The sequence below is a fragment of the Hyphomonas sp. KY3 genome, assembly GCF_017309975.1.
Taxonomy (GTDB): domain Bacteria; phylum Pseudomonadota; class Alphaproteobacteria; order Caulobacterales; family Hyphomonadaceae; genus Hyphomonas.
This window is the reverse complement of the sequence record NZ_CP022271.1, coordinates 2,786,694-2,899,844: the sequence shown is the minus strand read 5'-3', so window position 1 is coordinate 2,899,844 and position 113,151 is coordinate 2,786,694. Positions and strand designations below refer to the sequence as shown.

The window sequence follows — 113,151 nt, the reverse complement described above, 5'->3', positions numbered from 1 at the left end:
ACAGTTCGACCAGTCGCCCGTTCTCGAGATACGGCGCGACATAAAAAAGTGGTAGCTGTCCGATTCCTTTGCCTGCGAGCAATCCGTCCAGAACGGATGCGCCGGAATTTGAGCGCCAATTGCCCCGTGGGCGGAGGGTTTCGTGCTGGCCGCCCTGCCGAAAGCGCCATGTGCTGGAGGAGCCTGTCAGGCAATTGTGGGTTTTCAGGTCGTCAAGCCGTTCGGGCGTGCCGTGGGCGTCCAGATAGGCAGGGGATGCGCAAACCAGAAATTGCCGGCTTGCCACCCGCGAACTGATCAGGCGGGAATCTTCCAGCATGCCGGTGCGGATTGCTAGATCGATGCCCTCGGCGATCAGGTCGACCAGCCGGTTGGAGAGGTCGAGCGTGATCTCTACTTTGGGATAATCCTGGCTGAACTCGCGCACGATGGGCGAGATGTAGCGTTCGCCCAGAGATGTGGGGCAGGTGATCTTGATCTCTCCCTGCGGTTCATTGGTGCCGCCCACCACGGCATACAGCTCGTCCCGCGACTCGATGAGTTGCTGGCAATGGCTGAGCACGGTGCGGCCCGTATCGGTGAGAGAGACTTTGCGGGTGGTGCGATAGAATAGCGGCGCGCCGATGGCGTTTTCCAGTCTGGTAACGGCGCGGCTCACATGCGAGGTTGAGACGTTCAACATTTCCGCCGCGGGCTTGAAGCCCATGCACGTCGCCACAGCCACGAATTCCTCAATACCATCCCAATCCGTTTGCATTATCCCAGTCCTGCAACAATGAATTGCGAATTACGTACTTTATCGCGCAGAGCGCAAGAGTAGTATGGCACCCAAACATTATGGAGCTCCCTCATGAAAACGCGCGCCGCTGTCGCCTTTGAAGCCAAGAAACCGCTGGAAATCGTCGAACTGGATCTGGAAGGCCCGAAGGCCGGGGAAGTCCTGGTCGAGATCATGGCGACCGGCATCTGCCATACCGATGCCTACACGCTGGACGGGCTGGACAGTGAGGGCATCTTCCCGAGCGTGCTGGGCCATGAGGGCGCAGGCATTGTGCGTGAAGTGGGCGCGGGCGTGACGAGTGTGCAGCCGGGCGATCATGTGATCCCGCTCTACACGCCGGAATGCCGCCAGTGCAAAAGCTGTCTTTCCGGCAAGACCAATCTCTGTACCGCGATCCGCGCGACGCAGGGCAAGGGCCTGATGCCGGATGGCACGAGCCGGTTTAGCTACAAGGGCAAAACGATCTATCATTATATGGGCTGCTCGACCTTTTCGAACTTCACCGTCCTGCCGGAAATCGCGGTTGCGAAAATCCGCACCGACGCGCCCTTCGACAAGGCCTGCTATGTTGGTTGCGGTGTGACGACGGGCGTGGGCGCGGTGACCAATACGGCCAAGGTTCAGGTCGGTGACAATGTCGTCGTGTTCGGCCTGGGCGGCATCGGCCTCAACGTGCTGCAGGGCGCGAAGATGGCGGGCGCCGACAAGATCATCGGTGTCGACATCAACAATTCCAAGAAGGAATGGGGCGAGAAATTCGGGATGACGCATTTCGTCAATCCGAAGGAGACCGCTGATGTGGTCGCCCATCTCGTCGAACTGACCGATGGCGGCGCGGACTATTCCTTCGATTGTACCGGCAATACGGATGTGATGCGTCAGGCGCTGGAATGCTGTCATCGCGGCTGGGGCACCTCGATCATTATCGGCGTGGCCGAGGCCGGCAAGGAAATCAGTACACGGCCCTTCCAGCTGGTCACCGGGCGCAACTGGCGCGGCACGGCCTTCGGTGGCGCGAAAGGGCGCACCGACGTGCCCAAGATCGTCGACTGGTACATGAACGGCAAGATCCAGATCGACCCGATGATCACCCACGTCATGAAGCTGGACAAGATCAATGACGCGTTCGACCTGATGCATGCTGGCGAGAGCATTCGGAGCGTGGTGGTGTATTAGTGTCGCGCCGGCCCGCACAGATTCTTTGCGCAAGCGTGGCCTTGGCGGGCGCTTCGATCGTTTCCGGTTGCATGAGCACCGGCCCGACGATGGATCAGAAATTCTGCAGTGATCTTCAGACGTGGGTCGATTCAGGGCCGCGAACGGGTTCCTCCGCCCGATATATGCGTCTTGCGGCGTTTCGCGGATCTGAAGACGAAATCATCATGTGGGGCATAGCGACCGATGCGGGATGTGAAGAAGATACCGACTGCCGCGACGAAGCAGACAAACAATTTGTCGGTGAAGTCGCCCCGATGACCCATTATTGGTGGATCAATCAGTTCGCCGAGGCGGCATCTGTTTGCCTGCGCGGAAATCCGAGGATCGGCAAGATTGATCTCCTCGACGATGAGGCCGGACTGCGAGAGTCCATCGCGAGCAGGAATGGAGCCCGCATTGTCATTTCCTGGGATCGCACGGATTGCGATTTCGAAGGCTGCACCACATTTGAATTGGATTACCGCTGAGTCGCGCTAGAGGGAAAAGCAAATGACCATCGTAAAACGCAATCTCGACATCTACCGCACGCGCCTGATCACGCTGCAGAATATTCTTGGCCGGGCCGAGGCGGAGCTGTTTCCGGACGACGCGGCGAAGACAGCCCTGCTGACGGCGCGGCTGGCCGAGGACATGCTGCCTCTGCCGAACCAGATATGGTTCACGTGCCGTCAGGCAGAATTACTTCTGGGCAAGCTAAACGACACGCCTGTGAAAGAGTTCGAGGTTGATACGGCGAGCTTCGCGGACCTGAAAGCCCTTGTGGCCGAGACGATTTCCCGGATCGAGGCGCAGACCGACACGAAGGAAAGCTTCGCCGAGGCGAAGACCTCTCTCGAACTGCCAGGCATGCCGACGCTTTCCATGACCGGCCAAGACTATATCGACGAATGGCTGACGCCGAACTTCTATTTCCATCTCGTCACCGCCTACGACATCCTGCGGGCCGAAGGGCTGGCCATCGGCAAAGCAGACTATTTGAGCCATCTGCGTCCGCTGCTGGCGGCGGCTATGGCAAGCTGACGCGGGGGGAGGCCGAAATCCCTCTGGCGCTGTTTCGGCGGCTGAGGCACAAATTCCCCATCCACAAGGAGGAAACACATGTTCAGTCACGTCATGGTCGGCACGAACGATCTGGAAAAATCAAAGAAATTCTACGACGCGCTTTTCAAGTCGCTGGGCGGGCGCGAGGCGATTGTCGATCCGAAGGGGCGACTGATCTATCTCCACAATGGCGGAACATTCCTTGTCACGCCGCCGATTGATGGCGAGCCAGCCTGTCATGCCAATGGCGGCACGATCGGTTTTGCGGTCGACAGCACCGAACAGGCCGATGCCTGGCACAAGGCCGGGATCGAGGCAGGCGGCAAGGCCATCGAAGACCCACCGGGCTGGCGAGAAGGCGGCGGCATGAAGCTCTATCTCGCCTATCTGCGCGATCCGGACGGCAACAAGATCTGCACCATGTTGCGCGGCTAGCGTGGGACGCACGTCAACTTTGGAGGGCGGCGCTGTATGCGTCGCCCTTTTTTGTGCGCGCCAGCCCCCGGAAATTGGCCCCACGGGCTCGACCTTGGCTGCAAAGCGGGTAATGATTTCTCCATGACGGAGTTTACTCACTATACGCTGATTGCGGACGGGCAGGTGTTCGAGCCGAACGCCGATTACGAGACCGAGATCGGTCCGTGCATCATGGGCATGAAGGTCTGGGCGGCCGACCCGGAACAGGCCGCGGACATGATTTCTGTCATCGGCAAGCGGCTTGGCTTCAAGATGGACGGCGAGTTGCAGGTCTATGTGACCGAGCCGGACGTGCCAGCGGAAGACCAGCCCTTCGGATACGATGTTCAGTTCACGACCTATTCAGACCTTGACGATGACGAGGAGGATGGGATCGAGGGCGAAGAGCCAAAATGGATTCACTGAGGGGAAGGCGGACATGATGAGAATTTTGGGGGTGAGCGCGGCGGCCATGCTGTTGAGTGGCTGCGTCGCTATGGATGTTCAGGACATTCAGGTGAACACCTCACCCGAAGTTTCCCATTTTCCCGGCGTCACCAAAGCGGGAACGGATCTGCCCTTTTCCAAGGCCGTGCGCGTGGGCGACGTAATCTATCTTTCCGGCGAACTGGGCATTGATCCGGCAACGAATGAACTCGCGTCCGGAGGCGTAGGCCCTGAAACCAGCATGATCTTTGCGAATATCGAACGGACCCTTGCTGAGTTCGATGCCGACCTTTCTGATGTGGTAAAATGTTCAGTTTTCTTGGGCGACATGGCGGCTTATGGCGCAATGAACGCGGCTTATGACGCAGCGCTGCCGGACCCCAAACCGGCGCGGTCGACCTTTGGTGTCAATGGTCTGGCTCTTGGGGCAGAGGTCGAGATCGAGTGTCTCGCCGTCACGCCCTGACCCAATCAGGCGAGTGCGAGGCGATAGTCTGCGCGCGCAAGCTGGGCCGGCAGGCTGAACTCTTTTAGCGCGCTGCCGCGAACACGTTCCAGCAGATCATCGGCGCGGGCGAGGGCGTCGCCGTCAAGCGCCGAATAGGCGTCGAGCGCTGCCTGCAAACGCCACAGCGGGAAGGTGCGCGCAGCGGCTGGACCTTGCGTATCCTCAATGTCGATCTCGATCTGGCCGACCGCGCGCGGCACATGTGTGCCGGGGGAAGCGGTCTCGGCCCAGTTGGCGAAGAGTTGCGCGGTCTGGTGCAGGGCCGGGAATTGCTCGCGCATCTGGCGGGCGAGGATGGGCACCAGCGTGACGGGGATTTCGTCATTGGCGGGCAGGTCGCCCTGAGGCGGGGAGCCTGCCTTCACGCGCTCGACCCAGTCGGCGACCTTGGGCGCATAGCGCCTCATCAGATCACCCGAAGCCGGGTCCCGATAGAGATGCGCATAGAGCGGGCCGTACAGGGCGAAATCGGCCAGCGTGGCGCGGCCGCCCAGCGCATAGGGATGCACTTCCAGATGCGCGGAGAATTCGCGGAGGAAAGCCTCATAGCTCTGCTCGATCGCCGGTGCAGTGGTCGGCGAGACACCCAGCGGGGGCAGGGCGCCCTTGAAACGTTCGCCATTGCGCTTGCCGATCTCGTATTGCTCCGGCGCCGGGCGGTCCGGGGCCGAGATTGCCCCGAATTCCTGATAGGCCCAGTCTTCATTATAGTTCCAGCGATAGTGCATGGCGGGAATGACCAGCCACTCATCGGCATAGAGTTGCAGCAGCTGGGCGATAAAGGCCTGCACCGGGCCGTCCGGGATCGCAGGCGGGGAGAGGCCTTCGGCGGCTTCGATGTGTTCGATGATGTCGGTCGTGTCCTGGACAATCTCGCCGTCCGGCGTCTTCATCACCGGGATCACGGGCCAGCCGACCGAGGCCAGGATGATGTCGCGATAAACCTGTTGGGTTGCCAGCTCCTCGACATAGTCCACGCCGCGCCAGTCGAGATAGGCGCGCACCTTGCCCGTGTAATAGCTGACGTCGGCGCCGTACAATGTATAGCCGGGCATAGATCCTCCGAAGGCTTTGGTGGGCTGGGCCCTGTTTTGGGCTAGCGGGGCGAGGCTGGCAAGGCTGACCTCGGGCGACCATGTGCGCGGCGGGGCCTTGTCCTGCAGGCTCAACCGGGCCACATCAGTGAGGTTACTTTCACTCGAATGGACAGGACCTCAGCACATGACCCTCACCCAGGTATCCGCATGGCAATCCTTTGGCGGCACGTTGTCCGTGCATGATCATGAGAGCGCGTTGCAGAACTGTACGATGCGGTTTGCGGTCTATACGCCGTCGCAGGCCGATCCGGAGAAAGTGCCGGTGCTGTGGTATCTCTCCGGCCTGACCTGCAGCTGGGCGAATGTGATGGAGAAATCCGGACTGCAGCGGGCAGCCTCCCGGCACGGAATCATGATTATTGCGCCGGATACGAGCCCGCGTGGCGAGGATGTGCCGGATGATGAGGCTTATGATCTGGGTCAGGGCGCGGGCTTCTATCTGACGGCCACGCAAGAGCCGTGGGCGAAGCACTACAAGATGGATCAGTACATCACGGATGAGCTGACCAAGGTGATCGCAGAACACTTTCCTTATGCCGACATGGACCGGCAGGGCATCTTCGGTCATTCCATGGGCGGTCATGGCGCGATCACGCTGCACCTGAAGCATCCGAAAATATACAAATCCTGTTCGGCGTTCAGCCCGATCACAAGCCCGGCGCAGGTTCCGTGGGGCCAGAAGGCCTTCACCGCCTATCTCGGCGAACCTTCCGTGGCATGGGAGCAGTATGATGCGACCGAACTCGTCAAGGAGCGCCAGACCAAGGCAACGATCCTCGTGGATACCGGCACGGCCGACACATTTCTGGAGCGCGAACTGAAGCCGGAAGTCTTCACCGACGCCTGCGCAAAGCATGGCCAGCGGCTGGATTACAATATGCGCGATGGCTACGGCCACGATTACTATTTCATCGCGACCTATATGGACGAGCATATTGCCCATCATGCGCGAGCGCTGGGGGCTTAGGCGCTGCAGAGCGTCTCTGGCTAAACCTGTTCAGCTTCCAGAAAAGTGATCAGGTCATCCAGATCTTCCCGAACCAGGAGGCTGGATATTTCGCTGTCGCCACCAAACTCCAGCCACGTGCCAGCTTCGTCATGGGGCCGCAGCATGCGTACATGCTCGATATTCACGACGCGCACCTTGTTATTGTTTTTCTGATGCAGGACCAGGAATTCAGCCATGGGATTTCACGCTCCGGATTGTAGAGCCTGCGTGTAACACCAGATCGAGTATCTGCAAGGGATGCCGCGTGCCCAGACGCGATGGACTAGACTGCCTTGGCATGGCGCCGCGGCGCGGGCTTGTAGCGACCATCAAGACACTGGGCGACCGTGCGCAGGAAAAGGCGTGCGTCTGGTGGTACTTGGATAGTGCTGCCGGCGATCCGGCACAGGCCTGCGGACTGGAGAAAGCGGGCGGTTTCAAGCGCGTCGGCGAGGCTGTCGGGGGCAGCGCCCATTTCGCGGCAGAGCCCGTCCACGTCCACTTCCATCTGGCACATCAGCGTCTCGATGGCGCGGGCGCGCAGGCGGTCATCCTCAGTCAGCGCGACACCACGCTCGACCGGTAGGCGACCCGCTTCAATCGCTGCGCGCCATGCTGTCCGCTCCTTGAAGTTCTGGATGTAACCGCCCGAAAACTGGGAGATTGCCGTGCTGCCTATGCCGACCAGCGTATCGCATGGATCGTCCGTATAACCCTGGAAATTGCGGTGAAGCGCGCCCGTGCGGGCGGCTTGAGTGAGCGAGTCGTCGGCGCGAGCGAAATGATCAAGGCCAATGGCCTGGTAGCCTGCCAGTTCCAGCGTGCGTGCGCCTGCCTCGGCCTGTTCAAAGCGCGCTTCAAGGCCGGGAAGGGCATCTTCATCAATTGCGGCCTGGTGTTTGGCGAACCATGGCACATGCGCGTAGCCGAACAGCGAGATGCGGGCGGCGCCCATCTCAGTGGCGAAATGCGCGGCTTCCTCGACATCCGTGACCGTTTGGTGGGGCAAGCCATACATGAGGTCCATATTGATCGCACCGATCCCTGCTTCATGCAGTCGGGCGATGCCCTCGCTGAGGAGGACTTTCGGCTGAATGCGGCCCACGGCTTGCTGCACGGTGGCGGAGAGCGTCTGGACGCCGAAGCTGACGCGATTGACGCCGGAGGCCGCCATGGCATGGATGAAATCCGGGGTCAGGCCACGCGGGTCTATCTCGACCGCGATCTCGGCGCCGGGACGCAGGCCAAAGGCGCGGCTTGCATGCGCGACAAGGTCCTTGAAGTCTTCGGCTGAAAGCGCATTGGGAGAGCCGCCCCCAAAATGCAGGTGCGCCATCCCGTCATGGGCCCCCAGCGCCCTGGCCCAGAGGTCGATTTCGCGATGCAATGTCTCCAGATAGGCAGCAATGCGCATGTAACCATTCGGCACGCTGGTCGCGCATCCGCAATAGAAGCAAAGCTTCTCGCAGAACGGCACGTGGATATAGACTGAGATCGGTTTGTCCGGCGCAGTCTGGCTGGCCCAGATCCCGGCCTCTGTTTCCGCTACCTGCGGCGTGAAATCCGCCGCCGTGGGATAGCTTGTATAGCGCGGGACGGGGCGCGACGCGAAAGGAATCCATGCCTGTTTCATGGCGATGGTCCTAGCAATGGTGGGCGGCCCGGTGACTACGCAAAAGCCCTTATATCAAATGCGGCTCGACGTCGCTGGCGCCACCGCCTAGGGTCAGGGGCACTCAGAGGAGATGTCCATGATACGATCAATCCTTTCCGCTACCGCGGCTTTGCTGCTGGTTGCGCCTGCGCTGGCGGGTCCTGATGATTTCAAACCCGGTATGGCGATCCCTGCTTTCGGGAAAGTGGCGAGTGTGCCGGATGCCGAGCGGCTGTCCAAGGACGCCGTCTTCAAGATCGCATTCGACACGGCGGCGCCTGCTGAGCCGGGCAAGGTGAACCGGACATTGGAAAGCGCAGCGCGTTTCCTGAACATGCACGAGGCGGTCGGTATCCCTGCTGCCAACATCAAGCTGGCGGTGGTTGTGCATGGCGGAGCCTCGGCGGACCTTGTGGCAGGAGCAGGTAACGCGAATGCGCCCTTGGTGGCCGCGCTCGCAAAGCACCGTGTCCGTATTATTCTGTGTGGCCAGACTGCAGCCTATCGCGACATCGAGAAATCAGATTTGCTGCCGGGTGTCGAAATCGCACTTTCGGCAATGACCGCGCACGCGAAATTGCAACAGGATGGCTATACGCTGAACCCGTTCTGACGGCTCAGTCCATCGCCTCGGCTTTCAGCCAGATGCCTTCGCGTTCGCCCACGCGCCGCTCGACCAGCAGGCGGGCGACCTGATGGTCATCCTCGAAGACGTTCCCTGTCAGACTGTCGAGCAGGGCCTTGGCGAGATTGTCGAGGTCCATCCAGGGCGCATCGCCTGTGTATTCCATCATGATGTGAACGGAGTAATCCCCATAGCCGGGCCGCAGGGGCGGGAACTCCTTGCGAAAGAATTCCTTGAGCAGGGTCTTGTAATATTTCGCCTGCGTCGTCAGGCCGTGACAGCGCACTTCGAGCGCGCCTTCATCGGTGATGCGCGCGCGCACCTTTCCGGCGGAAACCCATTCGGCAAGGCTCATCCCCGCATCCGATGACGTGACTGCATGCGCGCCTCGACCGCTTCCTTCGAGGCCTTCAGGCCGAGACCCGTTTGTTCGCGCAGCAGTTTGATGGCAAGGATTTTCTTGCGGTCGTCGGTTGCCCGGTCGATCTCGGCCCACTTGGCCTTGGTGACCTTCGACAGGGCTTCTTCGATCTGGGCCTCGGTCATGAGGGGTGGCGAGAAGGAATTAAGTCCGATCCCGCGCACGAGAAAACCGAGCGCGAAGGCCAGCGCGGCGACAAGCAGCGTCGCCGGTTGTGACAGTGCCTGGGCGAGAGCGTTCATGGGCAGTCCTGGCGTCTTCCGGAAATGTATCTCGGTCCGGCCCCGTTGGGCCCCGCGAACCCGCAATCTAGGCGAGGCCGTCAGGACCGCGCAAGACACGAATGGGGGAGAAGGTGGCGCCTGTTGAAGGTCGCCGGGTTCAAAGCTCGGATGCGACCACGCCGCCGGCGATGCCAAGTCCGAACAGTCCGAACAGTGCCATGGACGCTGTAACCACCCAATTGTGGGTGCGATACAGCACAGCCTCTTCGGGGCTGGTGGGGTTCACCCATGCATATATCTGGCGCTGCTCTGCCTGCAATTGGTCGAACCGCCGTTTCAGCTTGCGATGTGCCTTGGCGTCCGAGGAGCGCCGTGACCCGAGATCGACCCGATGGCCGGTATAGGCCTTGCCGTCATACTCGTAGCGGTAGGTCACCTGCGTTTCGTACAATGTCAGCGCGCGTCGCACCTTTGCGCGGATTCCGGACCGGGCCACGCCATCCCGTCCCGTACGAATTTCACTGCTTTCGATCAGGGCTGGTGCCCTTTCCCAGTTGCTGGAGCCGAGATAGCGATGGGTGTTCAGACCGGCCTTTCCGATGAAGAGAAGACCGACGCCGAGCATGACCAGGCTAAAACCGAGAGCTGCAATCGTTTTCATGGCGGCTGACTAGACCACAGGCCTTAATTCCACGTTGCCATGGCCAGATAGGCCGAATGTCGCCTTGCAGCGGCGCATGGCCGTGCTACACCGCGCCGGTTCTCAGGTTGTCTACAGGGCCATCCGGCGCCAAGGGTGTCCTGTCCAACTTATTCTCGAAGGAGCTTGCACTCATGACGACGCGCACCGAAACCGACACGATGGGCCCCATCGAGGTCTCCGATGACGCCTATTGGGGCGCGCAGGCTCAGCGCAGCCTCGGAAACTTCAAGATTGGCTGGGAAAAACAGCCAGAGCCGATCATCCGTGCCCTTGGCATCGTCAAGAAGGCCGCCGCTGAAGCCAATATGGACCTCGGCAAGATGGATCCCGAACTGGGCAAAGTGATCGTGCAGGCCGCCGAAGAAGTCATTGAAGGCAAGCTGAACGATCATTTCCCCCTCGTCGTCTGGCAGACCGGGTCGGGCACGCAGTCCAACATGAATTCGAACGAAGTGATCTCGAACCGCTCCATCGAGATTCTGGGGGGCGAAAAGGGCTCAAAGAAGCCGGTTCACCCGAACGACCATGTGAACATGTCCCAGTCGTCGAACGACACGTTCCCGACGGCGATGCACATCGCGTGCGTTGAGGAAGTCGTTCATCGCCTGGTGCCGGCGCTTCAGGTTCTGCACAATGCGCTCGATTCCAAAGCCAAGGAATGGGCCGACATTATCAAGATCGGCCGCACGCACACGCAAGACGCAACGCCCGTCACGCTCGGCCAGGAATTTTCCGGTTACGCGCAGCAGCTGGCCAATGGCATCGAGCGCATCGAACTGACGCTGCCAAAGCTGATGGAACTCGCGCAAGGCGGCACGGCCGTCGGCACGGGCCTCGCCTCGCCGGTCGGATTTGCAGAAAAGGTCGCCGAGAAGATCGCTGGCATTACCGGCCTGAAATTCACGACCGCACCGAACAAGTTCGAAGCGCTGGCCGCGCATGACGCGATGGTGTTCACGCATGGGGCGATCACCACCGTGGCCATGTCCTGCTTCAAGATTGCCAATGATATCCGTTTCCTTGGGTCCGGCCCGCGTTCCGGCCTTGGCGAACTGGCCTTGCCGGAAAACGAGCCGGGCAGCTCGATCATGCCGGGCAAGGTCAACCCGACCCAGTGCGAAGCGCTGACCCAGGTGTGCGCGCACATTCATGGCAACAATGCCGCCATCGGCTTTGCCGACAGCCAAGGCCATTTCGAGCTGAACGTGTTCAACCCGATGATGGCCTACAACTTCCTCCAGTCGGTGCGCCTGCTTGCCGATGCGGCGGTGAGCTTCACGGAGAATTGCGTTGTCGGAATCGAGCCGCGGCTCGAGAATATTCAGCGCGGCCTCGAGAATTCCCTCATGCTGGTGACGCCGCTGAAAGAGAAATATGGCTACGACCGCGCGGCCAAGATCGCCAAGACGGCCCATAAAAACGGGACGACGCTTCGCGAGGAAGCGATCAAGGACGGCATCCCGGGCGAGGATTTCGACAACATCGTCGATCCGTCGAAGATGATCTCGCCGGGCTAACTTTCGGTTGCGCTCATGAGGGTGTTTCTGTAATGTTCTCCCATCAAAGGGAGAGTGCGATTGAGCTGGCTGAAAGAATTGCTGACGGACATTCCTCTCTCAGAGGTGCTGAAGGAGCGAATTGCGCTTGCGGACGACAAAGTCCGCAAAGCCGAGTTAGAACGGCATGAATTGGCAACCGAGTTAGATGCCGCCCAAAAGAAAATCGAACAGCTCGAACGGGAGCTTTCAGAGCTAAAGAAGCAATCAATTGAAGATAAGGTTGGAAACAAGCTCGACGGGGATGCTTCGAGGGTATTGGGTTATCTCTTCAATGCGAAAGGCGAAGAACGAGATACAAGATATATTAGTCGAAGGCTGGACCTCCAAGAGGGTATGCTCGACTACCATTTGGACACTTTGGAAAGTATCAATTTCGCTGTGTGCTCGGGTGGGAACTATGTTTCGGGTGCAGTCTACTGGGATATAACACCCGCGGGTCGAAAGTTTGCGGTCGAGCATATACTCGGCAAATAGATGCTGGAGTTCGATCCCGACACTTTTGGCACGCTGAATGCCGATGAGTACGACGCGCTGCATGATCCTGGCACGACGGAGGAGTCCGTCGCCCTGATTGCGGAGCTTGCGGGCGATGGCGCGCGTTTGCTGGAGCTGGCCATAGGTACGGGCCGCATTGCATTGCCGCTGAAGGCGCTTGGATTCGAGATTTCCGGCATCGAAGGCTCCGCCGCCATGGTGGAGAAGCTGCGCGAGAAACCGGGCGGGGAGGACATTCCGGTCGTCATCGGCGACATGGCGGATTGCGCGATAACCGGCGACTTCGACTTTGCTTTCCTGGTTTTCAACACGCTGTTTAACCTGACCAGCCAGGCTGAACAGGTGCGCTGTTTCCGCAATGTTGCGGACAGGCTGGCACCGGGTGGGGCGTTTCTGGTCGAAACCTTCGTGCCGGATTTCTCAGCCTATCATGACAATCAGAGTCTTCGCACCACGAAGATCGGGTTCAAGTCTCTTTGGTTCGAAGCGAAGGTGCATGATCCGACACGGCAGGTGATCGAGTATCAGCGTGTGCGGATTACGGAAAAAGGCACGCGGATGGTGCCCCTTGTGATGCGCTATGCCTGGCCGCAAGAAATAGACCTGATGGCTGAACTCGCCGGTCTGACGCTGGAGCATCGCTGGGGCGGGTGGAAACGGGAGCCTTTCACGCCTGAAAGCAAGATGCATGTTTCCCTGTACAGGAAACCGGCAAACTGAAATCTCGCCACCAGTTTCTTCATGCCTGTGGTTGCACCCTGGGGGGAAGATCGCCATACGGCGGCAAACATCTTCCTGCCCTCAGATCGAAGAGTGTCATCCCGTGGTAAAATCGACTTTTGCTGCCTTTGCAGATCGCCTTGGCGCGCAGGGCCTGTCACAGGCCAGTTACACCCAGTTCACGCCGAACCGGATCAAGATCGAATTATTGTCCGGCCTGACGGTCGCGCTGGCGCTCGTGCCAGAGGCCGTGGCCTTTGCCTTCGTGGCAGGTGTGCATCCGCTGGTCGGGCTCTATGCAGCCTTTATCGTGGGTCTCGTGACGGCGCTGATCGGCGGCCGTCCGGGCATGATCTCCGGTGCCACCGGCGCGCTCGCCGTGGTCATGGTGTCGCTGGTGGCGCAGCATGGCGTTGAATACCTGTTCGCCACGGTTGTGCTGATGGGTATCCTCCAGCTGGCGGCGGGTATTTTCAGGTTCGGGAAGTTCATCCGTCTCGTGCCGCATCCGGTGATGCTGGGCTTCGTCAACGGCCTCGCCATCGTGATCTTCATGGCGCAGCTGACCCAGTTCCAGGTGCCGGGCACGGCTGAAGTGTCGGCGCACGGCATGTCGGGCGGGGAATGGATGAGCGGCTGGCCGCTCGCGGTCATGCTGGCGCTGGTTGGCCTGACCATGGCGATCATCTGGCTGTTGCCGAAATTCACCAAAATCATTCCTGCGCCACTGGCCGGGATCGGCATTGTCGCTGCCGTGGTGATCGGGTTCGGCCTGGACGTGCCGCGCGTGGGCGATCTCGCCTCCATTCAGGGCGGCCTGCCGAGTTTCCATATGCCGAGCGTGCCGCTGACATTTGAGACGTTCAAGATCATCCTGCCCTACGCGGTCATTCTCGCAGCTATCGGCCTCATCGAGAGCCTGCTGACGCTCAATCTTGTCGGGGAGATCACCGGCAAGCGAGGCGGAGCGAGCCAGGAGTGCGTGGCGCAGGGCACCGCAAACCTGATCACAGGCTTCTTTGGCGGCATGGGCGGCTGCGCCATGATCGGCCAGTCGATGATCAATGTGAAATCCGGCGGACGTACGCGCCTCGCAGGCATCGCCGCCGCACTGTTCCTGCTGGCCTTCATTCTCGTTGGTTCTGGCCTCATCGAACAGATCCCGTTGGCCGCGCTGGTCGGCGTCATGTTCATGGTCGTGATCGGCACATTCGCATGGAACAGCCTGCGCATCATGACGCGGATCCCGCTGCTGGACGCCGCCGTGATCATACTGGTGACCATCGTCACCGTCTTCTATGACCTGGCGACGGCTGTGGTCGTTGGAGTGATCGTCTCGGCGCTCGCCTATGCGTGGAACAATGCCCGCCGCATCCACGTCATCGAGCGTGACAGCGTGCGCACACCGGGCGCGCATGTCTACGAGATCGAAGGCCCGCTTTTCTTCGGATCGACCGATGGTTTTGCCGAACTGTTCCATCCCGAAACCGACCCAGATGTGGTGATCGTGGATTTCATGCGCTCGCGTGTTGTGGACCAGTCCGCATTGCAAGCGATCGAAGACCTTGCGCGTCGTTATGAGGCCCTCGGAAAGACCCTGCAGCTGCGCCATCTTTCGCGTGATTGCCACAAGTTGCTCAGCAAGGCCGGGCAACTAATGGTCGATTCCGATGATGATCCCGAATACGCGATTGCGGTGGATTATTCGGTCAAGACAGGTGCCTTCAGCGGAGCGCACTGACGCGCGCCTGCGACGTAATCTCCTTGCCTCGGATCGGCAGTTCCGCCACTAGGAACGCCAATCAGAAACTTGGAGGAACAGGCGCATGGATATGGATTTCAGCAATTTGTTTTCGGTGGCCGGCAAGACCGTCGTGATTACGGGCGGCTCGCGCGGCATTGGCGAAATGATCGCGGCAGGCTTTCTGGCCAATGGCGCGAAGGTGATCATTTCCTCGCGCAAGGCGGATGCCTGTGAGGAAACGGTCGAGCGTCTGAAAGCAAAATATGGTGGCGAAATCTATGCCATTCCGTCCGATGTGGGCCAGATGGTCGGCATCGAACACCTCGCCAACACGCTCGCCGAGCGGGAAGAAAAGGTCGACGTTCTGGTCAACAATGCCGGTGTGGCATGGGGCGCCAAGCTGGAAGATTTCCCGGAGCATGGCTGGGACAAGGTGATGGACGTCAATGTGAAGGGGCTCTTCTTCCTGACCCAGAAGCTGATGCCGCTGCTGCGCAAGGCGGCGAGCGCGGACTCTCCGGCCCGCGTGATCAACATCGCCTCCATCGACGGCATGCACACCTCACCGATGAGCGGCTTTGCCTATGGCACGTCCAAAGCGGCCGTCATCCATCTGACGCGCTTCATGGGCGCGCATCTGGCCGGTGAGCATATTCTCTGCAACGGCATCGCGCCGGGCCCATTCCCGACCTATATGCTATCCACCGGCGTCGGCTTCAAAGGCGAAACCGAAGGCGTCGACTGGCAGAAGATTGGCGACCAGAATCCGTCTGGCCGGGTGGGCCAGCCCTCCGACATTGCCGGCCTCGCCATGTTCCTGTCATCCAAGGCCTCCAATTATATCACCGGGCACACCGTCCCGTGCGATGGCGGCATTGTCTCGTCCAGCTAGAGCTGCGGGAACCAGAGAAACGTCGACGCTCCGAAAATGCCGATCGCGGTGAAGACGGTGGCCGCTGCGACAAGCAGACTGGCTGCCGCCTTTGCGGCGGCGGAGCGACTCCGGCGGGCGGCACAATAGAGTTCAAGCGCGGCCAGCGGAATCAGGTAGCTGCCATAGGTGATGATGATGTCGGCAGGTCCGCTCATCGTGCTGTTCATCCAGCGAGGGGACTGGTTGATCATTATCCAGCCCATCAGGCCGACCCGAACGAACCAGACGCCATTGGCAACCATGAACAGGCGCATGGCCCAGCGTTGATGGTCGGCGAGTCGGCGCGCCAACGCAAAGCGGATTGTGTAAACGGCGCAAACCAGGATCAGCACGGCGTTCAGTGACACGCTGGCAGCTCCCACCAGAGACAGGTATGTGTCGCGCCCCCACGTCAGCCAGAGCCCACCCAGTGCAAGGGTGCAAGCCAGCACCAAAAAGATGCGGCCAGACCATCTGTGCAGGGTTGGGAACCGCCGCCGCAGAGCCGGAATGAGCTGTATGAGGCCCGTCAGCGTCATTGCGGCCGCCAGCAAGACGTGACTTGCAAACATCAGATTGCCCGCATCGTCTCCCGGAACATGGCCTTTGATGAGTTGCTTGTCGTTCCACCCTGCGAAATTTCCCGTGGCTGTGCGGGTGCCATAATGAGCAATGATAAAGGCGATGAAGGCCAGTTGGCCGACCGCAGCAATGCAAAACCACGCTATGCCTGTGCGGCTCAGGAGCTTGTTCCATTTTCCAAGATTTTGTGAAGTGGGTGCCACGCGCAATCCTTCCATGTTTCAAACAGGGAAGGTGTGGTCAGGATCGCCGACATCGTCTTGCCGATTTGGAAATCGGCGAGGATTTCCGCAGAAAACCGTCGATATTGCTCCGGTAAGCTTCTAAGCTTGTCCCCGTTGCTGGCCAACTGGAAGAGATGCTTATGAAGATCGCCCAAATACGCATTGAGAACGATGGCATGTTCAGGCACGGCCTGCCATTTGGTCCAGTTGCTCCGCTTACACTGTATTGGGCGGCGTTTGCGCTTTCGGTATGTGCTTTCATTGCCGAGTATTTCGTCGGCGGCATTGTCCCCCAGCTCGGTGTTGTGCTGGTGCTCATCGGTTTCGTGCCTTGCGGTATGGCCTGGCTTTTGTCGCGCGAATTGTTCCGGCAGGAAACCGAGCGAAAAGCCTGGCCGCTCGTCGTGGTCGTGACGCTCTATTTGACCTGCCTGATCAGTTATGTGGTCCCGGAAGGGCATGCGGGCAGACTGGTCGGAATGGTGGCCAGCATGAAGGGGCTGATTGGGTCAGCCATGCTGCTCATGACTTTCGTGGAGGCCATTGATGGCTTGAAGGACTCATCTGCGGAGCGACGGTTCCGCTTATGCTTTGCGGGTGGCTATGCCGCGATCGTCTTTGTTTCCCTCATGAACGACCAGCGCGGACTCGATGTTTGGCAGGAAGAGTTCAGGATTGTCGCCGCCACGCTCGCATTGGTCGGTGCAAGCGCGGCAGTGCTCTATCGAAGGCAAAATCCTCTTGCGCAGACCAAGCGGCCAAAGTCAGCGGCAGGACATCCGGCGCTTGCCTTGCGACTAGAGCGTCTGATCGAGACTGATCACGTGTTTCTGGAACCCCAGATAAAAGTCGCCGATGTAGCCGAACGTTTGCGCGAACCGGAATACAAGATCAGCCAATGCATCGTATCCGACCTTGGCTTCGCCAATTTCAACCAGATGATCAATTCCTACCGTATAGCCGAGGCGAAGCGCAGGCTTGCCCGTCCTGATCTTGAGGGTCAGCCTATCCTGTCCATCGCGATGGATTGCGGATTTGGCTCGCTCGGCCCATTCAACAGGTCATTCAAGGCGATGACGGGTCTGACGCCGAGCGCGTATCGCCGGCAGGCGGCGATGCAGTGAGGGCTGGCGATTGGCGCGGTGAAGACTAGACTGCGCGACACAGAATCACTTCCCGCCAAGAAAGGCCGTCTCCATGGCAAACGCTCCCGTCGGATCCAAATCCAACCCGTCCCAGTTCGATATCCTGGACAAGCTGGCCGAGGACGAGCCGTACTTCGTGATCCGAGCGCATGATCCGCTATCTTCGGCGCTGGTCGAGCTGCACGCCTATATCGGCGCAGGCCAGTCCGGCGCGGCCCACAACAAGCTGGCCGAGATCATGGCGATGACGGCCGCCAAAGCCCCGCGCCCGGCCTCCAGCCCGAAATATCGCGAAACCTTCGCCATCTCGCTGGCCATGGAACAGTGGCGCGAGACGCATTCCGGCGATTAAGGGATTTGCCGGTTTGCAGATTGCGCCCGTCACGCTGGAGAACCGTTTCGTACGGCTCGTGCCGTTTGACATTGACGCGCATGCCGAAGCGTTACGGGACATGGCTGAGCGGTCCGGCCAGCGGCTGGCGACGTGGCCGTATTTCAATCCGCCGGGTGACTGGATTTCGGTTTGGGTAAAAGCGATCCGGAAACGCGCAGAGGCTGGCACACTGGTGCCATTTGCCGTCCTGACGCCGGAGGGTCGCTTCGCTGGGATGAGCGCCTATCTCAACCCGGATGCAGTGTCGAAGAATGTCGAGATCGGCATGACGATTTATGCGCCTGAATTTCAGGGTGGCGCGACAAATCCCGCTTGCAAGCATTTGCTGCTCGGCCATGCCTTTGGTCAGGGAGCAATCCGCGTCTGTTTCAATGTGGATGAACGCAATGCCCGGTCTCGTGCAGCAGTGACCAAGCTGGGCGGCGTGCAGGAAGGCGTCCTGCGCGATAATCGCGTCCTGCCGGATGGTTTTGTCCGCACCACTGTGGTGTTCTCGATCCTCGCCCGCGAATGGCCCGGCGTGAAAGAGGGCCTGGAGGCGCGGCTGGCGCGTTTCGAGAGGAAGGACTGATGGCGGAACCGATCAATCTCAACAAGTTTCGAAAAGCGAAAGCCAAGGCCGAGAAAGACAAGTTGGCCAAGGAAAACCGCGCGAAATTCGGACGCACCAAGTCCGATCGATCCCTGGAGCAAGCGCGCGCGGACAAAGCGCGCCGGGAGACCGAAGCCCATCGCCGGGACGATGATCCCGAAGACCATGGTTAATCAGGTCTTACCAACCGGCCTCTGACTTGCAGTGTCCCTTCTGACTTTGTTTCAAAGCGGGAGGACACGCCAATGGGTCGCATTCTGGGAAAATTCGTGGTGGCCGGTATCGCATTTGCGGCCGGGATCACTTGGGGCATCGTGGCTGACGCGGCTGAAGCCGGTATTCCGATCCGCACGCTGCTTGGTTTTTAGTCTTCCGTTCAGCTAGCCGGTTCTTCCGGATACAGGATCGAATTGATCAGGGCGTCATCCATGCGGCGGCCTGAAACGCGCTCCAGTGCGCTGAAGATCGGCTTGGCCTGTTTGTCTTCGAGCAGGGGGATTGACTGGGCCAATTCGGCGGCGCGGGCATAACGCAACTGGGCTGTGGCCATATCGCCGCGCGCCTCCGCACATGCACCCAGATTATGAAGAATGGCAGGGGCGTGGGTCCATTCGCGTCCCAATTCGTCCCACTGTGCGCAGGCCCCCATGAAATTGCCATTCTTGGTGGCCTTCACGGCAGCGGCGAAGCGAGGGTCGTTCTGGGCTTCTGGGGTCAGGCCGTCCGTCATGATTTCGGCGCGCATGGTCTGGTAGTAAGGCGCGATATCATTGCGGAACCGGCGAACGGCTTCCACGGTCGCATCCCGCACCATGCCAATCGGGGCATTGTAGGGATCGTAGCTGGACTGGTGAGGATCGCGCCAAACGCCGAGGTCATGGCCGCGATCTTCATATTCGGCCACGTCGACGCATGTTTCCCGATTTGCCCCGCCCAGCTGTTGCTGGCTGAAGACCAGCCGGTTGGTGCGATAGTCCACCAGATTGGCGGTGACAACGACTTCGACGGTTTCTTCGCGACATTCCGTTTCAACGATGGCGCGGTGTTCGCAATCGAACAGGCCGTCATATTCAACGCATCGCTTTTCGCGTTCAAAGCGCGTTTCGGCATCCCAGGACTCTATGTCGACCCGGCCCTCATAAATTCCGGCCGGATCGCCGGACGGCAAGGTGAACCAGTAGGATCCATCCAGCGTGACCTGTTCGATCATGTCGGCGAACTCGGCTTCGGCGACATTCCCGGCTGGCCCGCGGAACTGGCCCACGGCGACATCGCGATATTCTGCGGCCTGAGGAAAGCCAGGCGCCATGCGCGCCTCATAGTCATATCCGGGCGTGGCACAGGCAGCGGCCAAAGCGGGCAGGAAGAATAACAGGGCGTGTCTCATGTGGAGAGCCTTCAACAGTTTCAAGTCAGTAGCGTTGAGAGATACTGAACAGACACTGAACCATGCAATGGCTGTCTTTGCGTAGGGGAAAATCTTGACCTTGGGGGAGGGTGCCGCCACCTGTCTCGCAACATTGATGGAGCCCTAAATGACAAGTTCACTGTTCACCCCCTTCAAGATGAAATCCCTCGACTTGCCTAACCGCATCGTGATGGCCCCGATGACGCGGTCGAAGTCGCCGAACGGCGTGCCGGGCAATGATGTTGCAGACTATTATGCGCGTCGCGCCGAAAACGAGGTTGGCCTGATCCTGACCGAAGGCACCACAATCCGCCGTGGTGGGGCATCGAACGACCCGAACGTTCCGAACTTCCATGAGCCGGACTCCCTGGCTGGTTGGAAAAATGTGGTTGAGAAGGTCCACGCCAAGGGTGGCAAGATCGCGCCCCAGATCTGGCATATGGGCATGGTGCGCAAGGAAGGCAGTGGTCCGAATCCGGACGCGCCGACCGACAGCCCTTCGGGCATGACGCATACCGGTAAAGCTGTGATTGAGGCACCGACATCAGCTGAAGTCGACGACATGGTGCTCGCATATGCTGACGCCGCCGCTGAAGCGGAAAAGCTCGGTTTTGACTGTGTCGAAGTGCATGGCGCGCATGGCTACCTGATCGACCAGTTCTTCTGGGATGTCATGAACAAGCGCGATGACAAGTTCGGCGGCACATCGCTGGTCGACCGCGCCAGCTTTGCCTCTGATATCCTGAAGGAAATTCGCAAGCGTGTCTCTCCGGATTTCCCGATCATCCTGCGCTACTCGCAGTGGAAACAACAGCAATATGATGCGCGCCTGGCTACGACGCCGGACGACCTCGAAGCTTTCCTGAAAGTGTTCGTCGATGGCGGCGTGGACGTATTGCACGCGTCCCAGCGCCGCTACTGGGAACCCGAATTCCCTGAGGTCGATGGCGAAAACGGTCTGAACGGTGCAGGTTGGGCCAAGAAGCTGACTGGCCTGCCCACCATTACCGTCGGGTCGGTTGGCCTGTCAGGCGATTTCATCAAGGCTTTCCAGGGTGAGGGTTCGGGGACACGGTCGCTCGATGACCTCGAAGAGCGCTTGTCGCGCGGTGAGTTTGACCTTGTTGCGGTTGGGCGCGCGCTGCTTCAGGATCCGGCATGGGCCCGCAAGGTGCATGAAGGTCGCCTTGATGAGTTGAACGATTATGATGCAGCGAGTTTGGCAACGCTATCTTAGGTCGATTTAGACTTGCATCCGATCGTCAGGAATGGTTTTGGTTAATTCAGCTGGGCCGAAGGTGGCTATTCCGCCAAGGTCCAGTTGGATGGTGGGGACAGTTTAGGCCATCCCGATACAATTTGACGATGAAGGCGTGTGGGGGACCCGTACATCACACGCACTTTGTCCGCGCTTCGACGCCACCTGCGCGATAGCCGTCTTGTTCGGATGATCTATTCCCCCTTCTGACGCGGGCCAAGCCCGTACCAAAGTGAGATGCCTTCACACCAGCATCTCGCTCGACCCTGCAAGGCCGCGTCCCGCACACCTGACGCGTCCCTGCAGGGTTTTTTGTGGTCAGTTCGGGTCAGGCGGTGCTGTAGGACTCGGCCAGCCATGCCCTGACTTCAGAGTCGACATCTTCGGCAGATACGAGCCGAACCTTGTGCGTGCACATACTGCCCGGCTTTTCTGCCGCTAAACGATCAGATCAACTGGTCTTGTCGCTATTGTCGAAGGATTTGGCAGGCGTGCATCGGGCCTCGTCATTGTCTTGCCCGGACATCTGCCTGTCCTTTATGCCGAGCAAGCTGGCCTGGAACTCCTTCAACAGGTCCGCATCCTGTTCAGTAGGATTCTCCAGTTCCTGCAGTGCAGCCACGCGTTCTTCGAGCCACATGGTTGCTTTGGCAGTTCCATCACCGACCACGGGGTTCCATGCAGTAGGATCGGACGGCGCATCTGCCTGTGCGGGCAATAGAGAAGACACGATGGCAGCGGCTATCAGAAAGACGGGCTTCTTCATCCTCAAGGGTTCCAAATTCAATTTTTGGGAGCATGACATGGCACTGGCATATTCACAATATTCGTGTGTGCCGCAAACCCTGCCCAACGGGGCATTCGGTGCTATATGTTCGCTATGAGTTCTAATCCGAATCGCCTGTCCATTTCCCAAATGGCCGCCGCCAAACCGCCCGCTGCCAAGAGCGAGGCGGAGTATCTGGACGGCCTGAACCCGGAGCAGCGCGAGGCCGTGCTGACGACCGAAGGCCCTCTGCTGGTGCTTGCCGGTGCCGGCACGGGCAAAACGCGCGTGCTGACCACGCGTCTCGCACACATCATCGGCACGCGGCTGGCCTGGCCGTCGCAGACGCTGACCGTGACCTTCACCAACAAGGCCGCCCGGGAAATGCGCGAGCGGGCGCTGAACATGCTGGGCGAGGCGGGCGAGGGCCTGCGCTGGCTTGGCACGTTCCACTCGATCAGCGCGCAGATTCTGCGCAAACATGCCGAACTGGCAGGGCTTAAATCGACTTTCACCATCATCGACACCGATGATCAGGTGCGCCTGTGCAAACAGATCATTCAGGTCGAGAACATTGATCCGAAACGCTGGACGCCGCGCTATCTCGCCAGCCTGATTGATGGCTGGAAGAACCGGGCGCTGACGCCGGACAAGGTGCCGCCGGAAGAGGCTCACCAGTTCGCTGACGGCAAGGGCATCACCTGTTACCAGATTTATCAGGCGCGGCTGAAAGTGCTGAATGCGTGCGACTTCGGCGATTTGCTGATCCACAACATCACGATCTTCCAGAAAAACCCTGATTTGTTGAAGGAATATCACGACAAGTTCCGTTATGTTCTGGTCGACGAATATCAGGATACGAACGTTGCGCAGTATCTCTGGCTGCGCCTTCTGGCACAGGGCTCGCAGAATATATGCTGTGTCGGTGATGATGATCAGTCAATCTATGGCTGGCGCGGGGCGGAAGTCGACAACATCCTCCGCTTCGAGAAGGATTTCCCCGGCGCGCATGTGATCCGGCTGGAAAAGAACTACCGCTCGACCAAGCATATCCTTGCCGCTGCTTCCTCGGTGATCAGTCACAACAAGAGCCGTCTCGGCAAAACGCTCTATGTCGGCGACGACAATGCAATTGATGATATTGACGCCTCCAAGGTGAAGGTGCGCGGCCTGTGGGATGGCGAGGCCGAGAGCCGCCTGATTGCGGACGATATCGAGAGCTGGGTGTCGAAGGGTGGCAGCCATGAGGATTGCGCCGTTCTGGTGCGCGCCTCGTGGCAGATGCGGGCCTTCGAGGAACGCTTCATCATGCTGGGCATACCGTACCGCGTGATCGGGGGCCCGCGCTTCTTCGAGCGCGCCGAGATACGCGATGCGCTGGCCTATTTGCGGCTTGTACGGTCGCCGGATGATGATCTTGCGTTCGAACGGGTCGTGAACCAGCCGAAGCGCGGCGTGGGAAATACATCGCTCGCCAAGCTGCAATCCTATGCGCGCGAGGATGGCCGCAGCCTGTTCGTGCTGACGCCAATGGTGCTGCAGACTGACGAGATCAAGGGCGGCGCGAAGCGCGGGCTGAACCAGTTCATCGACCAGATCAATCTCTGGCGAGACAAATTGGCCAATGGCATGCCGCATACGGAACTTGCCGAAACTATTCTCGAAGAGTCCGGCTATACCGACATGCTTCAGAAGGATCGCAGCCCGCAGGCGCAGACACGGCTCGACAACCTGAAGGAACTGGTCCGGGCGATGAGCGAGTTCGACTCACTGGCCGGCTTCCTGGAACATATCGAACTGGTCATGGACGCTTCGACCGGCGGGGCCGGGGAAGACCAGGTGCAGATCCTGACCCTGCACGGCGCCAAAGGGCTGGAATGGCCCGTCGTCTTCTTGCCCGGATGGGAAGAGGAAGTCTTCCCATCCCGCCGCAGCCTCGATGAAAGCGGCATGAAGGGGCTCGAGGAAGAGCGTCGGCTGGCCTATGTCGGCATCACGCGCGCGCGTCAGCACGCCTATATTTCCTTTGTGGCGAACCGCCAGATCTATGGCCGCTGGCAGAGCGTACTGCCGAGCCGCTTTGTTGATGAGTTGCCGCATGATCATGTCGAGGCGATTTCAGAGACGGGCTTTTCCGGCATGCCCGGTGGCGAGAGTGGATTCAGCGGATCGGTCGAAGACCTTGGCGAACGTTCGAATTACAAGAGTCCGGGCTGGCAGCGCCTGAAGGAAAATGCGGGCCGGTTCGACACGCGTCCGCCGCGAGACAATACGACCCTGTCGGCCACTTCAGGCGGACCGGCAACTTTCAAGGTCGGCACACGTATCTTCCATGACAAGTTCGGCTATGGCCGGGTGGCTCATACGGAAGGCAACAAGCTGACCGTGGATTTCGAAAAGTCCGGACGGAAGAAAGTGATCGCCACATTCGTGCAACCCGTTTGATGGTTGACCGCGCGTTCCATTCCGAATTGGATGGGTAAGGCAAAGCGGTGAGGCGATCATGGCCGGTTATCTTGAGAAGCGGCTCTATGAGGGCGAGGTCCTGCGCTATCGCGGCCAGTTCCATTGGCTCGAATATGCCAAGGCATGGGCGATGCTGATTGTCTTTGGCATCATCATCTTCGGGATTTTCTATTTTATCGCCCAGATGATCCGGTTGAACACGACCGAATTTGTGGTGACAGATCGCCGGGTTGTGAAGAAAACCGGGCTCTGGTCAGCCAATGTCGAGGAGATCACGCTCGATTCCATAGAAGGCAGTTCCCTCAACCAAGGCATCTTGGGGCGGATATTCGGCTTCGGAAAACTGTCGGTTCATGGGCGTGGTGAAACCCACATCAACTTCCCCAACATGGCTCATCCCCAGAGGTTTCGGGCTGAAGCGGAAAAATCCAAGCAGACAGCGCTTGCGCCGGGCGGGCCTCTGGTCGGCTGACCTGTTTCGCGAGAAAGGATATGCAGCACCGGGGGCCTGGTCAGGGGGGAGGGAGTCCGGCCGGCCTCATGAAGCGCGATGGGTGGAGGCGCTTGCCCGAAAGGGCGAAGACTGACCCGGTGCTGCAGGACCTGTTCTCGCATGAACCATGCGAACGCAAACCGAATGGCGCGTTCATCTGAGGCTCATCTGGATTCCTATTCAGCGGCGGGCAGGGACCGGTCAGACGGTTCGTTCTCGTTGGCCGTGGTCTGTTCAGATATACTGTGGGCGGCTGCCTGTTCGCCCCGGACCCGATCCTTCAGGCGACCCGCCCAACGGCGAATACGGTGTGGTGCAAGCAGCCAGACAGGCGTCACCAGCAAGATCATGATTGTAGAAAAGCCAAGGCCAAATACCACGGCAGTCGCCAGTTGGACCCACCATTCGGAGCTGGCACCCCCGAAATTGATCGAGCCTTCGAAGAAGTTCACATTCATCTGAATGATCATCGGCAACAGGCCACAGATCGTCGTGCCGGTCGTCAGCAGGATTGGACGAATACGCTGGGCGGCTGTCGCGACGGCGGCTTCTTCCGGCGTGCGGCCATCGCTGAGCAGACGGTTATACGTGTCGATGAGGACGATATTGTTGTTCACCACGATCCCGGCGAGCGCGACAATGCCCGTACCGATCATCAACTGGGAAACGTAAGGCAGGACAAGCTGGATACCAACGAGCACACCGGCAGTGGATATGATTACGGCCGTCAGGGTCAGGAAGACCTGCCAGAAATTGTTGAACTCCCACAGCAGGATGATGGCCATCATGAACAGCATGGCGAGCAGGGCCCCCTGGAAGAAGGCTGCCGCATCGGCGCTATCTTCATCCGCGCCTTCAAAGCGTACCTCCACCGTGCCGGGAATATCCTGTTCGGCAACCCAGGCCTTGACCTCTTCGACGATCGCAGCGCCTGCACCCTGTTCCACGGCATTGGCGCGGACATCCACGACCCGGGCTCCATCACGGCGCGTAATCTGGCTGACCCGCGGGGCGGGCACGCGCTCGACAAACAATGAGAGCGGAACATTGCCGCGCGGCGTGGCGATACGAAGATCGTCAATTGCGCTGGCGCTGCGGTCTGCCTGTGGGAAGCGGACGCGGATGTCGACTTCGTCATTGGCATCGTCCGGCCGATAGCGACCGACGAGCACGCCATTTGTAATCAGTTGCACGGCTGCGCCGACCTGGCTGATATCGAGTCCATACTTGCCAGCTTCGGCACGGTCGACTTCGAGTTGGTATTCGATACCGGGCAGAGGGCGCGTGTCTTCAACTTCGCGCAGGTCAGGTCGGGAATCGAGGTAGTCGCGGATCATGCGCGCAGTGGAATTGAGGGAGGCGGCATCCTCGGAGAGTAGAGCGATCTGAATGTCCTTACCCGAGGGTGGGCCTTGTTCGCGGGCGGCGATTTCGAAGCGAAGGCCAGGAATTTCAGCCAGCCGGGTGCGGATGTTCGCGAGTGTGCGGCGGCCATTGTGCACGCCATCTGCCGTGGCCAAGTCGACCAGTAGCTGCCCAACCGTGTCGGTCGGCTTGCTGGACGATCCGTCAGGCGAAAAGATCGCGCCACCGGAGGCGCCGGCTTCGGTCGAGATGTCTTCAACGCCGTCCATGCCGGTAATTGCCACTTCGGCCCGTTTGACAAGAGAAAGCTGTTCTGCGGTGGAGAGGCTGCCCTGAGCCTGAACGAACACGAAGGCTTGTTCAGGTTCGACATCCAGAAAGAGTTCGGTCTTGTGCGGTGTCGAGCCAAACCAGACAAAGATCATCATGACCCCGGCAATGGCGACGCCCGTCACAGCCAAAGGATGCGCCAGCAGCACTTTCAGCAGGCGAACATATCCGCCAAGCCAGCCGCTAGCCTCCGACGGATCGGCGTCTGCCGCCAATGCCGCCAGACTCTCATCGGTACCATCAGGCCGTGCGCCGATCACCGAACCGAGCACCGGCAGGAAGATCAGCGCCATGACCAGCGACGCCGACAAAACGAAAATCAGCGTAATCGGCAGATAGGCCATGAACTTGCCAGGCATCGAGTTCCAGAACAGGAATGGGATGAAAGCCGCAAGGGTTGTCGCGGTCGATGCAACCACTGGCCAGAACATCCGCTTGCCGGCCATGCCGTAAGCCTCTTTCCGGTTGAGGCCCTCGGCCATTTTTCGGTCGGCATATTCGGTTACGACAATGGCGCCATCGACCAGAATACCCACCGCGATGACCATGCCGAACATGACCATCATGTTGATCGTGTAACCAAATGCCCCAAGAAGCAGGAACGCCATCACGAAGGAGGCGGGGATGGAGATACCCACCAGCAGCGCGGAGCGCCAACCAAGTGCGGCCACACAGATTATCATCACCAGCATGACAGCGGTGATGATCGAGTTCTGGAGTTGTCCCAGCTGATCCCCAATCAGTTCCGAGGCGTCTGATGTGATGCGGACATCGACCGTGTTGGGCCAGCTTTCCTGCTGGGCCGCGACGGTGTCGCGCACGAAATTCGCCGTGTCGAGAATGTTGGCACCAGAGCGTTTGACGATCTGCAATTGCAGGGAAGGTTGGCCATTGAACGTTGCGTAGCCGGTTGCATCCTTGTAGGTGCGGCGGATTTCGGCCACGTCCGACAGGGTCACCGTGGCATTGTCAGAGCGTTTGACCGGCAGGTTGAGCGCATCCTGGGCGGATCGGATCAGGCCGGGCACCTTGACGGCAAAGCTGCCTTCGCCGGTGTCGATCTGGCCAGCCGGGACGAGCTGGTTGTTCGCGGTCACGACGGCGTAGATGTCCTGATAGGACAGATTGTAAGTTTCAAGTTTGACGGGATCGACCACAATTTCGAGCACGTCTTCGCGCTGGCCAATAATGTTGGCTTCCAGCACGCCCGGATTGCGCTCCAGCATGTCCTGCAGGGTCTCGGCAATCTGGTTCAGTCCGCGCTCAGGCGCCTGGCCGAACAGGTTCACGACCATGATCGGGAATTGTGAAGCATTCACTTCGGTGATGATGGGCTCGCGGGCATCAGCCGGGAAGAACCGTTTGGCCAGATCGACCTTGTCCTTCACGTCCAACACTGCCTGATCGACATCGGTTTCGATTTCGAATTCCAGAACCAGTTGTCCAGCGCCCTCTGCGCCGATGCCGATAAAGGTTTTCAGGCCCTCAAGAGACTGGATTTCCTGTTCGATAGGTTTGACCAGAAGGCGCTCGGCATCTTCTGGAGTCACGCCAGCCAGCGGCACCGTGATGCCAACAAAAGGAATTGGAATGTCCGGATCCGCTTCCTTGGGCAATCCGATATACGTCGCCGTACCGGCAATGATGGCGCAGATCAGGATGGACAACACCATCCGCGCGCGGCCGATGGCACCCTCGACGATCTGGGTCATGGCTGGGCACCGCCTTGGGGAACAGGTTTCACTTCGACCCCTTCAGCCAGGTAGTCCTGGCCAATAGAGATCAGTCTGACCGTAGCGGGCAGGCCTGTGACCCACGCGCCCTCAGGCGTCTCATCAATCACTTTGATGGGCGCGAACTGTACCGTGTTCTGGTCGTCGACGTAGCGTACGCCGAGTTCGCCAGCGTCCGACAATGTCAGAAGGCCGGGAGAGATCAGCGTCGCTGGCACCTCGCCCATTGGAATAAAGAGTTCTGCCGTGACACCCGCGGCGACCGGATCGTCGCCTGTGTCGAGTTCACCCTCGATCAGGAAGGTGCGCGTGCCCGCGTCGGCCGTGCGTGAGACATAACGCAGCGTGGCCGGATAGGTCGTGCCGCTGGGCAGGCGGGCGGTGCCGGTCATGCCGGTCGTCAGTTGGCCGGCATTGGCCTCGGCCACTTCGACCGCGACAATAACCGGGTCCATGTCGACCATGGTGCCGCAAGGCTGACCGGGCGAAAGATAATCACCAGCTTCGGCCAAGCGGTTTTCAAAGATTCCGTCGAACGGGGCCCGAATCTGTGTCTTGGAAAGTTCCACCCGCGCGGCGTTCACCGAGGCTTCTGCAGCGTCGAGAGCTGCCTTCGCGGAGGCTTCATTATTGGCGGGGGCCAGGCCTTTTTCGGCCAATGTTCTTGCCGCCTCGAAATCGATCCGTGCAGCGTCGCGGCGAGCTTCAGCCTCTTCCAGACGGGCGGCGCGGGCTTCAACATCCAGCCCGCAGAGCAGCGTGCCCCGTGAGACGCGCGTACCTTCGCGCACGGGCGTCGAGGTTACGTTGCCCGCGGTTCCAGCTTTTACCGTCACCGATTTATCGGGGGCCGTCAGGCCCTTGGCCTTGAGGCGGATGCCGTGAGTTTGTGCCGAAACCGTGAAAGTGACCGCTTCGGGCGCGACCTCGCTGGCTTCCAGCCGGACATCTTCATGCTGCGTGCTGATGTCGCCCCGAATGACACTCCGGATCACGAACCAGGCCAGTAGGCCGACAAAGATAGCAATGGCAATTTTTAAGGATCGGTTCACGGTTCAGTCTTTCGCACGGCTGGCGCTGTATCAGATATAGGGCGCGGCGTCGCCTGAATAAGGTCGCCGCTCGATCATAGTTAACAGCCGATTGTTGCAATCCGGCAAAGCTGGCGCGCAGATTTCAGGTTTCAGTGCAAGGTGTGATTAATAAATGCCCCGATCAGCGAGGGCAGAGTCAGATCCAGCGTCGCCAGCGGAAGATGGCCAGCATCAGGATGGTCGCCACCGCGAGCGCCCCGACCAGGATGGCAAATGCGCCGGCGCTTTGAACCCCCGGCATGCCGCCCACATTAACGCCGAAAAGGCCCGTCACGAAGCTGATCGGCAGGAAGACCGCTGACAGGATCGAGAGCACGAACAAGCGCTGGTTCATCACTTCCGCGCGTTCCTCTATCACCTGTTCCTGCAACACGGTGCAGCGGTCCCGGATCGTGTCGAGTTCTTCCGCCAGACGCGTGACCCGATCAGCGGACTCGCGGAGGAACAGCAGATCATGATCGGAGAACAAGCCGGACTGGGTGCCTTCGCGGACAAGCTGGGAAAGCGCCTCGCGTTGGGGCAAAATATAGCGACGTACCTGCAATACGCGGCGGCGCAACTCCGACAGTTTGTAGCGCGGGAGACGCGTACCAGGATCAAGCAGATCATCCTCGAACTGGTCCGCCTGTTCATCGAAACGCGACACTTCCGGTTCCATCCGGTCGGTCAACGCATCGGCAAGGGCGGCAACAAGGCCGCCCGTTGAATTGGGCGCATTGCCCTCTTTGACCTTCAGTTCGACATCGCGCGTCGCCTGGATGGGCTTGGCGCGCAACGTGATCAGAGAGCCTTCGCTGGCCCACATGCGCAAGGCCAGCATGTCTTCCAGTGCTTCGCCTTCGTTCAGGTTCATACCGCGCAAATTGATCAGGAAACCAGCACCATGCCGGGTCGAGCGCGGGCGAGTGTCTTCCTGAAGCAGCGCCTCGGTGGCGATACGGTCCAGCCCGCTCTGGCGAGCGAGCCAGGTTCTCACCTCCGGCGACAAACGGTTGAGGTGCAACCAGTGGCGACTGAACTCATTCAATCGGCCGGAGGTCACATCCTCCCAGTTCAGCGATGCGATGGTGCCGTCAGCCGCCATTCCGTAGCCGAAGACCAGCGGCGCCGTCATTGCGTCAGTTGAGGAAACAGCGGGCGACACCATGCAGGATCAGAGCGCCGAGACTGGCGGCGTGCGCGCAATCCAGGGGCGTGTCATTTCGAGCTGCATGGCCAGTTCAAACAGCAGGCCATCCTCGCCCCGTTTGGCAGAGAACATGGAGCCGATCGGCAGGCCGCCCGACGACCATGACAAGGGCACGCTCATCGAGGCTGCGCCTGCAACGTTCATCGGCGCAGTGAAAGCGGCAAAGTTCAGAACACTCTCCATGACCGCGTCGAAATCTCCATCCGGGGCCTGTTCGCCAATCGGTACGGCGGGGCTGCCTGTTACGGGTGTGAGTAGCACATCCATGTCGCTGAACCAGTCGTCATAGACGGCTTCGAATGCCTTGAGATACGCGATCGTGTCTTCCATTTCCGACTGCCGCGCCTGGAACATGGCGGCCAGGCCGAGCGTCCATGGCTCGACGATGTCGGGCCCGATAGGCTTGCCGGAATAGGCGCTGGCCTGTTGGGCAAACTCGGCGGCGCCAGCCGCCCAGTAGAGCAGGAACTTGTCGGTGAACTCCTTGCCGTCGAGCGGAACTTTGAAGTCGATCACCTCATGGCCCAGATCCCGGCAGAGCTGCGCGACGTCCTCAAGCGCTGCGGTGGTTTCAGGGGACACGCGTGTCCCGCTGATCGAGTCCGGTGCGAAGCCAATCCGTAGCGGACGGTTCAGGGTCGATATGTCTCCGAGGGGTGCATAGGTCCCGTCATTGGTCTCCGCCACACGAAACAGCTCAATGGAATCCTGCACCGTGATGGTCACGGCATGGTTGACCGAGATATCGACAGGCGGAGCGTTGGCCGCGTCCCGCTTGTCCAGTCGGGCACGTGATGGCTTCAGCCCAAAAACACCACACGTAGAAGCGGGAATGCGGATGGATCCGCCGCCATCGCTGGCATGCGCGAACGGGACGACACGTGCGGCCACGAGGGCGGCTGCGCCGCCGGACGATCCGCCCGGAATTCGGGATAGGTCCCAAGGATTGCGGGTCGGGCCTGTTACGAGCGGCTCGGTTGATGAAATGAGCCCCATTTCGGGTGTCGTGGATTTACCGAGAGAAACGACGCCTGCCTTTCTCCACGCTGCGGCAAAGGGGGAATCCTCCTGGGAAATATTGCCCACGAAAGCGCGGCTACCCCACATGGATTGCGTGCCCTTCCACCCGACAAGGTCTTTCATGAATGTGGGCACGCCACTGAACGTTCCCGGCGCGGGGACGGCTGCGTCGCGCAAGGCCTGGTCAAAGCTGTCGGTGGCGATCGCATTGAGATCGCCATTCACGGCCTTGGCGCGAGCGATGGCTTTTTCCGTTTCTACGAGCGAAGTGGTTTCGCCGGAGGCAATTCGGGCGGCGATGGTGAGACCGCTTTCCCAACCGGCTGGTGGGACAGCTTTTGCTGCCACGGGACCTATCGGCACGGTGGCTGCGGCGTCGCTCGGCGTTTGTCCGCATGCCGCAAGTGTCGCGATGGCTGCCCCGCCCAGCAGAGCTTCCCGCCGTGAAAATCCAGTCATTCTATTCCTCCCAATTCCCATTTTTAGCGAAGCCTGTAACGGGAATTGGAATTTCGCAACCACCAAATCGTGGAAAAGCCGCGCGAAATTGCGCGGCTTTTCAATATTTCTGATCTGGTGGTGCCTATTGAATAACGCCGCACGCCACTCGCGCACCGGCGCCGCCAATAGGCTGGGTCATGTGGTCGTCTTCGGCCTCATGGATGATGAGCGCCGAGCCGTCTTCATCCAACAGGGAGTCGAGTGCGGTCAGGCGTGTGAACGCCTCATATCCGGCCGAACCATCTTCCGCGACCCAGATATTTGGCAGGTCGCCGGCTTCCGGTCCCTTCGGATTGAGCAGGCCATGCGCTCCTTCGCTCTTTCCATGATGACCGCCGGATGCCTTGAACACGCCAACATCTTCGCACGTGCCGGTGCCGTGTAAATGGATGCCGTGCCAGCCGGGCGTCAAGCTGCCGGAATTGAGTTCAACACGAATCATTTCGCCATTCGGACCATCGAGAAAATTCGCGGTGCCGATCTCCGTGCCTTCCGCGCCAATGATGGAAGCCGTCGCGGTCATCATGGACGGGAACACGCCCTCATCCGGCCCGGGCATTTCGTCTGTCGTTGGCAAGCCATTGTCGCTGTCGGGCATCTCCTGCGGGGTCGCGCCTTGCTGTCCGCAAGCGGCAAGGGCGATGGCGAGTGAGGCGATTGCAGTTCGAGTGATCATGGGGGTCTCCTGTCAGCGGGGTTCTGATATAGGCGTAACGTCTATTTGGCAGGAAGGCTCCATATCGTGAAGGACCGCGCGGATAAATTGCTCGTTAGTCTGGGGTTGTTCGACAGCCGAGCCTCTGCGCGCGCCGCGATTGAGGCAGGCAATGTGACGGCTGGCGGCGTCGTGGTAACCAAACCATCGCAAATGCTGTCACGCGACGACCGCATCGAGGCACAACCGGCGCACCCTTACGTATCGCGAGGGGGATTGAAACTGGCGCACGGCCTGAGCGCTTTTGGCGTTGATCCGGCTGGGCGCGTTTGCCTTGACATCGGGGCGTCCACAGGTGGTTTCACAGACGTGCTGTTGCGGGCCGGTGCGACGCATGTCGTCGCGGTCGATGTCGGGCGAGGCCAGCTTCACTCCTCTCTTTCCGATGAGGACGGCGTCACGAGCCTGGAAGCTCAAGACGCCCGGACCCTGACCGGAGAGATGCTGGGCGACACGCCTTCCTTGCTCGTATGCGATGCGAGCTTCATTGCGCTCGAAAAGCTGCTGGCCGTTCCTCTGTCGCTCGCGGCTGAGCGGGCGGAAATTGTCGGCCTGTTCAAGCCGCAATTCCAGGTTGGTCGGGAAAACATCGGCAAGGGCGGACTGGTCACAGATTCCGAAAAGGCAGACTTGGCGGCGGACGTTTTTGCGGAATGGATGGCGGGGCAGGGGTGGCCAATCCAGTCATGGACACAAAGCCCTATCACCGGGGGCGACGGCAATGCAGAACGCCTGTTTTATGCGGTGCGAACCTAGTTCCGGCGCCTAGTAGTTCTCGTCCCCGAAACCGTCATTGATCTCCCATGTGCCATCATAGGGATCGCGGCATGCGGTGATCGGGTCGCGGATGACCTGACCATCGGGCAGCCGCGTTTCGCGCTCAATCGTGCGGCACTCGATATCGGTGCCCGGTTGGGGCGGCAGGGTCGGTCCCGCAGTCGTTGACGCCGGATATGTGCGGCTTGGCGGCGGCGTGTTGGGATAGTTCATGATCTCCGGTCCGCCATACAGGCCGTCGGTCGTGCGCGGAATGCCGCCGGCTGGATAGGTACCGCTCGTGGCCGCTCCATAAGGTGTTGCAACCTGACAGGGTCGGCTTGTGTCTTCTGCAATGGCTCCGCCAGCAAGACCGCCCACAATCGCGCCGAGAATGGCGCCCGCAGCGACCTCATCAGAGTTTCCGTTACCATGATGGTATCCGCCGTGACGCCGATGACCGCGATAGCCTCTATGGCCGCGATACCCTCTGTGACCCCGGTAGTGGTACGCATCGCCATCATCCACATTATTGCCGATTGCACCGCCGATCAGGCCGCCCGCAATCGCGCCGACGAGCACGCCTGCAAACTGGTCATCCTTGCGCTGGCGCTCACATTGGACGTTCTGGACAGGGGGATTGTAGGTGTAGCCATATCCGCTTTGGGCCGAGGCCGTAGCCGGTATGGCAAGACTGGCCATGGCCAGCGCTCCAATGAACAGCGAGTGGGATTTCATCGCAATACTCCTTGTCGCGGATACACGCCCGCCAGTGTCAGACTAGCATACTGCGGGGCTGAACCTGAACAGTAGGTGAAAACTGGACGCCGGGTACACCTGGCCACATATTGACTGCATGGGAGTGTTCGACATCGCCACCCGCACCGCTGGCCGGGCGCGTTACGCTGCTGCACAAGGGCTGCGGTCGGCTTGGTATGGCGCGCAGATGAGCGCGGCGCGTCGGCGTGCCAGCGGCTTTGATCGCCCGGGCGAACCAGCGTTCCAGCCCACCCGAGGCCAGCCCGACCTTGCTGTCCTGCGCCGAGCCTATTTCGAACTGTTCATCAAGGACCGCCTGAATGTTGAGGCAGGGCTGTATCCAGCGCCATCGGATGTGCGCCTGAAGGATTTGCCGAAAGCGTTGAGATCGGCGCGGGCTTTCCGGGAAGATGTCGAGGACGTTGATCGGCGCAGATTGGAACGCAATGGAACGGAAGTACGGCAACAGGTGACCGACGGGCATAACCGGTATCCCGCCTACTATCTCCAGAATTTCCACTATCAGTCCGGCGGCTGGTTTACCGAGGACAGCGCCGATATCTATGACACTCAGGTCGAAGCATTGTTTACTGGCACAGCAGATGCGATGCGCCGCGCCGTTCTGGCCGAGATTTCACGGGAACTCAGGGGACGCGACCAACGCGGTGTCAGCCTGTTGGATGTGGCGTGCGGCAATGGCCGCTTCCTGTCGCAAGTGATGCAGGTATATCCAAGGTTAATGGCGAGCGGGCTGGACCTGTCACCGACCTATACCGACGCCGCCCGCACACGTCTGAAACCGTGGAAACAGGTAGAGATCCTGCACGAGGCGGCCGAGGCGATGCCCGTAGAGGACAATAGCCTCGATATGGTGGTCTCCATTTTCCTGTTCCACGAATTGCCGCCCCGCGTGAGGGAGAAGGTGCTGGCGGAAATTCGACGAGTCCTGAAGCCGGGCGGTCTGTTTATTCTGGCAGATAGCGCGCAATTTGGAGACTATTCGGACCTTGATGGACTGTTGGAATATTTTCCCCACGGTTTCCACGAGCCATACTACAAAAGCTATCTGTCCTGGGACGCCGTACAAGCATGCGATTTGGCAGGATTGGTGCCTGAAACGCAGTCACTGGCATTTCTTACAAAAATCAGCACCTTCCGGCGATCATCATAACGCCTTGAAATGAAACTTTTTTCCAGAGCTACGGGCGCTGCTTAATCCTGGATGAAAAAATATTGATTTGCGCGAATGGAACATGACAGTAATATGACAGTTACGTTACGGTCATGTGACACGAACTATATACCAGGAATGAAAGGAGCCACCTATGGCAGTCCTAGATCATAATGATAATCACGTTTCCTGGCTGGCGCACAGGGACCTGACCTTCAATGAGTCGAGCCTGCGCGTCCTGCGGGGAGCCATGCTGGCACTGGCAGGCGTCGTCGGGGTAAGTCTCGCGATCGCGCTCGATCCGATCTTTAACCTGTTCGCCTAAACGCCAACGGGGCTAGAAGCTCGGAAGTTTACCTGTCCCCATGAGGGGCATGGCAAAAGCCAGAATGATCGAAATGATGAGGCCGAGGAAGGCACGTCCGGCATCGCCGAGAACGTCTTTCACGGCCTCATTCTTTTCGCGCAGATGCGCGACGTAGGAGATCGCGAGTTCGCGACCGGCCAACAGGCCAAGGAATACCCAAGTCGTGCTCATCGGCACATTGCTGACCTCTTTGAACAGGAACAAGATGATTCCGTAGATCAGGTCGACGATTGTCGCGGCGCGGACATCCACCGTGTTGATCTTGCGTTCCACAATCTTCTGAATCTGGCCGCCGCGCGTGGCGAAGATGTAGCCTTGGATGGCCACAAGCAGGATTGCGCCGAAAATGACGTAGCCGAGCGAAAAGGCCACATGCGTTTCGTCCCCAGTGACTGTGACCGTTCGCGGCAGGTAAACGAAGATATTCGCCAGATCCTGCATCAGCCATTGTGACCAGAGGAAGGTCGTCGTCAGCCACTGGAATGTGATCCAGTAGGGCCAAGGCAATTCGTCTTTCGTATGAAAGACCCAACGCTCGAACGTGCGGGAAATTATTATCCAGATCACAGCGCCGCACGCGAACGCCACGACATAGCCCATTGCCGACTTGATGATCATTTTCTCAAGGATGCCATCGCTGGCAGACCCGCCCGACAAGGCAAACAGGGTCAGCACCAGGAAGGTCGTCGACACAGGGATGCCAAATCGAGTCAGGAATAGCAGGACCAGTGGAGGCAGGGCGTGCCACCATTGAATGCCGGGCATCAGCACCGCGGTGCGATCCCCTTCACCTGGCAGCACAGACAATTTGTCGAGACGTTCGTAGGCAACGTCTCCCTGGCCATTGAAATACCCGTAGAAGAGCACGGCCAACAAAATTGCGCTGGCAAAAATCCACAGGACCCACCAGGGACGCTTTGCATTCGAGGACAGGAATGTCCCCAGTGTCTGGATCGAATCATTCGCGACGACGGCGTAGCACGCCAGCATAAATCCAATGATGCCGAAAATTTCTACGCCACCCATTACGCCAACCCATCGCTATTTGAATACTGAACGCGAGGTAGCAGGTTCAATGTGCAATGCCGATAGCAGGTATGTGAACTTACTGTGACATGCGCATTTGCGGTCATTTTCCCGTCTGCCCTCTATGTCGCAACTTCGCGTCGGCCAGCACACAGGCGAGCATCGCCTCCGCCACCGGCACCGCACGAATGCCAACACAGGGATCATGCCGTCCGATGGTGCGTACGTCCACCTCCTGACCGTCACGCGTGACAGTCTGGACGGGGGTAAGGATGGAAGAGGTTGGTTTGATTGCGATTCGCACGACGACCGGCTGACCGGTTGAAATGCCGCCCGCAATGCCGCCATTATGGTTGGACAGGAAACGGGCGCCGTCATTGCCAGTGCGCATCTGGTCGGCGTTTTCCTCACCGGACAAAGCCGCGGCGGCAAAGCCTTCGCCGATTTCCACGCCCTTGGCCGCATTGATGCTCATCATGGCACCCGCGAGTTCGCTATCCAGTTTTCCGTATATGGGAGCGCCCCAACCCGCAGGAATCCCCGTCGCTTCGACCTCTACAATTGCGCCAGCAGAGCTTCCAGCCTTGCGAGTTTCGTCCAGAAAGGTCTCCCAGACGGGCACCATTTCGGCGTCAGGACACCAGAATGGGTTCGATTGCGTTTCATCCCAGTTCCAGCGCGAGCGGTCGATGGCATGGGGGCCGATCTGGACGACAGCGCCGCGCAAGAAGATTCCGTCGCCAAGAACGCGGCGCGCCACCGCGCCTGCAGCTACCCGCGCAGCAGTCTCGCGCGCACTGGAGCGGCCACCGCCGCGATAGTCTCGGACGCCATATTTCTGATCGTAGGAATAGTCGGCATGACCGGGGCGGTACCGATCGCGGATCTCACCATAATCTTTCGACCGTTGATCTGTATTTTCGATCATCAGCGAGATCGGTGTGCCTGTGGTGACAGGGCCGCCGGTCCGGTCATCCTCAAAGACGCCGGACAGGATTTTCACCTGATCGGGTTCCCGACGCTGGGTTACGAATCGCGAGGTGCCGGGGCGGCGCTGGTCGAGGAATTGCTGAATGAAGGCCTCATCCAGCGGAAGATTAGGCGGGCAGCCATCGACCACGCATCCGAGTGCGGGCCCGTGGCTTTCGCCCCAGGTGGTCACGCGGAAGAGGTGGCCGAACGTGTTGTGAGACATGGCTGCCCGTTTCAGTATTGAGTCAGGGCCTAGCCGAGCAGGTCCTGAACAGCTTCGCGCTCTTCGCGCAGTTCTTTCTCGGTCGCATCCATGCGGGCGCGCGAGAATTCACCGATTTCGAGACCCTGGACGATCTCGTACTTGCCGTCCTTGCAGGTGCACGGGTAGCCGTAGATGACGCCCGGCTCAATGCCGTAGGAGCCATCGGACGGGATGCCCATGGACACCCAGTCACCAGCTTCGGTGCCGAGGGCCCAGCTGCGCATATGATCGATGGCGGCTGACGCAGCCGAAGCGGCCGAAGAGGCACCACGGGCCTTAATGATGGCGGCGCCGCGCTGCTGCACGTCCGGTATGAAGGTGTTTTCGTACCAGTCCTGATCGACCTTGGAGAGGGCAGCTTCGCCTTTGACGGTGGCGTGATGCAGGTCTGGGTACTGAGTTGAGGAATGGTTGCCCCAGATTGTCATCTTCTTGATGTCGGTATTGTGGGCGCCCGTCTTCTCAGCCAGTTGGCTCATCGCGCGGTTGTGGTCGAGACGGACCATGGCGGTGAAGCATTTCGGATCCAGATCAGGCGCATTCTGTTGTGCGATCAGGGCATTGGTGTTGGCCGGGTTGCCGACGACAAGCACTTTCACGTCTCGGCTGGCATGATCATTGATCGCCTTACCCTGTGGGCCGAAGATACCGCCATTTGCAGACAGCAGGTCCTTGCGTTCCATGCCCTGTTTGCGTGGCATCGCGCCGACGAGCAGGGCAAAGTCGCAATCCTTGAACGCAACATTCGGGTCGTCAGTGGCGACGATATTGTTCAGGAGCGGGAAGGCGCAATCGTTCAATTCCATGACCACGCCCTCGAGCGCGCCGAGCGCAGGCGTGATTTCCAGCAGGTGAAGGTCGACCGGCTGGTCAGGTCCAAGCATGTTTCCAGCGGCAATGCGGAACAGGAGCGCATAACCGATCTGGCCTGCAGCGCCAGTTACAGCGACTTTCACGGGCTTTTTCATGGGAGAGTCCTTCTTGCATAGGGTGATTTCGCGGCATCAATGACGAATTTGTCAGAGAAGGGCAAGCGGCCATGCGCCTATGCCGCAGGATGTCGCCGCCGTAGCGGTATGACTCCGCGCCCGATTGGCCTATATGACGGCCAGCCCCCACAGCCTGACGAGCGGACAGATCGATGAGCCAGAGCGACCAACCCGACATCATTCCCCCTTCACCCAGCGCGACGGATTATCTGACCGACCCGTCGGGAAAACCCCTGATTCCAGACGTGGCTGACCCGATAGCCCTGTTCAAAGAGTGGATGGCGGCGGCGCGCGAAGCCGAACCGAATGATTCCAACGCAATGTCTCTGGCGACCGTGGACGCTGACGGCATGCCGGATGTCCGTATTGTATTGTTGAAAGAGGTGACTGAGGCGGGGTTTGTTTTCTTCACCAACCTCGAAAGTGCCAAAGGCCAGCAACTGACCGAGACCCCCAAAGCAGCGCTTGGCTTTCATTGGAAGAGCCAGCGCCGGCAGGTGCGGGTGCGCGGGACGGTTATGCCAGTCTCCGAAGAGGCCGCCGATGAGTATTTTGCCACCCGTGCCGCCCAGAGCCGTATCAGCGCCATCGCGTCTGACCAGTCGCGTCCACTGGCCGATCGGGCCGAGTTCGAACAGCGCGTGGCTGAACTATCGGAAATCTTCGGCGACGGACCAGACATTCCCCGCCCCGAATTCTGGGGCGGGTTCCGTGTCGTGCCGGTCGAGATCGAGTTCTGGCAGGACCAGGCTTTCCGGATGCACGACCGGCTGAAGTTTGTCCGCTCAAACGAGGGTTGGACCACCGGTCGACTCTATCCGTAGCGTTCCGCTGCCAGATCAAACGATTCCGTTCGAGACGGCTTCGATGACAAGGTGCGGGACGCCATCACTGGTCTTTGCCCATGACACGCCATCACCACTCACCATGGCGGTCACGCGCTGGCGAAATCCCGAGAAGCTCTCGAACTCAACCACATCTACCGGCGTGTCGAAGTGCAGGGTCACTTCGTACCCCATGCCACCCGCCAGTTCGCGGATTGCATGCACGCGCCCCTCAAAGGATTGTTTGAGGTAGCGGCCCGAGATGCGGTCACCCAGCTGGCAGGGTGCCTCGGGTTTGTTCGACAGGCACGCCGATGCGGTATTCCAGTCGCGGTAGCCGAGTTCAGTCGCGACGAGTTCAAGTGCTCTCGCATGTGAGATGGACGTACCGGCATTTGCCTGTTCTGTCCGAATGTCGCGGGCACGGGCCTTGGCCTGTTCGCGCGTTGTTATAGAAATAGACATTGGAAACATCCTTGTCCGGGCAGTCACTTCTCAGCGGGGGCTCGCCTTGCCGCGGGACTGCCGGATGGACCGGTGTTCCGTGATCAAAAGTCGCGGCGCGGAGTGCGCCGGGAGATCTTCACCGAAAGACCAAAGGCCTTGCGAGCGGCGGGCGTCCCAGAGCCCGCGCGCCTCATACGCCTGGGAAGACGTTGCGTCAATCATTGTCACCAGACATTTGCCGTGAGTAAGTGACGGCAGGGCGTACGGAAACGATGCGCCGTTAGGGGAGGTACACCACATAATGAAACGCGGACTTCAGATTGCCCTTGGCATTTTCTCACTCATTCCCGCTATTTTTGCCCTGATGGGCTTTCTGCACGGGGCGGAACGATTGTCCCCGGCAGGCGTCACGACAGAACTGGACAATCAGTATCGGTACTTCTCCGGTATGTATCTTGTGGTGAGCTTCCTGATCTGGTCGATTATTCCATCCATCGAAAAACAAGGGCGGCTTCTTCTGGTGGTTAGCGCAGCCATCTTTATCGGAGGGCTCGGTCGTCTTGTCTCAGTGATGACCGTCGGTCAGCCCGCGCAGGACCAGATGGTCGCGCTGGGTATCGAGTTGGTTGTGCCTGTGATCTTTGTGCTCTGGCAACGGATGGTTTCTGCCCGAGCCTAGCCACCACACGCGGCGATGGCGGTGTCATCTGCGGTCATTGCCGCGGCCGCTTCGAGCGGCCGGTCAGTGGCCAGCATGACGAGGCCGTCATCGGCAAGATCCTGAAACTCCGATCCGTTGCCGTCGGCCAGATAGATATCGTCCAATCGCTCGCCGGAACGACCCAGCGTGCCGAAAGCGGATTCGACATCATTGCGGGCATTGCGATCCCAGGCTGCGGCATCGGGGCGGCCAGTGCCGGTCCAGGCGATCAGTCGACGGGAGTCCACACCGCGTGCCTCAAGCGCCGCAATGTCACGGCCGCCGCGTGCCGAGGCGGTCATCATGAATTGAGGGTCAATGGCCGCGATTTCGGCGGCTTCGTCATCATTGTAGGAAATCATGATGACGTTCTCTTCCGCGCCAGCCGCATAGACGGCCTTCGCCATATTGGCGAAGCTTGTGGTCTTCTTGCGGTCGAGTTCCAGAATGGCGCCGCTGTTTCGGGCCCAGATCAGGGCGTCGGTCAGCTTGGGCGGGCTAAAGCGCGTGTGACCATCATCATTGTCGACCAGGGTCAGGCCCGACAGTTCTTCCCAGCTGATATCGGAGACATAGCCCCGGCCGGTCGTCGTTCGGTTCAGCCGGTCATCATGCATCAGGGTCAACACGCCGTCTCGGGTTTCGGCGACATCAATCTCGAAGACCCGGACTCCCTTGTCGAAATTGAACTGCATCGTCTCAATGGCATTCTCAGGATAGCCCGGCGCAGGGCCCCCGCGATGCGCAGCGATCACCACGCCTCCGTTTTCACGCAGGCAGTCGAAATAGTCGGGCAGGGGCATGCGCGCAGAAGCTTCGGTGATAGCGGGCTCCACAGCCCCTGACTGTGGGGTATCGCTTGACGGGGCGCAGCCAGACAGCAGGATGAGAGCGATAACAAGCAGTGCGGAGTGGTTCATTCGGGTGGTCCTCTTCTTGCGCTGCAGCAATCGCACGCATAAACCGGTTCTAAATCAGGCAATTATTGCCGAAGACAAAAACATTACAGGGAGACTTACCATGCTGGGTATCATGCAGGACTGGCCGCTGACGGTTAACAAAATCCTCGAACACGCCAAGCGCATCAATCCTACACGAGAAATCATCACTCGGCGCGTGGAAGGCCATATTGTCCGCACGACCTATGCCAATCTCTTTGATCAGTCCAAGCAGGTCTCGAATGCGCTTATCGATAGCGGCATTCAGTTGGGCGACCGCGTGGCGACGCTGGGCTGGAACTCTGAACGGCATATGGCCTCCTGGTATGGCGCCATGGGCATTGGCGCGGTGCTCCACACGATCAATCCACGCCTGCACCCTGAACAGGTCGCCTGGATCGCAAATCACGCCGAAGACAAGGTGCTCATCTTCGACAAGACCTTCCTGCCTATCGTGGAGGCCATCAAGGACCATCTGCAGACGGTGAAGACTTTCGTCATATACGCTGATGCTGACACGATGCCGGAAAACTCTCTCGGTGCAATCCCGTTTGATATCTGGATTGATGGTCGCTCGACCGAGGTCCGCTGGGGCGACTTTCCGGAAGATACCGCATGTGGCCTTTGTTATACGTCGGGCACTACAGGCGATCCGAAAGGGGTGCTCTACTCCCACCGCTCGAACGTGTTGCACACGCTGATCACGATGGGCAAGGATGTGATGGGCATGGGCGCTGACGATGTGGTGCTGCCGGTTGTGCCGATGTTCCACGCCAATGCGTGGGGCCTTGCACTGTCCTGTCCTGCTGTCGGCTCGAACATGGTAATGCCGGGGGCACAGATGGATGGCGCATCCATCTATGAATTGCTGGATACGGAAAAGGTGACGATCACCGCCGCGGTTCCAACCGTCTGGCTGATGCTGCTGACACATTTGCAGGAAAACAATCTCAAGCTGCCGCACTTGAAGAAGGTTCTGATCGGGGGCTCAGCCATTCCGGAGAAGATTCTTCGTGCCTTCGAGCAGGATTATGAAGTGGATGTTGTCCACGCCTGGGGCATGACCGAAACCTCGCCGCTGGGAACGCTGGGCGCCTTGCCGCCCCATCTCGTGAATGCCGACATCGACACGCGTATGGAGCAGAAGCTCAAGCAAGGGCGCCCGCCATTCGGCGTGGAGCTCAAGATCGTCGATGACGAAGGCAAGGTGCTGCCGAATGATGGCGAGACGTCTGGCCGGTTGATGGTGAGCGGCGCTGCGATTGCAGCTGGATACTTCAAGGGCGTCGGCGGCGACGTGCTGGACGAGGACGGCTATTTTGATACGGGCGATGTCGCCAATATCGACGAGTATGGCACGATGACCATCACCGACCGCGCGAAGGATGTGATCAAATCAGGCGGCGAGTGGATTTCCTCCATCGACATCGAGAACATCGCAGTCGGCCACCCGAAAGTGGCCAATGCGGCGGCTATCGGCATCTATCACCCGAAATGGGATGAGCGCCCACTCCTGGTGGTACAAGCCGCGCCGGGGGAAACGCCGAGCAAGGAAGACGTGCTGGCCCAACTGGAAGGCAAGATTGCCAAATGGTGGACACCGGACGATGTCGTCTTTGTCGATGAAATTCCGCTTGGTGCCACGGGCAAGATCAACAAGCTGGCCCTGCGCAACCAGTTCAAGGACTACAAGCTGCCGACGGCCTAGTTCGGGCTGAACTCGGGAACTGGACGGGCGGCTGCTTCTTCGGGAGTGGCCGCTTTTCCATTTTTGGAGATGTCATCGATCAGCCATTCCATTTCAGCTATTTCCACCTTCTGAGCTTTGATGATTTCATCGGCTAATTGCTGAACGCGTACGTCTTCTATGCCCGCCCTTTCGCTGGTCATGATGGCGATGGAATGATGCGGGATCATGGCGCGCATATATGATTGGTCGCTTACCGTTGCTTGCGAGCGCACCAGAAGCAGGGCGGTAACAAAGAGCAGTCCACTGCCGACGAATATTGCGAGGTTCTTGCGGCTATCCTGATACATATTGAGCATGAAGGCCAACATTACGATCGCCATCGACGCGGCCATGATGAGGGTCATGTAGAAGCGGGTTTCACTCCAATGCACATGGGGCAGGGCATAGGTGTTTAGATACATAAGTCCGAACATGACGATGGCGGAGGTCGTGATCATCAGGCCGAAGCGGAGATAGCTGCCGGAATGGTCCATGGTCTTTCCTTTCGAATTGACGTTGAAGAGGTTCAGTTTGAACGTGCAGGAGCGGACGCTGTTCCGCACGAATCTGTTCCACGAGACTGGTTGAGAGGGGCAGTGTGATCTATGTCAGGTGACAGGGATCATCCGGAGAGGGCTGGAAACACAATGGATACGATAGAACAGACACAGGATGCCGGATGGCGCGGCACGGTTGCCAAGGCGTCGCTTGCCTTGTCGATCTTTACGGTCTTCTGGTTCATCATCGCAGCGCTTGGCACCAAGCTGGGCCTGTGGAACTGGCAGGTTGGGCTTGGTCTGATGACGATCAATTGGGGACTCAAGCTGATCTTCGTGGCGCTCGGTGTCTCAGTGATCGCTGTGATCCTCTCATTGATCAAAGCACCCCGGAAACGCGCTTTCATTCTGGCGTTTGCCTCGCTCTTGATTGCCGGGCTCAGCTTTGGGCGCGTCGCGGCGTTTGGCGGGGAAGCGTCCCGCTTGCCGCCGATCCACGACGTTCAGACCGACTGGTCCAACCCGATCATGCCGAGCGATGCCCTGCTCGCCGTCCGGGCCGAGACCGAGGCCATGAACCCGGTCGAAGCTGCACCAATCGTTCCGGAATATGCCGAAGACCGTTGGCCGGGCACTCCGGGGCGCCTCGTGTCCGAATTGCAGGAAGAGGCCGAATTCGATCCGACCCAACAGGATGACCGTGCGGACGCCCCTTATCCGAAACTTGATTCCTATATCACTCAAGCTCCGTCGGAAGCGGCATTCGAGGCCATCCTCACGCTTGTGAAGGAGCGCGGTTGGGTGATCGTTGCCAGTGACGAGACGGCCGGTCGCATCGAGGCAACCGAAACGAGCTTCTGGTTTGATTTCAAGGATGACATCATGATCCGTATCCAGCCGACAGAAGAGGGCGGGTCCCGCATTGATGTGCGCTCAACCAGTCGGGTCGGCCTGTCTGATCTTGGTGCGAATGCCAAACGGGTCCGCAATCTGCTCGATGATATCGAGATCGCGCTGCGCTAGGTATCAGTTGTTTCCTTTGTCTGGGCTTCCGGGCCCAGACGAAGGAGCCGTGCTGTCGGCGCAATCGTCCAGCCCTGAATGGTCAGCGAGATTGTCACGATCACGAACACGACATTGAAGAAGCCAACTGAAATCGGTCCTGGTGCGATGACGGGATAGATCGCGAGAAGGATCGGTACCGCGCCGCGCAGGCCCACCCAGCTCAGGAAGACATTCTCACGGAAGGAAAAGCCCATCCATCCCACGCTGGCAAATACGGCGAGCGGTCGAGCGATCAGCATCAATACTGCGGCGCATCCGATGGCAGGCCAGATGTCGTTTAATAGCGCACTCGGCGTAACGAGCAGACCGAGGGTCAGGAATAACACCATCTGGCAGAGCCACTGGAAGGCTTCATTGAAGTCGACAATGCGATCGATTGGTCGCTTCAGTTTGGCCTTGAAACTGACGCCGGCAAGATATGCCGCGAGGAAGCCGCTGCCCCCAACCAGCGACACGCCGGTAAAGATGACGAGGGCGCCTGCAAGGGTCATGATGGGATACGTGCCCATTGGCAGGAAAAGGCGATCAAGAATGCGGGCCAGAAGCCTGCCGCCAAGGACGCCGCCCAAAATGCCGATACCGGCTTGCATGAGCAGAAACAGAGCCATGCCGGGGAGGTCCGCCGGCGCATTGGTCTGTATAGAGGCGACCAGCGTGGTAAGCGACACTGTCAGGAAAATGGCCATCGGGTCGTTCAGGCCGGATTCCAACAGCAGCGTATCCTTCAGGCGTTGTCTCAGGGCTATGCCGCTTTGCTGAACGAGAAGGAAGGTCGCGGCCGCGTCGGTAGAGGCGACCGCTGCGCCAAGCAATAGACCAACTTGCCAGGGCAGGCCCATGAATAGACAGGCCGCAACACCCGTGATGCCTGCTGTAATCAGCACACCGATGGTTGCGAGTAGGGATGCCGGCGCACCAGCGGAACGGAAGACGCTGCGTCCAGTTTCCAATCCGCCAGCAAACAGGATGACGGCCAGGGCCACGCTGCCAAGGTCAAACGCAAAGTTGAAATTACTGAATTGAATACGGCCTGGACCATCTTCTCCCAGCAGCATGCCGATGAGAAGTGCGATCAAGAGAAATGGAGCTCCTGCTCGCCTTGCCAGCGGCATCAGCGCAAAGCTGACAAATATGATGAGGCTGCAAAGGAAGACAAAGAGTTCCAACGGGCATCCTCGGGTCTGAAATGGGGGAACTTTTTAGATAAGAGTGCCGCACCTCGTGCCGCAAGGTGCAGATTCATTCGAATTCAAATAAGTTCGACTCCGCAGACTCTAATCACGCGCGTATTTATCTTCGTATCGTATGATGTCATCCTCACCGAGATAGCTGCCAGTTTGAACTTCGATGAGGACGACGGGCAGTTTCCCCGGATTTTCCAGCCGGTGAACGGATCCTACAGGGATGTATACGGACTGGTTCTCGGTGACGAGCTTGACGTCCTCATTGATCGTGACCTTGGCTGTTCCGGATACGACAATCCAGTGCTCGGCGCGATGATGGTGCGATTGAAGGGACAGCGACTGGCCCGGCTTTACCTGGATGCGCTTGACCTGAAAACGTTCGCCCATCGCAATGGACTCAAACCAGCCCCAGGGGCGATAGTCCCGCGGAAATTGCTCGGCCTGGCGTGCCTGTTTGGCCTTGAGCTCGGTAACGGCCAGTTTCACGTCCTGTGCGCGGGACGCATCTGCGATCAGCACCGCATCCGGCATGGCAACGGCTATGATGTTCTTCAGACCGATACCGACGACTTCCAGTCCATTATCTTCGGACCTGATCAGGGAGTCTTGGCAATCCATGACCGTGACATGTCCGCTGGTCGAAACCCCATGCTTGTCCGGCCCGGTTTCGCGCAATACGGCGTCCCAGCCGCCAAGGTCTGACCATCCGCCCGAAAATGGCACGACGCTGAGATTTTCGGTGCGTTCCATGACGGCATAGTCGATCGAGATCGACTGGGCCCGGTTCCAGCTCTCCGGATCGAGCCTCATAAAGCCGAGATCCATCTGCAGGTCATCGACAGACTTGCTCACGCATTCAACCATGCCCGGTTCATGTTTCTGGAAAGCTTCGACAATGCTTTTGACGCTGAACAGGAAGATCCCTGCGTTCCAGAGGTAGTCACCACTATTCACCATTTTATGGGCATTGGTCGCAGAGGGCTTCTCCACGAAACGCTTCAACTTGATGGGGGACAGACTGTAGTCTTCCACCGGCTTGCTGAGCTCCAGATATCCGTATCCGGTTTCGGGATGTGTGGGCTGGATTCCGAACGTGACGAGCTGGCCTTTTTGGGCCGCATCGACGGCCGCATTGATTGACTCCAGAAATGCATCACTGTCCGGGATGACATGGTCGGATGGTGCGATCAGCATCAGGGCATCTGGTCGGGTCTTTTGCAGATGCAGTGCTGCCGCCAGGATTGCGGGGGCCGTGTTGCGCGCGTCTGGCTCGATCATGATGGAAGCGTCATCGATTTCGATGTCGGTGAGCTGTTCTTGCACGATGAACCGGAAATCCGCATTGGTGAGGACAAGCGGCGGCGTGAAGGCGCCTCCGGTCAATCTCAGCGCGGATGCCTGGAACAGGGATGTATCGCCGATCAGGGGAACAAATTGCTTGGGATAGCTCTTTCGCGACAGCGGCCAGAGCCGCGTGCCTGCTCCACCGCACATCAGTACCGGAACGATGCTGGTCATCGATTTTGCCATCGTTTGCTCTTTCAAATTACCCGCGAATCTCTTGCCTCAGCGCACCAGCAAAGGCCACCCTGAACACCAAGATTTTCCCTGTGTGGCGGGCATTTGGTCCAGTCTGTCCAGGTGCCAGGTGAAAACTGTCTAGCGGTCTTTCGGATCCAGCGCATCGCGCAGGCCGTCACCGATAAAGTTGAGGCACAACAAGGTGACTGCCATCGTGACGGCGGGTGCCAGCAGCATCCAGGGCTTTTCTTCCATCCGGTGTGCGCCATCCGAAATCAGCACGCCAAGTGAGGTAAGGGGCTCGTTCACACCGAGGCCGAGGAAGGACAGGAAGCTTTCGGCGAGGATCACCACCGGGATGGTCAGCGTGACATAGACGGCGACCGGGCCGATCACGTTCGGCAGGATGTGGCGCACAATGATGTCTTTGCGGCTGACCCCAGACGCGCGCGCCGCTTCGATGAACTCCTTGCCCTTGATGGCCAGTGTCTGGCCGCGTACGATCCGCGCCATTGTCAGCCACTCGATCGCGCCGATGGCTGCAAAGATCAGCACAATGTTGCGCTCAAACACCGTCAGCAACAGGATCACGAAGAAGATGAAGGGCAGAGCGTAGAGTACGTCGACAATGCGCATCATGAAATTGTCGACGCGACCACCGAGATAACCTGCCGTCGCACCCCAACTGACGCCGATCACGAGGCTGACAGCCGTGGCGACAATGCCGACCATGAGCGAGATACGCAGGCCGATCATCAGGCGTGCAAGCAGGTCTCGTCCCTGCAGGTCGGTTCCGAGCGGATGCAGGCCGTCCAGCGTCGGCGCAATGGTGCGCAGGTCAGAAATGGTGCTGTATTTGTGGACCCAGACAAATGGCCCGACGACTGCAAACAGAATGAGGAAGCCGAGAATCCACATGGAGACGACGGCGGCGCGGTTGCGGAACAGGCGCGCCCGGGCATCTTCCCAGAGCGAGCGTCCCCCAATAATGGCATTCTGAACCGGTTCGATGCGACCAGTCGGGTCGAGGAGAGGATCAAGATCCGTCATCAATCGTACTTCACTTTCGGATCAAGCAGGGCGTAGAGAATGTCTGCTACAAGATTGAGCAGTACGATCAGGCCCGCATAGACAATGATTGCGCCCATCACGAGCGTGTAGTCACGGTTCAGGGCACCATCGACAAAATATGAGCCGAGGCCGGGCAGGCCGAAAATCTTTTCGATCACCACTGACCCGGTCATGACGCGTGCCATTGCGGGGCCGGCATACGAGATCAGTGGCAGCAAGGCTGATGGCAGGGCGTGACGCGCAATCACCTGGCGTTCGGTCAGGCCTTTGGAACGCGCCGTGCGGATATGGTTGGAACGCATTGTCTCGATGATCGAGGCGCGCATGAGGCGGGAGATGATCGCAATCTGTGGCAGGGCCAGCGTGATTACGGGCAAGGTCATATTGTGCCAGTTCATCCCGATATTCGGATAGGTTCCGAGACCGCCAACCGCGAAGATGCCGGCACCAAGGGCAAAGATCAGGATCAGGATCGGGCCGGTAACAAAAGTGGGGATCGAAATGCCTGCCATGGCGATCCCCATGACGCTGTAATCCGCCGCCGAATTTTGTCTGAGTCCCGCAAAAACACCCAGCAATGTGCCCACCGCTATGCCCAGACCCATGGAGAGAAACCCGATGGTGAGGGAGATGGGCAGGCCGTCTGCAATCAAGTCGTTCACGCTCTTGCCAAGCGTTTTGTAGGACGGTCCGAAATCGCCGGTGACAACGCCGCCAACATAGCTCAGATATTGTTCGTGAAGCGGTTTGTCGAAACCGAACTTGGCTGCAATGGCAGCTTCGGTCGCAGGCGGCAGTTTCCGCTCACCATCGAACGGACCACCCGGAGCGGCGCGCATCATCAGGAAAGCCATCGTTATGATGGCAAGCATTGTGGGGATTGCAATTAGCAGACGCCTGAACGTATAGGCCCACGGAATTCGGCTGATGACACGTTGAAATGAGGACACGTACTTAAGTTATTCCGCTGCTGGTAATAGGAATTTGATCATGCCGCCGTCACCGACGCTTGGCATAACGATCCGCAATCCTTAGCTTGTAGCGACAGCCGATCAAGACCGCAGACTCAGGCAGGGACACTAAAATATGGCCGATATTCGCCGCGTTACGGAAGCTTTTGCTGTCGCCCCCCAGATTAACGAGGAGGATGTTGCCCAAATTCAGGCTGCAGGCTTCAAAACCATTGTTGCGAACCGCCCAGATGGTGAAGGCGGCGTGGACCAGCCCCGTATGGGCGCGATTCGTGCCAAAGCCGAATCCCTGGGTTTGGCCTTTGTGGCGCTTCCTTTCTCAGGCGCCCCCACCCCAGAAGTCGTCGAGCGGATGAGCAATATCCTGAACGAAGCGCCTCAACCGGTGTTGGCGTATTGCCGCACCGGGACACGATGCATTACGGCATGGGCCCTGACTCATGCCGGGCAGGGTACAGGTCAGGAAATCGTCGATGCTGCCGCAGATGCGGGCTATGATCTGTCGAGTCTGCAATCGCTGCTGTGACCATCCTGCTCACAGATGTTGTGAGCAAGTGGTCACACTTGCGCCGCATTATGTGTGTTGTCAGTGATGACCGGTCATGCGAAGGCCAAGACAGGGAGGCGCTGGCCATGAGGCTGTATGCGCAAGAGGAGTGGAATGGATGAGCGATCGTCTGTGGATCACCGATTTCAAATACGATGACGGCGCCATGCTGGTGAAGAAGACTGGGCACCGCGTTCCGCTCACATTTTCGCTGGCGCACGACATCTTCACCTGGTTCTGCTTCTATTTCTTTGCGCAGACATGGCGCACCTGGCGCCGGGTCACCGGACACAAGCGCCCCACGATTGCATTCTATCCTGACAAGCCACGCCCATGGTATTTCATCTGGCCCGTGACACATGTGTCAGGTGCCAAATTGATTGATGACGTCGCGACCGCTGACATTGTCATGCAGTTTGATGACTCCACCGAAACCGACAATACGGTCCCGATGGTTCGTGATGGGGCGAAACTGGTCAATTTCACTTGTGATGATATTTCAAAATCGACCGTCGCAGCCGCTTTCGGAGAGGCTGCGGGATATTCTCTCGCGGTTGACCCTACGACCCATCAGGGCCGCATGGTCGAGAAGTCTGAATTGAATGCCGCGCATGATGGCCGGATTCTGGAAGGTCCGCTGGATACGCCCCTGCCGGGCAAGACCTATCAGCGCCTCGTCGACAATGAAATCGAAGGCGGTCTGGTCGAGGATCTGCGCTGTTGCATCGTGGCCGGCTCACCCGTCATCGTGTTCCGCAAGCGTCGGCCCTTGGAGCGCCGTTTCCTGAACGAGAATGTTCAGGTTTTGCTCGACGAGCCTCGCAATTGCTACACGAGCGATGAAATTGCCGTGATTGAGCGGTTTGCTGCATCGATCGGACTGGACTGGGGCGGCGTTGACGTCCTACGTGACCGTTCATCCGGACGAATCTACATCGTCGATGCAAACAAGACGGATATGGGCCCGCCCGTGGCGCTGAAGCTTGGCGCCAAGCTGAGGGCCACACGTCGCATGGCGCAGGCCTTTGCCGTCGCCTTTGCTTCGAAGAAGCGCTGATCGCTCCGGCAAGCCAGGATCGCTGCAAGAGACTAGAATAATATGGCTATTCCCTACGTTCGCGAAATCGAGTTTGAATACGGCATCGTAGAGCAGGTTTCCCCGCTCATTCGCCGCGTAATCGCGAACAATCCCGGGCCGTTCACCTATGTTGGCACCGGCGTCTACATCATCGGTCATGGCGAAGTGGCTGTCATTGATCCCGGCCCGGAAGATGCTGAGCATTTCGAAGCCTTGAAGCGGGCGCTGGAGGGGGAGACGGTCACCCACGTTCTGGTCACTCATGGCCATTCCGACCATTCCCCGCTGGCGACGCCTTTGGCGCAGTGGGCGGGTTGCAAGACTTACGCGAAAAATTGCGGCGTGCCGACCGCCAAGGGCGAGCTTGGCAGTGCAGACGACCTTGGCTTCATGCCGGATGTCAAAGTTGGCGATGGCGACGTGATTTCGGGCCCCGGCTGGACACTCGATGTGATTGAGACGCCGGGTCACACTTGCAACCATCTCTGCTTCGGCTTGCGCGAAGAGAATGCGTGTCTGTCGGGTGATCACATCATGGGCTGGTCGACGACTGTTGTCGCGCCGCCGGATGGGGACATGGGCGATTACATGCGCAGCCTCGACAAGATTCAATCCAGGAAATTCGACACGCTTTGGCCGACCCATGGCGATCCGGTGCGTGGCCGCGAATTCGTCGACCATTTCATCACGGAATACGCCAACCACCGCCGGGCTCGCGAAGCTGCCATTCTTGACCAGCTTCGGGCGGGTCAGTCCTCGATCCCTGAAATGGTCAAGGTGATGTACGCCGAAGTCGACAAGCGCTTGCATCCAGCCGCGGCCATGTCTGTGCTTGGTCATATGATCGAGCTGATCAAGACCGGTGTCGCGGTTTCTCCGGATGACAAACCCACCGTCCGGTCTCATTTCGAACTGGTGAAAACCCCGGTGTGACGGGCTTGATGTCGGTAAATCCGTCCTAGACTGTTTCAACCTTGTTCGGACGCATCAGCAGGCGTTGGATCGCGTCATCGACACTGATTGCGCCTTCAATCACATCCGCAACTGCATCACAGATCGGCATGTCGACGCCGCGATCGGCAGCAATCCGTTTCAGAACCGGCGCGGTTGCGACGCCTTCGGTTACGGCGTTTCGCGCGCCCATGATGTCTTCAAGGGGCTCACCTTTGCCCAACGCCAGTCCGCAGCTCATGTTGCGGCTCGTCTCGGAAGAGCAGGTCAGGACGAGGTCGCCCAGCCCTGACAGGCCGGAAAGGGTTTCGCGCTCGGCGCCCAGGGCAAGAGCGAGCCGGGTCATTTCCGCGCTGCCGCGGGCAATGAGCGCTGCATGGGCAGAGCGGCCCAGGCCCTTGCCGAGTGCGATACCACACGCAATGGCGAGCACATTCTTCACCGCGCCGCCGATCTCTGCGCCTAACAGGTCATGCGCGAGGTAAGGGCGGAAATTCGGGGTCGCAACAGCGGCGATCAGTTCGGCGCCAAGGGTTTCATTTTTGATGGCAAAGGTCACAGCCGTCGGCAGGCCCTTGGCCACATCGATGGCGAAGCTCGGGCCGGACATGACAGCCGGAACCGCTTCGGGCAGCTCGTCGGCCAGCACCTGCGTCATGAATTCGCCTGTCTTCAGTTCGATGCCTTTGGAGCAGAGGACAACTGGTGTGCCGGGGCGGATATGCTCTTTCAGTGCCTGCAAGGTTGCCCGTGTGTGCTGGGCAGGGGCGACAGAAAAGAGCGCGTCCATCAGGTGCAGGTCTGCGAGGTCCGATGTCGCCTTGAGCGCGGGGTTCAAAGGTACGCCCGGCAGGAAGACCGTATTCTCATGGCGCGTATTGATGGCTTCGGCCACCTCTGCTTCGCGGCACCAGATCAGCACGTCCTGGGCCTCACGGGTCAGCATCTGGGCAATCGCTGTGCCCCATGCGCCGCCGCCAATGACGCCGAATGTCTTGAAATGTTTCGTCATGCGCCGGAGATTGGTCGAAACCGGGGGGCGGGGCAAGCGGCTCGGTCAGATGAAACTGAACGTGCCACGCTCCTTTTCAGTATCCACGCTGACGGCAACCTTGCGGCCGACGGGCGAGGCATCTTCACGTAACGTCGCGAGCGCGGCGGGGGATGCGACGGCAAGTGCCCGGCGCCCATCCTCGAGGCGTACGAACGCGATGCCTTTGTTCGGTCCTTCCTTGCCATGCGTGACCGTGAAGGTTTCCAGCGTGCCCTCGCAATCCTCGCCACAAAGTGTGACTTGTTCGGTTGGTGTTGCATAGGATTCTGCGGGTGCGAAACGGGTCGGCTTCTGTGTCGAGTAGATCCCAACCGCTTCCTTTGTCATCCAGCCACCATTGGCGAGCACAAGGCCATAGCTGCCGGGATCTGCGCGAAGGGTCGACACCATTTCCGCGATACCGTGCAGGGAATAATTGTTTCCCGGTCCGCCAAAAAAGGGCAGGCCACCCGTCAGGGTGAGTGGGCGCGGATCATTCTTCCAGTCGATGCCCAGCGCGGCAGTTGAAGAGAACACGGCGCATGGAAAGCAGGAATAGAGATCCAGATGCTTGATATCGCCTGTTGCTTTCGCGGCCTGATCCAATGCGCGATCTATGGCGGTCTGCATTGCCCATGAGCCGTCGAGTCTCGGGCGCAGCGATATCAGATCGTCGGCCGCTTCGCCTGCACCGTGAAGATAGACACGCTTGTCTTCCGGAACACCCAATGCGTCGGCTTTGGAACTGCTCATCAGGATCGCAGCAGCGCCCTGGTTCACAGCGTCCTGGGCGATGAACCATTTCAGGAACGGATCAGCATATTCGTAGTTCGCTTTGGACGGTGTCGAAAGAAACTCAACCGAGCGTTCCTCCGGGAATTGAGAATACGGGTTCTTTGCAGCAACAACAGAGAAGGGCTGGAAGAGTTCGGCCATGGCCTTGCGGTGCTGGCTGCGTGAATGGCCTTCGCGGGCGGCGATGGCGTTTTCGAACAGGCCATAGAAATAAGCTGGCGCGACGATGCCATGCTTGATTTCTTCGCGCGACAGCATCATCGGACCCATGCCGCGATCTTCGTAATCCGCATCAGCGCCGTCGGCCCAGTTAATTTCCACATTGTTCCGGCGCGCGCCCTTCGAAGCCCGATTGGCCTCGGAACCGGAGATCAGCACGCAGTCAGCATCGCCCGCATGGATGCGCGCGGCCATCTCATTGACAAGGGCCTGTGGGCTCTGACCGCCAACGGTTTCATAGATCAGCGTATCGGGTGCAGCGCCAATATCGCGCGCCAGCGTGCCGGGAAGGTTGGTGTTATGGCCGTGCGGGTGCGGTGCGCCACCGACTGAATCTTCAAAGATGCGAACAACCGCAATCGTGTCGATGGCCTTGGAGAGGTCTGCACCACTGTCAGAGAGGGCTGCCCTGGACGCGTCGACCATGAGCGACAGGGGCGACGGCGCACCGTCTGCTCCGCTTGTTCCATCCCACTGGCTGAGGCTTTGACCCACGCCAACCAGAACCGGCAGATCGCCTTTTGCCATGACACGCTCCCTTATCGTTGTGTGAAACGACACCTAGCGTGCGAAATTCGGCAAGGCGAGCCGGTACGTTGGGGAAGGAGGCGATGATCGGCGCCGTGCCCGGTCAGGTGGGCACGGCGCCTTCAATGCTGGGTCACTCGCCGTTCAGCAGGCCCTTTTCACGCATGAAGCCAAGAATGACTTCGGCGGCTTCTTCCGGAGAATTGTTCACTGTGTCGATGCGCAGTTCGGGCGCCTGAGGTGGCTCGTACGGGCTATCGATGCCGGTGAAGTTCTTGATCTCTCCAGCGCGGGCTTTCTTGTAGAGGCCCTTCACATCCCGGTCCTCCGCGACGCTGAGTGGCGTGTCGACATAGACTTCAATAAATTCGCCATCAGCCATCAGATTGCGCGCCATTTGTCGCTCTGACCGAAACGGCGAGATGAACGAGACCAGCGTGATCAATCCGGCGTCGGACATCAGGCGGGCGACATTGGCGACGCGGCGAATATTCTCGACGCGGTCCGCATCGGTAAAACCGAGATCGCGGTTCAGGCCGTGACGGACATTGTCCCCGTCCAGCGTGAAAGTGTGCTTGCCTTGGGCAAACAACAGTTTCTGCAGGGCGTTGGCGATGGTCGACTTGCCGGATCCTGACAGGCCGGTAAACCAAAGCACGGCTGGCTTCTGGCCTTTCTGTTCCGCAAGCGCAGACCGATCAACATCCATGGCTTGCCAGTGGATGTTTGATGCGCGGCGGAGTGCGAAGTCGACAAGGCCGAGACCAACCGTGTCATTCGTCATCCGGTCGATCAGAATGAAGCCGCCCATCTCTCGATTGACATCATACGGATCATACGGAATGGCTTGGTCTAGAGATAGGGTTGTAACGCCAATCTGGTTAAGCTCCAGCGTCTTCGCGGGAACATCGTTCAGTGTATTGACATCAATGCCATACTTCGGCGCGTTGACCGTGGCCGTGACAGTCTTCGCTCCCATCTTCAGCAGGTAGCGGCGACCGGGCAGGAGTGGCGTTTCGCTCATCCAAAGCAGGCGAGCCTGAAATTGGTCAGACACTTCGGAAGGGTCTTCGGCTGAAACGAGAACGTCGCCGCGCGAACAGTCGATTTCATCGTCCAGCGTGATTGTAACGGATTGTCCGGCGATTGCCTGCTCAAGGTCACCCGTCGCCGTGACAATTCTCTGGACGGTGGACTGCTTCCCGGACGGCATGGATTTGACGCGGTCACCAGGTTGGATCGAGCCCGCAGCAATCTGTCCGGAGAAACCTCGGAAGTCGAGGTTGGGTCGATTGACCCATTGGACAGGCATACGGAAAGGCGTGTTCAGGCGGCGATCACCAACCGGCACGGTCTCCAGATAATCCATCAGGCTGGGGCCATCATACCAGTCTGTTTCATTCGATTTGCTTGTAATATTCACGCCCTCGAGGGCAGACATCGGGATTGGCTGGATTTCCAAATCCGTCGCCAACTCGTCTGCGAAGGCGTAGAAATCGTCTACGATGTCGTCATAGGCCTGTTGGCTGTAATTGATCAGGTCCATCTTGTTGATGGCCAGCACGACTTTGCGAATGCCCAGCAGGGATGTGATGAAGCTGTGGCGCCGTGTTTGCGTCAAGATGCCCTTGCGCGCATCCACCATCAGGATGGCGACATCTGCGGTGGATGCGCCGGTCGCCATATTGCGCGTATACTGCTCATGTCCTGGCGTATCGGCGACGATGAACTTGCGCTTGTCGGTGGCGAAAAAGCGATAGGCCACGTCGATCGTGATGCCTTGCTCCCGTTCAGCGGTCAGTCCGTCAACGAGCAGGGCAAAGTCGATATTCTCACCCTGAGTTCCCACTTTCTTGGAGTCGCTTTCGAGAGAGGCCAACTGGTCCTCGAAGATCATCTTTGCGTCATAGAGCAGGCGACCGATCAGGGTCGACTTTCCGTCGTCCACGGATCCACAGGTGATGAAGCGAAGCAGGGATTTATGCTCATGCTTCTCCAGATAGGCGGCGATATCTGATTCAATCAGGTCGTCATTGAGGCGCATCAGAAATAGCCTTCCTGTTTTTTCTTTTCCATGGATCCGGACTGGTCGGCGTCAATGACGCGGCCCTGGCGTTCGGATGTGGTGGTCAGGAGCATTTCCTGGATGATGTCTTCGAGCGTGGCGGCTGTGCTTTCGACCGCGCCGGTCAGCGGGTAGCAGCCAAGTGTACGGAAGCGGACGGACTTGGTGACCGCCGTGCTGCGCAATTCTTCCGGCATTCGGTCATCATCAACCATGATGTCCACACCATTCCAGTTCACGACGGGGCGCGGGGCAGCAAAGTAGAGCGGGACAATCTCGATGTTTTCGCGGCGGATATACTGCCAGATGTCCAGTTCGGTCCAGTTGGACAGCGGGAAGACTCGAACGCTTTCGCCCTGATTGATACGTGTATTGTAAACGTTCCACGGCTCTGGCCGCTGGCGCTTCGGGTCCCACCGGTGCTCGGCTGAGCGGAAGGAGAAAATGCGTTCCTTGGCGCGGGATTTTTCTTCGTCGCGTCGGGCGCCGCCAAAGGCTGCATCGAACTTGTACTTGTCGAGCGCCTGCTTGAGGGCGAGCGTTTTCATCACATCTGTGTGCACGGCTGATCCGTGACTGAACGGCCCGACGCCGTCGCGGACGCCATCTTCGTTCACATGCACCAGAAGATCGAAGCCCAGCTCCTTGGCTTTCCGGTCGCGAAACTCGATCATTTCCCGGAATTTCCAGGTTGTATCGACGTGCATCAATGGGAAGGGAGGGCGCGATGGATAGAACGCCTTCATCGCAAGGTGAAGCATCACCGCCGAATCCTTGCCAACGGAATAGAGCATGACCGGATTTTCGCACTCGGCGGCCACTTCGCGGATGATGTGCAGGCTTTCAGCCTCCAGCCTGTCGAGGTGGGTGAGGTTTTTCAAAACGCGTACAGTCCTTCAAGCATCATCAGTATATGTAAGTTCTTGATATCCCAGATATAGCGGGCTTGCTTGGGCGATAGACCCGAATGTGTGTGACATCCATAATTTGATCGTTCAGCAGAGCTAAAGCATGCAATATGCCCACCATGAGACGGTTTTGCCTGTCTGTTGTCGCATTCCTACACAAAGTGTCATTATCCTGGCGGATTCAGGCGGTCTAAATACGCTTTACCCGAATGGAGGTAGAGTATGTGCGGAATTGTTGCGATCACAGGTACGGAAACCGTTGCCGGGCGTCTCGTCGACGGCCTGAAGCGTTTGGAGTATCGTGGCTATGACAGCGCCGGCATAGCTGTGCTGGCGGGAGATGCAATTGAGCGCCGCCGCGCCAGGGGCAAGATCGTCAATCTGGAAGCCCTCATGGCCGACGCGCCGGTTGATGGCCCGACTGGCATCGCCCATACGCGCTGGGCCACGCATGGCAAGCCGAACGAGACCAATGCTCATCCCCATGTGTCAGGCAAGGTCGCGATTGTGCACAATGGCATCATCGAGAATTTCCGCGAGTTGCGTAAAGACTTGCAGGCGCGGGGCCGAACATTCGAGTCTGAGACAGACAGCGAAGTCATCGCACAGCTGATCGACCAGAACATGGCCGAAGGCATGGACGCGGTTGATGCATTCGAAGCCGCGCTGAAAAACCTGTCGGGCGCTTTCGCCATCGCTGCCATCTTTTCCGGCAAGACGGACTTGCTGATGGGCGCGCGCAAGGGCAGCCCGCTGGTCCTCGGATACGGGCAAGGCGAAATGTTTCTTGGCTCAGACGCTATCGCGCTGGCTCCCCTCACGCGCGATGTCACTTATCTGGAAGAGGGCGATTGGGTCGTACTGACGCCCACCAGCCATGATGTGCGCAATGCAAATGGTGACCGCGTAAACCGTCCCCGCGTGAAATCCGCTGTGAACGAAGGCCTGATTGAGCGCGGCGAGTATGATCATTTCATGCTGAAGGAAATTCACGAACAACCGGAATCTCTCGCGCGCTCGATCCTGCCCTATATCGACCAGGCAACGCAGACGCTCAATCTGGGCGACGTGGCCGATACGATGTTCGCCAAGGCTGATCGGGCTGTGGCGATTGCCTGTGGCACAGCGTATTATGCCGCCCACACAGCGAAATACTGGTTTGAACAGAAAGCCAAACTGGCGTTCGAGACCGATATCGCATCTGAATTCCGCTATCGTGAACCTGTGCTGCCTCAGACCGGTCCAGCAATGTTTGTCAGCCAATCCGGAGAGACAGCCGACACGCTGGCAGCCCTGCGCTATTGCCGTCAAAATGGCACCCCGGCCGTGGCTGTGGTCAACGTACCCGAAAGCTCGATCGCCCGAGAGGCGGCGGCGATCGTGCCGACCTATGCCGGGCCAGAGATTGGCGTAGCCTCCACGAAGGCTTTCACCGCGCAATTGTCTGTTCTGGCTGTGCTCGCCCTTAATGCAGCCAAGGCTCGGGGGCATCTTTTGCCTGGTGATGAGGTAATGGCGGTCAAAAGTCTGATGGCGTTGCCACGCAAGGTGACCGAGGCACTTGAGGCACAAGATGATATCCGCGAGATCGCAAAGACGTTGGCCCCTTGCCAGGATGTCTTGTTTCTTGGGCGGGGGCGGTACTTTCCACTGGCGTTGGAAGGCGCACTCAAGCTGAAGGAAGTGTCCTATATTCACGCCGAAGGCTATGCCGCCGGCGAGTTGAAGCATGGCCCCATCGCGCTGATCGAAAAAGATCTTCCGGTCGTTGTGATCGCGCCAAAAGACGAGCTGTTCGAGAAGACCATTTCAAATGTCGAGGAAATCCGCGCACGTGGCGCGCGTGTCATCCTCACTTCGGATGCAGCCGGCATCAAAGCTGCCGGTAACCGGGCTGACCATGTGATTTGCTTGCCGGATGGTGATGATATCAGCCTGCCAGTGCTGGCCGCAGTGCCGTTGCAATTGCTGGCCTATCATGTGGCTGTTGCCAAAGGGACTGATGTCGACCAGCCGCGCAACCTCGCCAAGTCAGTCACCGTTGAGTGATGAGACGCGCCTGATCGTATCAAATGCGGATCGTGACCACCTGACCTTGCTGGACAGCGTCTTCCTGGCCTGCCTTACTCATGCAGAATGTGGGAGATTCGTGCGTGCCGACCTATGATTTGGAAGAAATTGAAGCCCGGATCGAGACGGTCCTGGCGGAGAAGGGACCCCGGCTCGGCAAGGAGCTGGCTGACGATCTTTATGGCGTTCCACATCTGGCCTTGTGGCAAGCCTGCTATCAGAGCCGCAAGCTGCACGTGTCCCATTTCGCCAGCTACTATTTGCGATTTGATATCACGCGCGACGATCAGGTGCGGCTGAGCCCTTCGATCCTGCGAGATTTCCTGTCCTTCACCTTGTTCGGCTTGCCGGGCCAACGCGACAAGATGATCGAGCGGCAGGGCATCCTGTCGAACATGCATCGGGAGATCAGCCGCGAAAAGCTGTCGGTGGCCCAAGCCGTGATGAAGCAGGTATTCGTCACTCTGGGACGCGACATTCGCAGCCAACTCTGCGCATTTATCGCGGGCGATCTCGCCTACTATCTCGCGCACAATGAGCCACGGGAACACGTCGCGAGCGGGGAGATGGTGAAGGGCTCGGATATCGATATCATCATCATTCTCAGTGAATCCCTGCCGGAAGATGTGCAGGCCCGGATCGACACGGAGATGACCGCGCTGAAGAATTTCTACTTGCGTCATCCAGAGCACCGGCACGAGATTGATTTCATCTGCAAGCGCAAATCGGTGATGGAGCGGCAATTCCAGTATTCTGACATCCATGACAAAATCGCCAGCAAGATTGCCTATGAGTCCATGTTTCTCGGCGGATCTCTGACGCTGTATATGGAAGTGCGCGATGCGATGGTTCGGACCGGTGTTGACCGCATGATTGAGGGCGATTTCGATCACGCGCTCAAGGATCGCAAAAACGCCATGCACAAATTGCTGGAAGCGCACAATGACACAATTGATGAGGAGACGCGCTCGCTGTTCTACTTCTCGCAAGAACGTGTCGAATTTTCCTGACAAGCTGAGTGAAGTGTTTGCCCCTTGGTTATCTTTGGGGTGGAATATTGCTTGGAAGGCACCGGCCGCAGGACGAGTTGGATGCCGCTATGGGAGGAATCTTCATGATCCGGTATCGCAACATAAAATCGGTGAAGCCCATTCCGCGGTCCATGCTGGCGGCTGCCATGCTGGGTGCGTCGGCCATTGTGCTGGGGGCCTGCGCAGGCGGCGGAGGAGGCGGCGGCAGTTCCGCTGTCACGCCGATGCCCCCTCCGCCGCCGCCTCCACCGCCGCCGCCCTCGAATCCGTTTCCTGACACAATCGCAGAGCGGGAACAGTTCGAAACGCGCGAGTACAATGCCACAGTAGGCCTGCCCATTATCGGTGCGTCAGCAGCCTATGCACTTGGAGCGACAGGCCAGGGTCAGACTGTGGCGGTCATCGATACGGGGACTGATTCTGATCATCCCGATCTCCAAGGGGCTGTTGTGCAGATGTTCGATGTCTGTGCGGACACTGCCTGTGCTGGCTTCAACGCTGCTGGAGACCGGGTCACCATCACTCGTCAGGATGGCGATACCGACACCGAAGGCCACGGCACACTGGTTACGGGCGTCATCGCTGCGCGTCGGCAGGACGATTTCAGCAGCGTGTTGGACGATAACACGCCGAACGGCATTCAAGGCGCCGCGTATGAGGCTTCCATAATCGATATCCGGGCTGACTCGCCCGGCAGCTGTGCGCGCACCGGGGAAGATGAAGGTTGCGTCTACAACGACGATACGCTGGTCCGTGCGATTGAATACGCCGTGGCTCAGGGGGCTTCGATCATCAACATGTCTCTCGGTGGCGAGATCGACAATGATCCGCGACTGGAGAACGCCGTCCGCGCTGCGGCCGCGGCGGGTGTGCTGGTCGTCATCTCGGCCGGCAATGAAGCTGAACCGGCAGGGACAGATGAAGATGGCAATGACACCGAGGCGGTCGGGGAACGCCCAACCGAGCCTGCCTATATCGCAGGCGAAACATCTTCACTCGGGCGGGTTGTCGCCGTGGGCGCGGTCGACCCGAATGGCATTCTGTCGGACTTCTCGAACAGGGCAGGCAGTGCGGCGCAGAACTTCTACCTGCTCGCACCCGGTGAGGACGTAATCTCGACTGGCCCGGACGATGATGTCGCATTCCCCGGCGACCCGACGAATGATGCCGACAGTGATGGAGACTATTATCGCATTTCGGGGACATCATTTGCAGCACCTTATGTTGCGGGCGCATTGGCGCTCTTGCTGGACGCGTTCCCGAACTTGCAGTCCCAACCTGAAGTCGCTCTCCAGATCCTGCTGGATACCGCGACAGACTATGTAGACACATCGCCCGACCTGATCACGGGCGAGGTCGCGGGTGCTGGTACTGACAGCGTTTCCGGTGTGGGCCTCCTGAACCTCGAAGAAGCATTCCGACCACAAGGCCAGCAAAATCTGGACTTCGGTATCGAGAAAGTCAGCTTTACCGACGCGCTTGCGCCCAGCGGTGGCGCGTTTGGGGATTGGGCCACCAATTCCGGCGCGTTCAACAGCCTCGTCTTTCAGGACCAGTACCAACGCGGTTTCCGCCTGAATGCCGATGCCATTGCTGCGACCCTGCCGTCAGATGCGCTCGGCTCACGCCTGGTGAATTTTGAAACCCGCGCTGATTGGGCGGCGGGCGAATCCTATGCCGTTAATGCTGGAAACATGTCGTTCAGCTGGTCCCAGGCGCGGTTGCAGGATGATCCGACCGCCCCTTATCAGGAAGACCCGCAATCAACATTCCAGATGCGCTACAGTTTCGGCGAGAGCCAGGTGGAATTGGGACGAGGTGGATCATTGACGCATCTGGCGCCAGATATTTCCCTGCTCAACGAACCCGGTGTCGGGAACGCTTTTTCGACCGGCGGCGCATGGGCGAAATTCAGTCATGCCGTGACGGATGACCTGGTCATGGACATATTCTCTGCCGAGCAGGGCGGTCGCAGTCAGTCCGGCTTCATGTTCGGCCGCGATGCCCAGGATTGGTCAGTTCGTGCGGGCGCATCCTTCATTTCGGATGAAGATACGGCGCTGGGTGGAACACTGCAGGAGCGCTTCGGCGCGCAAGACCAGACCGAGATGACGGCATATTCGCTGGAGGGAGCATGGTTCGCCGGTTCCGACTGGGTCCTGTCTTCAGGAATGGAAATGGCGAGCGTCGACCTGCCAGGTGTTGATGTGGAAGGCATCTGGACGAGCCGCTGGTCGGTGGGCGCAGACCGATCACTGGGTGAGGGGCGGTTGCACTTCATCATGGCGCAGCCGCGGCGAGCCGAGACAGGTTTCTTGAACCTCGATGCGCCGATTGGTGTGGATATGAACAGTCAATTGATCCGGGATCTGGTGCAGGCTGAATTGACCCCCAGCGGTCGGCAAATCGATTTTGAAACGCGCTACACATTCGGACTGACCGACACATGGTCTGGCGAGGCCGCAGCTGTGGTCTCCACGTCGCCCAACCATATCAGCGGTGCCGAAGACCAGGAGGCGCTGTGGATGCGGCTGTCGACCCCATGGTAGGCCGCAGGTCATTGCTGGCAGTCGCGAGTGGGTTCATCCTGACCGGATGCGCCTGGTTGCCGTTTGGCGAAACCGCGTGCCCGGAAATCACGGACACGTCGGCATGGATCAATCGCATGCCGGGCCCGGGTCAGTCCGGGGGCAAATTGCACGTTGTTGTCCGTGTTGCGGATGAGCAGTCCTGGCGGCTTGGCTCTGTTCCGACTGAGGGTGAGGGCTTGCTGATCCTCAACCTCACGGAAGGTGGGCCGTCCGTTCCCGGAACGGCAGCTTACCAGCAGTCGCGGAAGCCATTGCCCCAGCGAGTCAAAATAGAATGCCACGGCAAGACCGTGGCATTCATTGACAAAATCACTGTCGCGTATTGAGGCGGCGCTAGTTCGCGAGGCGCTTCAATTCATCTACAAGGTCTGTCTTTTCCCAGCTGAACCCACCATTCTCGGTCGGGGTCCGGCCGAAATGCCCGTAGGCTGCGGACGGGCCGTAGATCGCCTGATTCAGCTTGAGGTGCGTGCGAATGCCTTTGGGCGACAGGTCGAACAATTCGCGCAGCGCCGCGGCGATACGGTCCTCGTCTGCATTGCCCGTATCATGCGTGTCCACATAGATTGAGAGCGGCTGCGCCACACCGATCGCATAGCTGACCTGAATGGTGCAGCGATCAGCGAGGCCAGCGGCCACAATGTTCTTGGCAAGGTAGCGCGTGGCGTACGCGGCCGACCGGTCCACTTTGGACGGGTCCTTGCCGGAGAATGCACCGCCGCCATGGGGCGCAGCGCCACCATACGTGTCAACAATGATTTTGCGGCCGGTCAGGCCGGCGTCGCCATCAGGTCCGCCAATGACAAAGCGTCCGGTGGGGTTCACGAAAAACTTGTCTTCGTCCGGAAACCAACCATCGGGAAGGATGTCTTTGATCACAGGGCGGACGATTTCACGCAATTGTTCCAGCGTGGCGCTATCCTTGTGTTGATGGGATACGACAAGCGCGTTTACACCGACAGGCTTTGACCCTTCATACTGCAGTGTAACCTGGCTTTTTGCATCAGGCTCGAGCTCGGGGTGTGTGCCATCATGGCGAAGTTGGGCGAGGCGCTGAAGGATCTGGTGCGAATAGACCAGTGTGGCTGGCATCAGTTCCGGGGTCTCGTTCGTGGCATAGCCAAACATGATGCCCTGGTCGCCTGCACCTTCCTCAGCGTAGAGGCCTTGTCCAGCTTCGACACCTTGCGCGATCTCAACCGACTGGCCGTGGACGTGATTGGCGATTTCCATGTTTTCCCAATGGAAGCCGTCCTGCTCATAGCCGATCCGTTTGACCACATCGCGGGCCGCATGGTTCATTTCGTCGTGCGTGATGACGGCGCCATTATTGGTGCGCACTTCACCGGCAAGGACAACACGATTGGTGGTCGTAAGGGTCTCGACGGCGACTTTCGCTGTTGGATCGCGCGACAGGAACAGGTCGACAATTGCGTCTGAAATCTGGTCAGCCACCTTGTCCGGATGGCCTTCGGAAACGCTCTCACTGGTAAATTCGTGGCTGGCAAGTTTCATGTCTGGCTCTCTATCAGTGTTCTTTTACCGGGCAAAAACGACCGTCTTTCCGGAATTTATGAAGATGCGGTGCTCTGCATGAGCCTTGACCGCGCGAAGCAGGGCGTTGCCCTCCAGATGCCGTCCGCTCTCGATCATGTCAGCCGGGCTGAACGTATGGTCGATGGCTTCGGTGAGCTGGGTAATGATTGGCCCTTCATCCAGATCGGCCGTCACATAGTGCGCCGTCGCGCCGATCATTTTCACGCCGCGGGCATGGGCCTGATGATAGGGGCGTGCGCCCTTGAATCCCGGCAGGAAGGAGTGATGGATATTGATGCACCGCTTTTCGAGACGACGGCAGGCTTCATCACTCAGTACCTGCATATACCTGGCGAGTACGACGAGATCAGCTTGCGTGTCTTCAACGATGCTGAACAGTCGAGCCTCAGCGTCCGGTTTTGTTTCCTTTGTCACCGGAATATGGAACCAGGGTAAGCCCCAATGGGAAAAATCATCCTTGAGCGTCTCATTATTGGAGACGATGCCGACGACATCAATTGGCAACTCACCCCGCCGCGCCGCGTAGAGGAGCGTGTTTGCGCAATGCTCTGATTTCGACACCATCAACAGTGTCCGCACGGCCTCACCTTCGGGATGGACTGACCAGTCCGCACCCAACTCGTGAGCCATTTCCGCCAAATCATCTTCAAGTCCAGCCGGCAGGGCGTCGGTCGTCCCGTGGAAGACCAGTCGTGCAAAGAAGCGGCTGGTTTCCGTATCCCCAAATGTACGCGACGCGGCGATGAAGCAATCATGACGCTCCATCAGTTTTGCCAGCCCTGCGACCAGTCCAACGCGGTCGGGGCAGGCAAATTTGAGGATATAGGGACGTGCCACGGAAGAAGGTTTCCCCTAGTAGCGGTAGTGTTCAGGCTTGAACGGACCGGTCGTCTGAACGCCAATATAGTCAGCCTGTTCGCCGGAAAGCTCTGTCAGCTGAACGCCAAGCTTTTCGAGATGAAGCAGGGCGACTTTCTCGTCGAGGTGCTTGGGCAGCGTGTAGACCTTGTTCTCATACTGCTCGCCGCGCACATGCAGTTCGATCTGCGCCAGCGTCTGGTTGGTGAAGGATGCCGACATCACGAAGGAAGGGTGACCCGTGGCATTGCCGAGGTTCACGAGGCGGCCTTCAGACAGCAGGATGATCCGCTTGCCATCCGGGAAGGTGATCATGTCGACTTGCGGCTTGATGTTCGTCCATTCGAAATTGCGCAGGCCTTCGACCTGAATTTCATTGTCGAAGTGACCAATGTTGCAGACGATGGCCATGTCTTTCATCGCACGCATATGGTCGACGGTCAGGATATCCTTGTTGCCAGTCGCGGTGACAAAGATGTCGAATTTCGGTGCGGCTTCATCGACCGTCAGGACTTCATAGCCGTCCATCGCGGCCTGAAGGGCGCAGATCGGGTCAACTTCGGAAACGGCAACGCGCGCGCCGGAACCGGACAGTGACGCAGCCGAGCCTTTGCCAACATCGCCATAACCGGCGACGAAGGCTTTCTTGCCAGCCATCATCACATCCGTGCCGCGACGGATCGCGTCGACCAGAGATTCCTTACAGCCATACTTGTTGTCGAACTTCGACTTGGTGACGGAGTCGTTCACATTGATGGCGGGGAAGGGCAGCTCACCCTTCTTCTCAAGCTGGTAGAGACGGTTCACGCCGGTCGTCGTTTCTTCCGACACGCCGCGGATCGCTGCCTTGGTCTTGGCAAACCAGCCAGGGGACGCAGCAAGGCGCTTCTTGATCTGTGCGAAGAGGAACTTTTCCTCCTCCGATCCTGGCTTTTCGAGGAAGGCCGGATCGGATTCGGCGCGCTCACCGAGGATCAGGTACATGGTGGCATCGCCACCATCATCGAGGATCAGGTTCGCCCCGGTGCCGTCATGCCAGTGGAACATGCGGTCAGTGAATTCCCAGTACTCTTCCAGCGTTTCACCCTTATAGGCGAAGACCGGTGTGCCATTGGCTGCGATGGCGGCGGCGGCATGATCCTGCGTTGAGTAGATGTTGCAGGAAACCCACTGAACGTCGGCGCCGAGGGCTTCGAGCGTCTGGATCAGCACAGCCGTCTGGATCGTCATGTGCAGGGAGCCAGCGATCTTCGCGCCCTTGAGCGGCTGCGACGGGCCGAACTCTTCGCGCGCGGCCATCAGACCCGGCATTTCTGTCTCGGCGATGGCAATTTCCTTGCGACCATACTCGGCGAGGGAAATATCGGCGACGCGGTAGTTTTCAGCCATATCAATGATCCTTTATATGTTTGTATCGCGGCTAACATGGCGCACATCAAAAGGCAACGCGCGAAGTGCGCGTTACCCGTACTGAGTTCTGATTTCGCGGACGGCTTATTCGTTGAAAGCCCTGATCGCGTCGACGATGCGTGTCTGGTCCGCCTCTTCCAGATAGGGGTGCATCGGCAGCGCAATCACGTGTTTGCTCGCTGCTTCCGTGACGGGCAGCGTGCCGTCCGCGGGTTTGAAGCGGGCGCAGAAATCCTGCTCGTGGATCGGCACCGGATAGTAGACGGCGGTGGGGATCCCCTGCGCCGAGAGATGCGCCTGAAGGCCGTCGCGGTTTTCATGCTCTATGACGTATTGCGCCCAGACACTCTTGCCGCCCTCAATGACGCTCGGCACGCGTCTGACATGGCCGGTCAGGCCCGCGGCATAGCGATCCGCCACAATCTGGCGTTTCTCGATCTCCTCAGCGAAGATTTTCAGTTTCTCCAGCAGGACTGCGGCCTGGATCGTGTCGAGGCGGGAGTTCATGCCGACGCGCAGGGAGAGGTATTTCGGGTCATGATGGAAATTGCGCTCGGCCGCATCGGTCGGGGTGACCTTGCCATAGACGCGCAGGGATTCGATCCGCTCGGCGAGTTTGGCGTCATTCGTGATGATCGCGCCGCCATCGCCGTAACAGCCCAGCGGCTTGGCAGGGAAGAAGCTGGTCGTGGCAATATCGGCCCAGTCGGACGGGTGCTTGCCGTTCAGCGTACAGCCATAGCCCTGCGCCGTGTCAGCGATCAGATTCAGGCCGAACTCGTCGCAGATTGCCTTGATTTCGGGGTAGTTGGCGGGCTGTCCGAACAGGTCGACGGCGATCACGACTTTCGGCGTCAGCTTGCCCTCGGCTTTCACGGCCTCAATCTGCTTGCGCAGATGTGCCGGGTCCATGTTGTAGGTCTCTGGCAGAATGTCGACGAAGACCGGCGCAGCACCAAGCCAAGGCACGACTTGAGCAGTCGCGACGAAGGTGAAGGATGGGCAGAAAACGGCGTCGCCGGGCTTCAGTTCCCACGCCATCAGCGCGAGCGCGAGGGCGTCTGTGCCATTGGCGCAGCTGACGGATTGCGCAGCGCCACACCAGGCCGCAAGCTGGTTTTCCAACTCGGAGACTTCGGGGCCAAGGACGTATCGCCCGCTTTCCACCACGCCCTGAATGGCCGTATTGATTTCGGCTTCGATGCGCTTGCGCTGTGCTTGAAGGTCAATGAAGGGGATGGACACGAGGAACCTGCCTGTTCTGCGATCTGATGCTGGCCGAATACGATCAACCCATAATGGGTGCAAGTCACGAGCGGTTACAGACTAATTCTGCGAATGTTTTCACACTCATGCCTGCGGGGAGTCGCAGCATGAGGGATTGTGAACGAATGCGACTGAATAATGTGCCGATTGGTTGCTGTGACAGCGGACTTGGTGTAGCCCGGAAGGCGGGCCGGGGCGACCATGACAGGGGCGTAATGTCTGGAATTGAACGACTGGCAAAAGCCGACAGGGCGCCGCTTTTTTATCTCGATTGCGGGCATGTCGGGAAGTTTGCTCTGATACGGAGTCGCAACCCAATCCCTTTTTGCGAAATTACAGGATTTGCTAAATGAAACGATATGTCGTGACGGGTGGCGCCGGATTCATCGGATCTGCGCTTTGCCACCTGCTATTGTCGGAAAGCGACGCCGAAGTCGTGGCTGTGGACCGCATGACTTATGCGGCTAATCAGGTCACGCTTGACGAATTGAGCTCTCAGGCCGGTTTCCGTCACATAGACGCTGATGTTCGAGATGTTGCGCGCATGACGGAGATCGTTCAGTCGGTCAAACCAGACGTCGTTTTTCATCTGGCCGCTGAGACGCATGTTGATCGTTCGATTGATGGGCCTGCGGAATTCGTCACGACCAATGTTGTGGGCACATATGCGATGCTCGAAGCGGCTCGGACATATTGGTCTGACCTACCTGACGAGGCAAAGCAACACTTTCGCTTCGTACATATTTCGACTGACGAGGTATTCGGCTCTCTGGGCGCGGAAGGCCATTTCAGCGAGACGACGCCATATGATCCGTCATCGCCTTATTCTGCCAGCAAGGCCGGGTCGGACCATCTGGCAAGGGCGTGGCAGCGCACTTATGGGCTGCCGGTTGTGGTCTCCAATTGTTCAAACAATTACGGACCGCGCCAGTTCCCCGAGAAACTCATACCCTTGATGGTTCTGAACGCTCTGGAAGGCAAAGCCCTTCCGGTGTACGGCACGGGAACCAATGTGCGCGACTGGCTGCATGTTGAAGATCACGCCCGCGCCCTTAAGATGATGGCTGAACATGGCGTGCCTGGTGAGGTCTACTGTGTTGGCGGCGGTAGCGAGCGGACAAATCTGCAGATCGTGCACGAGGTCTGCCGAATCCTGGACGCCCGGCGTCCGGAAAATGCTCCTCATGCAGATCTGATCGAGTTTGTAACCGATCGTCCGGGGCATGATTTCCGGTATGCGATTGATGCGTCCAAGATCGATACGAAATTGGGCTGGACCCCAAGGCAGGATTTCGAAGCTGGTCTTGAAGAGACAATTGACTGGTATTTGACGCATGAGGCCTGGTGGCGGCCCCTGCGAGACAAGCACTATAGTGGCGAGAGGCTGGGTGTTAAGGCATGACACGCATCCTTGTCGTTGGAAAGTCGGGGCAAGTCGCGCAAGCGCTGGTCTCGGTAGGGGGTGATCGGATCATTTGTCCGGGGCGGCCGATCGTGGATTTGCTGGACGCAGACTCGCAGCTCAGCGCGCTCGACCGTTATGAGCCCATGGCGGTGATCAATACGGGAGCATTTACAGCAGTCGATGGCGCCGAGGCAGATGCTGACGGCGCCTATGCTCTGAATGCTGAAGGGCCGGGCTATTTGGCGGTTGCGTGCGCTCGGCGTGGCGTGCCGCTCATCCACATGTCGACAGACTGCGTGTTTGATGGCGCGAAGGATAGTCCTTACACGCCAAATGACACACCGAATCCGTTGGGCGTGTATGGCAAGACCAAGCTTCAGGGGGAGGTGGCTGTTCGCGAAGGGACTGAACGATCCCTGGTTGTGCGGGTGTCGTGGATATTTTCGCGATTTGGTGGAAATTTCGTGCGGACCATGTTGAGGGTGGCGCAGACCCGCGACGCAGTGAGTGTTGTGAGTGATCAAGTTGGTTGTCCAACGCATGCGCCCGATCTCGCACGGGCTCTGATCACAATCGCTGAACACGCGGCCAAGCCTGGCTTTGATAGCTGGGGTGTTTACCACGTTGCAGGGGCGGGAGAGACCGATCGCGCATCCATGACGCGGCGGATCTACGAGGTCAGCAAGGAGCTGGGCGGTCCGGTCGCCGATGTGAACGGTATTTTGACGGCGGACTATCCCACGCCGGCGCAAAGGCCCCTGAATGCGCGGCTTGATATGGCCGAGACCCGCCGTGTTTTCGGAATTGAAATGCCAGACTGGAATATTGGCCTTTCCGAGACGGTTTCCGCGATTATTGCCGAACCTGCACAATAAGGCTTTCGACCCGTGCGAAGACACTTTTCAGCTGCACATTCGGCTTCGAATTTTTATCTTCTTCGCCCAGTCCCGATGAAAATCGGCATGTCTATACGCAAGACGCGCGTCCGGGCGATGGCAGTGCAGCTTAAATTCAGTTAGCGGTTGACCAGCCTCGCCGAGATGGTCCAAACCAAGCGGACAATTGCTATGTGGAGTGTTGGCGGATGAAGGGCATCGTTCTGGCAGGCGGGACGGGGTCTCGATTGTTCCCGTTGACGAAGGCTGTCTCAAAACAACTGATGCCGGTTTACGACAAGCCGATGATCTACTACCCGCTGAGCGTACTCATGCTTGCCGGTATTCGAGACGTTCTCATCATCACGACGCCCGAGGATCAGTCCCAGTTCAAGCGACTGCTGGGAGATGGGTCGATGTTCGGAATCAACATCGAGTTTGCCGTCCAGGAGCAACCAAACGGTCTGGCCGAAGCGTTTATTATCGGCGAGGACTTTGTGAAGGGCGGCCCGTCAGCCCTGGTCCTTGGGGACAACATATTCTACGGCGCCAATCTCGGCTTGATGTGTGCGCAGGCGGCTGCACAGGCCGACGGAGCGACAATCTTTGCCTACAAGGTTGCGGACCCGCAGCGCTATGGTGTTGTTTCCTTTGATAAAGACTTCAAGGCGTTGACGCTGGAAGAAAAGCCGAGCGCGCCCAAGTCGAACTGGGCGATTACCGGCCTCTATTTCTATGACGAACAGGTCGTCGATATCGCACGCGATTTGAAACCGTCCGAACGAGGTGAACTCGAAATCACCGACGTCAACCGCGCCTATTTGGAAATGGACAAGCTGAAAGTGAAACAGCTGGGCAGGGGATATGCCTGGTTGGACACTGGGACACATGACAGTCTGCATGAAGCATCCAGCTTTGTGCGTACGATCGAGCACCGGCAGGGCGTCAAGATCGCCTGTCCGGAGGAGATTGCTTTCGAAAAGGGCTATCTCGGGCGCGAAGAATTGCTTCATGCCGCAGACCAGCTCGGCAAGACAGAATACGCCGTTTACCTGCGTACACTTGCAAACCAGAATTGAGGACAGTGATTGATGAATGTGCGTGACCTTGGCCTTGATGGCGTCAAGGAAATCGTCCCGGCGCGTTATGGCGATGCCCGTGGCTATTTCAGCGAGACCTACAATCACAAGCGTTTTGTTGACGCTGGAATTGAATTGGATTGGATTCAGGACAATCACTCCTTCTCTGCAGAGAAGCACGTGTTGCGAGGCCTCCACTTCCAGACCCCTCCCTTTGCCCAAGACAAGCTTGTGCGCGTCGTTACCGGTGCGGTATTCGATGTGGCCGTGGATATCCGCAAGGGATCACCGAACTTTGGCCGGTGGACGGGGGTCACATTGACCGCGGAAGCGGGAAATCAAATCCTGGTACCGAAAGGCTTCGCGCACGGCTTCTTGACGCTGACGCCAGATGTACATGTCATCTACAAGGTCACGGCGCCCTATGCCCCGGACAATGATCGCTCTATTCGGTATGATGATGCGGAAATTGGAATTGAATGGCCTCTGGACGGCGCCGTGCCGCAACTCTCCCAGAAAGATGAACAGGCCGGCAGTCTGCAGGACACTGATACGGGATTTGTGTATCAGGGCTGATCAATCGATACCGTGATACTCCTTGTACCACGCGACAAATCTTTCGACGCCATCCTTGACGGATGTTGAGGGCCGGTACCCGACGGCTTCCGTCAGCTTGGTCACATCGGCATAGGTGTTTTTCACATCACCCGGCTGCATCGGCATCAAGTTGCGTGTGGCCTTGCGCCCCAGGGAATTTTCCAGAGCCTCCACATAATCGAGCAGTTTTACGGGCTGGTTGTTGCCGATATTGTAAATCCGGTACGGAGCATTTGACGTTGCCGGGTCGGGCGCGCTCGCGTCCCAGTCCGGATCAGGCTCCGCGACCTTTTCTGCAATTCGAAGGACGCCCTCAACGATGTCATCGACATAGGTGAAATCGCGAGACATCTCTCCATTGTTGAAGATGTTGATTGGCTCACCGCGGACGATCGCGTCCGTAAACAGGTACAGCGCCATATCGGGCCGCCCCCATGGTCCGTAGACGGTAAAAAATCGTAATCCTGTGGTGGGTAGGCGATACAGGTGGCTGTAGGCATGTGCCATCAACTCATTTGCCTTCTTGGTGGCGGAATAGAGTTGTAGCGGATGGTTCGCCCCGTGAGATTCACTGTAGGGAGATGTCGTATTCGCGCCATAGGCGCTTGATGTCGATGCATAGACCAGATGGGGCGTTTTGGCTGTTCGGCAAGCTTCCAGCATGTTGGCAAAGCCGACCAGATTTGACGATACGTATTCTTCAGGATGGGTGATCGAATGGCGCACCCCAGCCTGAGCGGCCAGATGAATCACGCGATGAAAGTCATGTGACTCAAAGCAGGCGTTCAGCTCTGCTGCGTTCTCGAGATTTCCCTCGACAAAGTTGAACGAAACGCCTTCTTTTGCCGATGTGTTTTCCAGCTGTTTCAGACGCGCCCGTTTCAAGGCGGGATCGTAGTACGCATTCAGATTGTCGAACCCAACGACTGGCACGCCCCGTTTGAGAAGCGTGTTTGCCACATGAAATCCGATAAACCCTGCGCTCCCGGTGACCAGGTAGGTTTTGCTATCTGTGGCTGAGGGCATGTAATCGAATTCCGTGATGGTTCAGGTGAGGGCAGGGACCAATCCAGTTGGTCGTTGCGATACAGAGCGGGCAATCTTGTTGATACTGCGTCGCGGGCGGGCAGGCTAGGTGTCGCGTTTTGCCCAGAAGTTCAAAGTTCCCAACTCTCCCAAGTGCGACATGGGTTTGCTGCGGCTGCGCTTGGCATAGTTTCCAGACTTTCCGATCTGATAACGGAAGCCGAGGCGCGTGAGGATCGAAAGAACATCGTCCAGGGCGATATCAGACGGGTTTGCGCCCAGATGCCATTCCACGCACATTTGTCTGACATTGGCGAGGGCATCCCCAGCGGCCATTAGGACTTCCCCTTCAGCGCCTTCAATATCCAGTTTCAGGAAGTCCACTTCGCGATCAAGATAATCAGCCAGAGGCACTGTTTCGATTGTCAGCTCCTCAATTTCATCGCCAAATGTCCTGCGCCGCTCGGTGAGGGATCCTGCCATACTGTAGTCTCCGGACATGAAGAATGTGGCGGTGCCCGGTTTCGCGGCCAAGCCTTTTTTCAACACTGTTACGTCACTCAACTTGTTGCGGGCGACATTTTTCGACGCCAGATCGTGAAGGAAGGGAACAGGCTCGAATGCCAGAACCTCTGCATTCGGATAAAGTTCCTTGAAGTAGGCGCTCGACATCCCGAAATTGGCGCCAGCGTCGATAATGTAGGGCTTCTTCTGATCGGTATCGAAATAGTATTCCTGATCCATGAGGATTTCATGGATCAACGTCCAGATCGCATGCTTGTCAACATAGGTCAGCGTTGAATCGCGCATCAGGAATTCCTGCCCGCGGCACAAATGTTCGGTGAAGAAATCTCGCAGTACGATATCGTTTGGAAAGCCACCATCGGGAATGGGAGCTGTCTCCAAATCTTTCAGGACCGGGCTGTCGCCGTAATACACTTTCAGTCTGGAAATCATGTCCAGGTACTTCGAAAATCCGTCCAATTGGCGCTGCTTCATGGGCCAGGTGCCGGACAGGACGCCCACTGCTTCTCTTTCATTGAGTTGAGAGGTCAGGATGGAATTCCGGACGGAGGAAAGTTCACCAATCGCGGCCTGCACTTCCCCATTTCCGAAGAAGGTCTTCCGGTTCGTCTCACTCAAAGTGTACTCGATAAGGAAGCGGAGATCGTTTCCGAGCGCGTTCCGGATTGACGTGGTCGCAATAGCTGCGGCCTGGACTTCTTCCTTTCCGAAGAAGGTTTTTCGGTTCTCTTCGCTCAAGGCAAATTCGGTGAGGAATCGAACGTCATTTCCAAGCGTGCGACGGATGGATGTGGTCGCAATAGCTGCGGCCTGGACTTCTCCGTTTCCAAAGAAAGCTTTTTGGTTGTCGTTGCTCAGCGCATACTCGGTGAGGAAGCGGAGATCGTTTCCGAGCGCGTTTCGGATTGACGTGGTCGCAATAGCTGCGGCCTGGACTTCTCCGTTTCCAAAGAAGGCTTTTTGGTTGTCATTGCTCAGAGCATGCTCGGTGAGGAAGCGGAGATCGTTTCCGAGCGCGTTTCGGATTGACGTGGTCGCAATAGCTGCGGCCTGGACTTCTCCGTTTCCAAAGAAGGCTTTTTGGTTGTCCTTGCTCAGCGCATACTCGGTGAGGAAGCGGAGATCGTTTCCGAGCGCGCTTCGGATTGACGTGGTCGCAGTAGCTGCGGCTTGGACTTCTTCCTTGCCGAAGAAGGTTTTTTGGTTCTCTTCGCTCAAGGCAAATTCGGTGAGGAATCGAACGTCATTTCCAAGCGTGCGACGGATGGATGTGGTCGCGGTTGCGGCGGCCTGAATTTCCCCATTTCCGAAGAAGGCTTTTCGATTTTCTGCGGATAAAGCCGATTGCACAAGAAAACGGACATCCTTGCCAAACTTGTCGCGGATGCCACTCTGCTTTGATGCAATGGTCCGGATACGGCCATCCGCGAAGAACGCATTGCGATTCTTGTCGGCCAAGACTGAATTGATCAGGAACTCGACATCTCTGCCAAGCCTTTCCCGTATCCAGGGCAGGGCAAGAAATCGATCGCGCATACTGGGTCGGCTGGCCACGCCATCGAGGAGCTCCGGCGAATCATCGACGAACGCGCTCAAAAGATCAGATTTTTCCTCAGCAGATGTCGTGCGTTTGACTTCAGCCAGGAGGAGTTGCCTGAACCTGCTGCTTTTCAACAGCAGTCGGCAGAGTGTGGAAATCAGTCTCTTCATAATCGGGCGCTTTGGCTATTTGCGATGAGGAATGGCGGCAGTGTATCTGACCCGTCCGTACAATTTGGGGCGTTAATTCGACACTTTGAAGATATTGTATTGATACTGCATGCTGATCGGGTTCCACACCATAAAGCGATTGGGTGATACTTTGAGTTCAAGGATCGCGTCGCGCCACAGATATGCATTGCCTTCGTGGATGGATATCGTGACAACATAATACCCGGCGGCAAATGGAATGTCGGCAATATTCACACGACACAGGACCCTGCTGTCGCCATTCTGCTTCAACAGATCACCGTTCAAGGTGGAGATGGTTGAAAGGCGTTTGCCGTCCTTTGTGTGGAAGACGAGAGAGACGTTCAAGTCGTTGATTGGTCGTTGTGGCGTGAAGCCGAATTCAATGGCGAATGGCTTGTTTACCTGAAGCGCATTGGTCGGCTGTCCCTCCGAAAGCACGACAGCGCGGAAATCCTGAAAGCCGGTAGGTTCTATGTGCCCACCATAAAGCTCTTCGACCTGATTTTCGGAAATGGTTGGTCGTTTCCACTGAAGCTGTGGGTTCTGGGCCAGGAAGCTCTTGTCGGGATCGTCGATGACCTTGTTGTCCTTCGGCGTCAGATTGCTCCAACGCTGCGCGACTTTTGCCGAAAGGGGCCGGGCAGGCTGTGTAGGAGCGTGCTGCATCGGGGGGCTGGCCTCGGTCAGGGCCGCTGCTGGCTCTTCATTGCGCGACATCTCCTGATCAATGAATTCGAGATATTGCGCCGTCACCTGGTCAACCGGACCATCAGCCTGCAGTTCGCCCGCATGAATCCAGAGTGCACGGTCGCAGAACTGCCGGATGCTGGTCATCGAGTGTGACACCAGCAGCATGGCAACTCCCTGCTGTTTCATGGCCTGCAAGTGCAGCTTGCATTTGTTCTGGAAGGCCAGGTCTCCCACGGACAAGGCTTCATCGATCACAATGAGATCGGGTCGCAGAAATATGCAGAGTGCGAAACCAAGCCGCGATTTCATGCCGGAGCTATAGGTTTCCACTGGTCCATCAATAAAGGCGCCGACCTCGGCAAAGTCTATGATCTGTTCCACAAGCTCTGGACTGCGCTTTGGACTGATTCCGCGCATGCGCATGCCGTTGAGAATGTTTTCACGACCACTTAGCCGTTGATTGAATCCCGCCCCCAGATTGATCAGCGCCTGGATCTCGCCATTGATTGAGACGTGACCCTTTGTCGGCGCAAGAAGACCGGACAGCAGCTTCATGAGCGTTGTCTTCCCGCTGCCGTTTCGGCCGATCACGCCCACGGCATCTCCGGGACGAATATCCAGGCTCACATCACGCAGGGCCCAGAATTCTTCTTCATCGCGGTCATGCTTTGGAGGGAGGCAGAAGATGTTGCCCAATATGTCGTTGAAATTGCGCGAGACATTGTTCTGCCGTCGTCTGGGAAAACTACGGCCGATCTGCGAGGCGGAGATGATGGGGCGTTGCGTACTCACGTCAGACATAAGCTCTCATGGTACGATGATAAGCGAACCAGCTAACGCAGAAGAGCGCCATGATGCCGAGGGCAACATAAAAAAGCGGCAGGATGTGGGACAGGCTGGGCGAGAGCAGGCAAAAGCGCAACTCCTCAATTGTCAGAGCAACAGGATTGCCATGCTTGAAAATGGCGAGCCCTCCGGTGAGCGGGAAGACCGCGCCCGAGAGGTACAGCATCGGCCGGGCAATTACGCCAACGGCCAGCTTCAAGTCGCCGGAAACGAGCGTAAATGGCGCAAAAAACAGACCTACCGCGACTCCGCCGAGGGCGCAGATTGGCGACATGGCAATAAACAGCAACGCATTCTGCCATTCCAGCAATCCCTGAGCGGCCGCGAGGCCGAGCACGATTGGGACACGCATGCAGAGCAGGAACAGGGATCTGAACACCATGGCCATCATCAGGCTTTCAGGCGGCATGGCATAATTGCCGATAAGTCCACTCGCGCGCTGAAGCGATGTCAGGGACATCATCATGCCGTCGAAGAATGTTTGCCAGATTAGGATGCCACTGACAGCAAAGAGGGAAAACGGCATGTTGAGCCCGCTGACTTCCAGCGACCCACTGCTGCGCAGGGCGATGAAAACGCCAGCGATTGCGAGGGGCTCGATAAAAGCCCAGAACAGGCCCATCTTCGTGTGAACATACTCGATGCGAATATCTCGGGCGGCAAGGTTCCAACCCTGTCGTGGTGCGCTGGAGACTCCGCCGAACATGTCGGCGAGGGTCTGCTTTGCCTTGCTGAAAGCCGCTGAACTCAACTGCACTACTCCTTCGTCTCCATTATCGTCATTGACGCAATGGGCCGATGTATTTTTACGGCTCGAAATGCGGACACCGGACTTTGGTCCGGTTTCGGGTATTTTTCGCTGGTTTGGAGTCGCAGGCAAGGCGGTCAAACATGAAAAATAAAATAGAATTCAAGGTTTTGTGGCCTTTTTGTGTGGTTCCGTCTGATGGGCTGTGCCCGCCACAGATTCAAACAGCGCCACGATCCGTGACGCACTTGCTGACGGGTTATGCCCCCGCGATACGCGCTTTGACAAGTTCTCATCAACGGTCCTGCTGGCCGTCACCAGGGCGCTGACGTCGCGGCCCATTGCCTTTGCGTCGAAGTCGGCAATGAGATGTCCGGCTTCATAATTCCGCACAAGGTCAGCAGCGCCGCCCCCATCCGCAAAGGCCAGCACAGGCACCCCAAGCATGCCGGCCTCAATGGCGACGCGCGGATAGGGGTCTTCGCGCGAAGTTATCAGCACGGCGGACGCTCTGCGAAAGTAAGCATAGGGGCGAGCTTTGACGCCTGGGAACAGCACATCTGATTCAATGCCAGCCTCATGGACGGTGTGCTTGAGGTTTTGCATCATCTCGCCATCGCCGAGCCATGCAAAGACCAGCCGGCCAGCGCCGTCATGCCTGTCGAGGGCTGTTTTGGCAGCCTCAACGAACAGGTCGGGTCCCTTGCGAGGGATCAGGCTTCCGGCGCCAATAATGAGAGTGTCCGGCTCGCCCAGTTTCAGGTCGTCATTCACGTCGCCCCGCGCTGCATCAGCGACGGCCATTTGCTCCGGGGTTATTTTAACGGCCGGAGGTTCGACCCGCAGTTTTGCGTCCGGCACGGAGAAGTCCTGCGACAGGTCCCTCATGACGCTGCGGGACGCGCACAGAAACATGTCCGTCTTGTTCATCGTGCTCTTGAGACGCCGCGCATCAAGCGCGCGGATTGTCGGCCCCATTTCACGCACGTGCGTGACGATTGAGGTGTCGAGGTCAAGCTCGTCAACGACATCGCCGCAATGCGTTGTATTTGCGTAGATGATGTCGGGCTTCCAGTTCCGGATCTCCTGTCGGAGTCTTGCGGTGCGCTGCCGATCTTGCCGTCCGAGACAATAGGGTCTGTCCGGCGAGCGCACGCATTTTATTGCCATAAGTGGGCCGAATCGCAGGGCTGTGCTCAATCCGTCGGACAGGTCGAATTGCGGTGAATCGCGCCAGATATGGGTTGGGGCCGTTTCGCGATAGGCCTCGCCCAACTCGCCATCGCGCCGAAGGATGATCGTCAACTCATGGCCCAGCGATATCATCTCCCGTGCCAATTGCAGCGCACTGATCGGGGCGCCGGTACGATCGGCAGCATGGGAAATCATGAGAATGCGCATGGCTATGACTTGTCAGGGAACAGTGAGTGAAAGTCGACTCTGTCGAACACGTCCAGCTTTCCCTCGATACCCGCATTGTATATGCGGCGCCCTGCGTCTTCAAATGCCGTGCGGGCAACGCCAAAGGCCTGATTTTGCAGGTCGAAATTTGGTATGCCGATGACATCCCCGACCTGGTAGTAGTCTTTCGTGAAATGCGCCTGATTCACCAGATCGATATTCTCTTCCGACACGTGGATCTTACCCGGCGGGAATTGTTCAGCCAGCGGTCCATAGTCCATGTCTACGCCGATCAGATAAACCGGATCGCAGCCAAGATGGTAGGCGAGTTGGAGCGCGATGTAACTGATTGTGGATCCAAGGTAGACCGAATGAGAAAAGTCACGCGAAAACTGAATGCCGGGATCCGTCCAATAGGCTTCGTCGGCAAGCCGCGCATTCATGAACAGGAGGTCGTTCCAGGGGCGTGCGATCCCATGCGCATTGTAGATGGCGGCAATCTTCAGCGGACCATATATGTTTCGAATATCCTGACCACGAATTTCGGTTTGCTCAATGTCCTCGAATAACAGGTAGTCCGGGGTAAAGCCCCATTCCTGAAACGCCTTGTAGGCACCGTTTGAGGCGATCGTGATTTCGTTCTTCAGCGCGGAAAGGTCCATATTGCGAAGGCTGGGGCCATTGCCCAGCACGAAGGCGCGGCGGCCCTTGCCCGAATTCTTCAGTGCCGCCAGCTTGCGCTCGTCACCCGGCACGATGCCAATGCGAAGACCGCGTGCATCCCGTTTCAGGCCGATACGGTCAAAATAACGCTGGCGGGCATCGCGCAGGCGCAGATACCCCAGTGGGTACTTCCATTTGGGAAAGTGGCGGGACCAGCTGATCATTGGGCGACCACTTTGGTACTGAGAAGAACAGGTTGGCTTGTGAGATCGGCGAGATAGCGGCGCATGATCATGGATAAGGGCTGTTCATGATCAGGAATAATACACATGAACTCAAAGCGATCTTTTGGCGAATCGGTCAGGGCGAAAGCACCTGCACGCTAGACGCCTCCGATCCCCGTTTCAATCTGCTAGCAGGTCAGGCGGCTGCGTGTGTTCAGGCGCCGCTGGTGGTTGAAGTGTTCAAGCGCTGTGGCAGTCGGCCATCATACTTGATAATTTGAGGGACACGGCCTATCGCTGGCCCGGACGAGCCCTGACCTCTTCTGGGGGCGCAACTTACAGATTGAAAGTGAGACTATCGTGGCTGCAGATACCCAGTTCCTGAACGACTATTTCGGCAGATTGGAAACCTTCGCGCGCCCCAATGACGCGGTATTCGAGCAATTGGGGCAGGTGCGAGACCTGTGGGTCCGGTCGAAAAATGCAGGTGGCAAGGTGATCTTCATCGGCAATGGCGGGTCTGCGGGAATTGCATCGCATCTCGCGATTGATCTTGGCAAGAACGGCCACATTCCGGCGGCATGTTTCAATGATGGTGCCCAAATCACCTGTCTCTCCAATGATTACGGATTTGAGAACTGGATTGCCCACGCTTTGCGCATTCAGGGCAAACCAGAAGATACGCTGGTTGCGATCAGTTCGTCCGGTGGCTCAAAGAACATTCTCAATGCTGTCGAGCAGGCTCGCAAAATGGGGATTTCCGTTACGACGTGTTCCGCAATGAGCCCGGAAAACCCGCTTCGCAAACTCGGAGATGTAAACCTCTGGGCCGACAGTCACGCCTACAATATCGTCGAGACGGTTCACCAGTTCTGGATGATGGCCGTTATCGACATGATCATCGGCAAGGCCGAGTATCCGCCGAATTGATCGGCAAAAATTTCAGATACCAGAGCTATTGTTCTGGTGTCTGGCCTAGGGCGGACTCGGCAAGTGCCGGTGAAGAATCCAGCGCAAAAAGTGTTTTGAATACCGTATCGCCAATCAGCTTGTTTCCCTGATGGTTGGGGTGGCGGGGATCGTGGTAGAGTCCTGTTTTTCCCGCAAATACGTCGCTGATGTCCGTGCAGTACATAAGTTCTTCGCAATGGCGACGTGCTGCTGTGTAAAAAGCTGCCGCTTTTTCAGCGTAGTCAGGTTTTGAGCTGAGCATTGCGGCGTAAAGCTCAGCTTCCGAATCGGTCGGCATGTAACCTGGTTCGATTCCCATGGCTGGCTGCAGGAATACATGGAAGCGTGCGCCCATTTGCGCGCTGGCCGCATTCATAAGCTCAACGTTGCGGCGCCACATCTCTGCATCTGTCATTTCGTAGCTAGAACCTGCTGTCACTGTGAGCTGAGTGTCTTTCTCGCCGCCTGATCTCATGGCGGCCAATAGGTTCGGCATGAAACGTGGCGGTTGGTGTCCTTTGCCGGCGAGTGTTCTGAGCATCACGAGCTGATAGGGGCTGACCATGGGGTGCTCGCGCAGGCTGTGTGAGAAGTTCAGATCATTGACGCCGCTGAGTGAGACCACAACATCTGGCGCAAGCGCCGGGACATCGCGAATAAGCTTTAGCAGTTCCTGATTGGTCGAGTATCCGGATACCGCGCCATTGTAGACGACCGCAGGTCCTGTCGGGCCTTCATTGAGGCGCGTGAAAAGGGTTTCGCTCCAGGCCCCCCAATCGCTCTCATAGTAGGGATCGCTCGTACTGCCACCGAGCACAACCAAGCGCAGCGCAGCGCCACTCGTCTCGTCGCCTGACGTCCGGAAACCGGGCCGGCGCCAAGCGGGCTCAGACGTAGGGCCGCCTGCCGGTCGCGCATATCCAAGTTGCGGGTCGAGTACGTTCAGTCCTTGCGACAACCGACGGTCTACGACGGTTTCCTTTTTGCCCTGCTTGTCGGAAGACTGCCAGACCAGTGAGTATTGAGGTGCACCCTTTGCGCCCAGATACGCTCTCGCCATCAGGTCGGTAGCCAACAACAGAATCAGCGTTGCCAAGATTGTGAGGATACCGAGCACGATCTTTGCCTGACGGCTCAAGACAACGCTATGCGGTGTTTCCGAAAGTGGTTGTTCGTTCATGTCTCAGGCACCGCTCGGTGTTGTCTTTGGTGATCGTGTCAATCGAGATCGAAAGCGTTCTTGTAGTCAAGCACGAGGGCAGGATCCTGATCCGACTTGCGCAGTATGGCGCGGCCGCAGACCAGTAGATCCATCTCCGTTCCCATCAGGCAGCGGAATGCGTCGCCAGGAGATTCCACAATGGGCTCCCCGCGAACATTGAAACTGGTGTTCACAACAACTGCGCAGCCGGTCCTCTGCTTAAACGCGCTGAGCAGCTTGTGGTAGAGCGGGTTCGTCTCGGCATGCACCGTTTGCACGCGCGCGGAATAATCAAGATGGGTTATTGCCGGGAGCGTCGAGCGGATGTCGTTCACGCGATCGATGCCCTGTTTGAAGGAGCTGTCTGATTCAGGCTGTACGCGCAGTCGACCGACAACATCCGCGACGAGCAGCATGTATGAACTGTCGCTGTTCAGGTCGAAATAGTCTGCTGCATCTTCGGCCAGTACGGACGGGGCAAAGGGGCGGAAACTTTCGCGAAACTTGATCTTCAGGTTCAGGTTGCGCTGGGTTTCGGGATTTCGTGGGTCGGCAATGATCGACCGGCCGCCCAATGCGCGAGGGCCAAATTCCATACGCCCCTGAAACCAGCCAATTGCCATACCGCTATCCAGCGCTTTGGCGGTGGTTTGGATCATCGTGTCCTCGTCCACGACCTCGAATACAGCGCCGGCTGAGGTCAAGGCTGCGTTGATATCTTCCTGCGAATAGTCCGGGCCGAGATAGGCGCCGCTCATGGCATCGCCGTCACCCGTCAGGAGGCGATCGGTGTCCAGATAACGATGGTGGGCCAGCAAGGCCGCGCCGAGCGCGCCGCCGGCATCACCTGCTGCGGGCTGGACCCAGATATTCTTGAAGTGGCCGTCCCGCAGGATTTTGCCATTGGCAACACAATTGAGGGCGACGCCGCCGGCCATGCAGAGATTGTCGATGGCGAACTCAGCGTGTAGCGCGCGGGTCATGCGCAGCATCACATTCTCTGTCACTTTCTGGATCGATGCAGCCATGTCGAAGTGGAACTGCGTCAGCTGGCTCTCAGATGTGCGCGCAGGCTCACCAAACAGGTCATGGAAAGCCTTGTTGGTCATTCGCAGGCCGGTGACATAGTCGAAATAGCGCATGTCCAGCCAGAAGCTGCCATCATCGGCGATAGAGATCAGCTTCTCTTCCATGAGGTCTGCAAATCGCGGCTCGCCATATGGTGCGAGCCCCATAACCTTGTATTCGCCGGAATTGACCTTGAAACCGAGATACCCCGTGATCGCGGAATAGAGCAGGCCCAATGAGTGTGGGAAGCGGATCTCCCGAATGCGCTGTAATTCCTTGCCTCTGCCGACAGAGACCGACGTGGTGGCCCATTCGCCGACCCCGTCCATTGTCAGGACAATCGCTTCGTCGAAAGGCGAGGGATAAAATGCCGATGCCGCGTGACTGTCATGATGCTGGGCAAACACCATGCGGTTGCCCGCTTCAGGATCGTTGAAATCATCCCGGAATATCTTTGCCATGTTCGACTTCTGGAAGAGCTTTCCCTTGATCCAGCTCGGCATGGCGATCGCAAATGTCTTGCGACCGCGCGGCGCGCTGGTCAGGTAGGTCTCGATCAGGCGTTCAAACTTGAGCAGCGGTTTCTCGAAATAGGCGATGTGTTGCACGTCGCTGAGTTCGATGCCCGCTTCGTCGAGACAATAGCGCGTCGCATTTGACGGAAAGCCGGCATCATGTTTGACCCGGGTGAAACGTTCTTCCTGGGCGGCTGCGACGATCTTGCCGTCACACAGCAGAACGGCCGCGCTGTCATGGAAGTAGGCTGAAATGCCCAGGATACAAGTCGGCATCACTTAGAACAGGGAGTAGATGAACGGGGCTAATGGTGAGCCTTGTGCAAACACCAGCGCCCCGCCAATCAGCAAAACGAACAGGAATACAGGCAACAACCAGAATTTCCTGCGTTGCGAAAAGTACAACGCCAGCTCTTTCAGAATCTCTTTCATCTCAGAACTGTCTCTCCATTGCGGCCCGGTCCTGAGGATCCGTCGATTCGCGCCAGTATGAGCCGGTTTGGGGCCTCTTGTGAATGCGCAATGGATCGCGCCCCATACGCAAGAGCAGGCCGTAGGGCGTAATGAAGCCGTAGTACATGATGCCCATCACAAGCGGGTTGACGATCTTGGCCAGACCCAGTGCAAGCAAGCCCCATAAATATGCGAGTCCCTTCAGCCAACGCGGCGCGACGAAGGCGACGAGCGCAAACAACAGGGCTGCGCCCGCGAGGGCCAATGATAGCTGAACATGGTTGCGCAGCAGGACGGCCGCGATCGCGGAAACGGCTGCGAATGTGTATCCGACACTACGGGGGGAGGCCGGTGGCGGCGCAGTGTGTTCGACCTTTTCGAAGGCACTCATCCTGTCGTCCCGCTTCTCACTTCGGCTTCGCGCTCGTCTACCCCGATTGGTTCCTGGCGGCAATGCAGGGACGGTTCAGGCTCGCCTGCATGTGAACTGGAATTGCCGTTGCGGGTACCTTTGGCTCCCAAGTATCTGGTCAAAAATTGTCACCTTTGAGCGAATTTCTGGGCTGCTGGGAGGCGTACTTGATTAACTCAGTGACACGCCTTAACGCTGGCCGGAATGGGCCCTGACCTCAGACAGGTTTGGGGGCGTTGATCCAAGGTAGAGGTGGCCACAGTTGCGTATATCGGGTTTCGCAAAACTGGTTCGCAAGTCGGAGCAGGCGCCACTGACGTGCCCGACGCAGGGTGAGATACTCGGTGCCGTGTGCTGTGAATCGTATGATCGTCGCTTGCAGAGCTCTCAAAAACCATCCGGAAGTATTAGGTGTAAATGGGGGGCGGGACTGAATCCGCATTTCAAAGATCGATTCATGTACGCAAGTGAAGGTTCCCTGTTGCAGGGAACATAGTAGAAGTTAGGGACGCCCTAGATGATTGTTTGGACCAACAGGTTTCCTGAAAAGGAAAAGGCCGCCGGCTATTTGCGTCTCGTGCGGGCGCGCATGAATTTCTTTGACCAGATCAAGCCGGGCCGTAACGGCGCTGGCAAGTTCGGGTTTTATCGCCGGCCGGGATTCCAGACCACGCTGCGCCACATGCGCAACAAGCACCAGGGCAAGCCGGGATTCATTATCGGGAATGGTCCGAGCCTGAAGGAAATGGACCTGACGCCGCTGCGAGACCAGATCACGTTCGGGGCCAATGGCATCTACCAGATGTTCGACGAGTGGGGCTTCCACACCAAATATCTCCTGTTCGAAGATACAGAGCAGACCGAGTTGCGCCGCAAGGAAATCCACAATGTTGTGGGGCCGACCAAAATGGCGGCGATTTACAACGCGTACTGTTTCAAGAATTTCGACGACACGCTGTTTTTCAACGCGCGCCGGGGCGACCCGTACTATTTCGACGAAATGGGAATCCAGTTCTCCCGTGACTTTTCCAACATCGTGTATCTGGGCTCGACCATCACTTACATCGCGTTGCAGCTGGCCTACTATCTGGGCTGCAATCCGGTCTACCTGATTGGCGTCGATCACAGTTATGGTGCGCTGGCCAAGAATTTTCCACCCGGCAAGATCGAGGTGACCAAGGAGAACTACGAGCTCGTTCGGCAGTGCCACATGAACCCCGATTATTACCAGATCGGAGACGTGATCGGCGTGCCAAACACCTCACTTCAGGACAAGGCTTATGAAGTGGCCGCCGACGCCTACAAGCAGGCTGGCCGCGAAATCTACAATGCCGGCGTCAACAGCTTCCTTGATGCATTTCCCCGAACCGATTTTGACAGCATTTTCAAAAAGTAGACATGACCGAAAAGAAACGCATCCTGTTCATATCGCATCACGGCACGATGAGTGGCGCGCCCATAAGCCTGCTTACGCTGATGAAGCATTTTGCCGCCAATCGGGACTGGGAATTCCAGGTTCTGATGCGCAAGGAAGGTCCGCTGCGCAGTGAGTTTGAAAAACTCGCGCCAACTCATGTCTACTACCAGCATTTTCTGGATCCGGCCGATATGCGCCCGGAAGGGGCGAAACGACCGCCTCTGCCAGAAGACGTTCGGCGGCGAAAATTCCGCCAGTGGCGACATGAACAGCGCCTGCGGCTGAAACTGCGTCAATTCAAGCCTGATCTTGTGTATTCCAACACGACTGTGAACGGGGACTTGCTGGCCAAGCTAGGCATCAAGGCACCGACGCTCATCCATGTGCGGGAATTATGGACGACGATCGCGCTGTACAATCAGGTGCAATTGAATGCGTTCAAGCAGCCGGATTACAAATATTTCGCCGTTTCCGAATTTGTTCGGAATTATCTGAAAGATACATTCTCCATCGCACATGAGCGCATCGGGATCGTGCCCGGCTCCATGGAGCCGGAAGTTTTCGACAAGAAGGCTGAAGATCTGACCGTCGGCGAGATGCGCAAGGAACTCGCGCTGCCTGAAGATGCTGTGATCATTGGCGGTCTGGGGTCAGTCGATAGCCGGAAGGGGGTCGATTACTTCGTCGATACCGCCCTGGATGTCCTGCGTTCCGAACCGAAGGGACGGCCCGTCTACTTCGTCTGGATCGGTGATGGCGGTATGCGGCAGGATATGTTGAAGAAAGTGGAAGATGCGGGATTTTCCGGTCGGGTCGTCTTCCCGGGCGCGCGCAAGAACCCCTATCCATATTTGAAACTGTTTGAAATTGGATTGATGACATCGCGCGATGACCCCTTTCCACGCTCGGTCATGGAAATGGCTGCGTTTGGCGCGCCGATTATCTGTTTCAAGGGTTCAGGCGGCGCGGCAGAATTCGTGCTGGATGATGCCGGGATTGTGCTGGATGATTTCAGCGCAGCTGACATGGCCGACGCCGTTCGAAGCATACTGGCGAATGACGCGGCAAAAGCAGCTTTTGCAATTGCTGCTCGCCGCAAAGCGCGCGAAGACTATGAGACGACACGTATAGGAGAAAGTGCTGCCATCCTGCTCGACGAGATGATGGCAAGCGCACGTTCCTGAGGCTTGAACCAAGTGGGGTAATCCAGTGACGGATGTACAAGACAACAAGGATGAACTTGAAGTGCTGCAGAAGGAAAATGCTGCATTGAAAAAGATAGTCCGCTCGTTGAAAGACAAGATCAACAAGGTCGGCGCCGATGACGAGAAGAGCCCGCTATGGCGCGCACTTGGGCATTTCTATTCTCCGGTCGCCAACATTGAAGACATCAAGGCCGACGAAGAGCGAATCTTCAATCGTGATCGGCGTACCCTGCCGGGAATCGGTCTGAACGAAGACAAGCAATTGGCCGTGCTTGAAGAGTTTGCGTCCTTCTATGACGATATTCCATTTGGCGACGAGCCTTCTGACAAGATGCGCTACGGCTTCCTGAATGGGGGCTACTCCTACTCCGATGCCATCTCGCTTTACAGCATGATGCGTCGCGTCAAACCCAAGCGCATCGTTGAGGTCGGGTCCGGGTATTCCTCGTGCTGTATGCTCGATACCAATGACGCGTTCTTCAATGGTGATATCGATATCCGTTTCGTTGAACCGTATCCGCAATTGTTGAAGTCGCTGGTGCGTCCGTCCGATCTTGAGACCCGTGAAATCATCGAAAAGCGGGTTCAGGATGTCGATATCGAAGTCTTCACCTCGCTGCAGGAAAACGACATTCTGTTTGTCGATTCGACGCACGTCTCTCGCGTGGGCAGCGATGTGAACCACATGTTCTTCGAGATACTTCCGCACATCAATGAGGGGGTGTACGTCCATTTCCACGACATCCACTATCCGTTCGAATATCCCGAGCATTGGGTGTATCAGGGCCGCTGGTGGACGGAGACCTATCTCCTTCGGGCGTTTCTCGAATTCAACAGCGACTTCGAAATCGTCTACACGAATACATTCATGCAGAGGTTCCACCGCGAGTTCTTCGAGGAGCGCATGCCATTGTGCCTGAAGAACCAGGGGGCCAGTATCTGGCTTCGGCGCAAGAAAAAGTCGACTGAAGAGTAGGCTTGTCCGCACGTGCTTGTTCAGGGGCTGGCATGAAAATCCTTATTTGCAGCATCATGCCTCAAGGCGCCTATTCAGGTGGGCGCTACCATGCATGGATGATGGCACAGGCGTTTGCGGCGCTTGGTCATCAGGTCACGTTTTGGACGAACAATACGCCGATCTTCATTGACGACTTCGAAGATTTCGACTTCGGAGATCGGTTTGTGTTGCGACTGACGCGGGATTTTTCAGACACGCCCGATGGGCCATGGGATTTTGTCTGGATTATTCCGCACAAGCATCCGCCAGTGAAAGTGTTCCGGCGGGCGCTGGACATTTCCGTTGCAAACAAGGCGAAGCTCGGAATGCTGAGTTTCGAGACCCCGAACTGGATTGCGAAGACGGCAGAGCACGGCACAAACCAGAAGCCGTGGGACGCATGGAAGGCTATTGGGCCGCATTTGGATGTGGTTCTCGCGTCGACACTGGAAGGTGAGACGCATGCGGAAGAGTATTTTGCAGGTACAGGCGCCCGCTTTCACCACATCAACCCACCCATCAATGACCTGGCCGCTGCAGAAGCCAAATCCCTTGCGGTAAAGTCCGACGATCGCCGATCTGTCATCTGTATCACGCGTTTTGGCGGCGCTTTCGGATACAAGGGTGGCATGGAATTGCTCGATCATGCCGGACCCGCCCTGTCGGGATGTCGGCTGACATTTATTGTCGGCACAGCGACGATGGATGAATCCGTTGCTTCTGCTTACCATGCATGGGGCGAAGAGCACGATGTGGAGGTCCGCTTCCAGCATCGTGTGACTGATGTCGAGAAGTTCAAACTGCTATACGAAGCAGATTTGATGCTCTTTCTGTCGAGGTTCGAGGGGTTCGGGTATCCACCGGTCGAGGCGCTCTATTGTGGCGTGCCGTGTGTCGTGTACGATCTTCCTGTGTTGAGAGAGGTCAGCGGGGACAAGCTGATTTATGCGTCAATGGACGAGCCAGAAGAACTTGCGCCCATTATCTCCGATGTGCTCGACAATCTGCCTGCGCGTCAGTCCGAAATCCGGCAGCATGATTATTCCAGCTTGGGCTTTGATGCTTATGTCCGCCTGATCGACGATCTACTCGGACGCGAGGCCGAGTATGCACCCAAGGCGAACGTGACCTCCGAAGACGAGTTGCAGGCAACACGCAAAACGCTCGTCGCTATCGACCAAGCGACCAGGAAACCAGTCGCGCGCCGCGGTACGCCGTCGCTGAAGCACAGGGTCAAGCAGAACTTCGTCCGCTTGCTTGCTGGAACATTTCGCCGTGTGCCTGTCCTGAGGAAACTGTTCGGTCAGGCAATTTTGTCTCATCACAATCTTTCTCTTCTTCTGGAAGACCGGGCGATGGCGAAGCTGATGTTCGAGAACAGGAAAGCGCTTACGCTGGCCATTCGGCGTAACCCAGGATTCCTCAAGCATCTCATGCTCTCACCGCAAGCGCAGGAACTGCTACCGGAAGTGTTGGCCCGCCTTCGGGAGAAAGAGGCAATTTCCGTCTCTCAGATTGCTGCGGTAGTTCAAGAGACGAAGAATAGTTGAGTATGTTCACGGTATTGTTCAATGAGCGCTGATGGTGTGCCCAGCCACGACGACCGTCTGCAGGGTGCAGGGGATCGTGCCTTCAGGGTACTTGTCCTGTTCTTGACATTCGACCCCGAGAAAACCAAAGGCGTGCGTGCGGTTCTCGGAGATTTCTTCAAGGCGCGAGAAGGCATAGAGTTCACGGTTGTTGAGATCGACAATGCGAACGAACAACGCGAGTGGCAATCAGCATCGACTGAGGGCTGGCCATGCCGCGCCTTTGCGGTCGGCGGCGATAATACAGCTCATGAGTTTACCGGCTGGGATCGCGGCTGGCGCGAAGTTCGGGCGAGGCTGCCGGAAACGTTCGACGTCGTATTGATGGTCAATGATGCCCTGGCCAATTCGAAGCCGCTGGAGGCGCTGGAAGCGATCGACGCCGACATTATCCGCCAACTGCCAGCACAGAAAACCGTGTTGGGATGGGTAGATACATTCTCTCGAGTCAATCCGGATCCGCTCGATACGCTGGCCCAGCCAATGCGTATCGGCGGGCAGGCCTGTCGGAAATGGTTGTGCACGACCTTCTTCATGGTGCCCAGATCCGTATTCGAGAAGCTTTACCCTGTGACCAGTTTCTCGACGGCAAACGAAGTATTCACGCGCTATTGTCCTGAAAAGCCGTTTCGGGAGAGCGCTCCGCTTTCGCAGAACTATCAGGAGTTTCTCTACACGCACCAGACCAAGGTCTGGCGACGAGGAGACAAACGGGGCTATGTCCTGAGCGAAACAACCTTTCCGCTCTTCAAGAACAAGGTGCGCAACATACTCAATGAGCATGCATTGAGCATCAAGCTATGGAAACTGGGCGTGGGCCATGTGAACTTGGCCATATTCGACCGGCCGTCGCGTGGGCTGGGAATCAAGCATGATCTAGTCAAGGGATCGGCAGGAACGCGACTCAGAAAGTTGCGTCTGTTGTCATGGCGCCAATTCTTTCATGAAGTAATCCCGCCACTACTGAAGCGGCGCGGCTTGCGCTCGTCATAAAGGGCTCACTGCGCCATGCTGTTCAATTCTGTCCCGTTTCTCGCCTATTTTCTGCCGGTCGTGCTGGTTGTTGCTTTGCTGCTCGGACGTGCCGGACAGAAGGATGCCGTCAAGGTTTGGCTGCTGCTGTCTTCCGCGTTTTTCTACGGGTATTGGGAGTGGCGGTACCTGTTCCTGTTGTTTGGAACAATCATCGTCAATTATTTCGTGGGCAGGGCGTTTTCCGCGCATGATCGTCCGTCTGGACAGCGGCGCTTTTTGCTTATCTGCAGCGTGACGTTCAATCTCGGCCTGTTGTTTGTCTTCAAATATTTCAATTTCTTTATTGGTAATATCGAGTTCTTGTTCGGTTTCGATATCGAGGTATTCAAGGTCATCCTGCCGCTGGGAATTTCGTTCTTCACATTCCAGCAAATCGCGTTCCTGGTAGATGCCTACAAACGCAAGCTCGATGAAGAATACAGCTTTGTAGACTATGCCCTGTTCATATCATTCTTTCCGCAGTTGATTGCGGGCCCGATCGTTCATCACAAGGATCTGGTGCCCCAGTTCAAGACCAGGCTGTTTGCACGCCCCACCGCCGCCATGTTCGCAAGCGGGCTCGCAATTATCATCATCGGCCTGTTCAAGAAGGCCGTCCTGGCAGATGGCATTTCACCTGCGGTGAACCAGCTGTTCGGTGAAGCTGCTGCGGGTGCGCAACTAACTTTGATCGAGGCGTGGTTGGCAACGCTTGGATTTGCCGGACAGATATATTTTGATTTTTCCGGCTATTCGGACATCGCCATTGGGCTTGCCTTGCTGGTAGGCTTGAAGATGCCTGAGAACTTTGCAGCCCCTTATCGCGCATCCAGTATTATCGATTTCTGGCGCCGGTGGCACATCACTCTGTCTGACTTCCTGCGCGACTATCTGTACATCCCTCTCGGCGGTAATCGCCGCGGCAATGTCCGGCGTTATATCAACCTGATGACAACCATGCTGCTTGGCGGTCTCTGGCATGGCGCGGCATGGACTTTCGTGATCTGGGGAGGGCTGCACGGAGCATATCTGACGGTGAACCATCTGTTCAACTCGGTGATCAAGGGGAGCGGGCTTGAGGCCGCCGTTGGAAGCCTGCCGGGCAGGGTGTTTGGCTGGGCTGTCACGTTCTTTGCGGTCTGTGTGGCATGGATATATTTCCGCGCAGAAAACCTGGAAGCGGCAAACAATGTTCTGGCCGGTTTCCTCGGCATGAATGGATTCCATATGCCGCCTCATCTCAATGCGCTGCTGGGGCTCCCCGTGAAGTATGCGTCCTTGACCCCTGCCGGTTCGACCCTCTTCTCCGATCCGGCCCAATGGACCAGCCTGGTGCAGGCATTCTGTTTCTCTCTGCTCGGACTTGCGGTTGCATTCGCGCAGACGAAGGAACGGGGCGGTCAGCGCGCACGCCTCGTGGGAGTTGCGCTGGTAATCGGCTTCGTCATTCAGGCGGTGTTCTTCGGAACAGCGTCTGAAGAATTCATCTACTTCCAGTTTTAGGGAGGCGCGTAAATGAAACCTATCCTGAGTGTTATTGCCGCCAGCCTTCTGGGACTTGTGCTGTATTTTGGCCTGTTCGGTGTGGTTATCGACAAGCCATTGTCGGTCGGGATTTTCGACCGCGTATATTCACAGAAGAGAGCTTACGGCCAAGCGCTGGACAAGCCGAAAATTGTCCTCGCTGCCGGGAGTAGCGGATTTTACAGCGACCGCTGCGAGACGATTGCCGAGGAATCCGGAATACCATGTGTGAATCTGTCCATTGCGCTGGCATTGGGGCGCGAGACAATTCTTCAGCAAGTAAAGCAAGTTGCAGAACCTGGCGATATCGTTCTGCTGCCGTGGGAGTACCGGCTCTACTTCCTGAATGCCGAGGATATGCGGGCTCGCATTTCATATCCCTACATTGTGCGTCATGAGAAAAGCTTTCTGAAGGGGCTGGGTGTCAGGCGTTCATTGGACGCGCTATTCTATTTCGACCTCGATTATTTGTTCGCGGCCCTGCTGGAAACTGAGAACTATGTCGGTGGCAAACGCCATGGATTCGACAAGGAAGGACGTATGACTTTGCAGGGGGACTATCGCGGACACACTGCGGAGGTCGCTGCCAAATACCGCGAGAAAGTCGAAACGGCCGGATCTTCTGCAGCGGAAACGCGAAGGATTGCAGAGATGGTCGAACCTCCTGCCGGCTTGATGGAATTCATCAAGTGGGCCAACGCCAATGACATTACCGTATATGGTTTGCTCAGCCCTTCCGTTGACTCGGGCGAGCTGTCTCCGGAGGCGCTCGACAAGATGCGTGCTTGGTTTGGGATGGCAGAAAAGGGGGGCTTCCTGGAGTTTAAGGGCAACTTACAATATCCGTACACATGCTTTTTTGATTCCCGTGAGCATTTGCAGGAGGAGTGCCAGATTCAGCACAGTCGCGTGATCGGAAAAGGACTGGCTGAACAAGTGCGGTTCAACTCCCAACCCGAGGACTAAACTCTGCCAATCCGACCGTAACCGCACGGAGCTATAGATGTCTGAAAAGCATCAAAGGAGCTCCCCATGGACGAGTCTGCACGTCTTGGTCTGCCATACCTGATACCCAATCAGGCCCAGAAACATGTCACCGTAAACGAGGCGTTCCGCAAGCTGGACCAGATGGTTCAGCTGTGCGTGCAATCGAAAGCAATTTCGATCCAGCCCGAGGCGCCTTCGGACGGCGAGGCCTACATCATTCCTGCCAGCGCGACGGGCGAGAACTGGTCCGGCTATGCCGTGAATACAATCGCCACATTCCAGGATGGTGCATGGGCCGTATTCCCGGCACTGGCGGGTATGCGGGCTTACATTCTGGATGAAGCGATGATGCACGTTTTCAATGGCGCTGACTGGGTGGCTATGGCGGGCGCCGCGCCATCGGAAGAGAGCCCGGTATTGGGGATCAACACGATAGCCGACCTTTCCAATCGCCTGTCTGTGAAATCTGACTCTGTCCTGTTGCAGCATGATGACGTCACACCCGGTAACGGGGATTGTCGCTTAAACGTCAACAAGAGTGCCCCGGCCGCGACTGCCTCTCTTCTCATGCAATCGGACGCATCAGGGCGCGCGGAGATTGGTCTGACGGGTGATGACGATTTCCACATAAAGGTCAGCAATGATGGAAGCGTGTGGCGGGATGCAATTTCGGTCGACAAGGATACCGGGTTCGTCGGTATCGGGACGGATGCGCCAGCGACACCTTTCCATGTCAATGCGGGCTTGGCGAATGTTGCCTTCAAGCTCGAGGGAACCGATCCGACCATTGTGTTTCAGATGCAGGATGACACGACCACTTCAACTGGCAATGGTCCGATCCTGTTCGCACGCACTGGCGACAACACGCAGTTCTACACGGCGGGCTCTGCGCGCATGACCATCGATGCGGATGGCCAGGTCGGGATAGGGACATCAAGTCCCTCGGCGCGGTTGAATGTTCTTGCCGGCGGCATCGTTGCCGGGTCGCCAACCGGCGGTGACAAGGGCGCCGGCACGATCAACGCCGAGGCTCTATATGATGATAACGCATTGTTGAGCTGTTATGTGCTGGATCAGGCGATCGACGGACGTGTGGATATCGACGAGTGGGATGCGCGCACGCCAGACCGGCATGTTCCCCCGGCAGCGACAATTGCCCGCCATCACGAGCCAGCGCGCCGGTTTGTGGCGCGTATCGGCGGTTCACATGACCCGCTCACACTGGACGGTTACGCCCGGCACTGGAAAGACAAACGCCATCTGACCTCGATGCCGAACGAGGCAACCTATGATCCCGTCAACGGACCGCTCACAATGGGTGAGTGGATTCAGAGACTGGTGGAAACCGCCGAAATCCACGCCGTACTGATCGACACCCTCCATCAGATGCTGAAAGCGGCAGAAAAGACGCCGAAGCCGGAGCGTCCGGGCTAGGTCAGTTCCTTGACGGTCATGTTGAGTTGGTCGGCGAGGTTTGGTGCCTGATGCAGATCATGCTCGTAAATCATGTCTATCAGGGACATGACTTCAAGGGCTTGATCAGAGGACCCGAATTTAACCGGGGCACCGTTTTGGACGCTGTCAAAGAAGAGCTCGATCTCCCGTGCCCATGACTGGTCGATGTGGAAGGTCAGGCGTTCTTCGTCTTCCCATGTTGCCGCTGGCGCCGTTGTGCGGTTCTGAGCGATGGTAAGGATCTCGTCGCCATAGGTCCCTGACGACGTCTTCAAACCGTTCAGCACCATATAGCCGCGCTCCATGAAGACTTCGAGCGAGAACAGGTGTCTCCATTGCGTCATGGTGGAGTGGACCGACGCAGTGACGCCCGTTTGCGTGTTGCGCATGATCGCAAAGACATTGTCTTCGATGCCGGGGGTTTTCCAGTACATGTTGGAGACCATGGCGTGAACTTCGTCGAACGGCTTGCCGGTCAGGTAGAGCAGGAGGTCGAGCATGTGGATGCCCTGATCCAGCAGAATGCCGCCGCCAGCCAGTTCCTTCTTGGCCCGCCATGTGTTCAGATAGTCACCATCCACACTTTTGCCGTAGCGGCTACGCATCCAGAGAATGGAGCCGAACTTGCGGGAGTCCACGATGCTCTTCATCTTGTCGATTGCACCGTGCTGACGGTGATTGAAACCGTACATCAGTACTTTGCCGCTGGCGCGTTCGACTTCCTGAATATCGCGCACATCCTGAGCGCTGAAAGCGGGGGGCTTTTCGCAGAAGACGTGCTTGCCAGCCTTCAGTGCCATGATCGTTTTTGGCTTGTTGAAATAGTTGGGCAGGCAAAGAAAGACAATGTCGATGTCCGGGTCTTCGATGATCTCGTCAATGGAATTGGCGACCGGGTATTTGCAGTCATCGGGGATGTTGACGTCGAAGACGGATTTGATCTGGGCGAAGCCGTGCGTTTCGATCGCATCGGCACGAATTTGTCCCATTTTGCCGAATCCGCAAATTCCAACATTCATTGACATTTCTTCACTCCTAAAACTCTACGCTGGGCGTCGCTAACGGCCATTGGCCGAGACTTCCAGCGGTGACCATATATCGTCGTTTGCGACGGTGAATTTTCCGCCAGAGGCCCGCACCAATGCGAGGCCGCCGGCGACATCCCACCACCTGATTCCTGTTTCTTTGTATCCGTCCAGTTTCCCCTGAGCGACCCATGAGAGGGACAGGGCGGCCGAGCCAATCATCCGCACCTTGCCCCAGGCGTTCAGTGCCTCGGCATTCTTTGCCGCGGCTTCGGCATTGGAGCGTGTGGCGGCGGGGATACCTGTTGAGAGGGACGACGGGCCGCCAAGGGCCGCGCGGTCAATGCGTTCGCCGTTGCGATACAGCCCGGCTGTCTCATTCGTGTGGACAAGTTCGTCCCGGACAAAATCATATACCGCGCCCGCTAGCGGCGTCATTCCCTGACAAAGCGCAATGGAAACAGCGCACAAGGGGATTCCGCGCATGAAATTGTAGCTTCCATCCAAGGGGTCGATTACCCAATAGGGTTCATCCGGGCTCGCTGGCTCTCGGAGCCATCCACCCTCTTCAGACATGACGCCCCACGGACTATCGGAAAGCAGTCCGGCGGCCACCATTTCTTCTGATTGGCGATCTTCGGCAAGTTTCACATCTCGCGCCAGCGCGGTGTCTATTGCGGCATCTGCGAATCGTGAGCGGAGGAAGTCGCCGCTTGCCTTGGCGCTCGCCAGCAAGAGTTCGTAATTGATCACGATGGACATAGCTGGATTATCTACTCGCGTATCAATTCGGTACGGAATTCGAAGCCGTGAGGTGTTCCCTGACCTGAGGGGCTTTTGATAGGGTAGTTGCTCCCCTAGAACAAGGCGTAATGCAGGAGCAAACGGTATGACTCATTCAGGCATTCTGATTTCATGAAGCACTTCGAAAATCTTTCCGACGCACTGGTTTCAGCAGCCCGAACGGGCGCCATCTGCTCCCTCCCAACAGACCAACAGCCGGCCGATTACGATTCCGCCGAAGGCGTGCAGGACTCCTATCTGAGGGCGTTGGGACTGAAAGGCGGCCATTGGAAGCTGGGCGCAAGCAATCAGGGGTCGCGTGACGGTCTTGGGCTGGCACGGCCTTTCTCGGGACTGATCCCCTCGACGAACATGATCTCGTCGGGTGACACTCGGCCCATGACCGACTTCAGGCAGCCGGGCGCGGAATGTGAACTGGCGGTCGTCCTGGGGGCTGACCTGCCGCTGAAGCCCGGTGGATATACGCGCGCTGAGGTGCTGGATGCGGTGGCGCGGACCATTGCCGCGATCGAAGTTCCCGAAACCCGCTTCTCTGCGCTGGCAATCCATGGCGGCCTGGCGCTGGTCGCGGACAATGGTGCAGCAGGTTATGCGGTTGCCGGAGAGGGCGTAGAGGGCGCCGATAGTCTCGATGACCTTGATCGCATGGGTCGGCTGATTGTGGACGGTGTCGTGAAGGAGGAGGGTGATGTCAGGCAGCTGGTTGCGTTGCCGTCTGAATTGCTCACCGATCATGTGAATCGCATGGCAGCGAGAGGATGGGAACATCGGCGCGGCGACGTAATCCTGCTTGGGGCGCTGGCCCCGCGTGTGGGCCTTGATGGGCCTGCCAGAATTGTGGCAAGTGTCGACGGTCTTGGGGAGGCCGAGTTGCATTTCGCAGCCGGTTCGTAAGCGGGATACGCATCTCGGGACAGGAGAAAATTTCAATGAACAACACTGCCTCCGTCGCCGTGCTATCGCGTTCCTTTTCCGCGCATGAAAAGCTGACCGCTGAACTCAATCGCCGCTACAGCGACGTCACTTTGAACGACACCGGGCGCACCTTGGCGGGTGATGAACTCGTCGCCTTTCTGCAGGGCAAGTCCCACGTCGTAGTCGCGCTCGAGAAGATCACCGATGACATCCTTGCGCGGCTGCCTGATTTGAAAGTCATCGGCAAATATGGCGTAGGCCTGAACAATGTGGACCTGCATGCGTGTGAAGCCCGCGGAGTCCACGTTGGCTGGACAGGCGGCGTGAATCGCCGGTCTGTCGCGGAGCTTGTGATTGCACTCAGTATCGCCAGCCTGCGCCATGTGGTGAGGTCACATATGGAAATCGTGGGTGGTGAATTTCGTCAGATCAAGGGTCGTCAGTTGCAAGGCCGCAAAGTGGGCCTGCTGGGGTGCGGACATGTTGGTAAGGAAGTGGCGCGGCTCATGCTGGCGCTTGGCTGCGAAGTCCAGGCGCATGATATTCGCGACCTGTCGGAATTCTGTGAGGAAACTGGCGTGAAAAGCGTTTCACTGGATGAACTGGTCGAGACCAGTGAAGTCCTTTCGCTGCACGTGCCGTTCACACCTGCCACGTCGATGATCATCAATGCCGATCGCCTGGCTCGCATGCGGACTGATGCGGTACTGGTCAATACGGCGCGTGGCGGATTGGTGGACGAGGCAGCGCTGAAGCGCGCGTTGCACAATGAGAACATTGCGGCGGCTGCGTTTGACGTGTTTGAACCGGAACCCCCGACGGACATGGATCTGCTGCGACTGCCGAACTTCATCGCTACAGGCCATATTGGCGGTAGCGCTGAAGAAGCCATTTTCATGATGGGCATGGCTGCGATTGAAGGGCTAGAAAACGCCCAACCTGCATTGAGCCATATTCCAGACTATTTGCGCTAAACCGAAAGGCTTGTTGCCGCATGACCAATATCGCGATGATCCCCGCCCGCATGGGCAGCCAGCGTCTGCAAAAGAAGAACCTGGCGCCGTTGAAAGGCGTTCCGTTGATCGTGCACGCGATCCGGAAATGCCGCGAGGCGGGTGTCTTCGACCGCATCATCGTGAATTCCGAACATCCGGACTTCGGGCCGATTGCGCAAGCCGAGGGTGTTGAGTTCCATCAGCGCCCGGAGGAGCTTGGATCCAACAACGCAACGAGTGAAGACTTCGTGACAGAGTTCCTGAAGGCCAATCCCTGTGATCGCGTGTTCCAAGTACACTCGATTGCGCCATTGCTGACAACCGCTGAGGTGCGCGACTTTGTAAGTGCAATGATTGAAACCGATGTCGACGTGCTGCTCAGCGTGGTCGATGATCAGCTGGAATGCCTCTACCATGATGAGCCTGTGAACTTCACGTTTTCCGAGAAGACGAACTCGCAGGATCTCGATCCTGTTCGGAAGGTTTCCTGGTCTATCACAGGGTGGCGCTCTGCGACATTCCTCGCCGCAAAAGAGTCCGGCGGCTGCGCAACATATGCGGGCCGACGAGGCGTGTTTCCCGTCAACAAGATGGCAGGTCATGTCATCAAGACTGAGGAAGATCTGCGGATTGCAGAAGCCTTGTATGACTTCGTCCATCAAGGCGGTTCGGTTGAGGGTGACTGACGGAGTCTGTCGCCTGTTCTAGTGTGCTTCTCGGGCGATCAGGGGTTGATCCGCGTCAGAAGGCAGGGGCCGGACATGAGGTAGTCTCTGGCTCATGCGTAGTGGATTCCACGTCATCGTGCGGAGAAGATCCATCATCGAACGCTTTCTCTTCCGAACACGCCAGCGTGGGTCTGACAGGATCGCCGGTAGATCTCGCACGCCGTGCCAGGTTCCACGTAGTGTGGGTTTGAAACATCCGATCATGGCACTCCGGAAAATGAGATACACCGACAGAACGAGATGAACCGGAGCAGTTAGGACCAGCAAAGGAGTCGGCATATTCTTCGCATAGGTCCAGATGCGGTTGCGTGTTCCGTGATAGGATGAAAAGGCGCTGTGGCGACCAGAAATGGCACTGCCCGCATGGTGCACAACCGCATCCTTGAGGAAGACGCATGGCTCCCCTTCAAGCTGCAGGCGGAAGCCGATGTCGACATCTTCGCAATAACAGAAAAAGCGTTCGTCAAAGCCGCCGATACGCAGGAAAAGTTCCCGGTCATACATTGCCGCAGCGCCGCATGGACTGAAGCAGAAGCCCGTATCGGGTAGCTTGGAAGCCGGATGGCCGAAGCCACCCCGCCAAGGAATGCCGAAGATCAAATACGCATCGCCCGCGCCGTCCAGCATATCCGGGTCGTCGAGGCAGTATTGGGTCGAGGCGAACACATGGCAGCCCGCATAGCGCCGGGAGGCGGCTTGAAGCTTCTCCAGCCAGTTGGCGGACGCTGTGGCGTCCGGATTGAGCAATACGAGCCATTGCCCGCGCGCCAGATTTGCCGCCTGGTTGTTGGCCACCGCAAAACCGACATTGTCCGAATTCTTTATGAGCCTGGCTTGTGCGATACCAGAGAGATCCAACGTATCTGGCGATCCGTCGGTCGATGCATTGTCGATGACAATCAGCTCAAAGTCCTGAAGCGTCTGGGTCTTCAGCGAATCGACGGCGGCCTGCAAATACGCGCCCCCATTATAGTTCACAATGATCACAGAGAAGCTGATCGCTGAAGACTTGAAGGGCTTCGGCGCGGCGCTTGCGGGGGAAATTGATTCTGTCATACCGATTACAATTGTACGCCCCACTTCATTCCCGAAACCTTACTGGCATGTTCCCTTAACGCCGTCGACCCGAGTGCTGGAAGCCGCTCAAGAGAGGGGTATATAGTTTCATATGGAACTATATATTGATTTGCTGTACAGTCCGACCATGACAACTTCACCTGCCAAGAATCGTTACCATGACGCTCCGCGCGCCGCTGATTTCACGATCGATCAGGCGTGGGATACCTACAGCGCGGCAGAGCACGACCGCTGGGATCGGTTGTTCCTGCGTCAGCGAGAGATTGCAAAAGGCCGGGCCTCGGAAGTGGCCCTGAAAGCAATGGCAGAGCTTGAACTGTCCGCGTCAGGTATTCCGAACATGGCTGAACTGTCGGACAAGCTGGAAAAGATCACGGGATGGCGCGTTGTGCCTGTGGCGGAATTGGTGCCGGATGAGATTTTCTTTGACCATCTCGCCAATCGCCGGTTTCCGGCCGGGGCCTTTATCCGACCCGAGGCGGAGTTCGACTACCTCCAGGAGCCGGATATTTTTCACGATATTTTCGGTCATGTGCCGATGCTGGCTGACCCAGTATTCGCTGATTTCATGGAAGCCTATGGCAAAGGCGGACAGCGGGCCATGCAACTCGGCCAGTTGCACAATCTTGCGCGGCTCTACTGGTACACGGTCGAGTTCGGCCTGATCCGCGAAGCGGGCGGTCTGCGCATCTATGGCGCCGGTATTCTCTCAAGCCCCAACGAGACCGTGTTTGCGCTTGAGGATGACAGCCCCAACCGGGTCGCCTTCGACCTGCAGCGTATCATGCGCACCAAATACATCATCGACGACTTCCAGCAGACCTATTTCGTGATCGACAGCTTCGATGCCTTGCTCGACGCCTGCTACCAGGATTTCGGCGGCGTCTATGATGAGGTGAAAAACAAGCCCGACATAGAGGCTCATGAAACCCTGCCAGGCGATGCGCTGATCCATCGTGGATCGCTCGACTATTTTCGCCAGAAGGCGCAGGTCTAGCCGACGCTGAGAGCCAGAATGCGGCTGATCTGGGCATAAGGCAGGCCGCTCTCGGCATGCCAGTGATTGAAGGCTACCTGCACTTTCTTCATCGCGGATTTGGATTTGGCCTCTGGCTTATCCAGCACCTCCTCCCGTACCAGGGCGCGGCAGACATCCCCAGACGTGATCCAGGCATCCCAGCCCGAGAAGCGCAGGAAATACTGCCCCGTCGCTCCGCCAAGGCGTGAGCCGTTTGTGTTCAGGTAGCTGAGAAGCCCGGCCTGGTCGTCAACGGGCCAAGCAGAGAGGAACGCGCCGAAGCTGCCATGCGCTTTGGCGGTGTCCGCCACGAATTTCGCATTCTCAAGCGTCGCCTTGATCTTCTGGCCATTGCGCACGATACGCGTGTCCGACACGAGCTGCCCCAGCATCTCGTCGCCAAAGAAGGCGAGCCTATTTGGATCGAAGCCCTCGAAGGCCAGTTCAAACCCGTCCCATTTCGCATCAATGACTTTCCAGTTGAAGCCGGCATTGAACACGCAGCGCGTCATCGTGGCGAGATACCGGTCGTCGGGTATTTTCTTCAAGGATTTTGCCTGATGGGCATTCTGCGACATCTCAAGAACAGCGGCGCGATCTCCATGATGCTGCGCGGCGAAATCCACGATGCGGTCAAAAGGGTTCATCTGTCAGGCCTCCCATGAGCAGTCTGTCACAAGGCCCGGAAATGTCTAAGAGTCTTGACCCCATAGGGAAAAGCAGGGATCGCTGGGGGATGCATTATGTCCCCCGAATTCTCGTCACCGGCGGTGCCGGCTTTATCGGCTCCTTCCTGTGCGAGCGCCTGCTGGATACCGGGGCTGAAGTGCTCTGCGTGGACAACTTCTTCACCGGTCGGCGCACCAACGTAGCGCATCTGCTCGACAACCCCCGTTTCGAAGTGATGCGCCATGACGTGACCGTGCCGCTCTTTGTCGAAGTGGACCAGATCTACAACATGGCCTGCCCGGCGAGTCCGGTGCATTACCAGTTCGATCCGGTTCAGACGACCAAGACCAGCGTGCATGGCGCGATCAACATGCTGGGCCTGGCCAAACGGACGCGGGCCAAAATTCTTCAAGCCTCGACGTCCGAAGTGTATGGCGATCCGGAGATCCACCCCCAGACGGAAGACTATTGGGGCAATGTGAACCCGCTGGGGCCGCGTGCCTGTTATGACGAAGGCAAACGCTGTGCGGAGACGCTGTTCTTCGACTATTATCGACAGCACAAGGTCCAGATCAAAGTCGCGCGTATCTTCAACACGTATGGACCGCGCATGCATCCGAATGACGGGCGTGTGGTGTCCAACTTCATCGTTCAGGCGCTGAAGGGCGAAGACATCACGCTTTACGGCGATGGCGAACAGACCCGCAGCTTCTGCTATGTTTCGGATCTTGTTGAAGGCCTGATCCGACTGATGAATACGAGCGACGACGTGACCGGTCCGATCAATCTCGGCAATCCCGGCGAGTTCACGATCCGCCAACTCGCCGAGAAGATTATCGAGATGACCGGTGCGCGATCCAAGCTGGTGCACAAGCCACTTCCGCAAGATGACCCCCGTCAGCGCCAGCCGGACATCACCCGTGCGCGCGATACGCTCGACTGGGAACCGACGATTGCGCTGGAGGAAGGCTTGAAGCCGACGATTGCGTATTTTGACGAAGAAGTCCGGGCGATGCTGGGCTGATCCCGCATTTGCGGGCGCTTTGAGAATTTCCAGCTTCAATCTGCTCTGCCGAAGCAGGTTGTGCGCAAAGGCGCTCTCACAGGAAAATGGTGGGCCCGGCAGGATTTGAACCCGCGACCAAACCGTTATGAGCGGTCCGCTCTAACCAACTGAGCTACAGGCCCCAGCGGCCCGTTTTAGCGTGCTTCTTTGGCAAGGCAATGTGCTGTCTGCCACGCTCTTGCGAATTACGTGCGTAAATGTGGCAGATCGTTTGCATGATCATTGGACACGACCTACACGATGGAGTTGGGGACAAGTCAGGGATGTCAAAATTCATGCAAGGCAACTCAAAGCGGATTCTCGTGCCGGGGGGGGGCTGGATATATCGGCTCGCACACATGTGTCGAGTTGCTGAACCGAGGATATACGCCGGTAATTGTAGACAATTTCGTCAATTCCAGCATGGCCGCCATCGATCGGATTTGTCAGATTACGGGCGCAAATGATGTGCCGGTCATCGAAGCAGACATTCGCGACACCGAGGCCATGATAGGTGCTCTGCGCGAGCACGAATGCGAGGCCGTGATTCACTTCGCCGGCCTGAAGGCCGTTGGGGAATCGACTGCCAACCCGCTCGATTATTACAGCAATAATGTTCAGGGCTCACTCAGCCTGCTCGACGCCATGAAACAGACGGGTGTGGGACATATCGTGTTTTCGTCGTCTGCTACTGTCTATGGCACACCGGTTTCGCTGCCCTATACTGAAGACCATCCGCTGGCGCCCACCAATCCCTATGGCATGACCAAATATGCGGTTGAGCTGATGCTGAATGACCTCGTCGCATCGGGCGCAGGTATCAATGCGGGCATCCTGCGCTACTTCAACCCGATTGGTGCGCATCCCACCGGTCTGATCGGCGAGGATCCGAACGGGGTGCCGAATAATCTGATGCCGTTCGTTGCCCAGGTGGCGGTGGGGCGTCGCCCCCATCTCAACGTGTTCGGCAATGATTACGATACGCCGGACGGCACGGGTGTGCGCGACTATATCCACGTCGTTGACCTCGCCGAAGCGCATATCGTTGCGCTTGAGAAACTGCTGGAAAGTCCGGACAGTTTCACAGTCAATCTCGGGTCCGGGAACGGCTATTCGGTCCTGGATGTGGTGAAAGCGTTTGAACAGGCAAGCGGTCGGGAGATCCCGCTCAATTTCGCCGAACGCCGTGCTGGCGATTTACCTGCCTATTGGGCTGATCCCTCCTATGCGATGGAACTTCTTGGCTGGAAGACTCGTTTGACGTTGGAAGACATGTGCCGAGATCAATGGGCCTGGCAAAGCGGCAATCCGGAAGGGTATCCGCAACGCGAAGTCGGAGCCGCCTGACGCGAGTTTGACACAATGCGCTGGTAGCCATCGGTCTCGATCAATAAACCGAGGAGACAACATGCGCACTTTCCGGAATCTGTTCATCGCATCCAGCGCCTTCGCCCTGGCAGGAACCCTGTCTGCCTGTGCGCAGATGCCGTCCCACTCGGTTCCAACCGGGACGAGCCAGATGACCTACCACCCCAATTCGATCCAGCCCGAAACCACGTTGGATATTTCCGCGACCGCCAATGTGAAGCGCGCGCCGGACATTGCCTACATCACGGCCGGTGTAAACGAGGAAGCCAAGACCGCAGTTGCTGCAATGGCGGCGCAGGCTGAGGCGATGACCAGCATGATGAACGCGCTGAAGTCCGCAGGCGTCGCCGACAAGGACATGCAGACGTCGAACATCTCTCTCAATCCGGTTTACGACTATGTCGAGGAAACCGATGCCAATGGGCGTCGCAACGGCAAACAGGTTCTGCGTGGTTATTCGGCGTCAAACCAGCTGACCGTCAAAGTGACCAATCTGGATGGTTTGGGTGAAACGCTTGATAGCCTCGTTGTCGCAGGCGGTAACACGTTCTCGGGCCTGAATTTCGCGCTTGAAGATGCCAGTGATGCGCGTGACGAAGCGCGGCGCAAGGCCGTTGCGGACGCAACTGCGCGCGCTGAACTCTACGCTGAAGCTGTCGGCATGCGCGTGTCGCGCATCGTCAACATCTCCGAAAGTGGCGGGAATGAACCTTCGCCTGCACCGATGGGCAGGATGATGGCGATGCACGAATCTGCCGATATGGCATCCACGCCGATTTCAGGCGGTGAAATTGGCTATTCGGCCCAAGTAAATATCCGGTTCGAACTGACCAAGTAGGCCAATCAGACATAGCCTTCGGCGAGAAGGTCTTTCATGTCGACAATCCCGACCGGGCGTCCATCTTGCACAACGAATGCGTTGGAGATGCGATGCTCGGTCAATCTCTTGATGACTGCGGACATGCGCTCGTCGAGTGAAATCGTGCGGGGCGATGGCGTCATGATCGCGGCGGCATTTCCGGTCAGCTTTCCTGCCAGCATGGCACGTCGCAAGTCGCCGTCGGTGACCATTCCCGCAATCACGCCAGTCGCATCCAGTACGGCCACGCATCCCTTGCGGCCTTCCGAGATGGCCAGAATGACGTCTTCGACAGCCGCGGTTTCGCTGACCGATGGTATATCGTCTGTGCGACCCGCCACATAGTCGCCGGCAGTCTGGAGGGAGCGGCCAAGTTTCCCCCCCGGATGACGGAATCCGAACTCTTCCCGTGAAAAGCCTCGTCGCGCCATCAGGACTATGGTCAACGCATCACCAAGTGCGAGCGCCATGGTCGTTGAGGATGTTGGCGCGAGCCCGTTGGGGCAGGCTTCCGCAACGGTTGGCAGCGTCAGCAATACATCCGACCCCCGACCAAGCGTCGACTCTGCCGCGCGTGACATGCCGATCAGGGGTACCGAATTGGTGCGGCAATAGCGGATCAGATCGACCAGTTCGCGGCTCTCGCCCGAATAGGATATCGCGATCACGACTGAGCCTGGAACGATCATTCCCAGGTCACCATGACTGGCTTCGGTCGGATGGAGGAAGAATGAGGGCGTGCCCGTCGATGCGAGACTGGCCGCGATCTTCTGGCCGATATGTCCCGACTTGCCCACGCCAGCCACAATGATGTGCCGATCCGTGGCCATGATGAGGTCAGCGGCCTTTTCGATGGCCGTGTCCAGACCGGCTTCCAGTTGCTCAAGGGCTTCGCGTTCAATGCGAATTACATTGCGCGCAATATCGATGTCGCTTTCACGGGTCACGTCTGTTCGCTCCTGATGGCTGGAAAGCCTTCTGGGTCAGCCCGCCTGGGCTTGCAAGGGCTGCGTTTCAGATTGGAACCGTGAACTCAGGCGTTACTTCGCGATCTGCATCTGGCGCGCTTCGTATTCCGATACGCTCATGATGTGGGTCTTGGGCTGCACAAACGGCTCAACCGGAGTTTCCATCTTTGTGTGTTCGACAATTTCTGGCGTTGGCGCTGGAGCAGGTGCCGTTTCAGCCACGACCAGTTTGTCGTCATCTGCGTCACCGCCACCTTCCGCAATGATCACGCTGATGCGTTTTCCATTCAGCATTGGTTCTGCAGCATCGTTCGGGTGTACAGGCTGCAGGACGCCGGCAAAGGCGAGCTGTGTGTCATGCGCAGGATCGGTGAGCGTCGTAAATGCAGCTTCAACAAGATCCTCGACATGCGCGTTGCGAGACCGGGACGTGTTCCCGCCCAGCATGATCGCAATAATGCGGCTGCCATCGCGCTTGGCAGACGTCATCAGGTTGAATCCGGAGGCGCGGGTATAGCCAGTCTTGATGCCGTCGACGCCGTCTACTTTGCCGAGCAACTCATTATGGTTCTTGTAGGTGCGTCCCGCCCACTGGAAGCTGCTGGACGAGAAGTAATGATAATAGTCAGCATGATCGGTGAGCATCGCATCGGCCAGGATGGCCAGGTCACGCGCGGTCGTCAGCTGCTGTGTGTTGGGCAGGCCCGACGCGTTCATGAAGCGGGTATGGTTCATTCCGAGCGATTTGGCCTTCACAGTCATCAATTGGGCAAAGCGGCTTTCGGTGCGCCCGAGACGCTCAGCCACAACCACAGCGACATCATTGGCTGATTTGCTGACCAGCGCGCCAATTGCGTCGCGAACTGTCATGGTCGAGCCGGTGCGAAGCTTGAGGTTTGAAGGGGGTTGGCTCGCCGCGTGGCGCGAGACAACGAGCCGCTCATCCAGGGTGACCTCGCCGGTCTTCAGCGCGTCAAACAGCATGTAGAGGGTCATGACCTTGGTGAGGGAGGCCGGATAACGCGCTTCATCGGCATTGCGGGCATGAAGTACTTCATGAGTATCCGCATCGATCACGATGGAGGCGTACTTTTCGGCGTGAGCAGATTGGGCAAACAGGCCTGCCGCCATCAGCGCCACCGCTATAGTGAGTGCTTTCAGGACAGGTGGTAGTGCGAGCCGCATCATGTTCTCTCCAAAAATGAGTTAACCCCGGCACCCGAGGATTAAACTAGAGTCCGTCAAATCGGTTGACCACATCTTAACGCAGGCCCCAGCCTCACAAATCTGTAATCAGGTTTCAAGCCTTGCAATTTTCATGCGAATTTAAAAATGCTGCGCCGCACAATAATTGTTGCAATTGCTCGGATTTTACGCTACGTTAGGGTATCCAGCGTGAAAAGGATCCTCCCCATGGCGACAACAAAAAAGACCACTCCCAAGTCTTCTCCGAAAGCCAAAGCGGAAGCGCGTGTGGCAGATTCGGCAACAAAAATGATTGATGAAGGCATGGAACAAATGACAGGTCTCGCAGGCAAGTTCGGTGGTTATGCGGAAGGCGGCATGAAAGCCCTCGCAGAACAAGCAGCATCTTCTTCGGAAATGATGCGCACGATTGGCGCCCGCAACATGGACTTCTTTGCTCGCACGCTCGAACAGGGTGTCGAAGCCACGCAGTCGCTGACCGGCGCAAAGGATCCACGCGAAGCAATGGAAATACAGTCCGGCTTCGCCAAGAACCTTCTCTCGGCTTACACGTCCGAAGTCAGCGCACAGGCTGAACTCTGCATGTCTGCTTGGCGCGACGCGACGAAGCCGTTCATGGCTTTCGCACCCAAGTAAGCGCTTTCCTGTTTCCCGGCCAGGCTAGCGGGCTCTGGGGCGTAGAGTGGCGTAGATAATTTGAGCCGGGCCTGTTTGGCCCGGTTCTTTTTTTGCCCGGACTTTGTTCAATGTCAGATGCAGAATGCACTGGCGAAACCGTTGCGCTTGCTCCTACAGTTGTGCATGAGCGATTTTCTCGATTTCCAAACCCTTCAGCGGCCCAAGTCGCCGAACACGTATCTGGTTGCACCGGCGGGCTTTGCTGACCAGGCTAGCCCGGACGAAGAAGGCCCGATTTTCTTCTGCAGCACAGACAGTCTGTTCAGCCAGGTCGAGGCCCTTGTGGCCATGCGCAAGGACTGGAGGCTGAAGGCGCTCGACGCCCAGGCGGGTCGCATCAGCTTCATCGCGGTATCGAAACTGTTCAAATTCAAGGATGATGTGGATATTGCCATCCTGCCTTCAGACGGGAAATCCACGCTCGCAGTCTATTCTGCATCCCGCGTGGGCTATAGCGATATGGGCGCGAATGCGAAGCGCGTGAATGACCTCCTCGCCAGTCTCCAGGTGACCTGAATTCAGGCAGATTGTGCTTTTGCCGCGTATCCGCTCTTCAAAGTCGGGCAAGAACGTATATCTTGGTAACTATGAGCGGTGACCTGAACCATTCCAGCACGGATCCAATACGGCTAAATCGGCCCGGACCCGGCGACCCACCAGGGGGCGGGCAGGCTGGCGATGATGATGGGACGAATTTTGGTCTGTCCACGCAAACGCGCGTACGGACCAAGAAGCCGTCGCTCTACCGTGTGCTTCTGTTGAATGACGATTACACGCCGATGGAGTTTGTCGTCTACGTCCTGGAACATTTCTTCAATCGTTCCCGGGAACAGGCCACGCGCATCATGCTTCATGTCCACCAAAAGGGCGTGGGGTTGTGCGGTGTCTATACTTACGAAGTGGCCGAAACAAAGGTCGCGCAGGTATTGGACCTTGCCAAACGCCATGAACATCCTCTCCAATGTGTCATGGAGAAAGACGACTAGAAACACTCACTCCGGAAGGCCAGTCACTTGCCACGTTTGTCCCCCTCCCTAGAGACCGCACTCGAAAAGGCCCTGACGTTCGCATCAGAGCGTGATCATGAATATGCCACACTGGAACATTTGCTTCTGGCGCTGACGGAAGATGAGCATGCCCGCGAAGTGATGGGCGCCTGCAAGGTCAACATTGACGCCCTCAGCGCCGACCTCAGCCGATACATTGATGAAGAGCTTTCCAGCCTGACAGTGGATGAAGGCGAAGGCCGCGTTCAGCCGACCGCTGCGTTCCAGCGTGTTGTCCAACGCGCCATCCTTCACGTTGAGAGCTCGGGCCGCGACGAAGTTACCGGCGCGAATGTGCTGGTCTCGATCTTCTCTGAACGTGAAAGTCACGCTGCCTACTTCCTGCAGGAGCAGGACATGACCCGTTATGACGCGGTGAATTTCATCTCGCATGGCGTGGCCAAGCAGCCGGGCATGTCGCGCCCATCCAGTCCACGCGGCGCGGAGGCCTCGGAAGAGGAACCAGTCAAGCAGGGCCATGAGGCGCTCGACGCTTACTGTGTGAACCTGAATGACAAGGCGCGCTCCGGCAAGATCGATCCGCTGATCGGCCGGGACATGGAAGTGAACCGCTGCATTGAAGTGCTCTGCCGTCGCAGCAAGAACAATCCGATCCTCGTCGGCGATCCCGGTGTGGGCAAGACGGCGATCGCCGAAGGCCTCGCCAAGAAGATTGTGGATGGTGAAGCACCTGAAATTCTTGACGAGGCTGTTATCTGGTCGCTCGACATGGGCGCCCTGTTGGCCGGTACGCGCTATCGCGGTGATTTCGAGGAACGCCTCAAATCCGTGATGAAGGAATTGGAGCAGCAGGAAAAAGCTATCCTGTTCATTGATGAGATCCACACCATTATCGGCGCTGGGGCGACCTCCGGCGGCGCGATGGATGCGTCAAATCTGCTGAAGCCTGCGCTTCAGTCCGGTGGCCTGCGTTGCATGGGGTCGACCACCTTCAAGGAATACAAACAGCATTTTGAAAAGGACCGGGCCCTGTCGCGCCGGTTCCGCAAGATCGATGTGGTTGAGCCAACTGTTCCGGATACGATCAAGATTCTCACGGGTCTTAAATCGCGCTTCGAGGATTTCCACGGCCTGCGCTACACGAATGATGCCATCAAATCGGCAGTTGAACTCGCAGATCGCTACATCACCGACCGCAAATTGCCGGACAAGGCGATTGATGTGATCGACGAGGCTGGCGCCGCGCAGTGGTTGTTGCCTACGTCGAAACGCAAGAAGACGGTGGGGCAGAAGGATATCGAGGCTGTCGTGGCCAAGATCGCCCGCATCCCCCCCAAACAGGTTTCGACCGACGATGCAGCCGCGCTCAAATCACTGGAGACCGATTTGCAGCGGGTCGTGTTTGGCCAGAACGATGCCATCACGGCGCTTTCGGCAGCCATCAAACTCGCGCGTGCCGGCCTGCGTGAACCGAACAAGCCAATTGGCTCGTACCTGTTCACCGGTCCAACCGGCGTCGGCAAGACCGAAGTTGCCAAACAACTCGCCTCCATCATGGGCGTCGAGATGCTGCGCTTCGACATGTCGGAATATATGGAGCGTCACACCGTTTCTCGTCTCATCGGCGCGCCTCCGGGCTATGTCGGCTATGATGAGGGCGGCCTGCTGACCGATGGCGTCGACCAGCATCCGCACTGCGTGCTGCTGCTCGACGAAATCGAGAAGGCACATCCGGACCTGTTCAACATCCTGCTTCAGGTCATGGACAATGGCACACTGACGGACGCCAATGGCCGCAAGGTAGACTTCCGGAATGTCATCCTGATCATGACGACCAATGCCGGGGCATCGGATGCTTCGAAGAACTCCATCGGCTTTGGCCGTGGCAAGAAGGACGACGAGCAGGAAGAAGCGCTCAAGCGTCTGTTCACGCCGGAATTCCGTAACCGTCTTGATGCGACGATCACTTTCGGCGGCCTTACGCCAGAGATTATTGATCGTGTGGTCGAGAAGTTCATTCTTCAGCTCGAAGTCCAGCTGGAAGATCGCAACGTCTCCATCGAGATCACCAAGCCTGCACGCGACTGGCTCGCCAAGCGCGGCTTCGACGCCGACATGGGCGCCCGGCCGCTGGCGCGGACGATCCAGGAACACGTCAAGAAGCCGATGGCGGAAGAACTCCTGTTCGGCTCGCTCCAGAAGGGCGGCGTGGTCAAGATCGACATCGACAAGAAGGACGAGGAAAAGCTCGCCTTCAAATATGTTGCCGAGAAGCCGAAGAAGAAGCCTGTCGCCAAGAAAGGCTCTGCTGAAGAGCCAGCCTAGAATACTGGCAGTATGATTTCAGAAATGCCCGCAACGTCCTGTTGCGGGCATTTCTTTGCCTGCGATCTGAAGACGGTGGCCGAAGTCGCATCAACCTTGTGCAGGAACATGCTGTTTTCGAAGGAAATTCGCTGATCGCGTTCGGATTGTCACAATGGTCCACTAGGAGTAACGCTACGGCAAGCATGGTCTAGAGGTGACGAGATGACCGATGCGATTTTGACGACGGGATCGGCCACCACGGCGCCAGCGCAGAAGGCGGCGCGGTTAGTGCATATCGATGGGGCGCGGGGCTATTTGCTCATTGCCATGTTCATCGCACACTTCAATTTCACGCACTGGACGCCTGTGATCCGGTTTCATCACGGGAATTTCTCGCCTGTCTGGGATGGCGAGTTTTTTGTTCTCTTGTCCGGTTTTGTCTGCGCGCTGAGCTATCTTCGGCCCTTCTCCAAAGGCGGTATGGTCGCCTGCGAACTGGCCGTTTTGAAGCGGCTACGCTGGGTCTATCTCTATCAGATCATCGTCGCACTCTCGATGCTGTACCTGTTTGTGTCGGCCTGGCCGATGCGGCTGGATTCCCAATATGTACCAGACCTCGAAACACCGCTGTTCGTGCAGAGCCTTCAGGTTTTCACCTTCGCCAAGCAGCCGCTCTATCTCGGCATTCTGATCCTTTACATGATGCTGATGCTGTTCATTCCGGTCGGGCTTTGGTTGCTGGAGACAAAGCGGACGCGCCTGTTCTTCGGAATTCTTGCGGCCTGCTGGCTGGTTGCTGCGGCGGGTTTCGATCAAGCGGTATTGGGCTGGATCTTCGCGCATGTTTTCGACACGC

General features: G+C 57.9%; 110 protein-coding genes, 1 tRNA gene and 1 pseudogene (2 of these 112 running past the window's edge). 60 read left to right on the top strand and 52 right to left on the bottom strand.

Annotated features, from left to right (window positions below):
- A protein-coding gene (locus CFA77_RS13925) for a LysR family transcriptional regulator (RefSeq protein ID WP_206991206.1) crosses the window boundary here: on the bottom strand, positions 1-757 show its 5' portion. The gene continues 152 nt to the left of window position 1, outside the view; the window shows 757 of its 909 coding nt (coding positions 1-757); its start codon is at positions 755-757; its stop codon lies beyond the left edge, outside the window.
- 93 nt (positions 758-850) lie between these two features.
- On the opposite strand from CFA77_RS13925, the gene CFA77_RS13920 reads away from it, so the two are divergent.
- From CFA77_RS13920 to CFA77_RS13895, 6 genes are all read left to right on the top strand, one after another.
- Positions 851-1,957, top strand: a complete 1,107-nt coding sequence (locus tag CFA77_RS13920; RefSeq protein ID WP_206991205.1) for an S-(hydroxymethyl)glutathione dehydrogenase/class III alcohol dehydrogenase — start codon at positions 851-853, stop codon at positions 1,955-1,957.
- Between the two features lie 71 nt (positions 1,958-2,028).
- Positions 2,029-2,466, top strand: a complete 438-nt coding sequence (locus CFA77_RS13915) for a hypothetical protein (RefSeq protein ID WP_206991204.1) — start codon at positions 2,029-2,031, stop codon at positions 2,464-2,466.
- 22 nt (positions 2,467-2,488) lie between these two features.
- Positions 2,489-3,019 carry a DUF1993 domain-containing protein gene (locus CFA77_RS13910; protein ID WP_206991203.1) on the top strand — a complete coding sequence of 177 codons (531 nt, stop codon included), beginning with the start codon at positions 2,489-2,491 and terminating at the stop codon, positions 3,017-3,019.
- A 78-nt stretch (positions 3,020-3,097) separates the two neighbouring features.
- A complete protein-coding gene (locus CFA77_RS13905) occupies positions 3,098-3,475 on the top strand; it encodes a VOC family protein (protein WP_206991202.1) in 378 nt (125 codons plus the stop codon).
- Between the two features lie 123 nt (positions 3,476-3,598).
- Positions 3,599-3,922 carry a hypothetical protein gene (locus tag CFA77_RS13900; protein WP_206991201.1) on the top strand — a complete coding sequence of 108 codons (324 nt, stop codon included), beginning with the start codon at positions 3,599-3,601 and terminating at the stop codon, positions 3,920-3,922.
- Between the two features lie 13 nt (positions 3,923-3,935).
- Entirely contained in the window at positions 3,936-4,409 is a 474-nt protein-coding gene (locus CFA77_RS13895) for a RidA family protein (RefSeq protein WP_206991200.1), read from the top strand.
- 5 nt (positions 4,410-4,414) lie between these two features.
- Here CFA77_RS13895 and CFA77_RS13890 read toward each other — a convergent pair whose 3' ends face one another.
- Positions 4,415-5,506 (bottom strand): glutathione S-transferase, encoded by a 1,092-nt coding sequence (locus CFA77_RS13890; RefSeq protein WP_206991199.1) that lies wholly within the window; start codon positions 5,504-5,506, stop codon positions 4,415-4,417.
- A gap of 166 nt (positions 5,507-5,672) precedes the next feature.
- Here CFA77_RS13890 and fghA point away from each other — a divergent pair, with 166 nt between their 5' ends.
- On the top strand, positions 5,673-6,515 hold the full coding sequence (gene fghA, locus CFA77_RS13885; protein WP_206991198.1) for an S-formylglutathione hydrolase: 843 nt from the start codon (positions 5,673-5,675) through the stop codon (positions 6,513-6,515).
- 20 nt (positions 6,516-6,535) lie between these two features.
- Here fghA and CFA77_RS13880 read toward each other — a convergent pair whose 3' ends face one another.
- The gene (locus CFA77_RS13880) at positions 6,536-6,733 is read right to left on the bottom strand and encodes a hypothetical protein (protein WP_034810800.1); all 198 of its coding nucleotides are present in this window, start codon (positions 6,731-6,733) and stop codon (positions 6,536-6,538) included.
- An 86-nt stretch (positions 6,734-6,819) separates the two neighbouring features.
- A complete protein-coding gene (gene hemN, locus CFA77_RS13875) occupies positions 6,820-8,169 on the bottom strand; it encodes an oxygen-independent coproporphyrinogen III oxidase (protein WP_206991197.1) in 1,350 nt (449 codons plus the stop codon).
- A gap of 118 nt (positions 8,170-8,287) precedes the next feature.
- Here hemN and CFA77_RS13870 point away from each other — a divergent pair, with 118 nt between their 5' ends.
- The gene (locus CFA77_RS13870) at positions 8,288-8,803 is read left to right on the top strand and encodes a DsrE family protein (RefSeq protein WP_206991196.1); all 516 of its coding nucleotides are present in this window, start codon (positions 8,288-8,290) and stop codon (positions 8,801-8,803) included.
- A 4-nt stretch (positions 8,804-8,807) separates the two neighbouring features.
- Here CFA77_RS13870 and CFA77_RS13865 read toward each other — a convergent pair whose 3' ends face one another.
- The 3 genes from CFA77_RS13865 to CFA77_RS13855 all read right to left on the bottom strand — a co-directional run bounded on the left by CFA77_RS13865 (position 8,808) and on the right by CFA77_RS13855 (position 10,121).
- Positions 8,808-9,170: a RusA family crossover junction endodeoxyribonuclease gene (locus CFA77_RS13865; protein ID WP_206991195.1), complete on the bottom strand. Its 363-nt coding sequence runs from the start codon at positions 9,168-9,170 to the stop codon at positions 8,808-8,810.
- Positions 9,167-9,478, bottom strand: a complete 312-nt coding sequence (locus CFA77_RS13860) for a hypothetical protein (RefSeq protein ID WP_206991194.1) — start codon at positions 9,476-9,478, stop codon at positions 9,167-9,169. The genes CFA77_RS13865 and CFA77_RS13860 overlap by 4 nt, the downstream gene beginning before the upstream one ends.
- A gap of 139 nt (positions 9,479-9,617) precedes the next feature.
- On the bottom strand, positions 9,618-10,121 hold the full coding sequence (locus tag CFA77_RS13855) for a DUF3592 domain-containing protein (protein ID WP_206991193.1): 504 nt from the start codon (positions 10,119-10,121) through the stop codon (positions 9,618-9,620).
- A gap of 173 nt (positions 10,122-10,294) precedes the next feature.
- Here CFA77_RS13855 and fumC point away from each other — a divergent pair, with 173 nt between their 5' ends.
- The 5 genes from fumC to CFA77_RS13830 all read left to right on the top strand — a co-directional run bounded on the left by fumC (position 10,295) and on the right by CFA77_RS13830 (position 15,573).
- Positions 10,295-11,680, top strand: a complete 1,386-nt coding sequence (gene fumC, locus CFA77_RS13850; protein WP_206991192.1) for a class II fumarate hydratase — start codon at positions 10,295-10,297, stop codon at positions 11,678-11,680.
- Between the two features lie 60 nt (positions 11,681-11,740).
- Complete coding sequence (locus CFA77_RS13845; RefSeq protein WP_206991191.1) at positions 11,741-12,196, top strand: hypothetical protein; 456 nt, start codon at positions 11,741-11,743, stop codon at positions 12,194-12,196.
- Positions 12,197-12,937, top strand: a complete 741-nt coding sequence (locus tag CFA77_RS13840; protein WP_206991190.1) for a bifunctional 2-polyprenyl-6-hydroxyphenol methylase/3-demethylubiquinol 3-O-methyltransferase UbiG — start codon at positions 12,197-12,199, stop codon at positions 12,935-12,937.
- A gap of 154 nt (positions 12,938-13,091) precedes the next feature.
- Entirely contained in the window at positions 13,092-14,678 is a 1,587-nt protein-coding gene (locus CFA77_RS13835) for a SulP family inorganic anion transporter (RefSeq protein ID WP_367173543.1), read from the top strand.
- 91 nt (positions 14,679-14,769) lie between these two features.
- The gene (locus CFA77_RS13830) at positions 14,770-15,573 is read left to right on the top strand and encodes an SDR family oxidoreductase (protein WP_034811827.1); all 804 of its coding nucleotides are present in this window, start codon (positions 14,770-14,772) and stop codon (positions 15,571-15,573) included.
- On the opposite strand, the gene CFA77_RS13825 is transcribed toward CFA77_RS13830, so the two are convergent.
- The gene (locus CFA77_RS13825; protein ID WP_206991188.1) at positions 15,570-16,379 is read right to left on the bottom strand and encodes a DUF2306 domain-containing protein; all 810 of its coding nucleotides are present in this window, start codon (positions 16,377-16,379) and stop codon (positions 15,570-15,572) included. The genes CFA77_RS13830 and CFA77_RS13825 overlap by 4 nt on opposite strands.
- A gap of 161 nt (positions 16,380-16,540) precedes the next feature.
- On the opposite strand from CFA77_RS13825, the gene CFA77_RS13820 reads away from it, so the two are divergent.
- The 5 genes from CFA77_RS13820 to CFA77_RS17220 all read left to right on the top strand — a co-directional run bounded on the left by CFA77_RS13820 (position 16,541) and on the right by CFA77_RS17220 (position 18,899).
- On the top strand, positions 16,541-17,524 hold the full coding sequence (locus CFA77_RS13820; protein ID WP_206991187.1) for a helix-turn-helix domain-containing protein: 984 nt from the start codon (positions 16,541-16,543) through the stop codon (positions 17,522-17,524).
- Positions 17,525-17,597: 73 nt separating this feature from the next.
- Positions 17,598-17,897, top strand: coding sequence for an aspartate decarboxylase (locus CFA77_RS13815; protein ID WP_206991186.1), 300 nt, complete (start codon positions 17,598-17,600; stop codon positions 17,895-17,897).
- Positions 17,898-17,910: 13 nt separating this feature from the next.
- Positions 17,911-18,510 carry a GNAT family N-acetyltransferase gene (locus CFA77_RS13810; protein WP_206991185.1) on the top strand — a complete coding sequence of 200 codons (600 nt, stop codon included), beginning with the start codon at positions 17,911-17,913 and terminating at the stop codon, positions 18,508-18,510.
- A complete protein-coding gene (locus tag CFA77_RS13805) occupies positions 18,510-18,704 on the top strand; it encodes a DUF4169 family protein (protein WP_206991184.1) in 195 nt (64 codons plus the stop codon). Before CFA77_RS13810 ends, CFA77_RS13805 begins: the two co-directional genes overlap by 1 nt.
- Before the next feature lie 72 nt (positions 18,705-18,776).
- Positions 18,777-18,899, top strand: coding sequence for a hypothetical protein (locus CFA77_RS17220; protein ID WP_256434933.1), 123 nt, complete (start codon positions 18,777-18,779; stop codon positions 18,897-18,899).
- A gap of 8 nt (positions 18,900-18,907) precedes the next feature.
- On the opposite strand, the gene CFA77_RS13800 is transcribed toward CFA77_RS17220, so the two are convergent.
- A complete protein-coding gene (locus CFA77_RS13800) occupies positions 18,908-19,918 on the bottom strand; it encodes a hypothetical protein (RefSeq protein ID WP_206991183.1) in 1,011 nt (336 codons plus the stop codon).
- A gap of 148 nt (positions 19,919-20,066) precedes the next feature.
- Between CFA77_RS13800 and CFA77_RS13795 the strand changes: the two genes are divergently transcribed.
- Positions 20,067-21,176: an NADH:flavin oxidoreductase gene (locus CFA77_RS13795; protein WP_206991182.1), complete on the top strand. Its 1,110-nt coding sequence runs from the start codon at positions 20,067-20,069 to the stop codon at positions 21,174-21,176.
- A 349-nt stretch (positions 21,177-21,525) separates the two neighbouring features.
- On the opposite strand, the gene CFA77_RS17315 is transcribed toward CFA77_RS13795, so the two are convergent.
- Together CFA77_RS17315 and CFA77_RS13790 are read right to left on the bottom strand one after the other, a co-directional pair.
- Positions 21,526-21,615, bottom strand: coding sequence for a hypothetical protein (locus CFA77_RS17315; protein ID WP_371822957.1), 90 nt, complete (start codon positions 21,613-21,615; stop codon positions 21,526-21,528).
- 33 nt (positions 21,616-21,648) lie between these two features.
- Positions 21,649-21,963, bottom strand: coding sequence for a hypothetical protein (locus CFA77_RS13790; protein ID WP_206991181.1), 315 nt, complete (start codon positions 21,961-21,963; stop codon positions 21,649-21,651).
- Between the two features lie 105 nt (positions 21,964-22,068).
- Here CFA77_RS13790 and CFA77_RS13785 point away from each other — a divergent pair, with 105 nt between their 5' ends.
- Together CFA77_RS13785 and CFA77_RS13780 are read left to right on the top strand one after the other, a co-directional pair.
- On the top strand, positions 22,069-24,408 hold the full coding sequence (locus CFA77_RS13785; protein ID WP_206991180.1) for an ATP-dependent helicase: 2,340 nt from the start codon (positions 22,069-22,071) through the stop codon (positions 24,406-24,408).
- A gap of 58 nt (positions 24,409-24,466) precedes the next feature.
- The gene (locus CFA77_RS13780; protein ID WP_206991179.1) at positions 24,467-24,901 is read left to right on the top strand and encodes a PH domain-containing protein; all 435 of its coding nucleotides are present in this window, start codon (positions 24,467-24,469) and stop codon (positions 24,899-24,901) included.
- A gap of 197 nt (positions 24,902-25,098) precedes the next feature.
- Here the strand turns inward: CFA77_RS13780 and CFA77_RS13775 are convergent, their stop codons facing one another.
- The 5 genes from CFA77_RS13775 to CFA77_RS13755 form a co-directional block, all read right to left on the bottom strand.
- Positions 25,099-28,329 (bottom strand): efflux RND transporter permease subunit, encoded by a 3,231-nt coding sequence (locus tag CFA77_RS13775; RefSeq protein WP_206991178.1) that lies wholly within the window; start codon positions 28,327-28,329, stop codon positions 25,099-25,101.
- A complete protein-coding gene (locus tag CFA77_RS13770) occupies positions 28,326-29,402 on the bottom strand; it encodes an efflux RND transporter periplasmic adaptor subunit (RefSeq protein WP_206991177.1) in 1,077 nt (358 codons plus the stop codon). Before CFA77_RS13770 ends, CFA77_RS13775 begins: the two co-directional genes overlap by 4 nt.
- 178 nt (positions 29,403-29,580) lie before the next feature.
- The gene (locus CFA77_RS13765; RefSeq protein ID WP_206991176.1) at positions 29,581-30,558 is read right to left on the bottom strand and encodes a zinc transporter ZntB; all 978 of its coding nucleotides are present in this window, start codon (positions 30,556-30,558) and stop codon (positions 29,581-29,583) included.
- 39 nt (positions 30,559-30,597) lie between these two features.
- Positions 30,598-32,112, bottom strand: coding sequence for an amidase family protein (locus tag CFA77_RS13760; protein ID WP_206991175.1), 1,515 nt, complete (start codon positions 32,110-32,112; stop codon positions 30,598-30,600).
- A gap of 124 nt (positions 32,113-32,236) precedes the next feature.
- Entirely contained in the window at positions 32,237-32,830 is a 594-nt protein-coding gene (locus CFA77_RS13755; protein WP_206991174.1) for a superoxide dismutase family protein, read from the bottom strand.
- Between the two features lie 66 nt (positions 32,831-32,896).
- On the opposite strand from CFA77_RS13755, the gene CFA77_RS13750 reads away from it, so the two are divergent.
- Positions 32,897-33,625, top strand: a complete 729-nt coding sequence (locus CFA77_RS13750; protein ID WP_242517375.1) for a TlyA family RNA methyltransferase — start codon at positions 32,897-32,899, stop codon at positions 33,623-33,625.
- 9 nt (positions 33,626-33,634) lie between these two features.
- On the opposite strand, the gene CFA77_RS13745 is transcribed toward CFA77_RS13750, so the two are convergent.
- Positions 33,635-34,363 (bottom strand): hypothetical protein, encoded by a 729-nt coding sequence (locus tag CFA77_RS13745; RefSeq protein ID WP_206991173.1) that lies wholly within the window; start codon positions 34,361-34,363, stop codon positions 33,635-33,637.
- Between the two features lie 118 nt (positions 34,364-34,481).
- On the opposite strand from CFA77_RS13745, the gene CFA77_RS13740 reads away from it, so the two are divergent.
- Both CFA77_RS13740 and CFA77_RS13735 read left to right on the top strand, forming a co-directional pair.
- Entirely contained in the window at positions 34,482-35,555 is a 1,074-nt protein-coding gene (locus tag CFA77_RS13740; protein ID WP_206991172.1) for a class I SAM-dependent methyltransferase, read from the top strand.
- A 154-nt stretch (positions 35,556-35,709) separates the two neighbouring features.
- Positions 35,710-35,880 carry a hypothetical protein gene (locus CFA77_RS13735; protein ID WP_206991171.1) on the top strand — a complete coding sequence of 57 codons (171 nt, stop codon included), beginning with the start codon at positions 35,710-35,712 and terminating at the stop codon, positions 35,878-35,880.
- Positions 35,881-35,892: 12 nt separating this feature from the next.
- On the opposite strand, the gene CFA77_RS13730 is transcribed toward CFA77_RS13735, so the two are convergent.
- The 3 genes from CFA77_RS13730 to CFA77_RS13720 all read right to left on the bottom strand — a co-directional run bounded on the left by CFA77_RS13730 (position 35,893) and on the right by CFA77_RS13720 (position 39,153).
- A complete protein-coding gene (locus CFA77_RS13730) occupies positions 35,893-36,948 on the bottom strand; it encodes a hypothetical protein (RefSeq protein ID WP_206991170.1) in 1,056 nt (351 codons plus the stop codon).
- Positions 36,949-37,051: 103 nt separating this feature from the next.
- Positions 37,052-38,143, bottom strand: coding sequence for a chorismate synthase (gene aroC / locus CFA77_RS13725; RefSeq protein ID WP_206991169.1), 1,092 nt, complete (start codon positions 38,141-38,143; stop codon positions 37,052-37,054).
- Positions 38,144-38,172: 29 nt separating this feature from the next.
- Positions 38,173-39,153: a malate dehydrogenase gene (locus CFA77_RS13720; RefSeq protein WP_206991168.1), complete on the bottom strand. Its 981-nt coding sequence runs from the start codon at positions 39,151-39,153 to the stop codon at positions 38,173-38,175.
- A gap of 173 nt (positions 39,154-39,326) precedes the next feature.
- Here CFA77_RS13720 and pdxH point away from each other — a divergent pair, with 173 nt between their 5' ends.
- Positions 39,327-39,998, top strand: a complete 672-nt coding sequence (gene pdxH, locus CFA77_RS13715; RefSeq protein WP_206991167.1) for a pyridoxamine 5'-phosphate oxidase — start codon at positions 39,327-39,329, stop codon at positions 39,996-39,998.
- Between the two features lie 15 nt (positions 39,999-40,013).
- Here the strand turns inward: pdxH and CFA77_RS13710 are convergent, their stop codons facing one another.
- The gene (locus CFA77_RS13710; protein ID WP_206991166.1) at positions 40,014-40,463 is read right to left on the bottom strand and encodes a glyoxalase superfamily protein; all 450 of its coding nucleotides are present in this window, start codon (positions 40,461-40,463) and stop codon (positions 40,014-40,016) included.
- A gap of 283 nt (positions 40,464-40,746) precedes the next feature.
- Here CFA77_RS13710 and CFA77_RS13705 point away from each other — a divergent pair, with 283 nt between their 5' ends.
- Entirely contained in the window at positions 40,747-41,124 is a 378-nt protein-coding gene (locus CFA77_RS13705) for a DUF4345 domain-containing protein (RefSeq protein ID WP_206991165.1), read from the top strand.
- Here CFA77_RS13705 and CFA77_RS13700 read toward each other — a convergent pair.
- Positions 41,121-42,065 carry a glycerophosphodiester phosphodiesterase family protein gene (locus CFA77_RS13700; protein ID WP_242517374.1) on the bottom strand — a complete coding sequence of 315 codons (945 nt, stop codon included), beginning with the start codon at positions 42,063-42,065 and terminating at the stop codon, positions 41,121-41,123. The genes CFA77_RS13705 and CFA77_RS13700 overlap by 4 nt on opposite strands.
- A gap of 100 nt (positions 42,066-42,165) precedes the next feature.
- Between CFA77_RS13700 and CFA77_RS13695 the strand changes: the two genes are divergently transcribed.
- Entirely contained in the window at positions 42,166-43,791 is a 1,626-nt protein-coding gene (locus CFA77_RS13695; RefSeq protein ID WP_206991164.1) for a long-chain-fatty-acid--CoA ligase, read from the top strand.
- Here the strand turns inward: CFA77_RS13695 and CFA77_RS13690 are convergent.
- Entirely contained in the window at positions 43,788-44,306 is a 519-nt protein-coding gene (locus CFA77_RS13690) for a DUF305 domain-containing protein (protein WP_206991163.1), read from the bottom strand. The two genes, CFA77_RS13695 and CFA77_RS13690, sit on opposite strands and share 4 nt — an antisense overlap.
- A 153-nt stretch (positions 44,307-44,459) precedes the next feature.
- Between CFA77_RS13690 and CFA77_RS13685 the strand changes: the two genes are divergently transcribed.
- Positions 44,460-45,332 carry a DUF1499 domain-containing protein gene (locus tag CFA77_RS13685; RefSeq protein WP_206991162.1) on the top strand — a complete coding sequence of 291 codons (873 nt, stop codon included), beginning with the start codon at positions 44,460-44,462 and terminating at the stop codon, positions 45,330-45,332.
- On the opposite strand, the gene CFA77_RS13680 is transcribed toward CFA77_RS13685, so the two are convergent.
- The 4 genes from CFA77_RS13680 to CFA77_RS13665 form a co-directional block, all read right to left on the bottom strand.
- A complete protein-coding gene (locus tag CFA77_RS13680) occupies positions 45,329-46,540 on the bottom strand; it encodes a potassium/proton antiporter (RefSeq protein ID WP_206991161.1) in 1,212 nt (403 codons plus the stop codon). The genes CFA77_RS13685 and CFA77_RS13680 overlap by 4 nt on opposite strands.
- A gap of 108 nt (positions 46,541-46,648) precedes the next feature.
- On the bottom strand, positions 46,649-48,088 hold the full coding sequence (locus tag CFA77_RS13675) for a mannose-1-phosphate guanylyltransferase/mannose-6-phosphate isomerase (RefSeq protein WP_206991160.1): 1,440 nt from the start codon (positions 48,086-48,088) through the stop codon (positions 46,649-46,651).
- A gap of 129 nt (positions 48,089-48,217) precedes the next feature.
- Positions 48,218-49,129 carry an ABC transporter permease subunit gene (locus tag CFA77_RS13670; RefSeq protein ID WP_206991159.1) on the bottom strand — a complete coding sequence of 304 codons (912 nt, stop codon included), beginning with the start codon at positions 49,127-49,129 and terminating at the stop codon, positions 48,218-48,220.
- Positions 49,129-50,100, bottom strand: coding sequence for an ABC transporter permease (locus tag CFA77_RS13665; protein WP_256434932.1), 972 nt, complete (start codon positions 50,098-50,100; stop codon positions 49,129-49,131). Before CFA77_RS13665 ends, CFA77_RS13670 begins: the two co-directional genes overlap by 1 nt.
- 136 nt (positions 50,101-50,236) lie before the next feature.
- On the opposite strand from CFA77_RS13665, the gene CFA77_RS13660 reads away from it, so the two are divergent.
- From CFA77_RS13660 to CFA77_RS13650, 3 genes are all read left to right on the top strand, one after another.
- A complete protein-coding gene (locus CFA77_RS13660; RefSeq protein ID WP_034810871.1) occupies positions 50,237-50,647 on the top strand; it encodes a TIGR01244 family sulfur transferase in 411 nt (136 codons plus the stop codon).
- 139 nt (positions 50,648-50,786) lie between these two features.
- Complete coding sequence (locus CFA77_RS13655; protein ID WP_206991158.1) at positions 50,787-51,725, top strand: hypothetical protein; 939 nt, start codon at positions 50,787-50,789, stop codon at positions 51,723-51,725.
- A gap of 42 nt (positions 51,726-51,767) precedes the next feature.
- Positions 51,768-52,679, top strand: a complete 912-nt coding sequence (locus CFA77_RS13650; protein WP_206991157.1) for an MBL fold metallo-hydrolase — start codon at positions 51,768-51,770, stop codon at positions 52,677-52,679.
- Between the two features lie 25 nt (positions 52,680-52,704).
- Here the strand turns inward: CFA77_RS13650 and CFA77_RS13645 are convergent, their stop codons facing one another.
- The 4 genes from CFA77_RS13645 to cysD all read right to left on the bottom strand — a co-directional run bounded on the left by CFA77_RS13645 (position 52,705) and on the right by cysD (position 58,218).
- Positions 52,705-53,709, bottom strand: coding sequence for an NAD(P)H-dependent glycerol-3-phosphate dehydrogenase (locus CFA77_RS13645; protein ID WP_206991156.1), 1,005 nt, complete (start codon positions 53,707-53,709; stop codon positions 52,705-52,707).
- Positions 53,710-53,754: 45 nt separating this feature from the next.
- Complete coding sequence (locus CFA77_RS13640) at positions 53,755-55,272, bottom strand: acetyl-CoA acetyltransferase (protein WP_206991155.1); 1,518 nt, start codon at positions 55,270-55,272, stop codon at positions 53,755-53,757.
- A gap of 133 nt (positions 55,273-55,405) precedes the next feature.
- The gene (cysN, locus tag CFA77_RS13635) at positions 55,406-57,316 is read right to left on the bottom strand and encodes a sulfate adenylyltransferase subunit CysN (RefSeq protein WP_206991154.1); all 1,911 of its coding nucleotides are present in this window, start codon (positions 57,314-57,316) and stop codon (positions 55,406-55,408) included.
- On the bottom strand, positions 57,316-58,218 hold the full coding sequence (cysD, locus tag CFA77_RS13630) for a sulfate adenylyltransferase subunit CysD (protein ID WP_034810883.1): 903 nt from the start codon (positions 58,216-58,218) through the stop codon (positions 57,316-57,318). Before cysD ends, cysN begins: the two co-directional genes overlap by 1 nt.
- A gap of 249 nt (positions 58,219-58,467) precedes the next feature.
- Here cysD and glmS point away from each other — a divergent pair, with 249 nt between their 5' ends.
- From glmS to CFA77_RS13610, 4 genes are all read left to right on the top strand, one after another.
- Positions 58,468-60,294 (top strand): glutamine--fructose-6-phosphate transaminase (isomerizing), encoded by a 1,827-nt coding sequence (glmS, locus tag CFA77_RS13625; protein WP_206991153.1) that lies wholly within the window; start codon positions 58,468-58,470, stop codon positions 60,292-60,294.
- A gap of 104 nt (positions 60,295-60,398) precedes the next feature.
- Positions 60,399-61,325 carry a hypothetical protein gene (locus tag CFA77_RS13620; RefSeq protein WP_206991152.1) on the top strand — a complete coding sequence of 309 codons (927 nt, stop codon included), beginning with the start codon at positions 60,399-60,401 and terminating at the stop codon, positions 61,323-61,325.
- Positions 61,326-61,429: 104 nt separating this feature from the next.
- Positions 61,430-63,895, top strand: a complete 2,466-nt coding sequence (locus CFA77_RS13615) for a S8 family peptidase (protein ID WP_206991151.1) — start codon at positions 61,430-61,432, stop codon at positions 63,893-63,895.
- Positions 63,868-64,263 (top strand): hypothetical protein, encoded by a 396-nt coding sequence (locus CFA77_RS13610; RefSeq protein ID WP_206991150.1) that lies wholly within the window; start codon positions 63,868-63,870, stop codon positions 64,261-64,263. The genes CFA77_RS13615 and CFA77_RS13610 overlap by 28 nt, the downstream gene beginning before the upstream one ends.
- Before the next feature lie 7 nt (positions 64,264-64,270).
- Here CFA77_RS13610 and metK read toward each other — a convergent pair whose 3' ends face one another.
- The 4 genes from metK to CFA77_RS13590 form a co-directional block, all read right to left on the bottom strand.
- Positions 64,271-65,452 (bottom strand): methionine adenosyltransferase, encoded by a 1,182-nt coding sequence (metK, locus tag CFA77_RS13605; RefSeq protein ID WP_206991149.1) that lies wholly within the window; start codon positions 65,450-65,452, stop codon positions 64,271-64,273.
- A 24-nt stretch (positions 65,453-65,476) separates the two neighbouring features.
- Entirely contained in the window at positions 65,477-66,331 is an 855-nt protein-coding gene (locus tag CFA77_RS13600; protein WP_206991148.1) for a formyltetrahydrofolate deformylase, read from the bottom strand.
- A gap of 15 nt (positions 66,332-66,346) precedes the next feature.
- A complete protein-coding gene (gene ahcY, locus CFA77_RS13595) occupies positions 66,347-67,741 on the bottom strand; it encodes an adenosylhomocysteinase (protein ID WP_034810898.1) in 1,395 nt (464 codons plus the stop codon).
- Positions 67,742-67,846: 105 nt separating this feature from the next.
- A complete protein-coding gene (locus CFA77_RS13590; RefSeq protein WP_242517372.1) occupies positions 67,847-69,007 on the bottom strand; it encodes a DegT/DnrJ/EryC1/StrS aminotransferase family protein in 1,161 nt (386 codons plus the stop codon).
- Between the two features lie 370 nt (positions 69,008-69,377).
- Between CFA77_RS13590 and rfbB the strand changes: the two genes are divergently transcribed.
- The 4 genes from rfbB (at position 69,378) to rfbC (ending at position 72,963) form a co-directional block, all read left to right on the top strand.
- Entirely contained in the window at positions 69,378-70,430 is a 1,053-nt protein-coding gene (gene rfbB / locus CFA77_RS13585; RefSeq protein ID WP_206991147.1) for a dTDP-glucose 4,6-dehydratase, read from the top strand.
- Positions 70,427-71,308: a dTDP-4-dehydrorhamnose reductase gene (rfbD, locus tag CFA77_RS13580; RefSeq protein ID WP_206991146.1), complete on the top strand. Its 882-nt coding sequence runs from the start codon at positions 70,427-70,429 to the stop codon at positions 71,306-71,308. The genes rfbB and rfbD overlap by 4 nt, the downstream gene beginning before the upstream one ends.
- A 209-nt stretch (positions 71,309-71,517) precedes the next feature.
- The gene (gene rfbA / locus CFA77_RS13575; RefSeq protein ID WP_206991145.1) at positions 71,518-72,387 is read left to right on the top strand and encodes a glucose-1-phosphate thymidylyltransferase RfbA; all 870 of its coding nucleotides are present in this window, start codon (positions 71,518-71,520) and stop codon (positions 72,385-72,387) included.
- 12 nt (positions 72,388-72,399) lie between these two features.
- Positions 72,400-72,963, top strand: a complete 564-nt coding sequence (gene rfbC, locus CFA77_RS13570) for a dTDP-4-dehydrorhamnose 3,5-epimerase (protein ID WP_206991144.1) — start codon at positions 72,400-72,402, stop codon at positions 72,961-72,963.
- On the opposite strand, the gene CFA77_RS13565 is transcribed toward rfbC, so the two are convergent.
- From CFA77_RS13565 to CFA77_RS13540, 6 genes are all read right to left on the bottom strand, one after another.
- A complete protein-coding gene (locus CFA77_RS13565) occupies positions 72,964-74,010 on the bottom strand; it encodes an NAD-dependent epimerase (RefSeq protein ID WP_206991143.1) in 1,047 nt (348 codons plus the stop codon).
- A 105-nt stretch (positions 74,011-74,115) separates the two neighbouring features.
- A complete protein-coding gene (locus CFA77_RS13560; protein ID WP_206991142.1) occupies positions 74,116-76,245 on the bottom strand; it encodes an FkbM family methyltransferase in 2,130 nt (709 codons plus the stop codon).
- Positions 76,246-76,317: 72 nt separating this feature from the next.
- Positions 76,318-77,757 (bottom strand): ABC transporter ATP-binding protein, encoded by a 1,440-nt coding sequence (locus CFA77_RS13555; RefSeq protein WP_206991141.1) that lies wholly within the window; start codon positions 77,755-77,757, stop codon positions 76,318-76,320.
- Complete coding sequence (locus tag CFA77_RS13550) at positions 77,750-78,553, bottom strand: ABC transporter permease (RefSeq protein WP_156947779.1); 804 nt, start codon at positions 78,551-78,553, stop codon at positions 77,750-77,752. The genes CFA77_RS13555 and CFA77_RS13550 overlap by 8 nt, the downstream gene beginning before the upstream one ends.
- A 159-nt stretch (positions 78,554-78,712) precedes the next feature.
- Positions 78,713-79,951 (bottom strand): glycosyltransferase, encoded by a 1,239-nt coding sequence (locus CFA77_RS13545; protein WP_206991140.1) that lies wholly within the window; start codon positions 79,949-79,951, stop codon positions 78,713-78,715.
- A gap of 2 nt (positions 79,952-79,953) precedes the next feature.
- Positions 79,954-80,838 carry a 6-hydroxymethylpterin diphosphokinase MptE-like protein gene (locus CFA77_RS13540; RefSeq protein WP_206991139.1) on the bottom strand — a complete coding sequence of 295 codons (885 nt, stop codon included), beginning with the start codon at positions 80,836-80,838 and terminating at the stop codon, positions 79,954-79,956.
- Positions 80,839-81,198: 360 nt separating this feature from the next.
- Between CFA77_RS13540 and CFA77_RS13535 the strand changes: the two genes are divergently transcribed.
- Positions 81,199-81,768 (top strand): SIS domain-containing protein, encoded by a 570-nt coding sequence (locus CFA77_RS13535; RefSeq protein WP_206991138.1) that lies wholly within the window; start codon positions 81,199-81,201, stop codon positions 81,766-81,768.
- Positions 81,769-81,793: 25 nt separating this feature from the next.
- Here the strand turns inward: CFA77_RS13535 and CFA77_RS13530 are convergent, their stop codons facing one another.
- Genes CFA77_RS13530 through CFA77_RS13515 form a run of 4 tightly spaced genes read right to left on the bottom strand, consistent with a single transcriptional unit; the run spans position 81,794 to position 85,417 of the window.
- The gene (locus tag CFA77_RS13530) at positions 81,794-82,969 is read right to left on the bottom strand and encodes an SGNH/GDSL hydrolase family protein (RefSeq protein ID WP_206991137.1); all 1,176 of its coding nucleotides are present in this window, start codon (positions 82,967-82,969) and stop codon (positions 81,794-81,796) included.
- A gap of 38 nt (positions 82,970-83,007) precedes the next feature.
- The gene (locus tag CFA77_RS13525) at positions 83,008-84,849 is read right to left on the bottom strand and encodes a carbamoyltransferase (RefSeq protein WP_206991136.1); all 1,842 of its coding nucleotides are present in this window, start codon (positions 84,847-84,849) and stop codon (positions 83,008-83,010) included.
- Between the two features lie 3 nt (positions 84,850-84,852).
- Positions 84,853-85,005 carry a DUF5989 family protein gene (locus CFA77_RS13520; RefSeq protein ID WP_198019707.1) on the bottom strand — a complete coding sequence of 51 codons (153 nt, stop codon included), beginning with the start codon at positions 85,003-85,005 and terminating at the stop codon, positions 84,853-84,855.
- 1 nt (position 85,006) lies between these two features.
- Positions 85,007-85,417 (bottom strand): hypothetical protein, encoded by a 411-nt coding sequence (locus tag CFA77_RS13515; RefSeq protein WP_206991135.1) that lies wholly within the window; start codon positions 85,415-85,417, stop codon positions 85,007-85,009.
- 538 nt (positions 85,418-85,955) lie between these two features.
- Between CFA77_RS13515 and CFA77_RS13510 the strand changes: the two genes are divergently transcribed.
- From CFA77_RS13510 to CFA77_RS13475, 8 genes are all read left to right on the top strand, one after another.
- Positions 85,956-86,834 (top strand): 6-hydroxymethylpterin diphosphokinase MptE-like protein, encoded by an 879-nt coding sequence (locus tag CFA77_RS13510; protein WP_206991134.1) that lies wholly within the window; start codon positions 85,956-85,958, stop codon positions 86,832-86,834.
- Between the two features lie 2 nt (positions 86,835-86,836).
- Positions 86,837-88,039 (top strand): glycosyltransferase, encoded by a 1,203-nt coding sequence (locus CFA77_RS13505; protein ID WP_206991133.1) that lies wholly within the window; start codon positions 86,837-86,839, stop codon positions 88,037-88,039.
- 25 nt (positions 88,040-88,064) lie between these two features.
- The gene (locus CFA77_RS13500) at positions 88,065-89,036 is read left to right on the top strand and encodes a class I SAM-dependent methyltransferase (RefSeq protein WP_206991132.1); all 972 of its coding nucleotides are present in this window, start codon (positions 88,065-88,067) and stop codon (positions 89,034-89,036) included.
- 32 nt (positions 89,037-89,068) lie between these two features.
- Positions 89,069-90,607 carry a glycosyltransferase gene (locus CFA77_RS13495; RefSeq protein WP_206991131.1) on the top strand — a complete coding sequence of 513 codons (1,539 nt, stop codon included), beginning with the start codon at positions 89,069-89,071 and terminating at the stop codon, positions 90,605-90,607.
- Between the two features lie 21 nt (positions 90,608-90,628).
- The gene (locus CFA77_RS13490; RefSeq protein ID WP_206991130.1) at positions 90,629-91,639 is read left to right on the top strand and encodes a hypothetical protein; all 1,011 of its coding nucleotides are present in this window, start codon (positions 90,629-90,631) and stop codon (positions 91,637-91,639) included.
- Between the two features lie 15 nt (positions 91,640-91,654).
- The gene (locus CFA77_RS13485) at positions 91,655-93,163 is read left to right on the top strand and encodes an MBOAT family protein (RefSeq protein ID WP_206991129.1); all 1,509 of its coding nucleotides are present in this window, start codon (positions 91,655-91,657) and stop codon (positions 93,161-93,163) included.
- A 12-nt stretch (positions 93,164-93,175) separates the two neighbouring features.
- Positions 93,176-94,150, top strand: a complete 975-nt coding sequence (locus CFA77_RS13480) for a hypothetical protein (protein ID WP_206991128.1) — start codon at positions 93,176-93,178, stop codon at positions 94,148-94,150.
- Between the two features lie 66 nt (positions 94,151-94,216).
- Positions 94,217-95,605, top strand: a complete 1,389-nt coding sequence (locus CFA77_RS13475) for a DUF2793 domain-containing protein (protein WP_206991127.1) — start codon at positions 94,217-94,219, stop codon at positions 95,603-95,605.
- On the opposite strand, the gene CFA77_RS13470 is transcribed toward CFA77_RS13475, so the two are convergent.
- Entirely contained in the window at positions 95,602-96,651 is a 1,050-nt protein-coding gene (locus CFA77_RS13470) for a Gfo/Idh/MocA family protein (RefSeq protein ID WP_198019709.1), read from the bottom strand. The genes CFA77_RS13475 and CFA77_RS13470 overlap by 4 nt on opposite strands.
- Before the next feature lie 33 nt (positions 96,652-96,684).
- Positions 96,685-97,413: an inositol monophosphatase gene (locus CFA77_RS13465; RefSeq protein WP_206991126.1), complete on the bottom strand. Its 729-nt coding sequence runs from the start codon at positions 97,411-97,413 to the stop codon at positions 96,685-96,687.
- Positions 97,414-97,566: 153 nt separating this feature from the next.
- Between CFA77_RS13465 and CFA77_RS13460 the strand changes: the two genes are divergently transcribed.
- From CFA77_RS13460 to CFA77_RS13450, 3 genes are read left to right on the top strand one after another with little or no spacing between them, the layout of a single operon-like run.
- Positions 97,567-98,349 (top strand): 2-keto-4-pentenoate hydratase, encoded by a 783-nt coding sequence (locus CFA77_RS13460; RefSeq protein WP_206991125.1) that lies wholly within the window; start codon positions 97,567-97,569, stop codon positions 98,347-98,349.
- A gap of 35 nt (positions 98,350-98,384) precedes the next feature.
- Positions 98,385-99,344, top strand: coding sequence for a phosphoglycerate dehydrogenase (locus tag CFA77_RS13455; RefSeq protein ID WP_206991124.1), 960 nt, complete (start codon positions 98,385-98,387; stop codon positions 99,342-99,344).
- A gap of 20 nt (positions 99,345-99,364) precedes the next feature.
- Positions 99,365-100,051, top strand: coding sequence for a cytidylyltransferase domain-containing protein (locus CFA77_RS13450; RefSeq protein WP_206991123.1), 687 nt, complete (start codon positions 99,365-99,367; stop codon positions 100,049-100,051).
- Positions 100,052-100,069: 18 nt separating this feature from the next.
- On the opposite strand, the gene CFA77_RS13445 is transcribed toward CFA77_RS13450, so the two are convergent.
- Entirely contained in the window at positions 100,070-101,149 is a 1,080-nt protein-coding gene (locus CFA77_RS13445; RefSeq protein ID WP_206991122.1) for a glycosyltransferase family 2 protein, read from the bottom strand.
- Positions 101,150-101,297: 148 nt separating this feature from the next.
- Between CFA77_RS13445 and phhA the strand changes: the two genes are divergently transcribed.
- Positions 101,298-102,167, top strand: coding sequence for a phenylalanine 4-monooxygenase (gene phhA / locus CFA77_RS13440; RefSeq protein ID WP_206991121.1), 870 nt, complete (start codon positions 101,298-101,300; stop codon positions 102,165-102,167).
- Here phhA and CFA77_RS13435 read toward each other — a convergent pair.
- Entirely contained in the window at positions 102,164-102,835 is a 672-nt protein-coding gene (locus tag CFA77_RS13435; RefSeq protein WP_206991120.1) for a DNA-3-methyladenine glycosylase I, read from the bottom strand. The two genes, phhA and CFA77_RS13435, sit on opposite strands and share 4 nt — an antisense overlap.
- A gap of 89 nt (positions 102,836-102,924) precedes the next feature.
- Here CFA77_RS13435 and CFA77_RS13430 point away from each other — a divergent pair, with 89 nt between their 5' ends.
- Positions 102,925-103,881, top strand: coding sequence for a UDP-glucuronic acid decarboxylase family protein (locus tag CFA77_RS13430; protein ID WP_034810955.1), 957 nt, complete (start codon positions 102,925-102,927; stop codon positions 103,879-103,881).
- Between the two features lie 87 nt (positions 103,882-103,968).
- Here the strand turns inward: CFA77_RS13430 and CFA77_RS13425 are convergent.
- Positions 103,969-104,045 (bottom strand) — tRNA-Ile (locus CFA77_RS13425).
- Positions 104,046-104,232: 187 nt separating this feature from the next.
- Between CFA77_RS13425 and galE the strand changes: the two are divergent.
- Both galE and CFA77_RS13415 read left to right on the top strand, forming a co-directional pair.
- Positions 104,233-105,249, top strand: a pseudogene (gene galE / locus CFA77_RS13420) (UDP-glucose 4-epimerase GalE); the annotation flags it as partial.
- A 61-nt stretch (positions 105,250-105,310) separates the two neighbouring features.
- On the top strand, positions 105,311-106,108 hold the full coding sequence (locus tag CFA77_RS13415; protein WP_206991119.1) for an SIMPL domain-containing protein: 798 nt from the start codon (positions 105,311-105,313) through the stop codon (positions 106,106-106,108).
- Positions 106,109-106,113: 5 nt separating this feature from the next.
- Here CFA77_RS13415 and CFA77_RS13410 read toward each other — a convergent pair whose 3' ends face one another.
- A complete protein-coding gene (locus tag CFA77_RS13410) occupies positions 106,114-107,076 on the bottom strand; it encodes an SIS domain-containing protein (protein WP_206991118.1) in 963 nt (320 codons plus the stop codon).
- Between the two features lie 93 nt (positions 107,077-107,169).
- Positions 107,170-108,285, bottom strand: coding sequence for a D-alanyl-D-alanine carboxypeptidase family protein (locus CFA77_RS13405; RefSeq protein WP_242517370.1), 1,116 nt, complete (start codon positions 108,283-108,285; stop codon positions 107,170-107,172).
- 225 nt (positions 108,286-108,510) lie between these two features.
- Between CFA77_RS13405 and CFA77_RS13400 the strand changes: the two genes are divergently transcribed.
- The 5 genes from CFA77_RS13400 to opgC all read left to right on the top strand — a co-directional run.
- Positions 108,511-108,939 (top strand): phasin family protein, encoded by a 429-nt coding sequence (locus tag CFA77_RS13400; protein WP_206991117.1) that lies wholly within the window; start codon positions 108,511-108,513, stop codon positions 108,937-108,939.
- 165 nt (positions 108,940-109,104) lie between these two features.
- The gene (locus tag CFA77_RS13395; RefSeq protein WP_206991116.1) at positions 109,105-109,497 is read left to right on the top strand and encodes a DUF1499 domain-containing protein; all 393 of its coding nucleotides are present in this window, start codon (positions 109,105-109,107) and stop codon (positions 109,495-109,497) included.
- Between the two features lie 71 nt (positions 109,498-109,568).
- On the top strand, positions 109,569-109,967 hold the full coding sequence (gene clpS / locus CFA77_RS13390) for an ATP-dependent Clp protease adapter ClpS (protein ID WP_206991115.1): 399 nt from the start codon (positions 109,569-109,571) through the stop codon (positions 109,965-109,967).
- A gap of 27 nt (positions 109,968-109,994) precedes the next feature.
- On the top strand, positions 109,995-112,313 hold the full coding sequence (gene clpA / locus CFA77_RS13385) for an ATP-dependent Clp protease ATP-binding subunit ClpA (protein ID WP_034810967.1): 2,319 nt from the start codon (positions 109,995-109,997) through the stop codon (positions 112,311-112,313).
- A 204-nt stretch (positions 112,314-112,517) separates the two neighbouring features.
- Positions 112,518-113,151, top strand: the 5' portion of a protein-coding gene (gene opgC, locus CFA77_RS13380) for an OpgC domain-containing protein (protein ID WP_206991114.1). It continues 572 nt past the right edge of the window; only the first 634 of its 1,206 coding nucleotides appear in the window; its start codon is at positions 112,518-112,520; its stop codon lies off the right edge, out of view.

What these genes read in the sequence shown, in the direction of transcription:
- CFA77_RS13675 (WP_206991160.1), bottom strand. Translation starts at nt 48,088, where the DNA reads ATGGCAAAATCGATGACCAGCATCGTTCCGGTACTGATGTGCGGTGGA.
- CFA77_RS13470 (WP_198019709.1), bottom strand. Translation starts at nt 96,651, where the DNA reads ATGTCAATGAATGTTGGAATTTGCGGATTCGGCAAAATGGGACAAATT.
- glmS (WP_206991153.1), top strand. Translation starts at nt 58,468, where the DNA reads ATGTGCGGAATTGTTGCGATCACAGGTACGGAAACCGTTGCCGGGCGT.
- CFA77_RS13915 (WP_206991204.1), top strand. Translation starts at nt 2,029, where the DNA reads ATGAGCACCGGCCCGACGATGGATCAGAAATTCTGCAGTGATCTTCAG.
- CFA77_RS13855 (WP_206991193.1), bottom strand. Translation starts at nt 10,121, where the DNA reads ATGAAAACGATTGCAGCTCTCGGTTTTAGCCTGGTCATGCTCGGCGTC.
- CFA77_RS13450 (WP_206991123.1), top strand. Translation starts at nt 99,365, where the DNA reads ATGACCAATATCGCGATGATCCCCGCCCGCATGGGCAGCCAGCGTCTG.
- aroC (WP_206991169.1), bottom strand. Translation starts at nt 38,143, where the DNA reads ATGTCTCACAACACGTTCGGCCACCTCTTCCGCGTGACCACCTGGGGC.
- CFA77_RS13690 (WP_206991163.1), bottom strand. Translation starts at nt 44,306, where the DNA reads ATGGACCATTCCGGCAGCTATCTCCGCTTCGGCCTGATGATCACGACC.
- CFA77_RS13545 (WP_206991140.1), bottom strand. Translation starts at nt 79,951, where the DNA reads ATGCGCATTCTCATGATTTCCCATGCTGCCGATCGTACCGGCGCCCCG.
- CFA77_RS13780 (WP_206991179.1), top strand. Translation starts at nt 24,467, where the DNA reads ATGGCCGGTTATCTTGAGAAGCGGCTCTATGAGGGCGAGGTCCTGCGC.
- clpS (WP_206991115.1), top strand. Translation starts at nt 109,569, where the DNA reads ATGAGCGGTGACCTGAACCATTCCAGCACGGATCCAATACGGCTAAAT.
- CFA77_RS13640 (WP_206991155.1), bottom strand. Translation starts at nt 55,272, where the DNA reads ATGGCAAAAGGCGATCTGCCGGTTCTGGTTGGCGTGGGTCAAAGCCTC.
- rfbA (WP_206991145.1), top strand. Translation starts at nt 71,518, where the DNA reads ATGAAGGGCATCGTTCTGGCAGGCGGGACGGGGTCTCGATTGTTCCCG.
- CFA77_RS13890 (WP_206991199.1), bottom strand. Translation starts at nt 5,506, where the DNA reads ATGCCCGGCTATACATTGTACGGCGCCGACGTCAGCTATTACACGGGC.
- CFA77_RS13785 (WP_206991180.1), top strand. Translation starts at nt 22,069, where the DNA reads ATGTTCGCTATGAGTTCTAATCCGAATCGCCTGTCCATTTCCCAAATG.
- ahcY (WP_034810898.1), bottom strand. Translation starts at nt 67,741, where the DNA reads ATGGCTGAAAACTACCGCGTCGCCGATATTTCCCTCGCCGAGTATGGT.
- CFA77_RS13655 (WP_206991158.1), top strand. Translation starts at nt 50,787, where the DNA reads ATGAGCGATCGTCTGTGGATCACCGATTTCAAATACGATGACGGCGCC.
- CFA77_RS13920 (WP_206991205.1), top strand. Translation starts at nt 851, where the DNA reads ATGAAAACGCGCGCCGCTGTCGCCTTTGAAGCCAAGAAACCGCTGGAA.
- CFA77_RS13700 (WP_242517374.1), bottom strand. Translation starts at nt 42,065, where the DNA reads ATGAACCACTCCGCACTGCTTGTTATCGCTCTCATCCTGCTGTCTGGC.
- CFA77_RS13480 (WP_206991128.1), top strand. Translation starts at nt 93,176, where the DNA reads ATGAAACCTATCCTGAGTGTTATTGCCGCCAGCCTTCTGGGACTTGTG.
- CFA77_RS13685 (WP_206991162.1), top strand. Translation starts at nt 44,460, where the DNA reads ATGGATACGATAGAACAGACACAGGATGCCGGATGGCGCGGCACGGTT.
- CFA77_RS13805 (WP_206991184.1), top strand. Translation starts at nt 18,510, where the DNA reads ATGGCGGAACCGATCAATCTCAACAAGTTTCGAAAAGCGAAAGCCAAG.
- CFA77_RS13515 (WP_206991135.1), bottom strand. Translation starts at nt 85,417, where the DNA reads ATGAGTGCCTTCGAAAAGGTCGAACACACTGCGCCGCCACCGGCCTCC.
- CFA77_RS13505 (WP_206991133.1), top strand. Translation starts at nt 86,837, where the DNA reads ATGACCGAAAAGAAACGCATCCTGTTCATATCGCATCACGGCACGATG.
- CFA77_RS13650 (WP_206991157.1), top strand. Translation starts at nt 51,768, where the DNA reads ATGGCTATTCCCTACGTTCGCGAAATCGAGTTTGAATACGGCATCGTA.
- CFA77_RS13495 (WP_206991131.1), top strand. Translation starts at nt 89,069, where the DNA reads ATGAAAATCCTTATTTGCAGCATCATGCCTCAAGGCGCCTATTCAGGT.
- CFA77_RS13820 (WP_206991187.1), top strand. Translation starts at nt 16,541, where the DNA reads ATGAAGATCGCCCAAATACGCATTGAGAACGATGGCATGTTCAGGCAC.
- CFA77_RS13720 (WP_206991168.1), bottom strand. Translation starts at nt 39,153, where the DNA reads ATGAAAAAGCCCGTGAAAGTCGCTGTAACTGGCGCTGCAGGCCAGATC.
- CFA77_RS13870 (WP_206991196.1), top strand. Translation starts at nt 8,288, where the DNA reads ATGATACGATCAATCCTTTCCGCTACCGCGGCTTTGCTGCTGGTTGCG.
- CFA77_RS13695 (WP_206991164.1), top strand. Translation starts at nt 42,166, where the DNA reads ATGCTGGGTATCATGCAGGACTGGCCGCTGACGGTTAACAAAATCCTC.
- CFA77_RS13900 (WP_206991201.1), top strand. Translation starts at nt 3,599, where the DNA reads ATGACGGAGTTTACTCACTATACGCTGATTGCGGACGGGCAGGTGTTC.
- CFA77_RS13555 (WP_206991141.1), bottom strand. Translation starts at nt 77,757, where the DNA reads ATGTCTGACGTGAGTACGCAACGCCCCATCATCTCCGCCTCGCAGATC.
- CFA77_RS13840 (WP_206991190.1), top strand. Translation starts at nt 12,197, where the DNA reads ATGCTGGAGTTCGATCCCGACACTTTTGGCACGCTGAATGCCGATGAG.
- CFA77_RS13445 (WP_206991122.1), bottom strand. Translation starts at nt 101,149, where the DNA reads ATGACAGAATCAATTTCCCCCGCAAGCGCCGCGCCGAAGCCCTTCAAG.
- CFA77_RS13395 (WP_206991116.1), top strand. Translation starts at nt 109,105, where the DNA reads ATGAGCGATTTTCTCGATTTCCAAACCCTTCAGCGGCCCAAGTCGCCG.
- CFA77_RS13740 (WP_206991172.1), top strand. Translation starts at nt 34,482, where the DNA reads ATGGGAGTGTTCGACATCGCCACCCGCACCGCTGGCCGGGCGCGTTAC.
- CFA77_RS13905 (WP_206991202.1), top strand. Translation starts at nt 3,098, where the DNA reads ATGTTCAGTCACGTCATGGTCGGCACGAACGATCTGGAAAAATCAAAG.
- CFA77_RS13530 (WP_206991137.1), bottom strand. Translation starts at nt 82,969, where the DNA reads ATGAACGAACAACCACTTTCGGAAACACCGCATAGCGTTGTCTTGAGC.
- CFA77_RS13910 (WP_206991203.1), top strand. Translation starts at nt 2,489, where the DNA reads ATGACCATCGTAAAACGCAATCTCGACATCTACCGCACGCGCCTGATC.
- CFA77_RS13430 (WP_034810955.1), top strand. Translation starts at nt 102,925, where the DNA reads ATGCATTATGTCCCCCGAATTCTCGTCACCGGCGGTGCCGGCTTTATC.
- CFA77_RS13745 (WP_206991173.1), bottom strand. Translation starts at nt 34,363, where the DNA reads ATGAAATCCCACTCGCTGTTCATTGGAGCGCTGGCCATGGCCAGTCTT.
- CFA77_RS13795 (WP_206991182.1), top strand. Translation starts at nt 20,067, where the DNA reads ATGACAAGTTCACTGTTCACCCCCTTCAAGATGAAATCCCTCGACTTG.
- CFA77_RS13895 (WP_206991200.1), top strand. Translation starts at nt 3,936, where the DNA reads ATGATGAGAATTTTGGGGGTGAGCGCGGCGGCCATGCTGTTGAGTGGC.
- CFA77_RS13880 (WP_034810800.1), bottom strand. Translation starts at nt 6,733, where the DNA reads ATGGCTGAATTCCTGGTCCTGCATCAGAAAAACAATAACAAGGTGCGC.
- pdxH (WP_206991167.1), top strand. Translation starts at nt 39,327, where the DNA reads ATGAGCCAGAGCGACCAACCCGACATCATTCCCCCTTCACCCAGCGCG.
- rfbD (WP_206991146.1), top strand. Translation starts at nt 70,427, where the DNA reads ATGACACGCATCCTTGTCGTTGGAAAGTCGGGGCAAGTCGCGCAAGCG.
- CFA77_RS13760 (WP_206991175.1), bottom strand. Translation starts at nt 32,112, where the DNA reads ATGACTGGATTTTCACGGCGGGAAGCTCTGCTGGGCGGGGCAGCCATC.
- CFA77_RS13735 (WP_206991171.1), top strand. Translation starts at nt 35,710, where the DNA reads ATGGCAGTCCTAGATCATAATGATAATCACGTTTCCTGGCTGGCGCAC.
- CFA77_RS13405 (WP_242517370.1), bottom strand. Translation starts at nt 108,285, where the DNA reads ATGATGCGGCTCGCACTACCACCTGTCCTGAAAGCACTCACTATAGCG.
- CFA77_RS17315 (WP_371822957.1), bottom strand. Translation starts at nt 21,615, where the DNA reads ATGTGCACGCACAAGGTTCGGCTCGTATCTGCCGAAGATGTCGACTCT.
- CFA77_RS13815 (WP_206991186.1), top strand. Translation starts at nt 17,598, where the DNA reads ATGGCAAACGCTCCCGTCGGATCCAAATCCAACCCGTCCCAGTTCGAT.
- CFA77_RS13565 (WP_206991143.1), bottom strand. Translation starts at nt 74,010, where the DNA reads ATGCCCTCAGCCACAGATAGCAAAACCTACCTGGTCACCGGGAGCGCA.
- cysN (WP_206991154.1), bottom strand. Translation starts at nt 57,316, where the DNA reads ATGCGCCTCAATGACGACCTGATTGAATCAGATATCGCCGCCTATCTG.
- CFA77_RS13485 (WP_206991129.1), top strand. Translation starts at nt 91,655, where the DNA reads ATGCTGTTCAATTCTGTCCCGTTTCTCGCCTATTTTCTGCCGGTCGTG.
- CFA77_RS13860 (WP_206991194.1), bottom strand. Translation starts at nt 9,478, where the DNA reads ATGAACGCTCTCGCCCAGGCACTGTCACAACCGGCGACGCTGCTTGTC.
- rfbB (WP_206991147.1), top strand. Translation starts at nt 69,378, where the DNA reads ATGAAACGATATGTCGTGACGGGTGGCGCCGGATTCATCGGATCTGCG.
- CFA77_RS13560 (WP_206991142.1), bottom strand. Translation starts at nt 76,245, where the DNA reads ATGAAGAGACTGATTTCCACACTCTGCCGACTGCTGTTGAAAAGCAGC.
- fumC (WP_206991192.1), top strand. Translation starts at nt 10,295, where the DNA reads ATGACGACGCGCACCGAAACCGACACGATGGGCCCCATCGAGGTCTCC.
- CFA77_RS13710 (WP_206991166.1), bottom strand. Translation starts at nt 40,463, where the DNA reads ATGTCTATTTCTATAACAACGCGCGAACAGGCCAAGGCCCGTGCCCGC.
- CFA77_RS13435 (WP_206991120.1), bottom strand. Translation starts at nt 102,835, where the DNA reads ATGAACCCTTTTGACCGCATCGTGGATTTCGCCGCGCAGCATCATGGA.
- phhA (WP_206991121.1), top strand. Translation starts at nt 101,298, where the DNA reads ATGACAACTTCACCTGCCAAGAATCGTTACCATGACGCTCCGCGCGCC.
- CFA77_RS13705 (WP_206991165.1), top strand. Translation starts at nt 40,747, where the DNA reads ATGAAACGCGGACTTCAGATTGCCCTTGGCATTTTCTCACTCATTCCC.
- rfbC (WP_206991144.1), top strand. Translation starts at nt 72,400, where the DNA reads ATGAATGTGCGTGACCTTGGCCTTGATGGCGTCAAGGAAATCGTCCCG.
- fghA (WP_206991198.1), top strand. Translation starts at nt 5,673, where the DNA reads ATGACCCTCACCCAGGTATCCGCATGGCAATCCTTTGGCGGCACGTTG.
- CFA77_RS13830 (WP_034811827.1), top strand. Translation starts at nt 14,770, where the DNA reads ATGGATTTCAGCAATTTGTTTTCGGTGGCCGGCAAGACCGTCGTGATT.
- CFA77_RS13525 (WP_206991136.1), bottom strand. Translation starts at nt 84,849, where the DNA reads ATGCCGACTTGTATCCTGGGCATTTCAGCCTACTTCCATGACAGCGCG.
- CFA77_RS13865 (WP_206991195.1), bottom strand. Translation starts at nt 9,170, where the DNA reads ATGAGCCTTGCCGAATGGGTTTCCGCCGGAAAGGTGCGCGCGCGCATC.
- CFA77_RS13510 (WP_206991134.1), top strand. Translation starts at nt 85,956, where the DNA reads ATGATTGTTTGGACCAACAGGTTTCCTGAAAAGGAAAAGGCCGCCGGC.
- CFA77_RS13540 (WP_206991139.1), bottom strand. Translation starts at nt 80,838, where the DNA reads ATGATCAGCTGGTCCCGCCACTTTCCCAAATGGAAGTACCCACTGGGG.
- CFA77_RS13660 (WP_034810871.1), top strand. Translation starts at nt 50,237, where the DNA reads ATGGCCGATATTCGCCGCGTTACGGAAGCTTTTGCTGTCGCCCCCCAG.
- metK (WP_206991149.1), bottom strand. Translation starts at nt 65,452, where the DNA reads ATGAAACTTGCCAGCCACGAATTTACCAGTGAGAGCGTTTCCGAAGGC.
- CFA77_RS13765 (WP_206991176.1), bottom strand. Translation starts at nt 30,558, where the DNA reads ATGACGGCGCCGCTGGTCTTCGGCTACGGAATGGCGGCTGACGGCACC.
- CFA77_RS13670 (WP_206991159.1), bottom strand. Translation starts at nt 49,129, where the DNA reads ATGACGGATCTTGATCCTCTCCTCGACCCGACTGGTCGCATCGAACCG.
- CFA77_RS13460 (WP_206991125.1), top strand. Translation starts at nt 97,567, where the DNA reads ATGAAGCACTTCGAAAATCTTTCCGACGCACTGGTTTCAGCAGCCCGA.
- CFA77_RS13400 (WP_206991117.1), top strand. Translation starts at nt 108,511, where the DNA reads ATGGCGACAACAAAAAAGACCACTCCCAAGTCTTCTCCGAAAGCCAAA.
- CFA77_RS17220 (WP_256434933.1), top strand. Translation starts at nt 18,777, where the DNA reads ATGGGTCGCATTCTGGGAAAATTCGTGGTGGCCGGTATCGCATTTGCG.
- CFA77_RS13465 (WP_206991126.1), bottom strand. Translation starts at nt 97,413, where the DNA reads ATGTCCATCGTGATCAATTACGAACTCTTGCTGGCGAGCGCCAAGGCA.
- CFA77_RS13415 (WP_206991119.1), top strand. Translation starts at nt 105,311, where the DNA reads ATGCGCACTTTCCGGAATCTGTTCATCGCATCCAGCGCCTTCGCCCTG.
- CFA77_RS13520 (WP_198019707.1), bottom strand. Translation starts at nt 85,005, where the DNA reads ATGAAAGAGATTCTGAAAGAGCTGGCGTTGTACTTTTCGCAACGCAGG.
- CFA77_RS13800 (WP_206991183.1), bottom strand. Translation starts at nt 19,918, where the DNA reads ATGAGACACGCCCTGTTATTCTTCCTGCCCGCTTTGGCCGCTGCCTGT.
- CFA77_RS13455 (WP_206991124.1), top strand. Translation starts at nt 98,385, where the DNA reads ATGAACAACACTGCCTCCGTCGCCGTGCTATCGCGTTCCTTTTCCGCG.
- CFA77_RS13475 (WP_206991127.1), top strand. Translation starts at nt 94,217, where the DNA reads ATGGACGAGTCTGCACGTCTTGGTCTGCCATACCTGATACCCAATCAG.
- CFA77_RS13790 (WP_206991181.1), bottom strand. Translation starts at nt 21,963, where the DNA reads ATGAAGAAGCCCGTCTTTCTGATAGCCGCTGCCATCGTGTCTTCTCTA.
- CFA77_RS13490 (WP_206991130.1), top strand. Translation starts at nt 90,629, where the DNA reads ATGAGCGCTGATGGTGTGCCCAGCCACGACGACCGTCTGCAGGGTGCA.
- CFA77_RS13730 (WP_206991170.1), bottom strand. Translation starts at nt 36,948, where the DNA reads ATGGGTGGCGTAGAAATTTTCGGCATCATTGGATTTATGCTGGCGTGC.
- CFA77_RS13775 (WP_206991178.1), bottom strand. Translation starts at nt 28,329, where the DNA reads ATGACCCAGATCGTCGAGGGTGCCATCGGCCGCGCGCGGATGGTGTTG.
- CFA77_RS13645 (WP_206991156.1), bottom strand. Translation starts at nt 53,709, where the DNA reads ATGACGAAACATTTCAAGACATTCGGCGTCATTGGCGGCGGCGCATGG.
- hemN (WP_206991197.1), bottom strand. Translation starts at nt 8,169, where the DNA reads ATGAAACAGGCATGGATTCCTTTCGCGTCGCGCCCCGTCCCGCGCTAT.
- CFA77_RS13755 (WP_206991174.1), bottom strand. Translation starts at nt 32,830, where the DNA reads ATGATCACTCGAACTGCAATCGCCTCACTCGCCATCGCCCTTGCCGCT.
- CFA77_RS13615 (WP_206991151.1), top strand. Translation starts at nt 61,430, where the DNA reads ATGATCCGGTATCGCAACATAAAATCGGTGAAGCCCATTCCGCGGTCC.